This window comes from Streptomyces sp. NPDC053493, from assembly GCF_044544825.1.
GTDB lineage: Bacteria > Actinomycetota > Actinomycetes > Streptomycetales > Streptomycetaceae > Streptomyces.
Genome location: NZ_JBITXS010000004.1, coordinates 55,757 through 168,763, shown reverse-complemented (window position 1 = coordinate 168,763; position 113,007 = coordinate 55,757). Strand labels below are relative to the sequence as shown.

Annotated in this window: 104 protein-coding genes, 4 tRNA genes and 1 riboswitch (2 of these 109 only partly in view); of the genes, 53 read left to right on the top strand and 55 right to left on the bottom strand. The window is 72.5% G+C overall.

Annotated elements, in window-relative coordinates; genetic code table 11:
• A protein-coding gene (locus tag ACIGO8_RS14105) for a DUF2269 domain-containing protein (RefSeq protein WP_399728972.1) crosses the window boundary here: on the bottom strand, positions 1-134 show its start. 421 nt of this gene lie to the left of the window's left edge; the window shows 134 of its 555 coding nt (coding positions 1-134); the start codon lies at positions 132-134; its stop codon lies off the left edge, out of view.
• 77 nt (positions 135-211) lie between these two features.
• Here ACIGO8_RS14105 and ACIGO8_RS14100 point away from each other — a divergent pair, with 77 nt between their 5' ends.
• Positions 212-865, top strand: a complete 654-nt coding sequence (locus ACIGO8_RS14100; RefSeq protein ID WP_399728970.1) for an HAD family hydrolase — start codon at positions 212-214, stop codon at positions 863-865.
• A complete protein-coding gene (locus ACIGO8_RS14095) occupies positions 810-2,147 on the top strand; it encodes a globin domain-containing protein (protein WP_399728968.1) in 1,338 nt (445 codons plus the stop codon). Before ACIGO8_RS14100 ends, ACIGO8_RS14095 begins: the two co-directional genes overlap by 56 nt.
• A 19-nt stretch (positions 2,148-2,166) precedes the next feature.
• Here ACIGO8_RS14095 and ACIGO8_RS14090 read toward each other — a convergent pair whose 3' ends face one another.
• The 5 genes from ACIGO8_RS14090 to ACIGO8_RS14070 all read right to left on the bottom strand — a co-directional run bounded on the left by ACIGO8_RS14090 (position 2,167) and on the right by ACIGO8_RS14070 (position 5,991).
• Entirely contained in the window at positions 2,167-2,646 is a 480-nt protein-coding gene (locus ACIGO8_RS14090) for an NUDIX domain-containing protein (RefSeq protein WP_399728965.1), read from the bottom strand.
• 53 nt (positions 2,647-2,699) lie between these two features.
• Entirely contained in the window at positions 2,700-3,596 is an 897-nt protein-coding gene (locus tag ACIGO8_RS14085) for a LysR family transcriptional regulator (protein ID WP_399728962.1), read from the bottom strand.
• A 281-nt stretch (positions 3,597-3,877) separates the two neighbouring features.
• Positions 3,878-5,092 (bottom strand): cystathionine gamma-lyase, encoded by a 1,215-nt coding sequence (locus ACIGO8_RS14080; RefSeq protein ID WP_399728960.1) that lies wholly within the window; start codon positions 5,090-5,092, stop codon positions 3,878-3,880.
• Positions 5,089-5,604, bottom strand: a complete 516-nt coding sequence (locus ACIGO8_RS14075; protein ID WP_399728957.1) for a low molecular weight protein-tyrosine-phosphatase — start codon at positions 5,602-5,604, stop codon at positions 5,089-5,091. Before ACIGO8_RS14075 ends, ACIGO8_RS14080 begins: the two co-directional genes overlap by 4 nt.
• A gap of 9 nt (positions 5,605-5,613) precedes the next feature.
• Complete coding sequence (locus tag ACIGO8_RS14070) at positions 5,614-5,991, bottom strand: phage holin family protein (RefSeq protein WP_399728955.1); 378 nt, start codon at positions 5,989-5,991, stop codon at positions 5,614-5,616.
• A 51-nt stretch (positions 5,992-6,042) separates the two neighbouring features.
• On the opposite strand from ACIGO8_RS14070, the gene ACIGO8_RS14065 reads away from it, so the two are divergent.
• From ACIGO8_RS14065 to ACIGO8_RS14050, 4 genes are all read left to right on the top strand, one after another.
• Complete coding sequence (locus ACIGO8_RS14065) at positions 6,043-6,360, top strand: cupin domain-containing protein (RefSeq protein ID WP_399728952.1); 318 nt, start codon at positions 6,043-6,045, stop codon at positions 6,358-6,360.
• Between the two features lie 195 nt (positions 6,361-6,555).
• On the top strand, positions 6,556-6,774 hold the full coding sequence (locus tag ACIGO8_RS14060) for a DUF5326 family protein (protein WP_399728949.1): 219 nt from the start codon (positions 6,556-6,558) through the stop codon (positions 6,772-6,774).
• Positions 6,775-7,097: 323 nt separating this feature from the next.
• Positions 7,098-7,835: an IclR family transcriptional regulator gene (locus ACIGO8_RS14055; RefSeq protein WP_399730041.1), complete on the top strand. Its 738-nt coding sequence runs from the start codon at positions 7,098-7,100 to the stop codon at positions 7,833-7,835.
• A 136-nt stretch (positions 7,836-7,971) separates the two neighbouring features.
• Entirely contained in the window at positions 7,972-8,406 is a 435-nt protein-coding gene (locus ACIGO8_RS14050) for an SsgA family sporulation/cell division regulator (RefSeq protein WP_399730038.1), read from the top strand.
• Positions 8,407-8,532: 126 nt separating this feature from the next.
• On the opposite strand, the gene ACIGO8_RS14045 is transcribed toward ACIGO8_RS14050, so the two are convergent.
• Positions 8,533-9,909: a YibE/F family protein gene (locus ACIGO8_RS14045; protein WP_399728947.1), complete on the bottom strand. Its 1,377-nt coding sequence runs from the start codon at positions 9,907-9,909 to the stop codon at positions 8,533-8,535.
• A 72-nt stretch (positions 9,910-9,981) separates the two neighbouring features.
• Positions 9,982-10,097: riboswitch (TPP riboswitch) on the top strand.
• Between ACIGO8_RS14045 and thiC the strand changes: the two genes are divergently transcribed.
• A complete protein-coding gene (gene thiC / locus ACIGO8_RS14040; protein WP_399728944.1) occupies positions 10,092-11,885 on the top strand; it encodes a phosphomethylpyrimidine synthase ThiC in 1,794 nt (597 codons plus the stop codon). (Overlaps the previous riboswitch by 6 nt.)
• Before the next feature lie 131 nt (positions 11,886-12,016).
• On the opposite strand, the gene ACIGO8_RS14035 is transcribed toward thiC, so the two are convergent.
• From ACIGO8_RS14035 to ACIGO8_RS14025, 3 genes are all read right to left on the bottom strand, one after another.
• Complete coding sequence (locus ACIGO8_RS14035; protein WP_399728942.1) at positions 12,017-12,889, bottom strand: hypothetical protein; 873 nt, start codon at positions 12,887-12,889, stop codon at positions 12,017-12,019.
• Positions 12,890-13,050: 161 nt separating this feature from the next.
• Positions 13,051-14,469: a metallophosphoesterase gene (locus ACIGO8_RS14030; RefSeq protein WP_399728939.1), complete on the bottom strand. Its 1,419-nt coding sequence runs from the start codon at positions 14,467-14,469 to the stop codon at positions 13,051-13,053.
• Between the two features lie 212 nt (positions 14,470-14,681).
• Positions 14,682-15,788, bottom strand: a complete 1,107-nt coding sequence (locus ACIGO8_RS14025) for a LacI family DNA-binding transcriptional regulator (RefSeq protein ID WP_128975982.1) — start codon at positions 15,786-15,788, stop codon at positions 14,682-14,684.
• Between the two features lie 356 nt (positions 15,789-16,144).
• Here ACIGO8_RS14025 and hisC point away from each other — a divergent pair, with 356 nt between their 5' ends.
• Complete coding sequence (gene hisC, locus ACIGO8_RS14020; protein WP_399728936.1) at positions 16,145-17,266, top strand: histidinol-phosphate transaminase; 1,122 nt, start codon at positions 16,145-16,147, stop codon at positions 17,264-17,266.
• A gap of 28 nt (positions 17,267-17,294) precedes the next feature.
• On the opposite strand, the gene ACIGO8_RS14015 is transcribed toward hisC, so the two are convergent.
• The gene (locus ACIGO8_RS14015) at positions 17,295-17,672 is read right to left on the bottom strand and encodes a cyclophilin-like fold protein (RefSeq protein WP_399728934.1); all 378 of its coding nucleotides are present in this window, start codon (positions 17,670-17,672) and stop codon (positions 17,295-17,297) included.
• A 214-nt stretch (positions 17,673-17,886) separates the two neighbouring features.
• Here ACIGO8_RS14015 and ACIGO8_RS14010 point away from each other — a divergent pair, with 214 nt between their 5' ends.
• Genes ACIGO8_RS14010 through ACIGO8_RS13995 form a run of 4 tightly spaced genes read left to right on the top strand, consistent with a single transcriptional unit; the run spans position 17,887 to position 25,929 of the window.
• On the top strand, positions 17,887-19,392 hold the full coding sequence (locus tag ACIGO8_RS14010) for a cytochrome ubiquinol oxidase subunit I (protein WP_399728931.1): 1,506 nt from the start codon (positions 17,887-17,889) through the stop codon (positions 19,390-19,392).
• Positions 19,393-19,418: 26 nt separating this feature from the next.
• Positions 19,419-20,423: a cytochrome d ubiquinol oxidase subunit II gene (cydB, locus tag ACIGO8_RS14005; protein WP_399728928.1), complete on the top strand. Its 1,005-nt coding sequence runs from the start codon at positions 19,419-19,421 to the stop codon at positions 20,421-20,423.
• A 44-nt stretch (positions 20,424-20,467) separates the two neighbouring features.
• On the top strand, positions 20,468-24,166 hold the full coding sequence (cydD, locus tag ACIGO8_RS14000) for a thiol reductant ABC exporter subunit CydD (RefSeq protein WP_399728926.1): 3,699 nt from the start codon (positions 20,468-20,470) through the stop codon (positions 24,164-24,166).
• 20 nt (positions 24,167-24,186) lie between these two features.
• Positions 24,187-25,929 carry a GAF domain-containing protein gene (locus ACIGO8_RS13995; RefSeq protein ID WP_399728923.1) on the top strand — a complete coding sequence of 581 codons (1,743 nt, stop codon included), beginning with the start codon at positions 24,187-24,189 and terminating at the stop codon, positions 25,927-25,929.
• 98 nt (positions 25,930-26,027) lie between these two features.
• Here the strand turns inward: ACIGO8_RS13995 and ACIGO8_RS13990 are convergent, their stop codons facing one another.
• The 7 genes from ACIGO8_RS13990 to ACIGO8_RS13960 form a co-directional block, all read right to left on the bottom strand.
• Positions 26,028-26,894 (bottom strand): Cof-type HAD-IIB family hydrolase, encoded by an 867-nt coding sequence (locus ACIGO8_RS13990; protein ID WP_399728921.1) that lies wholly within the window; start codon positions 26,892-26,894, stop codon positions 26,028-26,030.
• 106 nt (positions 26,895-27,000) lie between these two features.
• On the bottom strand, positions 27,001-27,903 hold the full coding sequence (locus tag ACIGO8_RS13985) for an LLM class flavin-dependent oxidoreductase (RefSeq protein WP_399728918.1): 903 nt from the start codon (positions 27,901-27,903) through the stop codon (positions 27,001-27,003).
• 22 nt (positions 27,904-27,925) lie between these two features.
• Positions 27,926-28,384 (bottom strand): hypothetical protein, encoded by a 459-nt coding sequence (locus ACIGO8_RS13980; protein ID WP_399728915.1) that lies wholly within the window; start codon positions 28,382-28,384, stop codon positions 27,926-27,928.
• 8 nt (positions 28,385-28,392) lie between these two features.
• Positions 28,393-28,956 (bottom strand): RNA 2'-phosphotransferase, encoded by a 564-nt coding sequence (locus tag ACIGO8_RS13975; RefSeq protein ID WP_399728912.1) that lies wholly within the window; start codon positions 28,954-28,956, stop codon positions 28,393-28,395.
• A gap of 107 nt (positions 28,957-29,063) precedes the next feature.
• Positions 29,064-29,993, bottom strand: a complete 930-nt coding sequence (locus tag ACIGO8_RS13970) for a MerR family transcriptional regulator (RefSeq protein ID WP_399728909.1) — start codon at positions 29,991-29,993, stop codon at positions 29,064-29,066.
• 88 nt (positions 29,994-30,081) lie between these two features.
• A complete protein-coding gene (locus tag ACIGO8_RS13965) occupies positions 30,082-31,872 on the bottom strand; it encodes an SDR family oxidoreductase (RefSeq protein ID WP_399728907.1) in 1,791 nt (596 codons plus the stop codon).
• Complete coding sequence (locus ACIGO8_RS13960) at positions 31,872-32,744, bottom strand: M24 family metallopeptidase (RefSeq protein ID WP_399728903.1); 873 nt, start codon at positions 32,742-32,744, stop codon at positions 31,872-31,874. The genes ACIGO8_RS13965 and ACIGO8_RS13960 overlap by 1 nt, the downstream gene beginning before the upstream one ends.
• Before the next feature lie 244 nt (positions 32,745-32,988).
• Between ACIGO8_RS13960 and ACIGO8_RS13955 the strand changes: the two genes are divergently transcribed.
• From ACIGO8_RS13955 to ACIGO8_RS13940, 4 genes are read left to right on the top strand one after another with little or no spacing between them, the layout of a single operon-like run.
• A complete protein-coding gene (locus ACIGO8_RS13955) occupies positions 32,989-33,951 on the top strand; it encodes an ABC transporter ATP-binding protein (RefSeq protein WP_399730034.1) in 963 nt (320 codons plus the stop codon).
• Entirely contained in the window at positions 33,948-34,862 is a 915-nt protein-coding gene (locus ACIGO8_RS13950) for an ABC transporter permease (RefSeq protein ID WP_399728900.1), read from the top strand. Before ACIGO8_RS13955 ends, ACIGO8_RS13950 begins: the two co-directional genes overlap by 4 nt.
• 49 nt (positions 34,863-34,911) lie before the next feature.
• Positions 34,912-35,823, top strand: coding sequence for an ABC transporter ATP-binding protein (locus ACIGO8_RS13945; RefSeq protein ID WP_399728897.1), 912 nt, complete (start codon positions 34,912-34,914; stop codon positions 35,821-35,823).
• Between the two features lie 14 nt (positions 35,824-35,837).
• A complete protein-coding gene (locus ACIGO8_RS13940) occupies positions 35,838-36,557 on the top strand; it encodes an ABC transporter permease (RefSeq protein WP_399728894.1) in 720 nt (239 codons plus the stop codon).
• A gap of 49 nt (positions 36,558-36,606) precedes the next feature.
• Here the strand turns inward: ACIGO8_RS13940 and ACIGO8_RS13935 are convergent, their stop codons facing one another.
• Together ACIGO8_RS13935 and ACIGO8_RS13930 are read right to left on the bottom strand one after the other, a co-directional pair.
• Positions 36,607-37,896, bottom strand: coding sequence for a CynX/NimT family MFS transporter (locus tag ACIGO8_RS13935; protein WP_399728891.1), 1,290 nt, complete (start codon positions 37,894-37,896; stop codon positions 36,607-36,609).
• Positions 37,893-38,588: a FadR/GntR family transcriptional regulator gene (locus tag ACIGO8_RS13930; RefSeq protein WP_399728888.1), complete on the bottom strand. Its 696-nt coding sequence runs from the start codon at positions 38,586-38,588 to the stop codon at positions 37,893-37,895. Before ACIGO8_RS13930 ends, ACIGO8_RS13935 begins: the two co-directional genes overlap by 4 nt.
• A 138-nt stretch (positions 38,589-38,726) precedes the next feature.
• Here ACIGO8_RS13930 and lpdA point away from each other — a divergent pair, with 138 nt between their 5' ends.
• Positions 38,727-40,130 (top strand): dihydrolipoyl dehydrogenase, encoded by a 1,404-nt coding sequence (gene lpdA / locus ACIGO8_RS13925; protein WP_399728885.1) that lies wholly within the window; start codon positions 38,727-38,729, stop codon positions 40,128-40,130.
• Between the two features lie 46 nt (positions 40,131-40,176).
• Positions 40,177-40,845, top strand: a complete 669-nt coding sequence (locus ACIGO8_RS13920) for a rhomboid-like protein (RefSeq protein ID WP_399728883.1) — start codon at positions 40,177-40,179, stop codon at positions 40,843-40,845.
• Positions 40,846-40,960: 115 nt separating this feature from the next.
• On the opposite strand, the gene ACIGO8_RS13915 is transcribed toward ACIGO8_RS13920, so the two are convergent.
• The 9 genes from ACIGO8_RS13915 to ACIGO8_RS13875 form a co-directional block, all read right to left on the bottom strand.
• Entirely contained in the window at positions 40,961-41,767 is an 807-nt protein-coding gene (locus tag ACIGO8_RS13915) for an HAD family hydrolase (RefSeq protein WP_399728881.1), read from the bottom strand.
• Complete coding sequence (gene serS, locus ACIGO8_RS13910) at positions 41,764-43,053, bottom strand: serine--tRNA ligase (RefSeq protein ID WP_399728878.1); 1,290 nt, start codon at positions 43,051-43,053, stop codon at positions 41,764-41,766. The genes ACIGO8_RS13915 and serS overlap by 4 nt, the downstream gene beginning before the upstream one ends.
• Positions 43,054-43,382: 329 nt before the next feature.
• On the bottom strand, positions 43,383-44,318 hold the full coding sequence (pheA, locus tag ACIGO8_RS13905) for a prephenate dehydratase (protein WP_399728876.1): 936 nt from the start codon (positions 44,316-44,318) through the stop codon (positions 43,383-43,385).
• 265 nt (positions 44,319-44,583) lie between these two features.
• A complete protein-coding gene (gene efeB, locus ACIGO8_RS13900) occupies positions 44,584-45,831 on the bottom strand; it encodes an iron uptake transporter deferrochelatase/peroxidase subunit (RefSeq protein WP_399730031.1) in 1,248 nt (415 codons plus the stop codon).
• A gap of 91 nt (positions 45,832-45,922) precedes the next feature.
• On the bottom strand, positions 45,923-47,914 hold the full coding sequence (locus ACIGO8_RS13895; RefSeq protein ID WP_399728873.1) for a copper resistance CopC/CopD family protein: 1,992 nt from the start codon (positions 47,912-47,914) through the stop codon (positions 45,923-45,925).
• Positions 47,915-47,939: 25 nt separating this feature from the next.
• Positions 47,940-48,425 (bottom strand): copper chaperone PCu(A)C, encoded by a 486-nt coding sequence (locus ACIGO8_RS13890; protein ID WP_399728870.1) that lies wholly within the window; start codon positions 48,423-48,425, stop codon positions 47,940-47,942.
• On the bottom strand, positions 48,422-49,162 hold the full coding sequence (locus tag ACIGO8_RS13885; RefSeq protein ID WP_399728868.1) for an SCO family protein: 741 nt from the start codon (positions 49,160-49,162) through the stop codon (positions 48,422-48,424). The genes ACIGO8_RS13890 and ACIGO8_RS13885 overlap by 4 nt, the downstream gene beginning before the upstream one ends.
• A gap of 38 nt (positions 49,163-49,200) precedes the next feature.
• On the bottom strand, positions 49,201-49,995 hold the full coding sequence (locus tag ACIGO8_RS13880; protein ID WP_399728865.1) for a YcnI family protein: 795 nt from the start codon (positions 49,993-49,995) through the stop codon (positions 49,201-49,203).
• A gap of 276 nt (positions 49,996-50,271) precedes the next feature.
• Entirely contained in the window at positions 50,272-51,096 is an 825-nt protein-coding gene (locus tag ACIGO8_RS13875; protein ID WP_399728862.1) for a hypothetical protein, read from the bottom strand.
• 308 nt (positions 51,097-51,404) lie between these two features.
• Here ACIGO8_RS13875 and ACIGO8_RS13870 point away from each other — a divergent pair, with 308 nt between their 5' ends.
• Positions 51,405-51,854: an ATP-binding protein gene (locus tag ACIGO8_RS13870; RefSeq protein WP_399728860.1), complete on the top strand. Its 450-nt coding sequence runs from the start codon at positions 51,405-51,407 to the stop codon at positions 51,852-51,854.
• A gap of 142 nt (positions 51,855-51,996) precedes the next feature.
• Here ACIGO8_RS13870 and ACIGO8_RS13865 read toward each other — a convergent pair whose 3' ends face one another.
• Positions 51,997-53,475, bottom strand: a complete 1,479-nt coding sequence (locus tag ACIGO8_RS13865) for an aminopeptidase P family protein (RefSeq protein WP_399728857.1) — start codon at positions 53,473-53,475, stop codon at positions 51,997-51,999.
• Positions 53,476-53,662: 187 nt separating this feature from the next.
• A complete protein-coding gene (locus ACIGO8_RS13860) occupies positions 53,663-55,069 on the bottom strand; it encodes a PP2C family protein-serine/threonine phosphatase (protein ID WP_399728854.1) in 1,407 nt (468 codons plus the stop codon).
• Positions 55,070-55,926: 857 nt separating this feature from the next.
• Here ACIGO8_RS13860 and ACIGO8_RS13855 point away from each other — a divergent pair.
• Positions 55,927-56,655, top strand: a complete 729-nt coding sequence (locus tag ACIGO8_RS13855; protein WP_399728851.1) for a bifunctional DNA primase/polymerase — start codon at positions 55,927-55,929, stop codon at positions 56,653-56,655.
• A gap of 203 nt (positions 56,656-56,858) precedes the next feature.
• Entirely contained in the window at positions 56,859-57,482 is a 624-nt protein-coding gene (locus tag ACIGO8_RS13850) for a hypothetical protein (protein WP_399728848.1), read from the top strand.
• 194 nt (positions 57,483-57,676) lie between these two features.
• Here the strand turns inward: ACIGO8_RS13850 and ACIGO8_RS13845 are convergent, their stop codons facing one another.
• The 3 genes from ACIGO8_RS13845 to ACIGO8_RS13835 form a co-directional block, all read right to left on the bottom strand.
• Positions 57,677-58,663, bottom strand: coding sequence for a DUF5926 family protein (locus ACIGO8_RS13845; RefSeq protein WP_399728846.1), 987 nt, complete (start codon positions 58,661-58,663; stop codon positions 57,677-57,679).
• 355 nt (positions 58,664-59,018) lie between these two features.
• The gene (locus ACIGO8_RS13840) at positions 59,019-59,624 is read right to left on the bottom strand and encodes an ATP-binding protein (RefSeq protein ID WP_399728843.1); all 606 of its coding nucleotides are present in this window, start codon (positions 59,622-59,624) and stop codon (positions 59,019-59,021) included.
• A 73-nt stretch (positions 59,625-59,697) separates the two neighbouring features.
• Complete coding sequence (locus tag ACIGO8_RS13835) at positions 59,698-60,522, bottom strand: glycerophosphodiester phosphodiesterase (RefSeq protein WP_399728840.1); 825 nt, start codon at positions 60,520-60,522, stop codon at positions 59,698-59,700.
• 154 nt (positions 60,523-60,676) lie between these two features.
• Here ACIGO8_RS13835 and ACIGO8_RS13830 point away from each other — a divergent pair, with 154 nt between their 5' ends.
• The 5 genes from ACIGO8_RS13830 (at position 60,677) to ACIGO8_RS13810 (ending at position 64,157) form a co-directional block, all read left to right on the top strand.
• Positions 60,677-62,164, top strand: coding sequence for a S1C family serine protease (locus ACIGO8_RS13830; protein ID WP_399728837.1), 1,488 nt, complete (start codon positions 60,677-60,679; stop codon positions 62,162-62,164).
• Between the two features lie 97 nt (positions 62,165-62,261).
• Positions 62,262-62,349, top strand: a tRNA-Ser gene (locus ACIGO8_RS13825).
• Between the two features lie 165 nt (positions 62,350-62,514).
• Positions 62,515-62,820 (top strand): hypothetical protein, encoded by a 306-nt coding sequence (locus tag ACIGO8_RS13820; RefSeq protein WP_399728834.1) that lies wholly within the window; start codon positions 62,515-62,517, stop codon positions 62,818-62,820.
• Between the two features lie 218 nt (positions 62,821-63,038).
• Positions 63,039-63,482, top strand: coding sequence for a hypothetical protein (locus ACIGO8_RS13815; RefSeq protein WP_399728832.1), 444 nt, complete (start codon positions 63,039-63,041; stop codon positions 63,480-63,482).
• 279 nt (positions 63,483-63,761) lie between these two features.
• A complete protein-coding gene (locus ACIGO8_RS13810) occupies positions 63,762-64,157 on the top strand; it encodes a DUF3592 domain-containing protein (RefSeq protein WP_399728830.1) in 396 nt (131 codons plus the stop codon).
• 22 nt (positions 64,158-64,179) lie between these two features.
• On the opposite strand, the gene ACIGO8_RS13805 is transcribed toward ACIGO8_RS13810, so the two are convergent.
• A complete protein-coding gene (locus ACIGO8_RS13805) occupies positions 64,180-65,061 on the bottom strand; it encodes a bifunctional DNA primase/polymerase (RefSeq protein ID WP_399728828.1) in 882 nt (293 codons plus the stop codon).
• Between the two features lie 208 nt (positions 65,062-65,269).
• Between ACIGO8_RS13805 and ACIGO8_RS13800 the strand changes: the two genes are divergently transcribed.
• From ACIGO8_RS13800 to ACIGO8_RS13770, 7 genes are all read left to right on the top strand, one after another.
• Entirely contained in the window at positions 65,270-66,511 is a 1,242-nt protein-coding gene (locus tag ACIGO8_RS13800; RefSeq protein ID WP_399728825.1) for an acyl-CoA dehydrogenase family protein, read from the top strand.
• A complete protein-coding gene (locus ACIGO8_RS13795) occupies positions 66,508-67,605 on the top strand; it encodes a bifunctional MaoC family dehydratase N-terminal/OB-fold nucleic acid binding domain-containing protein (protein WP_399728822.1) in 1,098 nt (365 codons plus the stop codon). The genes ACIGO8_RS13800 and ACIGO8_RS13795 overlap by 4 nt, the downstream gene beginning before the upstream one ends.
• Position 67,606: 1 nt before the next feature.
• Positions 67,607-68,719 carry an acyl-CoA dehydrogenase family protein gene (locus ACIGO8_RS13790; protein ID WP_399728819.1) on the top strand — a complete coding sequence of 371 codons (1,113 nt, stop codon included), beginning with the start codon at positions 67,607-67,609 and terminating at the stop codon, positions 68,717-68,719.
• On the top strand, positions 68,716-69,225 hold the full coding sequence (locus ACIGO8_RS13785; RefSeq protein ID WP_399728816.1) for a MaoC family dehydratase: 510 nt from the start codon (positions 68,716-68,718) through the stop codon (positions 69,223-69,225). Before ACIGO8_RS13790 ends, ACIGO8_RS13785 begins: the two co-directional genes overlap by 4 nt.
• Positions 69,222-70,388: a lipid-transfer protein gene (locus tag ACIGO8_RS13780; protein WP_399728813.1), complete on the top strand. Its 1,167-nt coding sequence runs from the start codon at positions 69,222-69,224 to the stop codon at positions 70,386-70,388. Before ACIGO8_RS13785 ends, ACIGO8_RS13780 begins: the two co-directional genes overlap by 4 nt.
• A gap of 256 nt (positions 70,389-70,644) precedes the next feature.
• Positions 70,645-71,235 (top strand): SigE family RNA polymerase sigma factor, encoded by a 591-nt coding sequence (locus tag ACIGO8_RS13775; protein ID WP_399728810.1) that lies wholly within the window; start codon positions 70,645-70,647, stop codon positions 71,233-71,235.
• Positions 71,236-71,553: 318 nt separating this feature from the next.
• Entirely contained in the window at positions 71,554-73,206 is a 1,653-nt protein-coding gene (locus tag ACIGO8_RS13770) for a long-chain fatty acid--CoA ligase (protein WP_399728808.1), read from the top strand.
• Positions 73,207-73,274: 68 nt separating this feature from the next.
• On the opposite strand, the gene ACIGO8_RS13765 is transcribed toward ACIGO8_RS13770, so the two are convergent.
• Positions 73,275-77,675 (bottom strand): PAS domain-containing protein, encoded by a 4,401-nt coding sequence (locus ACIGO8_RS13765; RefSeq protein ID WP_399728805.1) that lies wholly within the window; start codon positions 77,673-77,675, stop codon positions 73,275-73,277.
• Between the two features lie 178 nt (positions 77,676-77,853).
• Positions 77,854-78,279 (bottom strand): SSI family serine proteinase inhibitor, encoded by a 426-nt coding sequence (locus tag ACIGO8_RS13760; RefSeq protein ID WP_399728802.1) that lies wholly within the window; start codon positions 78,277-78,279, stop codon positions 77,854-77,856.
• 258 nt (positions 78,280-78,537) lie between these two features.
• Between ACIGO8_RS13760 and ACIGO8_RS13755 the strand changes: the two genes are divergently transcribed.
• Positions 78,538-78,628, top strand: a tRNA-Ser gene (locus ACIGO8_RS13755).
• Positions 78,629-78,913: 285 nt separating this feature from the next.
• Positions 78,914-78,986, top strand: a tRNA-Arg gene (locus ACIGO8_RS13750).
• 116 nt (positions 78,987-79,102) lie between these two features.
• Here the strand turns inward: ACIGO8_RS13750 and ACIGO8_RS13745 are convergent.
• A complete protein-coding gene (locus ACIGO8_RS13745; RefSeq protein ID WP_399728799.1) occupies positions 79,103-79,966 on the bottom strand; it encodes a hypothetical protein in 864 nt (287 codons plus the stop codon).
• Between the two features lie 98 nt (positions 79,967-80,064).
• On the opposite strand from ACIGO8_RS13745, the gene ACIGO8_RS13740 reads away from it, so the two are divergent.
• The 11 genes from ACIGO8_RS13740 to ACIGO8_RS13690 all read left to right on the top strand — a co-directional run bounded on the left by ACIGO8_RS13740 (position 80,065) and on the right by ACIGO8_RS13690 (position 92,554).
• Positions 80,065-80,706, top strand: a complete 642-nt coding sequence (locus tag ACIGO8_RS13740; protein ID WP_399728796.1) for a histone deacetylase — start codon at positions 80,065-80,067, stop codon at positions 80,704-80,706.
• A 66-nt stretch (positions 80,707-80,772) separates the two neighbouring features.
• Positions 80,773-81,660, top strand: coding sequence for a Bro-N domain-containing protein (locus ACIGO8_RS13735; protein ID WP_399728793.1), 888 nt, complete (start codon positions 80,773-80,775; stop codon positions 81,658-81,660).
• Positions 81,661-81,713: 53 nt separating this feature from the next.
• Positions 81,714-82,583, top strand: a complete 870-nt coding sequence (locus ACIGO8_RS13730) for a DUF2797 domain-containing protein (protein ID WP_399728790.1) — start codon at positions 81,714-81,716, stop codon at positions 82,581-82,583.
• Between the two features lie 98 nt (positions 82,584-82,681).
• Positions 82,682-83,017: an antibiotic biosynthesis monooxygenase family protein gene (locus ACIGO8_RS13725; RefSeq protein ID WP_399728787.1), complete on the top strand. Its 336-nt coding sequence runs from the start codon at positions 82,682-82,684 to the stop codon at positions 83,015-83,017.
• Positions 83,004-84,011 carry an amidohydrolase family protein gene (locus ACIGO8_RS13720; RefSeq protein ID WP_399728784.1) on the top strand — a complete coding sequence of 336 codons (1,008 nt, stop codon included), beginning with the start codon at positions 83,004-83,006 and terminating at the stop codon, positions 84,009-84,011. The genes ACIGO8_RS13725 and ACIGO8_RS13720 overlap by 14 nt, the downstream gene beginning before the upstream one ends.
• 41 nt (positions 84,012-84,052) lie before the next feature.
• Complete coding sequence (locus ACIGO8_RS13715) at positions 84,053-84,802, top strand: response regulator transcription factor (protein WP_399728781.1); 750 nt, start codon at positions 84,053-84,055, stop codon at positions 84,800-84,802.
• Positions 84,803-84,808: 6 nt separating this feature from the next.
• The gene (locus ACIGO8_RS13710; RefSeq protein WP_399728779.1) at positions 84,809-86,347 is read left to right on the top strand and encodes a sensor histidine kinase; all 1,539 of its coding nucleotides are present in this window, start codon (positions 84,809-84,811) and stop codon (positions 86,345-86,347) included.
• A 225-nt stretch (positions 86,348-86,572) separates the two neighbouring features.
• Positions 86,573-87,859 carry a glycosyltransferase gene (locus ACIGO8_RS13705; RefSeq protein ID WP_399728775.1) on the top strand — a complete coding sequence of 429 codons (1,287 nt, stop codon included), beginning with the start codon at positions 86,573-86,575 and terminating at the stop codon, positions 87,857-87,859.
• Entirely contained in the window at positions 87,856-90,138 is a 2,283-nt protein-coding gene (locus ACIGO8_RS13700) for an ArnT family glycosyltransferase (protein WP_399728772.1), read from the top strand. The genes ACIGO8_RS13705 and ACIGO8_RS13700 overlap by 4 nt, the downstream gene beginning before the upstream one ends.
• 74 nt (positions 90,139-90,212) lie before the next feature.
• The gene (locus ACIGO8_RS13695) at positions 90,213-91,736 is read left to right on the top strand and encodes an MFS transporter (RefSeq protein ID WP_399728769.1); all 1,524 of its coding nucleotides are present in this window, start codon (positions 90,213-90,215) and stop codon (positions 91,734-91,736) included.
• Positions 91,737-91,771: 35 nt separating this feature from the next.
• Entirely contained in the window at positions 91,772-92,554 is a 783-nt protein-coding gene (locus ACIGO8_RS13690) for a TetR/AcrR family transcriptional regulator (RefSeq protein ID WP_399728766.1), read from the top strand.
• An 80-nt stretch (positions 92,555-92,634) separates the two neighbouring features.
• Here ACIGO8_RS13690 and ACIGO8_RS13685 read toward each other — a convergent pair whose 3' ends face one another.
• Together ACIGO8_RS13685 and ACIGO8_RS13680 are read right to left on the bottom strand one after the other, a co-directional pair.
• The gene (locus ACIGO8_RS13685) at positions 92,635-94,296 is read right to left on the bottom strand and encodes an MDR family MFS transporter (protein WP_399728763.1); all 1,662 of its coding nucleotides are present in this window, start codon (positions 94,294-94,296) and stop codon (positions 92,635-92,637) included.
• Between the two features lie 100 nt (positions 94,297-94,396).
• The gene (locus tag ACIGO8_RS13680) at positions 94,397-94,840 is read right to left on the bottom strand and encodes a MarR family winged helix-turn-helix transcriptional regulator (RefSeq protein ID WP_399728760.1); all 444 of its coding nucleotides are present in this window, start codon (positions 94,838-94,840) and stop codon (positions 94,397-94,399) included.
• A gap of 196 nt (positions 94,841-95,036) precedes the next feature.
• Between ACIGO8_RS13680 and ACIGO8_RS13675 the strand changes: the two genes are divergently transcribed.
• The 5 genes from ACIGO8_RS13675 (at position 95,037) to ACIGO8_RS13655 (ending at position 99,746) form a co-directional block, all read left to right on the top strand.
• A complete protein-coding gene (locus tag ACIGO8_RS13675; protein WP_399728757.1) occupies positions 95,037-95,267 on the top strand; it encodes a hypothetical protein in 231 nt (76 codons plus the stop codon).
• A 240-nt stretch (positions 95,268-95,507) separates the two neighbouring features.
• Positions 95,508-96,734, top strand: coding sequence for a glycosyltransferase (locus ACIGO8_RS13670; protein ID WP_399728755.1), 1,227 nt, complete (start codon positions 95,508-95,510; stop codon positions 96,732-96,734).
• A 1,155-nt stretch (positions 96,735-97,889) separates the two neighbouring features.
• Positions 97,890-98,231: a DoxX family protein gene (locus ACIGO8_RS13665; RefSeq protein ID WP_399728753.1), complete on the top strand. Its 342-nt coding sequence runs from the start codon at positions 97,890-97,892 to the stop codon at positions 98,229-98,231.
• A gap of 97 nt (positions 98,232-98,328) precedes the next feature.
• Positions 98,329-98,901, top strand: coding sequence for a TetR/AcrR family transcriptional regulator (locus ACIGO8_RS13660; protein WP_399728750.1), 573 nt, complete (start codon positions 98,329-98,331; stop codon positions 98,899-98,901).
• The gene (locus ACIGO8_RS13655; RefSeq protein ID WP_399728748.1) at positions 98,898-99,746 is read left to right on the top strand and encodes an alpha/beta fold hydrolase; all 849 of its coding nucleotides are present in this window, start codon (positions 98,898-98,900) and stop codon (positions 99,744-99,746) included. The genes ACIGO8_RS13660 and ACIGO8_RS13655 overlap by 4 nt, the downstream gene beginning before the upstream one ends.
• Here the strand turns inward: ACIGO8_RS13655 and ACIGO8_RS13650 are convergent.
• The 9 genes from ACIGO8_RS13650 to ACIGO8_RS13610 form a co-directional block, all read right to left on the bottom strand.
• Entirely contained in the window at positions 99,727-100,500 is a 774-nt protein-coding gene (locus ACIGO8_RS13650) for a hypothetical protein (protein ID WP_399728745.1), read from the bottom strand. The two genes, ACIGO8_RS13655 and ACIGO8_RS13650, sit on opposite strands and share 20 nt — an antisense overlap.
• A 51-nt stretch (positions 100,501-100,551) precedes the next feature.
• Positions 100,552-101,538, bottom strand: coding sequence for an RNA polymerase sigma factor SigF (locus ACIGO8_RS13645; RefSeq protein WP_399728742.1), 987 nt, complete (start codon positions 101,536-101,538; stop codon positions 100,552-100,554).
• Between the two features lie 235 nt (positions 101,539-101,773).
• Positions 101,774-102,625 (bottom strand): RNA polymerase sigma factor SigF, encoded by an 852-nt coding sequence (locus ACIGO8_RS13640; RefSeq protein WP_399728740.1) that lies wholly within the window; start codon positions 102,623-102,625, stop codon positions 101,774-101,776.
• A 183-nt stretch (positions 102,626-102,808) separates the two neighbouring features.
• The gene (locus tag ACIGO8_RS13635; RefSeq protein WP_399728737.1) at positions 102,809-103,108 is read right to left on the bottom strand and encodes a Dabb family protein; all 300 of its coding nucleotides are present in this window, start codon (positions 103,106-103,108) and stop codon (positions 102,809-102,811) included.
• Between the two features lie 58 nt (positions 103,109-103,166).
• Positions 103,167-103,331 carry a hypothetical protein gene (locus ACIGO8_RS13630; protein ID WP_164986384.1) on the bottom strand — a complete coding sequence of 55 codons (165 nt, stop codon included), beginning with the start codon at positions 103,329-103,331 and terminating at the stop codon, positions 103,167-103,169.
• Positions 103,332-103,777: 446 nt separating this feature from the next.
• Positions 103,778-103,862 (bottom strand) — tRNA-Ser (locus tag ACIGO8_RS13625).
• Positions 103,863-103,918: 56 nt separating this feature from the next.
• The gene (tadA, locus tag ACIGO8_RS13620; protein WP_399730028.1) at positions 103,919-104,347 is read right to left on the bottom strand and encodes a tRNA adenosine(34) deaminase TadA; all 429 of its coding nucleotides are present in this window, start codon (positions 104,345-104,347) and stop codon (positions 103,919-103,921) included.
• A 152-nt stretch (positions 104,348-104,499) separates the two neighbouring features.
• Complete coding sequence (locus ACIGO8_RS13615; protein ID WP_399728734.1) at positions 104,500-105,027, bottom strand: hypothetical protein; 528 nt, start codon at positions 105,025-105,027, stop codon at positions 104,500-104,502.
• A 338-nt stretch (positions 105,028-105,365) separates the two neighbouring features.
• Entirely contained in the window at positions 105,366-105,566 is a 201-nt protein-coding gene (locus ACIGO8_RS13610; protein WP_399728732.1) for a hypothetical protein, read from the bottom strand.
• Positions 105,567-105,685: 119 nt separating this feature from the next.
• On the opposite strand from ACIGO8_RS13610, the gene upp reads away from it, so the two are divergent.
• Positions 105,686-106,321 (top strand): uracil phosphoribosyltransferase, encoded by a 636-nt coding sequence (upp, locus tag ACIGO8_RS13605; RefSeq protein WP_399728729.1) that lies wholly within the window; start codon positions 105,686-105,688, stop codon positions 106,319-106,321.
• Between the two features lie 134 nt (positions 106,322-106,455).
• Here the strand turns inward: upp and ACIGO8_RS13600 are convergent, their stop codons facing one another.
• Both ACIGO8_RS13600 and ACIGO8_RS13595 read right to left on the bottom strand, forming a co-directional pair.
• Positions 106,456-107,085, bottom strand: a complete 630-nt coding sequence (locus ACIGO8_RS13600) for a LytR C-terminal domain-containing protein (RefSeq protein WP_399728727.1) — start codon at positions 107,083-107,085, stop codon at positions 106,456-106,458.
• 136 nt (positions 107,086-107,221) lie between these two features.
• Complete coding sequence (locus ACIGO8_RS13595) at positions 107,222-107,518, bottom strand: type II toxin-antitoxin system VapB family antitoxin (RefSeq protein WP_009067182.1); 297 nt, start codon at positions 107,516-107,518, stop codon at positions 107,222-107,224.
• 95 nt (positions 107,519-107,613) lie between these two features.
• Between ACIGO8_RS13595 and ACIGO8_RS13590 the strand changes: the two genes are divergently transcribed.
• Positions 107,614-109,212, top strand: a complete 1,599-nt coding sequence (locus ACIGO8_RS13590) for a helicase HerA-like domain-containing protein (protein WP_399728724.1) — start codon at positions 107,614-107,616, stop codon at positions 109,210-109,212.
• A gap of 26 nt (positions 109,213-109,238) precedes the next feature.
• On the opposite strand, the gene ACIGO8_RS13585 is transcribed toward ACIGO8_RS13590, so the two are convergent.
• From ACIGO8_RS13585 to ACIGO8_RS13570, 4 genes are all read right to left on the bottom strand, one after another.
• On the bottom strand, positions 109,239-110,792 hold the full coding sequence (locus tag ACIGO8_RS13585; protein ID WP_399728721.1) for a M28 family metallopeptidase: 1,554 nt from the start codon (positions 110,790-110,792) through the stop codon (positions 109,239-109,241).
• 115 nt (positions 110,793-110,907) lie between these two features.
• Positions 110,908-111,573, bottom strand: coding sequence for an HhH-GPD-type base excision DNA repair protein (locus ACIGO8_RS13580; protein WP_399728719.1), 666 nt, complete (start codon positions 111,571-111,573; stop codon positions 110,908-110,910).
• Positions 111,574-111,614: 41 nt separating this feature from the next.
• Positions 111,615-112,550 (bottom strand): prolyl aminopeptidase, encoded by a 936-nt coding sequence (pip, locus tag ACIGO8_RS13575; RefSeq protein ID WP_399728716.1) that lies wholly within the window; start codon positions 112,548-112,550, stop codon positions 111,615-111,617.
• A gap of 10 nt (positions 112,551-112,560) precedes the next feature.
• Positions 112,561-113,007 carry the 3' portion of an RBBP9/YdeN family alpha/beta hydrolase gene (locus tag ACIGO8_RS13570; RefSeq protein ID WP_399728713.1) on the bottom strand. 204 nt of this gene lie beyond the right edge of the window, so the window shows 447 of its 651 coding nt (coding positions 205-651); its start codon lies off the right edge, out of view; the stop codon is at positions 112,561-112,563.

Sequence of the window (113,007 nt, the reverse complement as noted above, 5' to 3'; positions counted from 1 at the left end):
AGCGAGAGGTCCTGGGTCGTGTAGGCGGTGATGCCGAGCGTCAGCAGGCCCAGGCTGAGGCCCAGCCAGGCCACCGAGACCGCCACATGGACGACGAGGAGCGCCCGCCGTACGGGCCGCTGGAGATGTTTCACGTGAAACACCGTGCCGTAGGCCCGGTGGGCTTCGCGTCTGCCCGTGGGAGTAACCGGCCGTACTAGCCTCGGCGTATATGACGACCCTTCCCGGCCGGCGCAGGCTGCACCTCTTCGATCTCGACGGCACGCTGATCCGCGGCTCGGCCGCCGCGGTCGAGATCTCCCGGCAGCTCGGAGTGAGCCGGGAGATCGAGGAACTGGAGCAGGAGTTCCTGCTGCGCGGGCTCACTCCGGACGAGTTCGCGGTGCGGGCGCACGCGCTGTGGGGCGCGCTCACTCCGGATCAGGTGACGGCGGCCTTCGAGGGCGCACCCTGGCTCGCCGGGATCAGGGACGTGTGGGCCGAGATCCGAGAGGACGGCGGCCACTGCGCGGTGATCTCCCTGTCGCCGGACTTCTTCGTGGAGCGGCTCCTGGAGTGGGGAGCGGACGCTGCCCACGGATCCCGCTGGCCCGCCGTTCCCTTCACCGAGCCGATCCACCGGCCGGGCATCCTCAACGCTTCGGCCAAGGTCCGGATCGCCGGCGAGCTCTGCGCGCGCTTCGGGGTCGAGCCGGCCGACTGCGTGGCGTACGGCGACTCGATGTCCGACGCCGAGCTCTTCGCGATCGTGCCCGAGACCGTCGCCGTGAACGCCGACCACCACCTCGTGGACCTGGCACGCCACCGCTATGTCGGCACCGATCTCCGGGAGGCGTACGCATTGGTCCGAAAGAGCGCAGCCTAGTCCTCGCGGCGGGGCGAATGGCCGGGAATCCCACTTTCTGCCCGAAGTCCCCAGAGGACTGCCATCCTGCGACCACGGAGGCCGACTTCGGGGAGGCAAGCACATGACGGATGCTCCGGCCGCGGACACGGACGCGCCGCCCCTCATAGCCACGGCGGCCGAGCCGGCCGAGCCGTCGCCCGACGCGGGGCTGATCCGCCGCACGCTGGCCGAGATCGGCCCGATGGCCGACCGGGTGACCTCGTACTTCTACGCCCTGCTCTTCCTCGGCCATCCCGAGCTGCGGGCGATGTTCCCGGCCGCCATGGACACCCAGCGCGACCGGCTCCTCAAGGCCCTGCTCACGGCGGCCGAGCACCTGGACGACACGAAGGTCCTCACCGAATACCTGCGGAACCTCGGGCGCGGGCACCGCAAGTACGGCACCCAAGCGGCCCACTATCCGGCCGTCGGCGAGGCGCTGATCGGGGCCCTCGAGCGGTACGCCACGACGACCTGGAACGCGGAGACCGAGGCGGCCTGGGTCCGCACGTACACCACGATCTCGCAGATCATGATCGACGCGGCCGCGGAGGACGAGCAGAGCGCGCCGGCCTGGTGGCAGGCCGAGGTGGTCAGCCACGACCTGCGGACCTCCGACATCGCCGTGATCACGCTCCGGCCCGACCAGCCGTACCCGTTCCTCGCCGGGCAGTACACGACGCTGGAGACGCCGTGGTGGCCGCGGATATGGCGCCATTACTCCTTCGCCGCCGCGCCCCGGCCGGACGGGCTGCTGTCCCTGCACGTCAAGGCGGTCCCGGCGGGCTGGGTGTCCAACGCCCTGGTCCATCGCGCGCGGCCCGGCGACGTGCTGCGGCTCGGCCCACCGGCCGGCTCGATGACCGTCGACCACACCACCGACAACGGGTTGCTCTGCCTCGGCGGCGGGACCGGCATCGCGCCGATCAAGGCCCTGGTCGAGGACGTCGCCGAGCACGGCGACCGGCGGCCGGTCGAGGTCTTCTACGGCGCCCGCAGCGGCCACGACCTCTACGACATCGACACGATGATGCGGCTCCAGAAGACCTTTCCCTGGCTCGCCGTCCGGCCGGTCACCGAGGACGAGGGACGGCTCCCGGACGCCGTGCGTCGCTACGGGCCGTGGGCCGAGTACGACGCCTATCTCTCGGGACCGCTCGGCATGATCCGCAGCGGCGTCGACGCCCTGCGCGGCGTCGGCATCCCCACCGACCGGATCCGCCACGACTATCTCGCGGAGCTCGTTCCCCAGGCCTCCTAAGGAGGTGCCAAGGCAGCCGTCAGCCCAGGTCGGGAGCGTGCATCGCGCGGACGCCCTCGATGTTGCCGTCGAGATAGTGGCGCAGCGAGAGCGGCACGAGATGGACGGCGGCGATCCCGACGCGGCTGAAGGGCACGCGCACGATCTCGTACTCGCCCAGCGGCTCTTCGATCTCGGGGCCGTGGCGCTGAGCGGTGTCCATGGACTCCAGACGGCAGACGAAGAAGTGCTGCACCTTCACGCCCGAGACACCGCCGTCCACGATGTGCTCGACGGTGTCGACGAAGCAGGGCACCACGTCGGTGATCTTGGCGCCCAGCTCCTCGTGCACCTCGCGGTGCAGGGCCTCGACGACGGTCGAGTCGGTGGGCTCGACACCGCCGCCGGGCGTCACCCAGTAGGGATCCATTCCCGGCTTCGTGCGCTTGATGAGGATCAGGTCGTCCCCGTCGAGCAGGATGGCGCGTGCGGTGCGCTTGACCACTGGTCGTTCGGTCATGGGAAGAAAATGGCCCGCCCCCGCTGTCCTGAAACGCCCCGGTGTCCTGAAACTCACCAGTCCCCCGCGGCACGCAGCAGCCATTCGTGGGCCCGGGCGATGTGCGCGAGCGCCAGGGTGCCGGTGCGGACGACGAGGAAATAGGTGCGCAGCGGCGGCACCGGCGGATCGAGCAGCGCCACCAGCCGGCCCCGCCGCAGCGCCTCCTCGCACAGATAGCGGGGCAGTACGGCGAGCCCGGCGCCCGAGGCGGCGGACTCCAGAACGGCCCGCAGGTCCGGGACGATCACGGTCGCGGCCGCGGCCGGCTTGGTCTCGAAGACGGCCGACCAGTAGCGGCCGACGAACGGCAGCGACTCGTGCACCTCGACCACGGGCAGCTGCTCCAGGACGATCGCGCCCTCGCGCCGCAGCAGCCCGGGAGAGAGCCGGGCGGCCCAGCGGGGCGCCGCGACCAGGACGTGCTCCTCGTCGCAGAGCGGGGTCGCGGAGAAGAGCCCGCCGCGCGGCCGGGCGGTGGCGACGGCCAGGTCGTGGTGGCCGGCGGCGAGACCCTCGAGGGTCTCCTCGGCGTTGCCGACGAGGGAGACGCGGACCGCAAGGCCCTGGGCGATCAGCGGGGTGAGGGCGGGCAGCACCCGGGCCGAGGTGAACTCGGGCGGCCCGGCGACATGGAGGGTGCGCACCCCGCTGCGCTCGTCCAGGCCCGCTCCGGCGATCTCGACCAGGGCGTCGAGGTGCGGCGCGGCGCGCTGGGCGAGTTCGTCGCCGATGGTCGTCGGGGTGACGCCGCGGGCCCGTCTGAGGAAGAGCGGCCGGCCGAGCTGGCGTTCCAGGGTGCGGATCTGGCTGGTGACCGCGGGCTGGGACAGACCGAGGAGCGCGGCGGCGCGGGTGAAGGAGCCGGCCCGGTGCACCGTGACGAACGTGCGCAGCAGGGTCAGATCCATGTCCGCCCCCTCCCGGCCGGTGCGGCCGTCGACTCAGGCGGAGCCGGCGGTGCCGGAGCCCGCGCCTCAGGACCGTCCAACTATAAATAAGTCGATAGGTCGCTGTCGCTAGCGTGATTGGACACTGACGCTCAGTCAACTAGCCTGGTTCAGGCGGTCGTCCGTCGCGCGGGCCGCGGCGGACGGGGAGCGTTCCGAGCCACGAGGGGGGAGGTTCGGAACGCCCCTTCCGCTCGCCCGGGCATGCTTCCGGGGCATGCCCTGGCGTGCTCGCCGGGACGCTACCCGGCGGCCGCGCCGGCCTTGTCGAGGGCCTGCAGGACGTCCGCGATCAGGTCCTCCGGGTCCTCCGCGCCCACCGAGAAGCGGACGAAGCCCTCGGGCACCGCGTCCCCGCCCCAGCGCCCGCGCCGCTCGGCCGTGGACCGCACCCCGCCGAAGCTGGTCGCGTCGTCGACCAGCCGGAGCGCGTCCAGGAAGCGGTCGGCCCGCGCCCGGTCGGGCAGGACGAAGGAGACGACCGAGCCGAAGCGCCGCATCTGGCGGGCGGCCACCTCGTGCGAGGGATCGCCGGGCAGTCCTGGATAGCGCAGCCCGGTCACCGTCGGGTGCTTGGCGAGCGCCTCGGCGAGCGCCAGCGCCGTGGCGCACTGCCGGTCGATCCGCAACTGCAGCGTGGCCAGGGAGCGGTGGGCGAGCCAGGCCTCCATCGGGCCCGGGATCGCGCCGACGATCTTGCGCCAGCGCCGTACCTCGGCGGCCCGCCGCGGATCGCGGCAGCTGACGTGCCCGAGCAGGATGTCGCCGTGCCCGGTCATGCCCTTGGTGTCGCTCGCCACGGAGAAGTCGGCGCCCAGCTGGAGCGGACGCTGGCCGAGCGGGGTGGCCAGGGTGTTGTCGACGGCGACCAGGGCGCCGGCCTCGTGGGCGGCGGCGACCATACGGCGCAGGTCGCACACGTCGAGGCCGGGATTGGACGGCGTTTCCAGCCACAGCAGCTTCGCCCCGGCCAGGACGGAGAGCTGGGCGTCCCCGGCGGTCGGCGCGGTGCGGACCTCGATCCCGTACGCCCGCAGCTGCTCGTGCAGCAGCGGCAGCGCCTGATAGCCGTCGTCGGGCAGCACGACGGCGTCGCCGCTCCTCAGCTGGGAGAGCAGGACGGCGGAGACGGCGGCCATCCCGGAGGCGAAGACCAGCGTCTCGACGCCGCTCTGCCCGGGCGCCTCCAGCTCGCCGATGGCGCGTTCCAGATGGGTCCAGGTCGGGTTCTCGTCGCGGCCGTAGGTGTACGGGCCGGTCGGGTCGCCGGGCAGGTGGAAGTGGGCCGCGAAGACCGGCCCGGGGAGGGTGGGCTCGTACTTCACCGGCTCGGGGAGCCCGGCCCGTACCGCCCGGGTGCCGTCGCCGAGCTGCCCGCCGGACGCGTCGCCGGGTCCGGCGGGCGCGTCGCCGGGCCGGCCGGACCGGCCCGTGTCGTGGGTGTCGTCGTCGCTCATGCCGACCGCTCCTCCATCCGCTCGGCCGGCTCGTCGTCGAGCGCGGCCCGGACGGCGGCGAGGAGTCCCTCGCTCGCCGCCTCCACCATCTCCAGGCAGTCCTCGAAGCCTTCGCGGCCGCCGTAGTAGGGATCGGGCACGTCGAGGCCGGCGCCCGCCCGCGGGTCGTAGGAGCGCAGCAGCCGTATCTTGGCGGCCTGCGCGGGTGTGGGCGCGAGCCGCCGCAGCTCCCGGACGTGGCCCTCGTCGAGCGCGATCACCAGGTCGAGCGTGGGGAACCAGGAGGCGCGGAACTGCCGGGCGGTGTGCTCCGACGTGTAGCCGTGGTCGTCGAGGACGGCGACCGTGCGCGGGTCGGCGCCGTCGCCCTCGTGCCAGCCGCCGGTGCCGGCACTGTCCACCTCCACCGCGCCGGCCAGTCCGGCCTCGGCCACGCGGGCGCGGAAGACGTGCTCGGCCATCGGCGAGCGGCAGATGTTGCCCGTGCAGACGAAACAGACGCGGTACGTCATGGCCGGCCCTCAGTCGCCGTCGGGAAGGGCGACGTTCAGGGCCCACGAGACGACGGAGATGATCAGGCCGCCGAGCACGGCGGTCCAGAAGCCCTCCACGTGGAAGCTGAGGTCGAGCTGCTCGGCCAGCCAGGACGTCAGGAGCAGCATCAGCGCGTTGACGACCAGGGTGATCAGACCGAGGGTCAGGATGAAGAGCGGGAACGTCAGGAGCTTCACGACCGGCTTCACCAGGAAGTTCACCAGTCCGAAAACCAGGGCGACCAGGATCAGGGTCCAGGCCTTCTTGCCGGTGCTGTCACCGGTCAGGGTGATGTCCTGGACCAGCCAGATGGCCACACCCAGGGCGCCCGCGTTCGCGAGCGTCTTGACGACGAAATTCTTCATGTGTCAGATCGTGGCAGACATGATCTGGCCAACGGCAGGGGCGGACGAGCAATGAAGGCATTCCGACTGGACGAGCTGGAAGCGGAGCGGGCGGCGAACGACGGTGCCTATCTCCAGTTCCTGCGGGAGCGCAACATGTCGGTCGGCCTGTACGCGCTGGACGCGGGGCAGCTCGACCCGCAGCAACCGCACGGTCAGGACGAGGTCTACTTCGTGGTGAGCGGCCGGGCCGCGATCACGGTGGGGACGGAGACGACCCAGGTGGCGCGGGGCAGCGTGGTCTATGTGCCGGCGGGTGTGCCGCACAAGTTCCACCACGTCACCGAGGACCTGCGGGTGATGGTGGTGTTCTCGCCGCCTGAGGCCTGAGGCTCGAGGCTTGAGACGAGAGGTCTGCCGCCTGATCCCTGACTCGCGCCCCCGAGGCGGGGCCAGGCCCCTTAGGGGTCGGATCAGGGAAGAGCGGGGGCCGTGAGGCCCCCGTTCGCTTGGTGCCCGCCCCTAGCATCGGAGGTGTCCGGCGCACGACGCGGCGGCGAATCCATCGGAGATGAGGTACGCGCAATGGCGGTGAAGGAGATTCTCGCGGGGATGCCGTGGTGGGTGAAGTGGATCGCCATACCCGTCATCGCTCTGGTCGTCTTCGGCGGTCTGATCACGAGCGTGCTGAGCTTCGTGGTCGGCCTGCTCTTCAAGCTGCTGATCTTCGTGGCGCTGGTCGGCGGTCTGATCTTCGTCGTCCGGAAGTTCACGTCCTCGTCGAGCTCGCGCGGGGACTGGTGACGCCGGCGCCGGTAGCACGAGTTACCCACTGGTATGACGCCCCTGCCGGCCATTAGCCCGGCAGGGGGAACGCACCGGACGAAACCCGTGTGGCCCAGGGGCCTGCCCTTAGAGTGAAAACCTCTGCCGCCCCGGGAACCACAGGCGTAGACCCGCACCGACCGGCGTGATCGTGCCTGTCCCCGCCGGGTCCGCCACCGGACCCCACGGGTCCCAGGCCGCGGCGGGCGCGCGGGGGCGGCCCCCGCGGGCGGGTGCGACGCACTCGTCGTCACGCCTGGGGGTGACCTTTGGCCACTGCTTCGCAGCCCGCTGCTCCTACGCTGATCGGCTCGGTGCAGCGCGCCCTGAGACTGCTCGAGGCCGTGGGCTCCCACGAGGACGGGGCCCCCGCCAAACAGCTCGCGCGCGAGGCGGGACTCCCGCTTCCCACCGCGTACCACCTGCTCCGCACCCTGACGCACGAAGGCTATCTGCGCCGCGAGAAGGGTGTGTTCGTGTTCGGCGACGCCGCGGGCCGTCTGGTCGGCGGCGGAGTTCTGCAGAATCGTCGCACCAAGATCGAAGACTCTCTCGCCCACTGGCGGGACGCCATCGGCGTGCCCGTCTACTTCGCCGTCTACCGCGAAGGCGAGATCGAGCTCGTCTCGGTCGCCGACACTCCCACCGCGCCCGCCGTCGAGGAGTGGGCCGACTTCCGGGAGACCGGGCACGCGCACGCGATCGGGCAGTGCCTGCTGAGCCAACTCGATCTGAAGAGCCGTCAAGACCACCTCGAGCGGCACCCGGTGGAGGCCATCACTCCGTACACGGTGCGTAATCGCCGGTCCCTTTTGGACCGTTTGGGTCGTATGGGGCGAATGGAACCCCTGGTGGAGCGTCAGGAATATGCGCTCGGCACGGTCTGCGCCGCCATTCCCCTCACCGCGGGGTCCACAGCGGCCGCGATGGCGATTTCACTCCCACTCCACCAGGAAGAGCGATTGCTCCCCGCGATCGACCGGCTACAGAATGAGATCGGGAAGCTCTTCAGCTCCCTCGCGTTCTCTATCAGTATCTGAAAAATCACTCCTTGTGATCTGCTAGCGCTTCGAGCACGATTGCGTCAAGAGGGCCAAGAGGGATCATTCCTGGCCGTTTCGACCACTCCTTCAAGCGGCGTGTTCACACAACTGCCCATCTAATGCGGGGTACATGATGCGAGAGACGGTTCAGGCCGAGGTTCTGATGAGCTTCCTCGTCTCCGAGGAGCTCGCCTTCAGGATCCCGGTGGAACTGCGGTACGAGACCCGCGACCCCTATGCGGTGCGGATGACCTTCCACCTGCCCGGAGACGCGCCCGTCACCTGGGCGTTCGGCCGTGAGCTGCTGCTCGACGGGATCAACCGGCCCAGCGGGGACGGCGATGTGCACATCGCCCCGACCGATCCCGAGGTGCTCTCCGACGTGACGATCCGGCTCCAGGTCGGCAGCGACCGCGCCCTGTTCCGGGCGAGCGCGCCACCGCTGGTCGCCTTCCTCGACCGTACGGACAAGCTCGTCCCGCTCGGTCAGGAACGGACGCTGGGCGACTTCGAGGACAACCTGGAGGCGGCGCTCGGGCGGATCCTGGCGGAGGAGAACGCGGGCTGACCGCTCAAGCGGCCCGACCGGACCCCACGACCGGATCGGCGGCCGCGCCCGACACGTAGGCCCTGACCCGGGCCCGACTCCGCCCTGACCCGGGCCCGACCCGGCCTTCGCCCTGCCCTCACGCGGTCACTTGGCCCTCCGGCGGCGGCCGCCCCCGCCGCCCCGGACGCCGCGACCGCTCCGTACGCCACCGCCACGACCATCGCCCGCGCCCCCCGCCGCGTCCGCGGCTCCCGGCCGGTCGGCCGACACCACCAGCGCCGCGAGGCCGGTCGTGAGCGGGACCGAGGCGACCAGGCCGATCGACCCGACCAGCGTGCGGACGATCTCCTCCGCGACCAGCTCGCTGTTGGCCACCGTCCCCACGCTGCTCTGCGCGATGGAGAACAGCAGCAGCAGTGGCAACGCGGCGCCGGCGTAGGCGAGCACCAGGGTGTTCACCACCGAGGCGATGTGGTCGCGGCCGATCCGGATCGCGGCCCGGTACAGCGCCCGCGGCCCCATCGTCGGGTCGGCCTGGTGGAGTTCCCAGACCGCCGAGGTCTGCGTGACCGTCACGTCGTCGAGCACGCCGAGCGAACCGATGATGATGCCGGCGAGCAGCAGGCCGGACATGTCGAGTTCCGGGTAGAGGCCGTGGATGAGGCCGGTGTTGTCGTCGGTGTTGCCGCTGAGCGAGGCCCAGTCGATGAACACCGAGCCCAGCAGACCGATCAGCAGCAGCGAGATCAGGGTGCCGAGCACCGCGACCGAGGTGCGGGCGGACAGCCCGTGGCACATGTAGAGCGCGATCAGCATGATCGCGCTCGACCCGACGACCGCGACCAGCAGGGGATTCGAGCCCTCGAGGATCGCCGGCAGGATGAAGAGGGTCAGCACCAGGAAGCTCACGGCGAGCGCGATCAGCGCCATCACGCCGCGCATCCGGCCCACGACCACGACGGCGAGCGCGAAGATGCCGGCGAGCACCGCGATCGGCACCTTCCGGTTCACGTCGGTGACCGAGTACTGCAGGTCGCGCGGGGCGTCGGGCGCGTACGCCACCACCACGCCCTGGCCCTCGTGGAGTTGCCGCGGCGCGTCCGGCTGCACGATCTCGGTGAACGTACGGCCCTTGTTCGGGCCCGTGGTGACCTCGACGTTCGCCTTGGCGCACTGGCCCTGCTGGGAGTTGACCGCCTCGCGGCCCTCCGGTGTCGAGGTGTCGCCGGTCGGCGGGACCTGGGCGGCGTTCACGTCCTTGCAGTCGACGTGCTCGACGGAGACGACCTTGCCCTGCTCGGTCTGCCGGTCGAAGCCGACGCCGGTGCGCTGGTGGGCGGGCGTGCCGCCGGGCCACAGCACCACGAGCCCGACGACCACGGCGGTGGCGAAGGGGATCAGGACGGCGGCGATGACTCTGCGCAGATGCCGGGAGACGGGCGCGGCGGGCCCGTGGCCGTGGCTGTGGCCGTGGCCGTGCGGTTCGCCGTGCGGTTCGGGGGTCTGATGCGTGGGAGTCACGGGTCGATCATCGCAAGAACAGGTGGGGCCCCACTGTTCAGCACGCCAGGGATGACGCTAGCGTGGTGGCACCTTTGCACACGCGGGAGCTCGGAGCACCGGGCTGAGAGGGCGCTGACGATTCGCTGCGCCGACCGCCGAACCTGTTACCGGGTAATGCCGGCGTAGGGAGATTCGGTCTCATGACCATTCAGGATGCACGCACGCCTGCCTCCGGCCAGAACGGCTCGGGTGACCAGCAGGAGCGCACGCCGGGCTGGCACAAGGGATACGTCGAGGGTTCCCGCCCCGACCTCCGGGTGCCCGTCCGCCAGGTGCACCTCACCAACGGCAAGGACGTGACGCTGTACGACACGTCCGGTCCGTACACCGACCCCACCCTCGACACCGACGTCCGACGCGGCCTGCCGCCGCTGCGCGAGAACTGGATCATCGCGCGCGGCGACACCGAGGAGTACGCGGGCCGTCCCGTCCGTCCCGAGGACGACGGGATCAAGCACACCTCGCCGCGCGGCGGCGGTCTGAAGAACCTCGACGCGGTCTTCCCGGGCCGGCCGCGGCTGCCCCGCCGGGGCCGCGGCGGTCAGGCCGTGACCCAGCTCGCGTACGCCCGCCGTGGCGAGATCACGCCGGAGATGGAGTTCGTCGCGATCCGCGAGAACGTCGCTCCCGAGGTCGTCCGCGAGGAGATCGCGGCCGGCCGCGCCGTGCTCCCGGCCAACGTCAACCACCCGGAGATCGAGCCGATGATCATCGGCAAGCGTTTCCTGGTGAAGGTCAACGCCAACATCGGCAACTCCGCCGTCACCTCCTCCATCGAGGAGGAGGTGGAGAAGATGACCTGGGCGACCAAGTGGGGCGCCGACACGGTCATGGACCTGTCCACCGGCCGCAACATCCACACCACCCGCGAGTGGGTGCTGCGCAACTCCCCCGTGCCGATCGGCACCGTGCCGCTCTACCAGGCCCTGGAGAAGGTCGACGGCAAGGCCGAGGAGCTGACCTGGGAGATCTACAAGGACACGGTCGTCGAGCAGGCCGAGCAGGGCGTCGACTACATGACGGTGCATGCCGGCGTGCTGCTGCCGTACGTGCCGCTGACCGCCCGCCGCAAGACCGGCATCGTCTCGCGCGGCGGCTCGATCATGGCCGCCTGGTGCCTCGCGCACCACAAGGAGAACTTCCTCTACACGAACTTCGAGGAGCTCTGCGAGATCCTCGCGGCGTACGACGTCACGTACTCGCTCGGCGACGGCCTGCGGCCCGGCTCGATCGCGGACGCCAACGACGACGCCCAGTTCGCGGAGCTGCGCACGCTCGGCGAGCTGAACACGATCGCCAAGCGCATGAACGTCCAGACGATGATCGAGGGCCCGGGCCACGTCCCGATGCACAAGATCAAGGAGAACATCGACCTCCAGCAGGAGATCTGCGAGGAGGCGCCGTTCTACACGCTCGGCCCGCTGACCACGGACGTCGCGCCCGCGTACGACCACATCACCTCGGGCATCGGCGCGGCGATGATCGCCTGGTGGGGCACGGCGATGCTCTGCTACGTCACGCCCAAGGAGCACCTGGGCCTGCCGAACAAGGACGACGTGAAGACCGGCGTGATCACCTACAAGATCGCGGCGCACGCGGCGGACCTGGCGAAGGGGCACCCGGGCGCGCAGGAGTGGGACGACGCGCTGTCCGACGCGCGCTTCGAGTTCCGCTGGGAGGACCAGTTCAACCTGGCCCTCGACCCGGACACGGCCCGGGAGTTCCACGACGAGACGCTGCCGGCGGAGCCCGCGAAGACGGCGCACTTCTGCTCGATGTGCGGGCCGAAGTTCTGCTCGATGAAGATCTCCCAGGACATCCGCCGCGAGCACGGCGGTGACCTGAAGGCCGAGGAGATCGAGGCGGGCATGGCGGAGAAGTCGGCCGAGTTCGCGGCGGCCGGCAACCGGGTCTACCTGCCGATGGCGGAGTAGCCGGACCGCCTTCGAACCGAGGGGCCGGCCCGCGACGTCCCGGGGGAGTCGCGGGCCGGCGCCCTCAGCCTGTGCGCTGTTCGGGCGGGCCGGCGTTGTCCGCCTGTGCGTTGTTCGGTGGGCCGGCGTCCTCAGCCGGTGCGCTGTTCGGGCGGGCCGGCGTCCGGGCCGGTGAGGTCGGGGTCGGCGAAGCCCGGGCCGGTGAAGCCGGGGCTGGTGAAGTCAGGGCCGGTGAAGTCGGGGCTCGCGTAGGCCGGGCGCGGGGCCGGCGCGCCCTCGGCCGGGCTGGTGAAGTCCGGCCCGCTGTATCCCACCTTGGGGATACGGCCGGCCGGCGGCGGTGACTGGTCCGGCAGGGGCGGCGGCGCGGCGGCGAGGGCGTCGCGGAGGAACGGCAGCACGCCGCGTTCGAGGAGCGCCCGGCACCAGGCCGCGCGGGCGCGGGACAGCTCGTCGTCGGGAGCCTGGGCGGGGACTTCGGTGGCGCTGTTGCGCAGCGCCGTGACGAGGAGTCCCACCGCGGCGCAGAGCAGTCCGGCCGCGGCGACCACGCCGAAGAAGAGGCCCGCGGTGAGCAGGGTGTCGGCGAAGGCGGGCGCCGGGTTCAGCATCTTCAGGACGGCGCCGACCAGCAGGAAGATCACGGCGGCGGTGCCCGCGAGGATCGGGGCGAGGACGGTGACGACGGCGACGAAGCCCGCGCCGCCCGCCTCTCCCAGGAGCTCGCCCGTACCGCTGCCGCTGCCGCCGGCGGTGCCGGTCGAGCGGACCTGCTCGCGGACCTGCTCGCGTACCTTCACGAAGTGGTCGTACTCGGTCGCGGCGGCGGTGGTGATGAGCGTGGTCGCGTTCAGCGCCATCGCACGCAGCTGGGTGGTGGTGAGCCGGTTCCCGACCTCGGCGAGATCCGGATGGTCATGCGCGTTGCGCAGTGCGTCGTCGAGGACCCGCTCGAACTCGGCGCGGTCCTCGGTCAGCAGGTGCGGAGCCACGTTCATGTGCATCCCCCGATGCTCCGTAAGGGCCGGAACCGGCCGTGCGGAACGGCAGGTCGGGCGGAAACGGAGGAGAGCCTGCTACGGATGAGCCGATGGTATTGCGGTTACGACACGCGTTGACAGGGTGTTTCGGGAAATCGCCTTCCCCGGATGCGTACGGTTATGCCTCAGGCGGGCAGGGGGAGTTGGACGACCAGCAGCTTTCCGGCCATGGTCACACCGCCGTCCATCGCGATGGCGAGGCCGTCCGCGTACACGTGCGGTCCGTCGACGACCGGGCGCTCGCCCTCCTCGCCGTCCTCCGTGCCGACCTGGCCGAGAAGGTACGGAATGGGGCTGTGGCCGTGCACGATCCGGCGCCCGCCGTAGGTGCCGAGCAGCTCCTGCACCGCCTGCGGGCCGGCGGCCTCGTCGCGGAAGGCGAAGCGCTTGGTGAACTTCCGGAAGAGGTCCCAGACCTCGTCGGCGTCGTTGCGGTTGAGGATCTCGTGGACCTTGTCGTTGACGTCCTCGATGGTGCCGCCGTACTCCAGATACGCGGTGGTGTCCGAGTGCAGGAGCAGATGGCCGTCCTCCTCCACCACGGCGTCGAGGCGGGACATCCACTGGAGGTGGACGTCCTGGAGGCGGTCCATGTCGTGCTTCTGGCCGCCGTTGAGCAGCCAGGCGGCCTGGAAGGTGGCGGTGCCGGCGCCCGAGCTGACGGGCGTGTCGCCGAACCGCTTGGCGCCGATGAGCAGCAGCTCGTGATTGCCCATCAGGGCCTTGCAGTAGCCGCCGGCGGCGGCGGCCTCGGCGGACAGGCGCATGACGAGGTCGATGACACCGATGCCGTCGGGGCCGCGGTCGGTGAAGTCGCCGAGGAACCACAGGCGGGCGTTGCCGGCGGACCAGACGCCGTTCTCGTCGATCAGGCCCTGGGCGTGCAGCGCCTGGAGCAGCTCGTCGAGGTATCCGTGCACGTCGCCGACGACGTAGAGCGGGCCGGGGCCGTCGCCCTGGGCCGGCGCGGGCGCGGCGGCGGGCTGAGGCGCGGCGGGCACGTGGACCTGGACCGTGTCGCCGCGGTTGATGACGGGCAGGTCGCGCTCGGTCGGGGTGTAGCCCTCGGGCGGCTCGTCGGCGGGGTAGGCGTTGCCGGGGTGCCCGGCGTCGACGGACCCGACCGGCTGTCCGACCGGCGCGGTGGACCCGACCGGCTGGGCGGCCGGCTGGGCGGGGGCGATTGGCTGGGCGGGTGCGACGGGCTGGGCCGGCGGGGCCGGTGCGGCGCCCGTGGCCACCGCGACGATGCCGCTCACCGCGGCGGTGGGGGCGGTGGGGGCAGCTGGGGCGGCGGCGGACGCGGCGGGTGCGGCGGGTGCGGCCGGGGTGGCCGGCGAGGCCGGAGCGGGAGCCGCGGCGGGTGCGGCGGGGGCCGCGGGAGCGCCGTGGCCCTCGGCCGGGCTGCCGAGGTGCAGCGTGGCGTCGGCCGGAAGCGGCTCGACCGCGTGACCCTGGACAGGCACCCGGGCGTACGGAGGTACACGGAAGTCACGCAACGTCGCCGTGCGGACCACGGGTTCCTGACCGGCCCCCTGTGTCATCGACCCCTCCACCACCGTCGCGATGCCCTGCACATCGCGGACCGTCCTGGTCGTGGTGGTCCGCGGTGTCGTCCGCCCATCATAGGAATGAGGGTCCTCCTGTGTGACGCACCAGGGGTGGTGAATCCGGGTCCACTCCGGGTTCACCGGTTGTTTCGCCCGAATTGAGAAGGTCCAGGCCAGGGTAGGGCCCTACGGCCCTACCCCAGGGATCAGTCCTTCGAGGGAGAGCGCGGCGGGCTGACCGTCGTCCGCGGCGACCTTCGCTGCGAGGAGGTGCGGACGATCAGCTCCGTCGGTATCACCCGCTCGACCGGCCCGTCCGTCTCGATGCCCTCGATCGCGTCGATGAGCAGCTGGACGACGGCGGTGCCGATCCGGCGCGGCTTGAGCGAGAGCGTCGTGATGGGCGGTTCGGTGTTGGCGTAGACGGTCGACTCGCTGCAGCAGACCAGCAGCAGGTCGTCCGGCACCCGCAGCCCGTAGCGGCGGGCCGCCGCGAGCAGGTCGGTGCCGTTGGGGTCGAAGAGCCCGTAGACGGCGTCGGGCCGGTCCGGGCGGGCGAGCAGCCGGTCGGCCGCGACCGCGCCCGCGCACGGGTCGTGCGCCGGATAGGCCTCGTAGACGGGATCCTGGCCCACGCGCTCGCACCAGTTGAGGTACGCGGTGGTGGACAGCCGGGTGTAGGTGTCGGTGGTGGTGCCGGTGAGGAGGCCGATCCGGCGGGCGCCGGCGGCGGCGAGGTGGTCGAGCAGGTCGAGGACGGCCGCCTCGTGGTCGTTGTCGACCCAGGCGGTGACCGGCAGGGTGCCGGCCGGGCGGCCGTCGGAGACGACGGGAAGCCCTTGGCGGACGAGTTCGGTGACGACGGGGTCGTGGTCGGAGGGGTCGATGACGACGGTGCCGTCGAGGGCGACGTTCGACCAGACGTCGTGTCGGGAGGTGGCGGGGAGGATGACCAGGGCATAGCCGCGGGCGAGCGCGGCCGAGGTGGCGGCTCTGGCCATCTCCGCGAAGTACGCGAATTCGGTGAAGGTGAAAGGTTCATCCCCGTACGTCGTCACGGTCAGGCCGATGAGTCCCGACTTGCCGGTACGGAGGGTGCGGGCCGCGGCGGACGGGCGATAGCCCAGCCGGTCTGCGACCTCGCGGACGTGACGGCGGGTGGCGTCCGGGAGCCGGCCCTTGCCGTTGAGCGCGTCGGAGACAGTCGTGATGGAGACCCCGGCGGCGGCGGCCACGTCCCGGATGCCCGCCCGGCCCTGCCGGCTTCCCCGGGTCTGTGCCCGGCTCACCTGGTGCTTCCCTGCTGCTGTCATGGCGAGCCGATAGTAGGGCGATGGGGGTGGGTCGAGCCGGTCGCATATGCAGGCATTGACAGGCACGTTTCTGCAAGATCGAATACGGTCAATCACCTTGGAAAATAAGGTAGTTCGGGGATAAGGCATGGGACCTGCCGACATCGATGCCCATGAGCCTGGCGAGAGGACGAGGTCTCGAAGAGGTCTCAACTCACCTCTACGGGCGATGCGCGCCACGGCGCTCGCCACCGGCGCGCGCCACCCCTGCGCGCGCTCCCCTCGTTGCCGCTCCGTTGTCCACAGGCCATTCGCAGCGGGGCCGAATCCTCATAAGGTGAGGAGTATTGGTGGTACGGACGGTCGAGGAGGACACAGTGAGCGAGACGAGCGGTACGGGCACGGGGACGGCCGGCGGGGCGGGCGCGCCCAGCCCGAAGCTGCGCGCCGAGCTGGACGGCATCCCCACCTACAAGCCGGGCAAGCCGGCCGCCGCGGGCGGTGCGGTCGCCTTCAAGCTGTCCTCCAACGAGAACCCGTATCCGCCGCTGCCCGGCGTGATGGAGAGCACGCTGGCCGCGGCCGCGAACTTCAACCGCTACCCGGACATGGCCTGCACGGGCCTGACGGAGGAGCTGGCCAACCGCTTCGGTGTGCCCGTCTCGCACGTGGCCACCGGCACCGGTTCGGTGGGCGTGGCGCAGTCCCTGCTCCAGTCCACCTCGGGCCCGGGCGACGAGGTGATCTACGCCTGGCGCTCCTTCGAGGCGTACCCGATCATCACCCAGATCAGCGGCGCCACCTCGGTGCAGGTGCCGCTGACCGAGGGCGAGGTGCACGACCTCGACGCGATGGCCGAGGCGATCACCGACCGGACCCGGCTGATCTTCGTCTGCAACCCCAACAACCCCACGGGCACCGCCGTGCGCCGCGCGGAGCTGGAGCGCTTCCTCGACCGGGTGCCCTCCGACGTCCTGGTGGTCCTCGACGAGGCGTACCGCGAGTTCGTCCGCGACACGGACGTCCCGGACGGCATCGAGATCTACCGTGACCGGCCGAACGTGGCGGTGCTGCGGACCTTCTCGAAGGCGTACGGGCTCGCCGGCCTGCGGGTGGGCTTCGCGATCGCCCATGAGCCGGTGGCCGCGGCGCTGCGCAAGACGGCGGTGCCGTTCGGAGTGAGCCAGCTCGCGCAGGACGCGGCGGTGGCCTCGCTGCGGGCGGAGGACGAGCTGCTCGGGCGGGTCGGCTCGCTGGTGGCCGAGCGCGAGCGGGTCCATGCGGGGCTCGTGGCCCAGGGCTGGACCGTGCCGGACACCCAGGCGAACTTCGTCTGGCTGCGGCTCGGCGAGCGGACCATGGACTTCGCGGCGGAGTGCGAGCGGCACGGCGTGGTGGTGCGGCCGTTCGCGGGGGAGGGCGTGCGCGTCACGATCGGTGAGTGCGAGGCGAACGACCTGTTCCTCAAGGCGGCGGAGGGCTTCCGCAAGGACGTCTAGCGTCCGAGGCGGGTCCGAGTTCGTCAGGTCAGTCGACGACCTCGACCCGGATCGGGTCGCCGTCCCTGACGGTGGCCAGGATCCGCGGGTCGCCTTCCAGCGTGCCCAGGATGTTGCAGGGGCTCGCGAGCCGCGGTTCGTCCCCGCGCGAGATCGGCGTGGGTCCGTAGGGGAGGGCGAGCGCGTCGCCCTCCGTCCAGAAGGCCACCGTGCCCGGCGCGACCACCTGACGGGCGTCGGGCTCGACGGGCACGGAGACCGGTGTGTCGAAGTAGACCTCCTCGCCCCAGGTCCGGGCGGTGGAGGAGATCGGGAGAGCCCCCACGAGCGCCTTGCTCGTGGGGGTTTCGTCGATGGCGGCCGTGGTGTGACCGGCGGGCCAGGAGATGCGAATCCGAAGGGTCATGGCCCGGATTCAACAATATGTTGAAGGTCTTGGGAAGAGGCCACCTTCGGGAGGAGGGTCCGTAGGGGGACCCCGCCTGGCGGTACGGATTTCGTATGAGCCATAATGCTTGTGAATGTGAACGCGTTCACAAGCGTGTCCCGATTCCTCCCTGGATGGGTGGATATAAAGGGGCAAACTGCCGATGTGACCACGCGATGTAAGGAGAAACGTCGTGGACCTAGCTCTTGCGCCAGAGACTCTGGCGCGCTGGCAGTTCGGGATCACCACCGTCTACCACTTTCTCTTCGTCCCGCTGACGATCTCCCTCGCCGCGCTCACCGCCGGCCTCCAGACGGCGTGGGTGCGCACCGAGAAGGAGAAGTACCTCAGGGCGACGAAGTTCTGGGGCAAGCTCTTCCTGATCAACATCGCGATGGGCGTCGTCACCGGCATCGTGCAGGAGTTCCAGTTCGGCATGAACTGGTCCGACTACTCGCGCTTCGTCGGTGACGTCTTCGGCGCGCCCCTGGCCTTCGAGGCGCTGATCGCGTTCTTCTTCGAGTCCACGTTCATCGGGCTGTGGATCTTCGGCTGGGACAAGCTGCCGAAGAAGATCCACCTCGCCTGCATCTGGATGGTGTCGATCGGCACCATCCTGTCCGCGTACTTCATCCTGGCCGCCAACTCCTGGATGCAGCACCCGGTCGGCTACAAGTACGACGCTCGGCGGGGGCGGGCGGAGCTCACCGACTTCTGGCACGTCCTCACGCAGAACACCGCCCTCACCCAGTTCTTCCACACGATGACGGCGGCGTTCCTGGTCGGCGGCGCCTTCATGGTCGGCATCTCCGCCTTCCACCTGGCGCGCAAGAAGCACGTCCCGATCATGCGGACCTCGCTGCGGCTCGGCCTGATCACGCTGATCATCGCCGGCCTCGGCACCGCCGTCAGCGGTGACCTGCTCGGCAAGGTCATGTTCAAGCAGCAGCCCATGAAGATGGCCGCCGCCGAGGCGCTGTGGGACGGCGAGGCGCCCGCGCCCTTCTCCGTCTTCGCCTACGGCGACGTCGAGAAGGGCCACAACACGGTGGCCATAGAGGTCCCGGGCCTGCTGTCGTTCCTCGCCAACGACGACTTCAGCTCGTACGTCCCGGGCATCAACGACGTCAACAAGGCCGAGCAGGAGAAGTTCGGGCCCGGTGACTACCGGCCCAACATCCCGGTCGCGTACTGGGGCTTCCGCTGGATGATCGGCTTCGGCATGGCCTCGCTGGCCATCGGCGTCGTCGGGCTCTGGCTGACCCGCAAGAAGTTCATGCTGGCGCCGGGGCTGCGGACCGGTGAGGACGAAGTGCCGCATCTGGTCCTGTTCAAGCGGAAGGCGCTCAGCCCCCGGCTGACCCACTGGTACTGGATCGTCGCCCTCTGGACCATGGCCTTCCCGCTGATCGCCAACTCCTGGGGCTGGATCTTCACCGAGATGGGCCGCCAGCCGTGGGTCGTCTACGGCGTGCTGCGCACCCGGGACGCCGTCTCGCCCGGTGTCTCGCAGGGCGAGGTGCTCACCTCGATGATCGTCTTCACCCTGCTCTACGCCGTCCTCGCCGTCGTCGAGGTCCGGCTGCTCGTCAAGTACGTGAAGGCCGGTCCGCCGGAGCTCACCGAGGACGACCTCAACCCGCCCACCCGGATCGGCGGGGACCGTGACGCCGACCGCCCCATGGCCTTCTCGTACTGAGGCTCAGGAGATCAGGAGACCGAGTCATGGAACTCCACGACGTCTGGTTCGTGCTCATCGCCGTCCTCTGGATCGGCTACTTCTTCCTCGAGGGCTTCGACTTCGGGATCGGCGTCCTGACCAAGCTGCTCGCCCGTGACCGGGCCGAGAAGCGGGTCCTCATCAACACCATCGGACCCGTCTGGGACGGCAACGAGGTGTGGCTGCTCACCGCGGGCGGCGCCACCTTCGCCGCCTTCCCCGAGTGGTACGCGACGCTGTTCTCCGGCTTCTACCTGCCGCTGCTGATCATCCTCGTGTGCCTGATCGTCCGCGGCGTCGCCTTCGAGTACCGCGCCAAGCGGCCCGAGGAGAACTGGCAGCGCAACTGGGAGCAGGCCATCTTCTGGACCTCCCTCGTCCCGGCCTTCCTGTGGGGCGTGGCCTTCGGCAACATCGTGCACGGTGTGAAGATCGACGCCGAGATGGAGTACGTGGGCGGCTTCTTCGACCTGCTCAACCCGTACGCGCTGCTCGGCGGCCTGGTCACGCTCACCCTCTTCACCTTCCACGGCGCGGTCTTCGCGGCGCTCAAGACGGTCGGGGACATCCGGACCCGGGCCCGTTCGCTCGCGCTCAAGCTGGGTCTGGTCACGGCCGTGCTCGCGCTCGCCTTCCTCCTGTGGACCCAGGCGGACAAGGGCGACAGCTGGAGCCTGATCGCGCTGGTGATCGCGGCGGTGGCGCTGGTCGGAGCGATCGGGGCGATCCGGATCGGGCGCGAGGGCTGGTCGTTCGCGCTCTCGGGCGTCACGATTGCGTCGGCGGTGGCGATGCTGTTCCTGACGCTCTTCCCGAACGTCATGCCGTCCTCGCTCGACCCCGCGTGGAGCCTGACGGTGACGAACGCCTCGTCCAGCCCGTACACGCTCAAGATCATGACGTGGTGTGCGGCGATCGCGACCCCGCTGGTGCTGCTCTACCAGAGCTGGACCTACTGGGTGTTCCGTAAGCGGATCGGCACGCAGCACATCGCCGACGCGGCGCACTAGCCGACGCACACCGGCCGACCCTCTGCCAGGGGAGCATGTTTCACGTGAAACCGATCGATCCGCGGCTCATGCGGTACGCCAGGGCGACCCGCTTCTTCCTCGGGGCGGTGGTCGTGCTCGGCCTCGTCGGGGCGGCGCTCATCGTCGGCCAGGCGATGCTGATCGCCGAGGTCGTGGTGGGTGCCTTCCAGCAGGGCCGGTCGGTTTCCGAGCTCGGCACGCCTCTGCTGCTGCTCGCCGCGGTGGCGGTGGGGCGGGGCCTGGTCTCCTGGCTCACCGAGCTCGCCGCCCACCGGGCGAGCGCGGCGGTCAAGTCCGAACTGCGCGGCCGGCTGCTCCAGCAGGCCGCGCGGCTCGGACCGGGCTGGCTCAGCGGTCAGCGGGCCGGCTCGCTGGCCGCGCTCGCGACCCGGGGCGTGGACGCGCTCGACGACTACTTCGCCCGCTATCTTCCGCAGCTGGGCCTCGCGGTCGTGGTGCCGGTGGCGGTGCTGGCGAGGATCGTCACCGAGGACTGGGTGTCGGCCGCGATCATCGTGGTGACGCTGCCGCTCATCCCGGTCTTCATGATCCTGATCGGCTGGTACACCCAGGCCCGGATGGACCGCCAGTGGAAGCTGCTGTCCCGGCTTTCGGGGCACTTCCTCGACGTGGTGGCCGGCCTTCCCACCCTCAAGGTCTTCGGCCGGGCCAAGGCCCAGGCCGAGAACATCCGGTCGATCACCGGCGAGTACCGGCGGGCCACGATGCGGACGCTGCGCATCGCGTTCCTGTCCTCCTTCGCACTGGAACTCCTGTCGACCCTGTCGGTCGCGCTGGTCGCGGTCACCATCGGCATGCGGCTGGTCCACGGCGAACTCGACCTCTTCACCGGGCTCGTCATCCTGATCCTGGCGCCCGAGGCGTATCTGCCGCTGCGGCAGGTGGGGACGCAGTACCACGCGGCGGCGGAGGGGCTCGCCGCCGCGGAGGAGATCTTCGAGGTCCTGGAGAGCCCGCTGCGCGGCGGCGGTACGGGAGCGGTGCCGGCCTCGCCCGTACGGCTTGAGCTCGACCGGGTGACGGTCCGGCACCCGGGGCGGGCCGAGCCCTCGCTGGACGCGGCCTCGCTCACCGTCGAGCCCGGCGAGACCGTGGCCCTGGTCGGGCCGAGCGGCGTCGGCAAGTCCACGCTCCTGGACGTGGTGCTCGGCTTCACGGCGCCGGAGCAGGGCGGCTCGGTCCGGGTCGGCGGCGTGGACCTCGCCGCGCTCGACCTGGAGGAGTGGCGGTCCCGGATCGCCTGGGTGCCGCAGCGGCCCTATCTCTTCGCCGGGACGATCGCCGACAACGTCCGGCTCGCCCGGCCGGACGCCTCCGACGACGCCGTGCGGCAGGCCCTGCGGGACGCGGGCGCGGACGACTTCGTCGCCGACCTCCCGGACGGCGCGGACACCCTGCTCGGCGAGGACGGTGCCGGACTCTCGGCCGGCCAGCGCCAGCGGCTCGCCCTGGCCCGCGCCTTCCTGGCCGACCGGCCCGTACTGCTCCTCGACGAACCGACCGCGGCGCTCGACGGTGACACCGAGGCCGCCGTGGTCTCGGCCGTCCGCCGTCTCTCCGTCGGCCGCACCGTCCTCCTCGTGGTCCACCGCCCGGCACTCCTCGCGCTCGCGGACCGGGTGGTCCGGCTCGCCCCGCAGTCGTCGCGGGCGGCGGGAGCCGACACCGCGACCGAGGCGGGCGCGGGCCCGGCGCATGTGGCGGGTCTGCTGTCGGACGGCGCTCCGGCGCCGGTCGAGGCCGTTGCGCCTGCTGTCGCTGCCGATGCTGCCGCTGCGGTGGTGGCCGATGAGGCCGCGACCGAGGCCGGGGGCCCCGTGGGTGGCGACGGCCCGGCGGCGGCCGGTCAGGGCGGCCCCGCGATGTCGGTGGCGCCGGTGGGCGACGGTCCGGACGGGGCCGGGCCGGGCCGGGCCGGCGGGGCCGCGGGCTCCGTGCTGCGGCGCGTGCGGGCGACGGCCGGCGCCCTGCGCGGGCGGGTCGTGCTCGCGCTGCTGCTGGGGAGCCTGGCGCTGGCATCGGCCGTGGGTCTCATGGCCGTGTCCGGGTGGCTCATCTCGCGGGCCTCCGAACAGCCGCCCGTGCTCTATCTGATGGTCGCCGTCACCGCCACCCGCGCCTTCGGCATCGGGCGGGCCGTGTTCCGGTACGCGGAGCGGCTGGTCTCGCACGACGCGGTGCTGCGGATGCTCGCCGACCTGCGGGTCGCGGTCTACCGGCGGCTGGAGCGGATCGCGCCCGCCGGCCTGCGCCGCACGCGCCGCGGTGATCTGCTGGCGCGGCTGGTCCAGGACGTCGACGCGCTCCAGGACTACTGGCTGCGCTGGCTGCTGCCGGCCGGTGCCGCGCTCGTCGTCGGCATCGGATCCGTCGGTTTCACCGCGTGGCTGCTGCCCGAGGCCGGAGCCGTGCTCGCCGCGGGCCTGCTGGTCGCCGGTGTGGCCGTGCCGGTGGCCGGCGGCGCGCTCGCCCGTCGCGCGGAGCGGCAGCTCGCACCCGCGCGCGGCGCGCTCACCACCTCCGTCGTCGACCTGCTCCGGGGCTGCGCCGAACTCACCGTGGCCGGCGCCCTGAAGGGCCGGGTCGCCCGGGCCGCGGCGGCCGACCGTACGCTCACCGCCATCGCCTCCCGGCAGTCCGCCGCCACCGCGCTCGGAGCGGGCCTGTCCGCCCTGGTCTGCGGCGTCACGGTGGCCGCGGCCGCGCTGGTCGGTGTGCGGGCGGTAGGCGAGGGCCGGCTGGCCGGCGTGGCGCTCGCCGTCGTCGTGCTGACCCCGCTCGCCGCCTTCGAGGCCGTCACCGGTCTGCCGCTCGCCGTCCAGTACCGCCAGCGGGTCCGCCGTAGCGCCGAGCGGGTCTTCGACGTGCTCGACGCGCCCGTCCCCGTACACGAGCCGGCGACGCCCGCCACTCCCCCGGCGAGTCCGTTCCCGCTGGAGCTGGCCGGGCTTTCGGCGCGGTACGCCGGGCAGGTGCGGCCGGCCCTCGCGGACTTCGGCCTCACGCTGGAGGCCGGGCGCCGGGTCGCCGTGGTCGGCGTGTCCGGGTCCGGCAAGACGACGCTCGCGCAGGTGCTGCTGCGCTTCCTGGACGCCGAGTCGGGAACGTACCGGCTCGGCGGGATGGCCGCCGAGGGGCTCGACGGCGACGACGTACGCCGCTTCGTGGGCCTGTGCGCGCAGGACGCCCACCTCTTCGACAGCACCCTGCGCGAGAACCTGCGCCTCGCCCGGACCGGCGCGGACGACGCCGAGCTGCGCGAGGCGCTCGGCCGGGCCCGGCTCCTGGAGTGGGTGGACGGGCTGCCCGACGGCCTCGACACCCTGGTCGGCGAGCACGGTTCGCGGCTGTCCGGCGGACAGCGCCAGCGCCTCGCGCTCGCCCGCGCGCTGCTCGCCGACTTCCCGGTGCTTGTCCTCGACGAGCCGGCCGAGCACCTGGACCTGGCCACCGCCGACGCGCTCACCGACGACCTGCTGCGGGCCACCGAGGGTCGCACCACCGTCCTCATCACCCACCGCCTGCACGGTCTCGACGCCGTCGACGAGCTCGTGGTCCTCGATCGCGGCCGGACGGTGCAGCGCGGGACGTACGAGGAGCTGGCGGCGGCCGACGGGCCGCTGCGGCGGATGCTGGAGCAGGAGCGGGAGAGCGATCTGCTGCTGACGACCGGCAACACCCCGACTTTTCTTGCCAAATAGGACTTACTAGGCTCGGGCTCATGACCGCCGCCGTGCCCGACGCCCCGGACCCGCTCCACGCCGGCCCGCCGCAAGCCGATCCGCTGGACGCCGCGACGCAGGCCGCGCGCAGCCTGCACGGCCTGTCCACCGAACTCACCGCCCGCGTTCCCCAGCTCCTGGAGGCGATGCGTTCGGTCGGCACCGGCCTGGAGCTGCACTCCACGCTCGACCGGATCTGCGAGACCGCCGCCGAACTCGCCGACGCCCGCTACGCCGCCCTCGGCGTGGTCGACGAGGAGGGCGACGGCCTGTCCGACTTCGTCACGTACGGCGTCGGCGAGGACGTCGCCCACCGGATCGGGCACCGGCCCGACGGGCACGCGGGGCTGCTCGGCGCGCTCATCCGCGAGCCGCGGACGATCCGTCTCGCCGACCTGTCGGCCGATCCGCGCGCGGCCGGCCTCCCGCCCGGCCACCCGCCGATGCGGACCTTCCTCGGCGTCCCGATCCGCGTCCAGGGCGAGATCTTCGGCAACCTCTACCTCGCGGAGAAGAACGGCGGCGGCGAGTTCAACGACGACGACGTCCACATGGTCCGGGTGCTCGCGACCGAGGCCGGGATCGCCATCGGCAACGCCCGGCTCTACGAGGCCGCCCGGCAGCGCGAGCGCTGGATCGACGGCTCGGTCGCCGTCACCACCGCCCTGCTGTCCGGCGGCGACGCCGACGACGCGCTCACGGTCGTCGCCGAGCAGGCCCGCCGCCTCGCCGACGCGGCCGCGGGCGTCGTGCTGCTGCCGGCCGAGGAGGGCGGCCTGGAGATCGTCGCCGTCTCCTCGCCGCGCGCGACCACGTCGCTCGGCGTGGTCGTCCCGCCGGAGAGCCCCGTGGTGGAGCGGCTGATGGCGGGCGAGGCGGTGTTCGTGTCCGACGCCTCCGCCGATCCGCGGATGCTCACCCGGCTCTCCGCCGCGTACGGGCCGGCGATGCTGCTGCCGCTGCAGAGCGGCGGGCGGGTGCTCGGCGCGCTCGCCACGCCGCGGGCGCGCGGGGAGCGGCAGTTCACGGAGGCCGAGCGGACCCTGGCCACCCAGTTCGCCTCACAGGCGGCGCTCGCGCTGATGATGGCCGAGGCGCAGCGCGACCGTGAGCGGCTCGCCGTCTTCGAGGACCGCGACCGCATCGCGCGCGACCTGCACGACCTGGTCATCCAGCGGCTGTTCGCCACCGGGATGATGCTGGAGAGCGCCCAGCGCAGGTCGCTCGTGCCGGCCGTGCAGGAGGGCGTCGGCAAGGCGGTGGACGAGCTGGACGTGACCATCCAGGAGATCCGTACGGCGATCTTCGCGCTCCAGCAGGGGCCGGCCGAGGCTCCGTCGGGGCTGCGCACCCGGGTCCTGCGCGAGATCAACATGGCGGCGGTGCCGCTGGGCTTCAAGCCGGCCCACCGCTTCATCGGCGCGATCGACTCGACGGTCGGTGACCTGACCGGCAAGAACCTGATCGCCGCGCTGCGCGAGGCGCTCTCGAACGCCTTCCGGCACGCGGAGGCCGCCCGGATCGAGGTGGTCGTCGACGCCACCGTCACCCTGCCGGACGGCGCCCAGGGCGTCCGGCTCTCGGTCGCGGACGACGGCGTGGGCATCCCGGCGGACGGCCGTCGCAGCGGTCTGCGCAATCTCGCCCGGCGGGCCGAGTCGCTCGGCGGCGCGAGCTGGTGCGGCCCGGGCCTCGGCGAGGCCGGCGGCGGTACGACGGTGGTGTGGCAGGCCCCGCTCTAGGCGCCACGGGCACGGCGGAGGAACCTCCAGGAGCCGGGAGCGAGGGCGCGGCCGGGGTGGCGGGACCGAGGGCCGCGGCCGAAGGGCCCGCCCGTCTGTCAGGCCATGCCGGCGCGGGCGGCCTCGGCGACGAGTTCCTCGATGATCACGGCCACGCCGTCGTCGTTGTTGCCGACCGTACGGCCGGAGGCGGCGGCGATCACGTCGGGGTGGGCGTTGCCCATGGCGAAGGAGCGGCCCGCCCAGCTGAGCATCTCGATGTCGTTGGGCATGTCGCCGAAGGCCACGACCTCCTCCGGCGTGATGCCGCGCTCGGCGCAGCAGTGGGCCAGGGTGGAGGCCTTGGAGACGCCGAGGCCGCTGATCTCGATGAGGGCGGTGGGGCTGGAGCGGGTGAAGGAGGCCAGCTCGCCGGCGGCCTCGCGGGCGGTGGCGAGGAAGACGTCCGGGTCGAGCTCGGGGTGCTGGGCGAGCAGCTTGAGCACGGGCGCGGCGGCGCCCGGGTTCTCCTCGAAGAGAAGCTTCTCGGCGGTGGCGACGGTGGCGCCCGGGTCGAGGAAGAAGGGCGGGTACTCCGGCTCGTAGTGGATGCCGGTGGTGAGCTCGACGGCGAAGCTGGTGCCGGGGGCCGCGGCCCGCAGGGCCCGGACGACGTCCAGGGCGACGGGCCGCTCCAGCGGGCGGACCTCGAGGAACGTTCCGCCGGCGTGGAGGTCGACGACCGCGGCGCCGTTGGCGCAGATGGCGAGGCCGTGGCCGTGCACGTGATCGCTGACGACGTCCATCCAGCGGGCCGGGCGGCCGGTGACGAAGAAGACCTCGATGCCGGCGCGCTCCGCGGCGGCGAGCGCGGCCACCGTGCGGTCCGAGACGGACTTGTCGTCCCGCAGCAGGGTGCCGTCGAGGTCGGTGGCGATCAGCCGGGCGGGCCGGGCTTCGGGGCGCGCGGAGTGGGATGAGGTCACCGGTCCATTGTTCCGCACCTTGTGCACGGGCGTGCGAGGGGGCGCACATCTGAGTGGCTTTGTGTGGCCCCCTCGCCACCCTGCGCAGTGGCGGATCCGGCCGTTCTCAGCCCAGCTGGGCGACGGCCTCGGTGGCGATCTTCTCGAAGACGGCCTGGTCGGCGGCGAAGACGGAGTCGGGAATCGGCCAGTGGATCACGATCTCGGTGACCCCGAGCTCCTGGTGGCGGCCGGCGAAGTCGACGAAGGCGTCGTGGGAGTCGAGGACGGTGTTCCGCTCGGGCGTGAAGCCGGCGAGCAGGATCTTGTCCAGCTCCGTCGCGTCCCGGCCGATCTCCGCGCAGGCCTTGCCGAGCTTCTCGATCTGGCCGCGGATCGCCGCGAGCGACTGCTCCGGTGTCCCCTCCTCGTACAGCTTCGGGTCGCCCGTCGTGACCCACGCCTGGCCGTGGCGCGCCGCGAGCTTCAGGCCGCGCGGGCCGGTCGCCGCGACGGCGAAGGGCAGCCGGGGCCGCTGGACGCAGCCGGGGATGGTGCGGACGTCGTCCGCGGTGTAGAAGTCGCCGTGCTGCGTCACGGACTGCTCGGTGAGGAGCCGGTCGAGCAGCGGCACGAACTCGGCGAAACGGTCGGCGCGCTCCCGCGGCGTCCAGGCCTCCTGTCCGAGCGCGGTGGCGTCGAAGCCGTTGCCGCCGGCGCCGATGCCGAGGGTGACGCGGCCGCCGGAGATGTCGTCGAGCGACAGGAGCTCCTTGGCGAGGGTCACGGGGTGCCGGAAGTTCGGCGAGGTGACGAGCGTGCCGAGGCGCAGCCGCTCGGTGGCGGTGGCGGCGGCGGTGAGCGTCGGCAGGGCGCCGAACCAGGTGCGCTCCCGGAAGGAGCGCCAGGACAGGTGGTCGTAGGTGTAGCCGGCGTGGAAGCCGAGCTCCTCGGCGCGCTGCCATGCGGCGCGGCCGCCCTCGTGCCAGCGGTGGACGGGAAGGATCACGGTGCTCAGGCGCAGAGTCATACCGACGAGCGTACGTGCGTGGTCAGCGTGTCTTGCGGGAGAGCCAGGGGCTGAGGGTGGGCCGCAGGACGAGTTCCTTGTAGGTCTCGTCGCCGGGAAGCGGGACGATCAGCCACCAGCCGGGCGGGAAGAAGCGGCCCTTCACATGGGCGAGGCCGCCGTGGACGGAGCGGAGGAAGGCGGGCACGGAGTCGCGCGGCACGTCGTCGAAGACGACGCCTTCGACGGTGATCCTCGCGTCGTCCTCCGGGTAGAGCTGGACGGTGACGGAGGGCGTGCCGCCGAGTTCGACGTAGGCCTCGTGGGGCAGGGAGCCGTCCGGGTCGAGGACGGCGAAGGCGCCGGCGGAGGTGCGGCGGGAGGTCTGGTCGGCGCCGATGTCGTCGGTGACGGTCATCTCCAGGCCGAATTCCCGGGCGATCTCGCGGACGGCGGCGACGGCCGACTCGGTGGTGGGCAGGTGCGGGTGTGCGGCTCCCATGGGGACGATCATGCCTTAGGGCCGTGGGGGTCGGGGAAGCGGATGAACTCCGGCGGTACGGCGTCGGTGAGCCAGACGCCGTTGGCGCTGAGGCGGAAGACGTGGCCGGCCCGGTGCATGGCGCCCGCGTCGACGCTCAGCACCACGGGGCGGCCCCGGCGGGCGCCGACCCGGGTGGCGGTCTCGCGGTCGGGCGACAGGTGCACGTGGTGGCGGGCCATCGGGCGCAGGCCCTCGTCCCGGATGGCGGGGAGCCGGGCGGCGACCGTACCGTGATACAGGTACGCGGGCGGTTCGGCGGCCGGGAGGCCGAGGTCGACCGGGACGGTGTGGCCCTGGCTGGCCCGGATGCGGGTGCCCTCGACGGCGAAGCGCTTCTTGTCGTTGGTGGCGACGACGTGGTCGAGTTCGGCGCGGGTGATCGGGAAGCCGTGCGCGGCGGCGGCCGCGAGGAGGGTGTCGATCTCGGTCCAGCCGTGCGGATCGAGCACGAGCCCGATGCGTTCGGGCTGGTGGCGCAGGTGTTTCGAGAGGTACTTCGACACCTTCACGGTGCGTTTCTCGTCATTCATGAATTCATTGAAGCCATAGGTTTGATCCACAGCCAAGTACATTTATCCACAGGCTAGTTGGCGTTTCTGTGGACAACGGCCGTGGATCAACAGGTAACTTGACCGATTTAGCTGCTGTCTGCGGCATTTGAGGTAAGAGTGTCCAATGTCCTTGTCTGTACCTCTCGTTCGGTGGCGGCAGTGACGAACGCGGCGACGTTTTCCGCGCCAACGAGCCGCTCCACGGCCCGAATCGTCTCCGGCGGCACGGGCACCGAACGGGGCTCGCGGTCGACCGGCGGCGGTGCTCCGGGCGACAGGTGGAACTGGAGGTGACGGGTCGCCAGCAAACGCATCGCGCGGGCGAGTTCGGCGTCGACGGTCTGCTGGGCGAGCGGCCGCAGGCGCCGCACCATGCTCGCCGCCTCCTCCGCGTCGGCGTCGGTCGGCGGCCGGTGCTCCAGGTAGCGGGCGAAGACGTGCTCGGTCGTGAACTCCAGGAAGCGGGCGGCGATGTGCTCGACCTGATCGCGAAGTTCCCTCAGATGACCGGTGATCGCGGACAGCGGCACGCCCGCCGCGTGCAACTCGGCGGCCACCGCCAGCTCTTGAGGACTGGGGACCAGATACTCCTCGGTGTCCCGGTCCGGAATGCGCTCCAGGACACCGAGCTCGATCGCCTCCCGGACGGCGTCCTCGTCGGGCGTGCCGCCGAAGCGGGCGTCGAGTTCGGACCGCGAGATCCGGTCGGCCTCCTCGTCCGTCCACGGCCCGTCGACCTCGGCGACCAGGCCGAGCACGCCGCCGAGCCCGCGGCCGGCGTCCCAGGCCTCCAGGAGTTCCTTGATGGAGGCCAGGGTGTAGCCGCGGTCCAGGAGGTCCGCGATCTGGCGCAGCCGCGCCAGATGCGTGTCCCCGTACACGTTCGACCGGCCGCGCCGCTCCGGGCGGGGCAGCAGGCCGCGGTCCTGGTAGGCGCGGATGGTGCGGACCGTGGCCCCGCTGTGATGGGCCAGATCCTCGATCCGGTACTCCGGCTGTGCTGACTGCTCGGACAAACCCGCTCCCACCGACCGCTCCCTTCACCCCGCCGCCGCGACGCCCTCCCGCGAGGGGATCGTACGACCGACCCGCGCGAGGCCCCTCCTACGCCGGCGGCTGCCAGCGGGCCAGCGCCCGCAGCGCGCCCGGCGCGAGCCGCGCGAGGAGGTGGGCGCCGCGGGCCTCCGGCGTCACCGGGACGACGGCCTGGTCGCGAAGCACCGCGCGCAGGACCGCGTCCGCGACCTTCTCCGGCGGGTAGTTGCGCAGCCCGTACAGCCGTGAGGCCTTCTTCTGGCGCCGCTTCTCCTCGGCCTCGTCCGTCACCCCGGCGAACCGCGCGGTCGCCGTGATGTTGGTGTTCACGATGCCCGGGCAGATCGCCGAGACGCCGATGCCCTGGCCCGCGAGCTCGGCCCGCAGGCACTCGCTCAGCATCAGCACCGCCGCCTTGGACGTGCTGTAGGCGGGCAGGGCGCGCGAGGGCTGGAAGGCGGCCGCGGAGGCGGTGTTGACGATGTGGCCGCCCTGGCCGCGCGCGGCCATCTGCGCGCCGAAGGCCCGGCAGCCGTGGATGACGCCCCACAGATTGACGTCGAGGACCCGCTTCCACTCCTCCGTCGAGGTCTCGAAGAAGGAGCCGGTCAGGCCGATTCCGGCGTTGTTGACCAGCACGTCGACCACGCCGTACTCGCTCGCCACCTTCGCGGCCAGCTTCTCCATCGCGGCCTCGTCGGCGACGTCGGCGGTCTCGCCCCATGCCTCGGGCGCGCCGATCAGCCGGGACATCTCGGCCGTGCGGGCCGCGCCCTCGCCGTCCCGGTCCACCGCCACGACCCGGGCGCCGGCCTCGGCGAACGCGAAGGCGGTGGCCCGGCCGATGCCGCTGGCCGCGCCGGTCACGAGGACCAGCTGCCCGCCGAAGCGCTCCGCGTACTCCGGGCGCACGCCGCTCCTCGCCGCGGTCCTGGGCGCCTTGGTGGCCGGGTCCTCGTTCGCCTCGACGAACTCGGTGATCCAGGCGGCCAGCCGGTCGGGCCGGGTGCGCGGGATCCAGTGCTTGGCCGGCAGGGTGCGCCGGGTGAGGTCGGGCACCCAGTCGGCCAGGTCGTCGTAGAGCCGCTCGGACAGGAAGGCGTCGCCGGTCGGCGTGATCAGCTGCACCGGCGCGTGCGCGTACGCGTCGGCGCGCGGACGGGTCAGCCGGGCCCGGACGTTGTCCCGGTACAGCCAGGCGCCGTGGGCCGCGTCGTTCGGCAGGGAGGGCGTCGGATAGTCGCCGGCCGGCACCCGCTCGACCCGCTCGAGTATCCGCGGCCAGCGCCTGCCGAGCGGCCCGCGCCAGGCGAGCTCCGGCAGGACCGGGGTGTGCAGCATGTACACGTACCAGGACTTGGCTCCCTGGCCGAGGAGCTGACCGACCCGGCGCGGGGTGGGCCGGGCCATCCGGCTCTTGATCCAGTGCCCGAAGTGGTCGAGCGACGGCCCGGACATCGAGGTGAAGGACGCGATGCGGCCCTCGGTGCGCGGGACCGTCACGAACTCCCAGGACTGCACCGAGCCCCAGTCGTGGCCGACCAGGTGCACCGGGCGGTCCGGGCTGACCGCGTCCGCGACGGCCAGGAAGTCGTCCGTCAGCTTCTCCAGCGTGAACCCGCCGCGCAGCGGGGTCGGCGCGGTCGACCGGCCGTGTCCCCGGACGTCGTACAGGACGACGTGGAACCGCTCCGCGAGCCGGGCCGCGACCTCGGACCAGACCTCCTTGGAGTCCGGATAGCCGTGCACGAGCAGCACCGTCGGCCGGCTCTCGTCGCCCAGCTCGGCCACGCACAGCTCGATTCCGCCCGTGCGGACCCAGCGCTCCCGTGTCCCCTCGAGTCCCGCGATCGCCGTCATCAGGCCGCCGCCCCTTCCTCGTTCCAGCGCCGCACGTGCGGCAGGTCGTCGTCCAGCCAGAACGCGCTCTGCTCGGGATCCTTCGAGTCGGTGACGACGAGGATCTCCTCGAACTTCGCGCCCGTCCCCCGGAATCCGAGGTGCGGCTCGACCGCCCACAGGCCCGGCCTGGGAGGGTGGTCGGAGAACTTGTACGGGGACCACAGCGGCGACCAGCCGTCCCGGTGGCCGTGCAGGGCGTCGCTCGCCAGGCCCTTCAGGGACTGGGTGCCGAAGCCGAACAGGGTCGGCGACCAGCGGCGCTCCTTGACCCGGTCGATCTTGTGGGCGATCACGCCGAACGGATAGGCCCGGTGCCGGTTCGCGTATCCCTGGCGGACCATGAGCCGGTCCACGTCCTCGTAGATCTCGCGCAGCGTGCGGCGCTCGCGCACCTCGCGCAGGATCAGCTCGCGGTGCTCGCGCAGGTCGGCGAGCAGCTTGTCGTGCACGGGGTCGAGGCCGAGGCAGCCGGAGTAGCCGATGTCGGCCGTGTAGCCCTTGTAGACCGGGGCCATGTCCAGGATGAACGGCATCCCGGCCTCCAGCCGCCGGTTCGTCGGGAAGAACTGGAGCGGGATCCGGAAGCCGACGAAGGCCGTGCGGTCGCCGAACCAGGCGAACGGGCGGTGGAACCAGTCCCGCACTCCGCGCTCGTACAGCCACTCGCGCTGCATCCGCGCCGCGTCGCGCTCGGTCACGCCCGGCTTGAGCTGCGCCGCGACGGCCTCCGCGCACGCGTAGGAGAGCCGCTGGACCTCTCTGAATCCCCGCAGCTCCTCGGTGAGTTCCCGCGTCACCGCCGCGCCCGCTGCCGTACCTGCCGCTGCCATGCCACCCCGCCCGTCCTGTGTGAGCGCGTCCGCGTGAGCGCCCGGCTGCGCTACGCGTCCGTAACTTGACATCGATGAATGTGACAATGCACGGCGGCTGCGTCAAGAGGTGTGCGCCGGCCCTGTGGAAAACGAGACCTTCGTCGCGACTCCCCTACGGGCTTGTACACCTGGAGTCGGACACGGACCGAGCCGTTGGTCTGACGACGTGCGTGACGCAGACCACTACCGTCGAGGTGTGACTGTGATCGCGACCGAAAGCCTCAGCAAGCGGTTCCCCCGGGTGACCGCTCTCGACCGGCTCTCCCTGGACATCGGGCCCGGTGTGACCGGACTGGTGGGTGCCAACGGAGCCGGCAAGTCCACGATGATCAAGATTCTGCTCGGTCTGTCGCCGGCCACGGAGGGCCGCGCCGAAGTCCTCGGACTCGACGTCGCCACCTCCGGCGCCCAGATCCGCGAGCGCGTCGGCTACATGCCGGAGCACGACTGCCTGCCGCCCGACGTCTCGGCCACCGAGTTCGTCGTCCACATGGCGCGCATGTCGGGGCTGCCGGCGACCGCCGCCCGCGAGCGGACCGCGGACACCCTGCGCCACGTCGGCCTGTACGAGGAGCGCTACCGCCCGATGGGCGGCTACTCGACCGGCATGAAGCAGCGCGTGAAGCTGGCCCAGGCCCTCGTCCACGACCCGCAGCTGGTGCTGCTCGACGAGCCGACCAACGGCCTCGACCCGGTCGGCCGCGACGACATGCTCGGCCTGATCCGGCGGGTGTGGACCGACTTCGGGATCTCGGTCCTCGTCACCTCCCACCTGCTCGGCGAGCTCGAGCGCACCTGCGACCACGTCGTCGTGATCGACGGCGGCCGGCTGCTGCGCTCCAGCTCCACCAGCGACTTCACCCGCACCACCACGACCCTCGCCGTCGAGGTCACCGACTCCGACGAGCACCCCGACGGCACGGAGGCTCTGCGCGCCGCCCTCACCGCCGCCGGTGTCACCCTGCACGCCGGGGTGGAGGACGGGCTGCCGGGCGCCGGGCACATCCTGCTCCTGGAGGCCCCGGGCGAGGAGACCTACGACCTGGTCCGCGACACCGTCGCCGGCCTCGGTCTCGGCCTCGTCCGCATGGAGCAGCGCCGTCACCACATCGCCGAGGTCTTCAAGGCGCCGGCCCAGCAGCAGGAGGAGGTGCCGGCGCGATGAGCACCCGGACCCCGGGGCCCGCCCAGGCCCCCGAGACCACCCGCATCCACAACATCGGCTACCGCAGCTACGACGGGCCGCGGCTCGGCCGCTCCTCGGCGCGCCGGGCGCTGTTCTCGCAGTCCCTGCGCGGTGCCTACGGACTGGGCCGCAGCGCCAAGTCCAAGGTGCTGCCGATGCTGCTCTTCGCCGTGATGTGCGTGCCCGCGCTGATCATCGTCGCGGTCGCGGTCGTCACCAAGTCCTCGAAGCTGTCGATCGAGTACACGCAGTACGCGGTCTTCCTCCAGATGGTCATCGGGATCTACGTGGCCTCCCAGGCCCCGCAGTCCGTCTCCCGCGACCTGCGGTTCCGGACCGTGCCGCTGTACTTCGCCCGCCCGATCGAGCGCGTGGACTACGTCCTCGCCAAGTACGGGGCGATGGCCTCGGCGCTGTTCATCCTCACCGCCTCGCCCCTGCTGATCCTCTGGATCGGATCGCTGCTCGCCAAGATGGACTTCGCCGACCAGACCCAGATGTTCGGCCAGGGCCTGGCGTCCGTGGCGCTGCTCTCGCTGCTCTTCGGCGGCATCGGCCTCGTCATGGCGGCCCTCACCCCGCGCCGCGGCTTCGGTGTCGCCGCCGTGATCGCCACCCTGGTGATCACCTACGGAGCGGTCTCCACCCTCCAGGGCATCGCCTACGGCACCGACAACGTCGAAGCCGTCAAGTGGATCGGCCTGTTCTCGCCGATCACCCTCATCGTCGGCGTGCAGTCGGCCTTCCTCGGCGCGCCCACCTCCTTCCCGGGCGGGGAGGACGCGGCGCCGGGCACCGGGGCGGGCGTGGTCTATCTGCTGGTCGTCCTCGCGCTCATCGCCGGCTCCTACGGTGTGCTGATGCGCCGCTACCGAAAGGTGGGGCTGTGACCGCCCTCCCGTCGCCCACCACCACCCTTCCCGAGAATGGGCCGCGCCCATGAGCACTCTGCACATCGACCACGCCTCGCGCTGGTTCGGCAACGTCGTGGCCGTCAACGACGTCACCATGACGGTCGGCCCTGGCGTCACCGGACTGCTCGGCCCGAACGGCGCCGGGAAGTCCACCCTCATCAACATGATGGGCGGCTTCCTCGCCCCCTCCACGGGCACCGTCACGCTCGACGGCGAGCCGATCTGGCGCAACGAGTCGGTCTACCGGCAGATCGGCGTCGTGCCCGAGCGGGAGGCGATGTACGACTTCCTCACCGGACGCGAATTCGTCGTCGCCAACGCCGAGTTGCAGGGCCTCGGCGACAAGGAGGCCCAACAGGCCCTCGCCACCGTCGAGATGGAGTACGCGCAGGACCGCAAGATCTCCACGTACAGCAAGGGCATGCGGCAGCGCGTGAAGATGGCCTCGGCCCTCGTCCACGAGCCGTCCGTGCTGCTGCTCGACGAGCCCTTCAACGGCATGGACCCGCGCCAGCGGATGCAGCTGATGGACCTGCTGCGCCGGATGGGAGCCGACGGCCGCACGGTGCTGTTCTCCTCGCACATCCTGGAGGAGGTCGAGCAGCTCGCCTCGCACATCGAGGTGATCGTGGCCGGACGGCACGCGGCCTCCGGCGACTTCCGCCGGATCCGCCGGCTGATGACCGACCGGCCGCACCGCTATCTCGTCCGCTCCAGCGACGACCGGGCCCTGGCGGCGGCGCTGATCGCCGATCCCTCGACGGCCGGCATCGAGGTCGACCACGGCGAGGGCGGACTGCGCGTCCAGGCCGTCGACTTCGGCCGGTTCACCGAGCTGCTGCCGAAGGTCGCCCGGGAGCGCGGCATCCGGCTCCTCACGGTCTCGCCCTCGGACGAGTCCCTCGAGTCCGTCTTCTCGTATCTCGTAGCGGCCTGAAAGGAGTCCGACCGATGTACAACCCCACCGTCGCCCGGCTCACCTACCGGGCCCTCCTCGGCCGCCGACGGGCGCTGATCCTCTTCGCCCTGCCCGCCCTGCTGATCGTGATCGCCGCCGCGATCCGCGCGTTCAACGGCGCCGACGACCAGGTCGCGGCCGACGTCCTCGGCGGCTTCGCGCTCGCCACGATGGTGCCGCTGATCGGCGTGATCGCCGGCACCGGCGCGATCGGCCCGGAGATCGACGACGGCTCGATCGTCTATCTCCTGGCCAAGCCGGTGAAGCGGCCGACGATCGTCTTCACCAAGCTGATCGTCGCCGTCGCCGTGACGATGGTCTTCTCCGCCGTGCCCACCCTGATCGCCGGCTTCATCCTCAACGGCAACGGGCAGCAGGTCGCGGTCGCCTACACCGTGGCGGCCCTGGTGGCCTCCATCGCGTACAGCGCGCTGTTCCTGCTCCTCGGCACGGTCAGCAGGCACGCCGTCGTCATCGGCCTGGTCTACGCCCTCGTCTGGGAGGCGCTGTTCGGCTCCCTGATCGCGGGCGCCCGCACCCTCAGCGTCCAGCAGTGGGCGCTCGCCCTCGCCGAGAAGGTCACCGGCGACGCCCTGATCAGCTCCGAGGTGGCCCTGCCGACCGCGGTGGTGCTGCTCGCGGCCGTGACGGTCGGGGCGACCTGGTTCGCCGGCCGGAAGCTGCGCACGATGACCCTGGCGGGCGAGGAGTAGCCGCCGTGGCCCGGAGGCGTACGGCGGCCCGCATCCACGGGCCGTGGGATCAGACCGTACGGTTCCGGGCCGCCAGCAGGCCCACCGACAGCGCGGCCGCGCACACGCCGAGCACGGCGGCGATCGGCAGGGTCCAGGAGCCGGTGGCCTGGTGCAGGGCACCGGCGGCCAGCGGACCGGCCGCGGCGAGGAGATAGCCGACGGTCTGGGCCATCCCGGAGAGGCGGGCGGCCGTGACCGCGTCGCCGGAGCGCAGCACGATCAGGGTGAGCGCGAGGCCCACCGCCCCGCCCTGGCCCACGCCGAGGACGGCCGACCACAGCCAGGCGCCCTGTACCGGGGCCACCATGAGGCCCGCGTATCCGGCGGCCACCAGGCCCGTCACCAGCACGACCAGCGGGCGCTGGCTCCGCATCCGGCCGGCCAGCAGCGGCACGGCGAAGGCGCCGACGACCTGCAGCAGGTTGTTGAAGGCGAAGATCACACCGGCGGTGGACCGGCTCATCCCGTGGTCCGTGAAGATCGTCGGCATCCAGGCGATCAGGACGTACGTCCACAGCGACTGCAGTCCCATGAACAGCGTCACCTGCCAGGCCAGCGCCGACCGCCACACGGACCGGGCGGGCCCGCCGTCCTGACCCGCGCCGCCGGCCCGACCCGCGACCGGGGCGGTCCCGGAGTGCGCCTCCCGCGCCGTACGGCCCCGGGCGAGCAGCACCTGCGGCAGCCAGGCGCCGGCCGCCACGACCGCGAGCAGCGACCAGGTCCCGAGGGAGGCCTGCCAGCCGCCCAGCGCCCGCTCCAGCGGCACCGAGCAGGCCGCGACGACCGTGGCGCCCGCGATCATCGCGCCGGTGTAGACCGAGGTCATCGACGCGGCCCGGTCCGGGAAGTCCCGCTTGATCAGGCCCGGCATCAGGACGTTGAGCAGGGCGATGGCCGTGCCGACCAGGACGCCGCCGGCGTAGAGCGCGGCCGCGGCGGGCAGGACCCGCACCAGGATGCCCGCGCCGAGCAGCAACAGGGCCGCGAACAGCACCCGTTCGGCGCCGAAGCGCCGGCCGAGCCACGGGGCCACCAGCGCACCGAGCCCCAGGAAGAGCACCGGCACCGAGGTCACCAGCGAACTCGCCGCCGAGGACAGCCCGTACGCCTCCGCCAGCTCGCTCACCAGCGGCGACACGCTCGCGAGAGCGGCCCGCATGTTGAGCGAGGCCAGCACGATGCCGACCAGGAGCAGCACCGGGTGCGCGAGCAGCGCGCGCCGCGCGGCGGCCCCTTCGGGCGTCGTCCGGACGCCGGCCTCGGCGTCGACCAGCAGCTTCGGTTCCGCCGTCACCGGGACTCCTCCGCCGTCTCGGCGGCCAGCGCCGCGTGCGTCTCCAGCGGCACCCGCAGCAGCTCGCGCGCCTGCGCGTCGGCGGCCTGCGCGTCCCCGGCCTCGATGGCCGCGACCAGGGCCTCGTGGGCGTCGATGTCGACCGGCGGCATGGCGCGGTCGCCGAGCCCGTGCACCAGGACCTCGTGCACCTGGGTCGAGAAGAAGCGGTAGACCTCGCGGAAGGCCGTGTTGTGGGTGGCCTCGACGACCGCGAGGTGGAAGGCGAGGTCGGCGTCGGCGTCGCGGTCGCCCTCCTCGCGCAGGGTGGCCAGGGCGGCCCGCAGCCGCAGCAGGTCGTGGGTGTCGCGCCGGACCGCCGCGAGCCGGGCCGCCTCGGCCTCCAGTGCGGCGCGCAGCTCCAGGACGTCGCGGGCGCCCGCGTGCCGTACGCCGTTGAGGACGGCGGCCGGATCGGCGGTGGACCTGACGAAGGTGCCGTTGCCCTGGCGGGACTCCAGGAGCCCGGAGTGGACCAGGACGCGGACCGCCTCGCGGACGGTGTTGCGGCCGACGCCGAGCTGCTGGGCGAGCTCGTGCTCGGTGGGGATGCGGTCGCCGACGGCCCACTCGCCCTCCGCGAGCTGGGCCCGCAGCTGTTCGACCACGGAATCCACCAGGGAGGTCCGTCCCGCCGCCTTCAGCGCCGCCATCACCACTCCTTCATTCACCCGGTTGCCCAGTCATCCTACAACTGGCTCTTCGGAGCAGTCGGAGGCGACCGGACTACTGTGGGCTCGTACGTGGACTCGTACGCGACCGAACACCCTCATCACCCTCGGGAGTCAGTCATGTCAGACCGCTTCGACGTCGTCGTACTCGGAGCTGGCCCCGGCGGCTACGTCGCCGCCATCCGCGCCGCCCAGCTGGGCAAGCGGGTCGCGGTCGTCGAGGAGAAGTACTGGGGCGGTGTCTGCCTGAACGTCGGCTGCATCCCCACCAAGGCGCTGCTGCGCAACGCCGAACTCGCCCACATCTTCAACCACGAGGCGAAGACCTTCGGCATCAAGGTCGACGGCACCGTCTCCTTCGACTACGGCGAGGCGTTCCGCCGCAGCCGCACGGTCGCGGACGGCCGGGTCAAGGGCGTCCACTTCCTGATGAAGAAGAACGGGATCACCGAGTTCGACGGCCGGGGCACCTTCCTCGACGCGAACACCCTGCAGGTGGCGAAGTCCGACGGCACGACGCAGACGATCACCTTCGACAACTGCATCATCGCCACCGGCGCGAGCGCCCGTCTGCTGCCCGGCACCTCGCTCAGCGACCGGGTCGTGAGCTACGAGGAGCAGATCCTCGCCGAGGACGCCCCGCAGTCGATCGTCATCGCCGGCGCCGGCGCGATCGGCATCGAGTTCGCGTACGTGCTGAACAACTACGGCACCAAGGTCACCATCGTCGAGTTCCTCGACCGCATCGCCCCGCTGGAGGACGAGGAGGTCTCCAAGGAGCTCGCCAAGCAGTACCGCAAGCTCGGCATCGACGTCCTCACCTCCACCCGCGTCGAGACGATCGACGAGTCCGGCCCGCAGGTCCGCGTCACCGTCACCGGCAAGGACGGCGCGCAGAAGGTCCTGGAGGCCGACAAGGTCCTGCAGGCCATCGGCTTCGCGCCGAACGTCTCCGGCTACGGCCTGGAGAACACCGGTGTCGCCCTCACCGAGCGCGGCGCGATCGACGTCGACGGCCGCTGCCGCACCTCCGTGCCGCACATCTACGCCATCGGCGACGTCACCGCGAAGCTGATGCTCGCGCACACCGCCGAGGCCATGGGTGTCATCGCCGCCGAGACCATCGCGGACGCCGAGACGATGGAACTCGACTACCCGATGATCCCGCGCGCCACCTACTGCCAGCCGCAGATCGCCAGCTTCGGCTGGACCGAGGCGCAGGCCCGCGAGAAGGGCTACGACGTCAAGGTCGCCAAGTTCCCGTTCATGGCGAACGGCAAGGCCCACGGCCTCGGCGACTCCACCGGCTTCGTGAAGATCATCGCCGACGCCAAGTACGGCGAGATCATCGGCGCTCACCTGATCGGCCCCGACGTCACCGAGCTGCTGCCCGAGCTCACCCTGGCCCAGCAGTGGGACCTGACCGTCCACGAGGTCGCCCGCAACGTCCACGCGCACCCGACCCTGGGCGAGGCCGTCAAGGAAGCCGTCCACGGCATCGCCGGACACATGATCAATTTCTGAGGCTTCTCCCCTGTATCACCCCGCCTGGGGTGATAGGCACGGACATGTGCCGAGCGAAACCTCTTCTCATGCCCCGGGTGGCGAACCGTCCCGGCCGATCAGGTCGTGGGTGCGTTCGTCACCCGGAACGCATGTATGGCTGGCGATCATCGCGGTCACCAGTCTGGTCATCGCGCTTTCCTCGGAGGGCGTCGAGCACTATCTGCTGCACCGCAACAGCAGCAATCTCCACGAGCTCTCCCGGCACCCGGTGCGCGCGCTGCTCGGCAGCGCCTTCTGGATCGAGGATCCCGCCGGCCTGCCCTTCTACGCGGTGCTCTTCGAGCTCTTCCACGCGCCGGTCGAGCGCTGGCTCGGCACGGCGAAATGGCTGGTCGTCGTCGCCACCGCGCACGTCGCGGCCACCCTCATCAGCCAGAAGGTCGTCCTGGAGGCCATCCAGGACCACGACGTGCCGCGCAGCATGGCGCACGTCGTCGACATCGGCGTGAGTTACGGGCTGGCCGCCTCGGCCGGCATCCTCGCCTACCGGCTGCCCTGGCCCTGGCGCCTGCCGTATCTGGCCGGCGCGGTGGCCTTCTTCGCCGTACCGCTGGTCACGAACCACACGTACACCGATCTCGGGCACGCGATCTCGCTGGTCATCGGCCTCGCCTTCTGGCCGCTCACGCGAGGAAAACCGCTGGTGGGCACGGGCCGCCCGGACGCACACTGAAGGTACGAGAACGGGGCGGCCGCTTCGAGCGCGCGGAGGCGAACCGCGCGGGCCGCCCCGCTCCTCGTGCCTTTCCCTACGCCTCGTGCCTTTCCCTACGCGCCCGGTCCGGCGCTCACGCTCCGAGCAGGCGCTCCAGGACGACGGCGATGCCGTCCTCCTCGTTCGAGCCGGTCACCTCGTCGGCGACCGCCTTCAGCTCCTCGTGGGCGTTGGCCATGGCCACGCCGTGCGCCGCCCAGCCGAACATCGGGATGTCGTTGGGCATGTCGCCGAAGGCGATGGTCTCCGCGGCCTTCACGCCGAGCCGGCGGGCGGCCAGGGACAGCCCGGTGGCCTTGCTGAGGCCGAGCGGCACGATCTCCACGATGCCGGGCCCCGCCATGACCACGCCGACCAGCGCGCCGGCCGTCTCGCGGGCGATCCGGGTCAGCTCGTCGTCGCCCAGCTCCGGGTGCTGGATGTAGAGCTTGGTGAGCGGCGCCGACCAGAGCTCCCTCGGGTCCTCGTACGGCACGTACGGCAGCGGGCCCTCGTGGGTCCGGTAGCCGGGGCCGATCAGGACGTCGCCCTCCAGGCCGTCGCGGCTGGCGGCCACGGCCAGCGGCCCGACCTCCGCCTCGATCTTGGAGAGGGCGAGCCCGGCGAGCTGCCGGTCGAGCGTCAGCGAGGTCAGCAGCCGGTGCTCGCCGGCGTGGTAGACCTGCGCGCCCTGCCCGCACACCGCGAGGCCCTCGTAACCGAGGTCGTCGAGGATGTGCCGGGTCCAGGGCACGGCCCGGCCGGTGACGACGATGTGCGCCGCTCCCGCCGCCGTGGCGGCGGCGAGAGCGTCCCGCGTGCGGTCGGATACGGAGTCGTCGGCCCGCAGCAGCGTGCCGTCGAGGTCCGTCGCGACCAGGCGGTAGGGGAAGGAGCTCACTTGGAGACCGGCTCCAGGACCTCACGGCCGCCGAGGTAGGGCCGCAGCACCTCCGGCACGCGCACCGAGCCGTCGGCCAGCTGGTGGTTCTCCAGGATCGCCACGATCGTGCGCGGTACGGCGCACAGCGTGCCGTTCAGGGTGGCCAGCGGCTGCACGACCTTCTTGCCGTTCTTCTCGTCGCGCATGCGGACGGAGAGGCGGCGGGCCTGGAAGCCGTCGCAGTTGGAGGCGGAGGTCAGCTCGCGGTACTTGCCCTGGGTCGGGATCCAGGCCTCGCAGTCGAACTTGCGGGAGGCGGAGGCGCCCAGGTCGCCGGTGGCGACGTCGATCACCTGGAACGGCAGCTCCAGGGAGGTCAGCCACTGCTTCTCCCAGTCCAGGAGCCGCTTGTGCTCGGCCTCGGCGTCCTCCGGCGCGACGTACGAGAACATCTCGACCTTGTCGAACTGGTGGACGCGGAAGATGCCGCGGGTGTCCTTGCCGTAGGTGCCGGCCTCGCGGCGGAAGCACGGCGAGAAGCCGGCGTACCGCAGCGGCAGCTTGTCGGCCTCGATGATCTCGTCCATGTGGTACGCGGCGAGCGGGACCTCGGAGGTGCCGACCAGGTAGTAGTCGTCCTTCTCCAGGTGGTACACGTTCTCGGCGGCCTGGCCGAGGAAGCCGGTGCCCTCCATGGCGCGCGGGCGGACGAGCGCCGGCGTGAGCATGGGGATGAAGCCGGCCTCGGTGGCCTGCGCGATCGCCGCGTTGACCAGGGCGAGCTCCAGGAGGGCGCCGACGCCGGTCAGGTAGTAGAAGCGCGAGCCGGAGACCTTGGCGCCGCGCTCGACGTCGATGGCGCCGAGCGCCTCGCCGAGCTCCAGGTGGTCCTTGGGCTCGAAGCCCTCGGCGGCGAAGTCGCGGATGGTGCCGTGCGTCTCCAGGACGACGAAGTCCTCCTCGCCGCCGACGGGCACGTCGGGGTGGACGAGGTTGCCCAGCTGGAGGAGCAGGGCGCGGGCCGTCTCGTCGGCCTCGTTCTGCTCGGCCTCGGCGGCCTTCACGTCGGTCTTGAGCTGCTCGGCCTTCTGGAGCAGCTCGGCGCGCTCCTCCGGGGAGGCCTTGGGGATCAGCTTGCCGAGCGCCTTCTGCTCGGAGCGGAGTTCGTCGAAGCGGACGCCGGACGACCTGCGCCGCTCATCGGCGGAGAGCAGGGCGTCGACGAGGCCGACGTCCTCTCCACGGGCGCGCTGGGAGGCGCGAACACGGTCGGGGTCCTCACGGAGCAGGCGAAGGTCAATCACCCCACCAGGCTACCGGTGCGGCTGAGGGCGCCCTAGCCGATATAGCAATGCGTGTCACTTTGCCCGAATTGCTTTGTTTTTCGTGCTTTCCTTCTCCTCTATACGAGGGAAGTTATCCACAGGCTGTGCGAAAGATCTGTGGATGGCGCGGGGCGTCGATCTTGGATGTCCCTTTCCCACTCCTTCGAGTGGGAATTCCTCTCCTCAAGAGTGGAGTCCCGGAGCAGGGATGACGGCGATTTGTCGACCTCGCCCGAGCGGCTTGTCGACTTGTCCCCAGGTCGAGAGCCGCTCCTGTGGATAACTTGCGGGCCCGCGGCGGGCAGCGGTCAGGACCGGCCGTCCTGGGCCCGCGCCAGCCAGTCGGAGGCCGCCGTGAACTCCGCGTCCGAGGTCCCGCGCCGCAGCGGCCGCACGTCCTCGGTCGCCACACCCGCCCGCGGATAGGAGCCGAGGAAGCGCACCTTCGGACAGATCCTCTTGAGACCCATCAGGGCCTCGCCGACCCGGCGGTCCGAGATATGGCCCTCCGCGTCGACCGCGAAGCAATAGTTGCCGATTCCGGCGCCCGTGGGCCGCGACTGGATCAGCATCAGGTTCACCCCGCGCACCGCGAATTCCTGGAGCAGTTCGAGCAGGGCACCCGGGTGGTCGTCGCCGAGCCACAGCACCACCGAGGTCTTGTCCGCACCGGTCGGCGCCGCCGGCCGGGCGGGCCGGCCCACCAGCACGAAGCGCGTCTCCGCGTTCTCGGCGTCGTGGATCTCGGTGACCAGCGGCTCCAGACCGTAGGTCGTCGCCGCGAACTCGCCGGCGAAGGCGGCGTCGAAACGGCCCTCCTGGACCAGCCGGGCGCCGTCCGCGTTGGAGGCCGCCGACTCCCACACGGCGTCCGGGAGGTGCGCGCGCAGCCAGTTGCGCACCTGCGGCTGGGCGACCGGATGACCCGTGACCGTCTTGATCTCCGACAGCTTGGTCCCGGGCCGTACCAGCAGGGCGAAGGCGATCGGCAGCAGCACCTCGCGGTAGATCATCAGCGGCTCGCCGGAGGCCAGCTCGTCGAGGGTCGCGGTGACGCCGCCCTCGACGGAGTTCTCGATCGGCACGAGCGCCGCGGCCGCCTCGCCGTTGCGCACGGCGTCCAGGGCGGCCGGGACCGACACCATCGGGACGAGTTCCCGCGTCGCGGCCTCGGGCAGCGTACGCAGCGCGGCTTCCGTGAAGGTGCCTTCGGGACCGAGATACGTATACCGGGTGGCTGACATACGGTCACCCTAATGGCAGCGGCTCACGGACGGCGGCTCCGCGCCCGCCGTCTCGGAGGGCGGTCACGAGGGCGGGCGCCGGCCCGGCCCGCTGCCGTTGCCGCGCGGGTCCTGGGCCCGGTGTCGTGCTCCGGCCTGGGCCTCAGGCCCCGGCCCTAGGCCTCCGGTCTCGCGCCCCGGCCCTGGGCCTCCGGCCCCCGACCCTCGGCCTCAGGCTCCCGGCCCTCGGCCTCAGGCTCCCGGCCCTCGGCCTCCGGCCCCGGTCTCAGGCCTCCAGGAGCCGCTGGCCCACGTACTCGCCCTCCGCCGGGCCGCCCGGGACCGCGAAGAGGCCGCTCGCCTCGTGCCGGATGAACGGCGACAGGGCGTCGCCCCGGTCGAGCTTGCGCTGCACCGGCACGAAGCCCCGCAGCGGATCGGCCTGCCAGCAGATGAAGAGCAGCCCGGCGTCCGGCGTCCCGTCGGCCGCGATCCCGTCGTGGAAGGAGAAAGGCCGGCGCAGCATCGCCGCACCGCCGTTCTGTTCGGGGGCGGAGATACGGGAGTGGGCGTTGTCGGGGATGACGGTCCTGCCGTCCGGGCCGATCTTGTCGAGATCGAGCTCGGTCGTCTCCGTCCCGCCGGTCAGCGGCGCGCCGTCCGCCTTCCGCCGGCCGATCACCTTCTCCTGCTTGTCCAGCGGGAGCTTCTCCCAGTCGTCGAGCAGCATCCGGATCCGCCGGACGACCGCGTACGAGCCGCCCGCCATCCAGTCCTCGGCGCGCGACGCGCTCTGCGGCACGAAGATCCGCCGGTCGAAGTCGGGATCGGACGGCTTGGGATTGCCGGTGCCGTCGACCTGGCCCATCAGGTTCCGGGCCGTCATCGGCCGGGCGGTGGCGCCGGCCGAGCGGTTGAAGCCGTTCATCTGCCAGCGCACCCGGGCCGCGCCGGCCGCGTCCTTCTGCAGCGCGCGCAGCGCGTGGAAGGCGACGAGCGCGTCGTCCGCGCCGATCTGCACCCACAGGTCGCCCTCCGAGCGCTTCGGGTCGAGCGCGTCGGAGGAGAAGGCGGGCAGCGGGTCGAGCTGCGCCGGACGGCGCGCGACCAGGCCCGTCCGGTCGAAGAAGGTGCGGCCGAGGCCGAAGGTCACGGTCAGCGACGAGGGGCCGGCGTCGAGCGCGATGCCGGTGTCCTCGGTCGCCGGCTCGCCCGCCATCAGCGCCTTCGCCGTGGCCGACCAGCGGCGCAGCAGGGCCGCGGCCTCCTTGCGGCCCGCGCCCGGGGCGAGGTCGAAGGCGACGAGGTGGCCCCGCGACTGAAGCGGAGTGGTGATCCCCGCTTGATGTTTCCCGTGAAACATCACCTCGGTCGAGCCGACCGTGGTGAGGGCGGGCGAGCCGGCGGAGCCCGTACCGCCGCCGGAGCCGTCGCCGGACACCGCCGCCGAGATCCCGGCGCCGCCGGCCGCGCCGATCACCAGACCGGCCGCACCGGCCGCCCCGACGGTGCCGAGAACGCGCCGCCGGGAGATCTGAAGGGTGCCGTCGGCCGCGGTGCCGTTGCCCGCGGTGCCGCTGCTGGCGGTGTCGTTCACGGAGTCGTTCTCGGTCTCGCTCACGGGTTCAGCCGATCTTCACGTTCTTCTCGATGGTGGTCTGGTCGATGTCGGAGGTGCGCACCGTCACCTGCATCAGCCACTCGCCCGGCATCGGCAGCTGGACGCCGCTCGCGGTCCAGTGTCCGGTCTGGATGCGGTCGGGCAGCACCGGCAGCGGGCCGATGTCCTTCTCCTTGAGGGTGAAGGAGACCTTCACCTCGGGGACGTCGAGCGCCCGCCCGTTGGGCCGCAGCACGTAGAGGTGCAGCGCGTTGGCGCCGGTCCGGCCCGGGTCGAGGGTGAGCTGCACGGTGCCCTTGCCGTCCACGCCGCCCGTGTCGAACGGGATCCGCACGTCGATCGGCCGGTTCGGTACGGCGGACGCGCCGGCCGAGGCCCGGCCCTTGCCCGCCTCCTCCTCGGTACGGGCGGGCTCGGTGGAGGTCAGCACGGTCGTGACCGCGAGCAGCACCACGGCGACGGCGGCCTCGGTCAGGACCGAACGGCGCAGCCCGGTCCGCTCGGGATCGGCGTCCCGTGCCTTCTTGCGGCGCGCGGTCGCGACGGCGGCCCGCTGCCGGGCGAGCTGCGCGGCCCGCTCGGCGTCGACACCGTCCCCGGCGGCCTCCGCGCCGACGGCCTCCTCGTCGGCGCCCTCGGCCTCGGAGGTCTCGGCCTCGTCGTCCTCGGGCTCCAGCGACGGGTCCGCCACGTCTTCGCCCGAGGCGCCCGCGCCCGCACCCGCCACGCCCTCGCCGGCCGTCGACGTCGACGTCGGCGCCGCCAGCCGCTTGACCCAGCGCCGCGACACCCAGCCGATGCCGACCAGGACGGCGACCAGACCGACCTTCACCAGGAGCAGCTGCCCGTACCGCGTGTCGGTCAGGGCCGACCAGGTGCCGACCTGCCGCCAGGTCTGGTAGACGCCGGTGGCCGCGAGGACGACGACGGAACCGAAGGCCACCTTCGAGTAGCGCTCGACGGCCGAGCGCTCGACCGACGGCGCCCGGTAGAGCGCGACGAGCAGCGCCGTGAGTCCGCCGAGCCAGGCGGCCACGGCCAGCAGGTGCAGGATGTCGACCGGCATGGCGATGCCGGGCTGGAGTCCGGTGGAGGCGTGCTCGGCGAGCGCCCAGGTGCCGGCGATGCCCGCGGCGACGACGGTGCCGCCGATGGCGAGGCCGAAGGTGAGGTCCTTGTGCTCCTTTTCGTCCCGCCGCCGCGCGTACGCGCCGAAGAGGACGGCCACGAAGAGCGCCGCCGCGCCGAGCAGCAGCAGCCGCGAGGAGAGCGCGGCACCGGTCTTCGTCTGCAGGACGTCGCGCAGCCCGCCGAGGTCGAAGACGTCGCCGAGCCTGCCCGTCTTGGTGTACGGGTGACGGAGCAGCAGCAGCGCGAGAGTGGCGGCGGTCAGCGCGAGCCAGCCCCGGACCACGAGCCGCTGCACCGGCCGCATGGCGGCGCCGCGCGGCCAGCAGGCGAGCACGAAGGCGCCGCCGCCGACGAGGACCACGAAACCGGCGTACGAGACGTAGCGCGCGATCCCGTAGAGCGCGCCGACCAGCCCGCCGCCGACCGGTGTGTCGGGCAGCGCGACGGCGGTCTTCGACGGGGCGCCGACGGAGAAGGTGAAGGCGCCGGAGACGGGATGGCTGTCGGCGGAGACGGTCTGCCAGGCGACGGTGTAGGTGCCGTCGGGCAGTCCGGGCAGCAGCGCGACGCCGTAGCGGACGACGGATCCGCTGCACAGGTCGCGGATCTCGCCGGTGTCGACCCGCTTCCCCGCCGGGTCGAGGACCCGGATGGAGTCGCCGCTCATGGCGACCTGTTCGGAGAAGGTGAGGTTGACCTCCTTGGGAGCGGTGGCGACCACCGCCCCGTCCTGCGGGTCGCTGCCGGTCAGCGCCGCGTGCGCGGAGGCGGGGCCCGCGGTGGCGAGCAGGGCGCCGAGCAGCGCGGCGGCGACGAGCAGCAGCCTGGTGAGGGCGGGCCCGAGGCGCGGGGCGGTGGTTGTCATCGTTCCTGTCACTCCCGGGGCGGGCTCAGTGCTGCTTCGGGTTGTGGTTGGGCGCCTCGACGGGAAGCTCGACCTTGATGGGGTCGGACTTCTCGAAGTGGAGCTCGATGCCGACCTTCTCGCCCTGCTTGGGCTGCTTCTTCAGCTCCATGAACATGATGTGGTTGCCACCGCGTTCGAGCTTGAGCTCGCCGTTCGCCGGGATGTCGAAGGACTTCACCTCCTGCATCTTCTGGTTCTTCGTCTCGTGGATCGTGACGTCGTCCGAGATGCCGCTGGTGACGGAGGTGAGCTTGTCGGCGGTGTCGCCGCTGTTGGTGATGGTGAGGAAGCCGCCCGCCATGTCCATCACGGGCTGGGGCATGAACGCGCCGCTCACCTTCAGCTCGGGCCGGCCCGCCGACGAACCGCCGGAGGAGCCGTTGGACGAGCTGTCGGACGAACACCCGGTCAGCGCGAGCGCGGCGGCGAGCGCCACGGCGGCGGACAGGGTGGTGGTGCGGCGGTTCACGGGTTCTCCCCCTTGATGAGCTTCGGCAGGTCCTTGGCGTACTGGTCGGCGGTGGTGTCCTCGCCGTAGACGACGTAGCCCTGGTCGGTCGACGGCGAGAACGCCATCACCTGGGCGCCGTGCATGGACACGACCGAGCCGTCCTTCTCCTTCTTCGGCGGGTCGATGCCGATGCCCATGGAGCGGGCGCCGGCCTGGATCGTGGAGAAGTCGCCGGTGAGGCCGGTGAAGGACGGATCGCCCGCGGCCGGCAGCCACTTGCCGAGCTCGGCGGCGGTGTCGCGCTCCGGGTCGGTGGTGACGAAGACGACCTGGAGCTTGTCCTGCTCCGCCTTGGACAGCTGCTTGCGCGCGATGGCGATGTTGCTCATCGTCAGCGGGCAGACGTCCGGGCAGTGGGTGTAGCCGAAGTAGATCAGGGTCGGCTTGCCCTTGGTCCGCTCGCGGAGGTCGAACTTCTGGCCCTTGGTGTCGGTCAGGACCAGGGCGGGCTTGGCGAAGGGCCGGTCGAGAACGGTGGCGGCCTTGGTGTCGTCGCTGCCGCCGGAGACCTCGGCGACCGGGCCGGCCTTGCTGCCGGAGGACGCGTCGCCGCCGCCGAGACCGACGGCGGCCGTGACGCCGATCGCGGCGACGATCGCCGCGCCGGCGATGATCAGCGGGGCACGGCGGCCGGGCCGGCCGGCGCCCTGCGCCGCTCCGTCCTTCGCCGTGCTGCCCGTGGTGGTGTCAGACATGGTGAGGTGTGTCTTTCGGGTGAGGTGACGGGCGGACGTCAGGCCTGGCGGCGGCGGCCGGCCAGGACGCCGAAGGCGACTCCGGCGAGACCGACGAGGATGCCGACGACACCGAGCACGCGCGCCGCGGTGTCGGTCGAGGAGGAGGCCGCGGCCTCGTCGTGGCCGCCGTCCTCGTGGGCGCCGTTCTTGGCGTGCTCGTCCTTGCCGTGCGCGTCCTTGTCGTCGTCGGCGGCCGGGGCGGCGCCGCCGCCGTGGTGGTCGCCGGTCGCGGCGGACAGCTTCAGGACGGGCGCCGGGCTCTCGGGCTCGGCCGCGCCTTCCTTGGGCTCCTCGATCCAGCGCACGACCTCGTTGTTGTCGTAGGTCTGGATCGCCTTGAGGACGAGCTTGTCGGTGTCCTCGGGCAGCTGGCCGAGGGAGAGCGGGAACTGCTGGAACTGGCCGGGGCCGATCTTCGAACCGTCCGCGGTCCAGGTGACCTTGGCGACGGCCTCGTTGATCTTCTTGCCGTGCATCTCCAGCGGCTTGGCGAGCTTCGCCTTGGTGACCTCGACCTTCCAGCCGGGGACCGGCTGCGGCATCACGGAGGCCAGCGGGTGGTCGGTCGGGAAGCTGACCTCGACCTTGACGGTGGAGGCGTTGTCGCGCTCGTTCGGCACCTTGACGTTGACGGTGGCGTACCCGCCCTTGGCGGCCTCGCCCTGCGGCTGCACGCTCACGTGCGCGAAGGCCGTGCCGGAGAGCAGCAGCACGGAGGAGGCGGCGACCGTGCCGGCGAGGGCGGCGCGGGAGAGGAAGGTGCGGGACAGGTGCGTACGGGAAACGCTCATGGCAGAAGACACTCCAGCTCGAAGGAGAGGTGCGGAAGGCGTCCGCAGGACAGGGATCCCGGACGGACGGCCGAAGACAGGTCTGCTCGGTCCACGCGCGGTGCATGCCGGCGGCGTGCGATCGCCGCCGGCGGTGCCGACAGTGCCGGCGGTGTCGGCGGTGCGGGCCGGTCCGACGGGCCGGCGGTGCCGGACGAGGAACGGCCGGCGGCCGGTCGACGGAGCGCGGGGCCGGGCGTGGACGACCGCGGATCCGCTCCCTTCGAGCGGTCCGCGTCAGGCTGCGAGGACGCAGCGGGCGGCGGCCGGCGGGCCGCGCCTGATCACCGTGTGCTGAAGTGCCCCGGCCACCGGCGGGGGCGGGACGTCGAAGGGGGTACGGGCCGGGTCGCGCGGCCCGGTGGCCGGAGCGCCCGGCAGGCCGGCGAGCAGGGCCCGTACCAGGGTGAGCGCGGCGCGCAGGGAACGTACAAGGGCGGCCTCGGCGAGACCGGTGGCGCCCTGCGCGGACAGCGTGGCCAGCCGGCCGAGCGCGAGGTCGCCGCGCCGCAGCAGCCATCCGGTGGCGAGCGCGGCGAGCAGGTGGCCGAGCAGCATGGGCAGGCTCGGCACCAGTTCGGCGGTCGCGCTCGTCCCGGCCGTCTGGGCGGCGCCCGCCATCGCGGCCAGGTGGTGGTGCGCTCCGGCCCCCGTGCCCGTGGCCGCCGGGGCGGCGGGAGCGAGGCCGGCCTCGCTGACGATCCGGACCGCGTCGGCCGGGCTCAGGGCGGAGGCACCGCCGCCGCACACCAGCTTGGCGGCGAGCCGGAGCAGGCTGTCGTCCGGGTGCGGGGCGACGACGAGGCGGCGCTGCCCGAGCCCGAACAGGGCGTGCAGGGCGAGCTGTCCGCCGGCCAGCGCGCCGACGATGAAGGGCAGGGTGCGCTCGCGTCCGGCGAAGAGCACCGCGATCCCGAAGACGCCGAGGAATCCGGCGACCAGCGACCACAGCGCGATCCCGGCGCAGGCGGCCAAGGCGTGCCCGAGCGCGGACAGCACGACGCAGACCGCGGCGAACACCGCGGCCCTCAGCAGGCGTGGCGCGAGCGCGGGGGCAGACATGGCGGGCCCCATCATCGCACCAGCCTCACGCCTCCCATACGGCAGGTCCGGAAGGTCACCCTTGGACCTCTTCGCGGCGTCTTGGGGACGTCCCGGGGACCTCCTGGGGACGTCTCGGCGGCGACCTGGGGTCGTCCAGGGGTCGTCCTGGGGCCGGTCTTCGCGGCGACATACACCGGCACCGGTGACGCGTCATCCGCCGAACGGGCGCTCTTGCCGCCTTCGGGCGCTTATGGACCTCCGGGCCCGGCAATACGTATCGGTATGTCGTGCCGCAGCATGTCGAGCCGCAGCCAGGAGGCTGGAGCATGAGCATCTGGTGGTCCCTGCATCTGCGGCGCGAGGCTGCGAGCGTTCCGCTCGCCCGGCGGCTGCTGCTCGGCACGATGGAGACGGCCGGTGTCGACCCGGACGTGTCCTACGAGCTGTCGGTGGCGCTGACCGAGGCGTGCGCCAACGCCGTGGAGCACGGCGGCTCCTGGGGCCGGGGCGCGGGATCGGAGGCGTACCGGGTCACCGCCTATCTCGACGGCGAGACCTGCCGCATCGAGGTGGCCGACGCCGGTCCGGGCTTCTCCGGCGCCGCGCCGCGCCCCTGTGCCGTCGCTCCCGCGGACGCCGAGCACGGCCGCGGGCTGCGGCTGATCGAGGAGCTCGCCGACCACGTCCACTTCGGCCGTACGGGCCGGGGCGGAGCGCTCGTCAGCTTCGACAAGATCATCAAGTGGCGCGCGGACGCGCCGCTCGCCCTCACCTGAGGCAGGGGCAGGGGCAGGGGCAGGGGCAGAGGCGGAGGCGGAGGCTGACGAACAACCGTCGCAGTACGCCGAAGGCCCCGCCGACCGAATCGGCGGGGCCCCGCGGTGTCTCGTCCAGGCGCGTCCAGGTACGGCGGCCAGGTCAGCCCTTCAGGCCGGCCATCCACGCCTCGACCTCGTCGGAACGGCGCGGCAGCGCCTCCGAGAGGTTCCGGTTGCCGTCGGCCGTGACGAGGATGTCGTCCTCGATCCGGACGCCGATGCCCCGGTACTCCTCCGGCACGGTCAGGTCGTCGGCCTGGAAGTAGAGCCCCGGCTCCACGGTCAGGCACATGCCCGGCTCCAGGGTGGTGTCGACGTACGCCTCGGTGCGCGCGGCGGCGCAGTCGTGGACGTCCATGCCGAGCATGTGGCCGGTGCCGTGCAGGGTCCAGCGGCGCTGGAGACCGAGCTCCAGGACGCGGTCGACCGGGCCCTCGACGAGGCCCCACTCGACGAGCTTCTCGGCGAGCACGCGCTGGGCGGCGTCGTGGAAGTCGCGGTAGGCGGCGCCCGGCTTCACCGCGGCGATGCCGGCCTCCTGCGCCTCGTACACGGCGTCGTAGATCTTGCGCTGCACGTCGGTGAAGGTGCCGCTGATGGGAAGCGTGCGGGTGACGTCGGCGGTGTAGAGCTCGGTGGTCTCCACGCCGGCGTCGAGCAGCAGCAGGTCGCCGGAGCGGACCGGGCCGTCGTTGCGGACCCAGTGCAGGGTGCAGGCGTGCGGGCCGGCGGCGGCGATGGTGCCGTAGCCGACGTCGTTGCCCTCGACGCGGGCGCGCAGGAAGAAGGTGCCCTCGATGTAGCGCTCGCTGGTCGCCTCGGCCTTGTCCAGGACCTTGACGACGTCCTCGAAGCCGCGCGCGGTGGCGTCGCAGGCCTTCTGCAGCTCGGCGACCTCGAACGCGTCCTTCACGAGGCGGGCCTCGGAGAGGTAGACGCGCAGCTCCTCGTCGCGCTCGGCGGTGACCTTGTCGGTGAGGGCGGCCTCGATGCCGGCGTCGTGGCCGCGGACGTTGCGGACCGGGCCGGTGGCCTCCTTGAGCGACTCGGCCAGCTCGCGGACGTCCTTCGCCGGGATGCCGAGCAGCTGCTCCGCCTCGGTGAGGGAGTGGCGGCGGCCGACCCAGAGCTCGCCCTGGCCGTCGAGCCAGAACTCGCCGTTCTCGCGGTCGGAGCGGGGCAGCAGGTAGATGGTGGCCTCGTGGCCGTCCTCGACGGGCTCCAGGACGAGCACGCCGTCCTGCGTCTGGTCGCCGGTCAGGTACGCGTACTCGGTGGAGGCGCGGAAGGCGTACTCGGTGTCGTTCGACCGGGTCTTCAGATTGCCGGCCGGGATCACCAGGCGCTCGCCCGGGAAGCGGGCGGAGAGCGCGGCGCGGCGAGCGGCGGTCCGGTCGGCCTGGGCGATCGGCTCGAGGTCGTGCAGCTCGGTGTCGGCCCAGCCGGACTTCATGTTCTCGGCGAGCTCGTCGGAGACGCCCTGGTACAGGCCGTTCTTGCGCTGCTTGATCGCCTGCTCTTCCGATTCCGCCAGGGTCTCCGGGGTCTCCGGGTTCTCCGGCGTGCGCTCTTCGGCCACGGGTCTGCCTCCTTGTGGTACGACACTGAACCATCACCATCGTACGGTCGTGCGGAAGGGTCCCAGAGGCGGAAGACCCATTACCGCCGGGTCACCGGGCGGCACCCGTGGCGCGGCTCACTCAAGGCCCGCGGTGGCGGTCGTGGCGCGGCTCACTCGAGGCCCGCGGCGACACCCGCGGCGCGGCTCACTCGAAGCGCGCGGCGAGCAGGACGACGTCCTCGCCGTCGGCCGCCGCGGCGTCGAGACCGTCCGGCAGGACCGTCCGCAGGACGTGGTCGGCGACCGCGCCCGGGTCGGCCCGGTCCGCCTTCGGCACGCTCGCGGCGGCGGCGTGCAGCCGCGCGAAGGCCCGGTCCATGGGATCGCCGGTCCGCCGCAGCAGTCCGTCGGTGTACAGCAGCACCGTTTCTCCGGGTGCCGGCGACAGCTCCACGCTGGGCGCCTCCCAGCAGGACAGCATGCCGAGCGGCGCGGACAGCGAGGTCTCCACGAATTCGGTGCGGTCCTCGCCGATCACCAGCGGCGGGGTGTGGCCGGCGCCGGCGAGCACGATCCGGCGGGCCTGCGGCTCGCAGTAGGCGAAGAGCGCGGTCGCGGTGCGGGCGGGCTCGGTGAGGCGGAGCAGCAGCTCCAGGTCGGAGAGGACGGCGACCGGGTCCTCGCCCTCCATCACGGCGTACGCGCGCAGCGACGCCCGCAGCCGGCCCATGGCGGCCAGCGCGCTCGGCCCGTTCCCGGACACGGAGCCGACGGCGAGCCCGAGCGCGCCCTCGGGCAGCGGCAGCGCGTCGTACCAGTCGCCGCCGCCCCGGGGTCCGGTGCGGTGGCGGGCGGCGAGCTGCACGCCGGGGACGCGGGGGAGCCGGCTGGGCAGCAGCTCCTCGGCGACGGTGGAGACCTGGGCGCGGGCGCGCTCGACCTCCAGGAGGCGGGCGAGGTGCTCGGTGGCGAAGCGGCCGTAGAGGCCGACGAGGTGGCGCTGGCGTTCGGCGGGCTCGGCGGGCTCGTCGTAGAGCCAGACGACGGCGCCGAGCTTCCCGGCCTCCGCGGTGGCCAGCGGCAGCGCGTAACTGGCGGCGTAGCCGAGGCGGGCGGCGACCTCGCGGTGGCGCGGGTCGAGGTCCTCCTCGCCGCACAGGTCGGGGACGGCGATGGGGCGGGGCAGGGCGCCTTCGGTCAGCGGGGCGAGTCCCTCGAGGATCCGGCCGTACGACGTGACGCTGCGCGGCACGGTCTCGATGGTGCCGAGGTCGGCGTGGGCGAGGCCGAGGCCGACCTTGCTGACCGGGCCGAGGCCGTCGGCCGGTTCGAGGACAGCCATGCCACGGCGGGCGCCGACCAGCGAGGCGCCGGCGCGCAGCAGTTCGCGCAGGGCGTCGTCGAGGGAGGCGGTCCTGATCAGGGACTCGGTGAGTTCGTGGAGGAGCGTGAGGTCCGAGACCCAGCCGGCGAGGCGGTCCTGGAGAGGTCCGCCGGGCGACAGCTCGTCGGCCGCCAGCGGCGTGAGGGAGGCGGCGTGGGCCGCAGTGTGCGGGGGAGAAGGAACAGTGGAATCGATTCCGGCCACTTTCGGCGCACGTGGGGTAGTCATCGCACTCGGCTTTCCGACCTGCGCGTTTCATGCAATAGCATCGCAAACCCCCAAGTCATTCTGCGCCGCTATCCATCGATCCACATCTACACGCACATGTGGATCGATGTCCAGCATTGTCACCATGGGACTTCTGGTGTCCGTGAGATCTGGCGAGAGGGTTGAAGACTAGGGGAAGTTGGCCGAAAATTGCCCCCGGTGTGCACCATTCGCGGTCGACTGGCGTCGTTTGAAAGCGCGTCATTTAGTGCGTGACGGGTACGTAATCGGTGACGGGCAGGGGCAGTTGGACGCGCCCCTGGACACGGACGCGGAACGAGAGCGTCCGCCTCACCGCAGACCGCACCCCTACCCCTGAGTGGCGGGGAACGTGCTCCGGCAGGCCAGACCGCCGGGAGCGACCGCCAGGAGCGCCCGCGCTGAAACGCGCAGTGATTCGCACGGTAGTGATACGCACGGTGAAGACACGTGTACGTGGTGTGATGTGCACGTGGTGTCATGTGGATTCGGCGTTCAACGGAAAGGAACGAGCGCTCATGCGCGAGATCCTCGGAAGGCGACGCAGGCTCCGGTTCCGGCGCGGCAAGCGCGAGGCGGGAATGGCCGACCCGGGCGCGGTCGACCGCGGCGCGGCCGACCGGGGCACGGCTTCGGAAGGCGTCGGGCACGGGAGGCACGAGGTGCCCGAGGCGCCGGCGATTCCCGCGGTGCCGGCAGTTCCTGAGGTGCCGGTGATCCCGGAGGTGCCCGAGGCCTCTGAAGCGCCGGCGGTTCCTGAGGTGTCGGTGGTTCCTGAGGCACCAGCGGGTCCTGAGGTGTCGGTGGTTCCTGAGGCACTAGCGGGTCCTGAGGTGTCGGTGGTTCCTGAGACTCCTGAGGCGGGGCTCGACACGGCACGGCGCGACGCGGCCCTGCGGTACGCCGGCGCATGGGGCTGGCCCGTGGTGCCCGGCGTGGGACTGCGCCAGGCCGGCGCTCCGGCCGGCGCGCCTCGGCGCACCCTCACCCTGAGGCCCGCCGCGGCGCCGAAGCCGGCCGGACCGGCCGCCTGCGCCTGCCCCGACCCCGAATGCGTGGTGCCCGGCGCCCACCCCTTCGACCCGGGCCTCCTCGCGGCCACCACCGACGCCCGCATGATCGGCTGGTGGTGGGACCGCCGGCCCGACGCGCCCGTCCTGCTGGCCACCGGCGGCCGCGCGCCCTGCGCCGTGAGCCTGCCGGCCGTCGCCGGCGCCCGGGCGCTCGCCGCGCTCGACGCGCAGGGCCTGCGACTCGGCCCGGTCGTGGCCACACCGACCCGCTGGGCGCTGCTCGTCGCCCCGTACGGCCTCGAACGGCTCGGCGAGCTGCTCTACGCGAAGGACAGCGTGCCCAGCTCCCTGCGCTTCCACGGCGAGGGCGGCTATCTGCCGCTGCCGCCCTCGACCACGGGGACCGGCCAGGTCCGCTGGGAGCGGGCGCCGCTGGACGACTCCGCGGCGGACGGTTCGGCGCGGCCGTGGCTGCCCGACGTCGAGGCGGTCGTGGACGCGCTGATCGAGGCGAGCACGAGCATGCCGGGCGGCGGCAGCAGACTCGCGTACTGACCCGCGTACCGAGCCGCCTGCGAGCCGCATGCGGACGGCGCCGTACGCGGGGTCTGCTCGGCCTCACCCGAACGGGTGTGGAACGGCGCGGCATCCAGGAGAAACGCGCGGCGGCCGGCCGGGAGCGCGTCGGCCGCGGATATCTTCGCCGGAAGGATTTCCTTCCAGCGGATTCCGTTCCTGAGAAGCAGGTGGGCCGACGTATGGGGCGCATGAGTGCGGCGAAGCTCCGGGGCCTGGGGCTCGGTGCCGCCGTCGTGATCGCCGTACTGGTACCGATCGCGGCGTCGGCGGGGCCTTCGGCCGAGGAGCCGGCGCCGGCGGCCGGGTCGAAGGCCGAGGCCGGGTCCGCCGGTGACGCCAAGCCCGCCAAGCGCGGCGGGTTGCTCTCGGACCTGGGGGTCGAGTCCTCCGGGCCGGCCGGATCGCCCGCCTCCTCCGACCACGCCGCCGACCACGCCGCCGGGCCGCCGCCCGCCGTCAGCCGCTGCGGACCCGAACTCGCCTCGCCCGACGGCGTCGAGGCGCAGACCTGTGTGGTGACCGAGGGACCCGACACCTGGGCGCGTACGTACTACCGCAACGCCACCGGCCAGGAGCTGGAGGCCGTGCTCACGCTGATGGCGCCCGGCGGCCGGACCGTACAAGTGCGGTGCTCGATCGAGGCGCGGGACGAACCGGGAACGTGCGAGACGCCGAAGGAGCGCAGTCGCGGCGCCGCGGACCGTTATTCGGCCGTGGCGGAATTCGCCGGAGCGGGAGAGGGTGCCAGTACGCCGCTGCTGCTGCGGTCGGGAAGCAACACGACCGAGTCGAACGGCAGTTGAGCCGGGCATGAGAAGGCCCGGTCGCTGGCGACGGGGGATGCACCAGCGACCGGGCTTCCAGAACGGTAACAAGAGATCTGCCGTTCGCAAATTCGATCTCGGTTATTCGGACAGGGATTTCGCTCCTTGGCCGAGTACTTGTGGCGGACATCACCGACTGGTCGGTCTGTCAGTCACGGATACCGCCTGGGGTATCAGCTGAGCGTCACCTGACGGTTGGTGAGACCGCCGCGCGCCCGGCGCTCCTCGGTGGTCAGCGGAGTGTCCGTGGCGAGGGCCGCGGCGAGCCGCTCGGCGAACTCGGCGGCCGGCTTCTCGCAGTCCTCCGCCGTCATCGAGGTCGGCAGGTCCCACACCGGCACCATCAGGCCGTGCGCCCGGAAGGAGCCGACGAGACGGGTGTCCGGGCCCAGCGAGGAGGTGCCCGCGGCCTGCAGCCGGGCCAGGGCGTCGAGCAGCTGCTCCTCCGGGTGCGGCATGACCCAGCGCAGGTGGTTCTTGTCCGGCGTCTCGCACCAGTACGCGGCGTCGACACCGGTCAGCTTCACGGTCGGGATGGCGGCTGCGTTGGCGCGCTCCAGGGAGGCGGCGACCTCGGGGTTGGAATTGTCGGCGGACTCCGGAATCCAGAATTCGAATCCCGTGTGCACGACCGGCGCAAAATCGCTGTCCGCGTCGAGCAGATCCTGAAGTCGCGGACCCTCCGCCGGTACGCGACGGGCGGCGACCGGCGTGCCGGGCTCGGCCACCAGGGCGCGCTCCAGGGTGTCGGCCAGGTCGCGGGCCAGGTCACCGGAGGACGTGTCGTTCTGCAGCGCGAGCAGCACCGAGCCGTCGTCGCGGCGCAGCGCCGGCCACGCCATCGGCAGCACGGTCGCCAGCGTCACGGACGGCACGCCCTCGGGCAGCCCGCCCTTCAGCGTGAGTGGCACGGTCGCGGCGGGCACGAGCTCGCGCAGCGCGACCCAGTCGCACTCGCCGGGCAGGCCCTCGAAGGGACGGTGGACGAGCTCGGTCACGGCGTGCGCGGCGGCGCGGCCGTGACACGCCTTGTAGCGGCGGCCCGAGCCGCAGGGGCACGGCTCGCGCGCGCCGACGACCGGGATCTCACCGTTCGTGACCTGTGCCTGACCGGTCTTGCCGGCCTTGCTGGGCTTCGTCTGGGGACGCTTCTTGGCCATGGGTGGCTTTCTCCCGATCGCGGCGGTGCTGTGTCGGGCGCGAGCCTAGCCGCACGCGGTCCCGCATGCCGGGATGGCGATGCGGCTCGTGCCGGGCGGGGCTGCGGGCGGGACCGACGCCGGCCGCGCCGTCATCCCGTACCGCGACCGCGGGGCCGTAGGGCCGTATCCGGAACGGCCGGATGCCGTACGGCAGGGTCCGGGCGCCGTACGGCGGGGTTCGGACGCCGCGCCCGGGACGGCCCGTGCCCGGGACGACCCGCGGCCGGGACGACCCGCGCCCGGGGCGACCCGCGGCCGGCCCGCACCGCGGCAGCGCCCGTATGCCCTTCAGGTCGTCAGACCTGCAGGTCCTTCAGTCGAGATCGTCGTACGCGTCCAGGAAGTCGAGACCGGAGCCGCCGCCGACCCGTGCCGCGAAGTCCTCGCGGCGATGGCCCTCGGTGACCTGGACCCACACCGTGACCTCGCCCGTCGCGCTGTCCCGTACGCCCCACTTCTGGGCGAGCGCGCTGATGATGTTCAGCCCGCGGCCGCCGCGCGCCGTGACCGACGGCGTGGCCGGAACGGGCCGGGTCGGCCCGCCGCCGTCCGTGACCTCGACGGTCAGCGCGCCCCGCTTGTCGATGCTCCACGCCGCCCGTACGTCACCTTCGCCCACGTCCGCGTCGCGGCCCAGCGGTCTTCCGTGCCGACAGGCGTTGCTCAGCAGTTCCGAAAGGATCAGCACCGCGTCGTCGACGACCGATTCGGACATCCCGCTGCGGCTCAACTGCTCCCGCATCCGGTGTCGCGCCTCCCCCACGCCCGCAGGGCCATGGGGCACGGCCATGCTCGACGACGTGGGCACCTCCTGTGCCACCACCAACGCCACCCCCGAGACCTCCTTTGCCCCACGCCACGGTGTGGATGCCCCAATGGCCTGGACCGGAAACCGGCCAGTACGACTCCGGTGACGCACTCGTGACGATCGCGTACGCCCCGAACGCGCCGGTGCACTCCCCGCACGCCCGTGACGGACGAGGCACAAGGGGCTAAAGGCGGCCCAACTGGGACAGCACCTGCTTGGGACGGTTGGTGATGATCGCGTCCACGCCGAGCCGTACGCACAGCTCGACGTCCTCGGGATCGTCCACGGTCCACACGTGGACCTGGTGGCCGGCCTTCTGCAGCCGCAGGATCACGGCGGGGTGGTGGCGCACGATCCGGATCGACGGGCCCGCGATCCGGGCGCCGGCCGGCAGCCGCCCGTCGCGCAGCCGCGGGGTGACGAACTGGGAGAGGGAGACCGTCGGCAGGGTCGGCGCGGCGGCCGCGACGCGGTGCAGCGAGCGGGCCGAGAAGCTCATGACGCGGACCGGGGACTCCTCGGGCGCGGCGGGCGCGGCCAGGCCGAAGCGGCCGAGGAGCTGCAGCAGTTTCTCCTCCACCTGCCCGGCCCAGCGGGTGGGGTGTTTGGTCTCGATGGCCAGCTCGATGTGGCGGCCCGCGTCGGAGACCAGCTCCAGGAGGCGTTCGAGGGTGAGCACGGAGGTGGCCTGGGAGTCGCCCCAGTCGGGGACCTCGCGGGCCTCGTCGCGTCCCTTCCAGGTGCCGAAGTCGAGGGCGGCGAGATCGGCGAGCTCGAGGGCGGAGACGGCGCCGCGGCCGTTGGAGGTGCGGTTGACGCGGCGGTCGTGGACGCAGACGAGGTGGCCGTCGGCGGTGAGCCGGACGTCGCACTCGAGGGCGTCGGCGCCGTCCTCGATGGCCTTCACGTAGGCGGCGAGGGTGTGCTCGGGGGCGTCCTCGGAGGCTCCGCGGTGGGCGACCACCCGGACGGGGAGGGGCGGGCTCGGCTGCTGCGGTGCGTGGGTCACCGCGTCATGGTACGGCTGTCCGTTATGCCCCTATATAAAGGAAGGAGTGCGGATGCACAGCTCCGGCTTACAGTGGCCTGACGCGCTGTGGGAAAAGCTGATCGCAGCGACCGTGCAGTGAGTGGATGAGTGGACAGTGAACGAGGAGACAGCTGTGAGCACCGAGAACGAGGGCACGGCGGTTCCGGCGGACCAGAGTGCCCCGTCCGCCCCTCCTGCGGCCCCCGCGACCCCGCCCGCCCCGCCTGTGACTCCGCCCGCGACGCCCGCGACTCCGCCTGCCCCGGCCGCGGAGGCCGCCGCCGAGCCGGCGCCGGAGCCCACCCCGGCTCCGGCCGCGCCCGTCGGCTCTCCCGCTCCCGGCCACACCCCGGCTCACGCCACGCCCGCCGGCGCTCCCGCAGCAGCCCCCGCCCCCGCGCCCGCGCCTGCTCCCGGCGCGGCGGAGGGCTGGCCGCCGCCTCCGCCCGTGACGCCGGCGTGGGGCGTTCCCGTCCCGCCCGCACCCAAGGCCCCGCGCAAGCGCACCGGCGGCCTGGTGGCGGCCGTCCTCGTCGCGGCCCTGGTCGCCGGCGGCGTCGGCGGCGGCATCGGCTACTGGGCGGCGTCCCAGCGCGACGACAACCCGACCAGCTCGACCACGGTCTCCTCGGGCGACTCCCCCGCCTCCTTCAAGCGCGACCCGGGCACGGTCGCGGCGGTCGCCGCGAAGGCGCTGCCGAGCGTCGTCACCATCCAGGCCAAGTCCGGTGGCACGGACGGCGAGGGCGGCACGGGCACCGGCTTCGTCTACGACAAGGAAGGCCACATCGTCACCAACAACCACGTGGTGGCGTCGGCGGCGGACGGCGGCACGCTCTCCGCGACCTTCTCCAACGGCAAGACGTACGACGCGGAGGTCGTGGGCCGTGCCGAGGGCTACGACGTGGCCGTGCTGAAGCTGAAGAACGCGCCGTCGAACCTGATGCCGCTGGCCCTCGGCGACTCCGACAAGGTCGCCGTCGGCGACTCGACGATCGCGATCGGCGCGCCGTTCGGCCTGTCCAACACGGTCACCACCGGCATCATCAGCGCCAAGAACCGTCCGGTCGCCTCCGGCGACGGCGGAGGCGGCAAGAGCTCGTACATGAGCGCCCTGCAGACCGACGCCTCGATCAACCCGGGCAACTCCGGCGGCCCGCTGCTCGACGCGAGCGGCGCCGTCATCGGCATCAACTCCGCGATCCAGTCGACGGGCAGCGGCTTCGGCCAGTCCCAGGCAGGCTCGATCGGCCTCGGCTTCGCCATCCCGGTCAACCAGGCCAAGAACGTCGCCGAGCAGCTCATCAAGACCGGCAAGCCGGTCTACCCGGTCATCGGCGCCACGGTGAACATGCAGGACAAGGGCGAGGGCGCCACCATCGCCGACCAGGGCTCCGGCGGCACCCCGGCCGTCACCCCGAACGGCCCCGCCGCCAAGGCCGGCCTGAAGCCCGGCGACGTCATCACCGGCTTCGACGACCGCCAGATCGACAGCGGCCCGACCCTCATCAGCGAGATCTGGACCCACCAGCCCGGCGACACCGTCAAGATCACCTACGAACGCGGCGGCAAGTCCGCCACCGCCACCGTCACCCTCGGCGAACGCACCGGCGACAGCTGACGCATGAGCCCCGCGCCCCACCTCCCGTCACGCTTCGGTGCACCCGCCCTCCAGCCGGTAGGCTGTAGCCGCTCCGCGCCAGGTGAGGCGGAGCGAGGGTGGGTTGCCCGAGCGGCCTAAGGGAACGGTCTTGAAAACCGTCGTGGCGAGAGTCACCGTGGGTTCAAATCCCACACCCACCGCCAGGTGAAGCGGCCTCTGACCAGGATCGATGGTCAGGGGCCGTCGGCGTCTTCGGCCCTGCGATCGCCTGGTGTTCCCCGTGACTCCCCGCTGGATCGGGCACGCGAGGGGCATGGCGATTGTCAGGGCGGCTGCTGAGCTCCCTGCCCTGCTGCTTTGATCAGAGCATGACCCACTCTGATGATCCGGCTGGCGACAGATCTGGGCGGATGAGCCGTTCCGTCGTTTTCGGTGCGGCTTCCGTTGCGTTCTGGTTCTGCTGCCCGCTATGGATGCTCGTCTGGGCTCTGGCCTTGCCGCTCGGCCTCACGGGCCTCGTCTTGGGTGCCATCGAATACCGCGCTGCCTCACGACAGGGCGTCAGCCGCGCGCAGCCTCTGACCAGCCTGGCGCTCTCGTCGGTGGGTACGGCAGCTGCCGTTGCGTACATGCTCTTTGTGTTCACCCATCCGGACCTGCCAATCCAGGAGTAGGTCGACGGAGTGGCTTCGAGGTGGAGCTGCCACGGTTTGCCGACCTTGGACGACACGCTCGTCGGCCACGGTGATACCGGTACCGACGCAGAGCGACCACACCGGCCTCTGCCACTTCGCGGCAGCAGCTGCTCCCCGCCCGCCCCCATAGGGGGTGATGTCAGTGGCCGCTGTTAGCGTCCGGCCGATCTGGAAGAGCTGTGGGGAGGGGCCGGCATATGGGCGCGTCAGGGTGGGACTACTCAGTGCCGTATCAGGAGGATCTCGGCGGCGCGTTCGATGCGCTGCGGCGGAGGGTCTTCGAGGAGCGGGAGTACTACTGGGTTTCGGGCGCTGACTGGAGGCCGGAGAATGAACGGCTGCCGTGGCCCGAGACTGAGGAGGAGCTGTGGGCTGACGAGATGGCCCAGGAAGCCGGGACGCACTCGATTCTCGACATCTTCCGGATCATCGGACCAGACGAGGAGCCGGATTACTCCACGATGAAGCAGGTGACCGAGGACGAGGCGCTGCGTGTCCTGGGCACGCGGAAGCTCACCCGGGCGCACGTGCCGAGGTTCGAGGAGTTCGACCACTGGCGTTGGTACGGGCGGTGCGCCGTGCTCCATGACGACCAGGGGGAGCCGCAGGAGATCTACTTCTGGGGCTTCTCCGGCGACTGAGCCGACCCGGTGGACCAGGCGTGGACCGCCAACGGCGGTGCTGGGCCCGGATGGCGGGGAACGGGCAGGTCAGGTGTGCCAGGGACGCTTCCCGTAGCGCTCTCTTGAAAACCGTCGTGGCGAGAGTCACCGTGGGTTCAAATCCCACACCCACCGCTTGCAGGTCAGAGAAGCAGCAGCTCAGAGGGCGGGCCCGGGATTCCGGGCCCGCCCTCTGATCCGTATCGGCACCCGGCTCAGCTCCTCGGCGGAGAGTGCCTCGCCTCTACGATGGCGCCTGTGGGGGACCTGATAGCGGTTTGGGTGGCCGTCATCGTCAGCGTCGCCGGTTGCGTGGCCGGAGTGGCGGTGATCTGGTCCGGCATCGGACTGAAGCGCCGAGGCATCCGCGTGGACGCCGAGGTCGTCGGGGTGCGGGAGCACGAAGACGGTGACGGCGACGTGCACTTCTACCCGATCCTTCGTTTCACGCTCCCGGGCGGTGAAGCGGTCCAGGGCGAGTCGTACGCCCGCATCAACGAGTACGGGGCGCCGGACACGATCAGCGTGGTGTACGACCCCCGTCATCCCGAGACATTCGACGAGAGCCCCGGGACCGGGATCGGAGGCGGCGTTCTCGCGCTGGCCTTCTGCGGCCCCTGGCTCGGAGGTGCCCTGTGGTGGCTCTTCCACTGACCCGCACTGCCGCCACACCCGGCTAGACCCGCGCGGTGATCGCGCACGCCGAGGCGAGGGTGGCGCGGATCTCGGGTTCCTCGAGGCCGGTGGTGAGGGCCGCGGTGGTGAGGGCGGTGAGGAGGTCGGCGGGCGCGCCGTTCTCGTAGGCGCGGCAGGCGGCCCAGAAGAGGCGGGTGTTGCGCTGGCCGCGCGGGGAGGCGAGGACGAAGTGGACCAGGCCCTCGCCGGAGAAGCCTTCGGGAGGGCGCCCACGGTCCGGCCGGTCCGGCGGTTCCGGTGGGTCGGGCGGGACGAGGAGGGCCAGCAGGCCGGGCGGGCAGGGCGCCGGTGGCAGGTCGGCGGTGGCCGGGGCGAGGCGGTAGGTGCCGCGCGGCGTGGTCGAGCCGGGGCCCACGAGATAGCCGCCCGCGCCGCGGACGTCGACGCCGGGCGCGAGCCGGCCCGCCGAGTTCGGGACCACGGTGCCGGGCGGGCCGGCCAGCCACAGGTGGCGGCCGCCGCCCGGGGTGAGGACCGTGACGGTGGGCGGGACCGTGAAGCCGTGCTCCCGCGCGAGCGCGTCGAGCGCGGCCACCCCGTCCGTACCGTCCTCCCGCACGTCGAGGTCCACGCCGATCAGGCGGTGCGGCGGTCGCCCGCAGGCGATGCCGTATCCGGTGGCCCATGGCGCGGCCGCGAAGAGGGCCCGTACGGCGGCCGGGTCGGTGGTGGCGTCGTGGACGCCGTGCCCGGGCCGGCCGCACTCGCCGCGGCAGGGCACCGCCCGGTGCTCGCCCCGGTGCGGTGAGCGCAGGGCCGGGAGCTTGGTGCGGGACAGCGGGATGACGGGAAGGCCGCGCTCCGCCGCCGTCAGGGCGTGCGCGAGGGCCAGGGCGGCGGTCTGCCGGGCAGAAGCGGCCATGCGCCCATTTTCGTACACGGGTTCGAATAAGGGAAGAGGGTGAACGGTCCGCGCGGCGGTACTTCGGCGCCGGCGCGCAGGCCGTCCTCGTTGCGGCCCGGTGGCCGTCGTCGCGTGCCGTGACCTTGACAGGGCGCTGGAATCTGACGGACAGTCAGAAACCTGAACTCCCCGGAAGGTAAGCCGTCCCGACGAGAGGGCCGCCGCCGTGCACCTCGCCCCGACCGAACGGCAGCTACGGCTGCGCGCCGAGCTCCGCGCGTACTTCCGCGCTCTCATGCCCGACGGGCCTCCGCCGCCCACCGACACCGCCGCCCAGCGCGCGCTGCTGCGCCGCATCGGCGGCGACGGCATGCTGGGGCTCGGCTGGCCCGAGGAGTACGGAGGCCAGGGCCGCGGCCCCGACGAGCAGTTCGTCTTCTTCGACGAGGCCTACCGGGCGGGCGCACCCGTCTCGATGGTCACGCTCAACACCGTCGGCCCGACCCTGATGAAGTACGGCACCGACGAGCAGAAGAGCTTCTTCCTGCCCCGCATCCTGCGCGGCGAGACCGTCTTCGCCATCGGCTACAGCGAGCCCGAGGCCGGCACCGACCTCGCCTCCCTCCGCACGAAGGCCGTACGCGACGAGGGCGGGACCGCGGGCGGGACCGGGACAGGAAGCGGGGGCGGAGGGGAGGCCGGGGGCCTGGGCGCCGCGGGCTCCTGGCTGATCGACGGGCAGAAGATCTTCACTTCCAACGCCCAGAACGCCGACTGGATCTGGCTCGCCTGCCGCACCGACCCCGACCCGGCGACGCCCCGCCACCGCGGCATCTCGATCATCCTCGTGCCCACCGACGCGCCCGGCTTCTCCTGGACGCCCATCGAGACCGTCGGCGGCCTGACCACCACGGCCACCTACTACGACTCCGTCCGCGTCCCGGCGGGCAACCTCGTCGGGCCCGAGAACGGCGGCTGGGGCCTCATCACCAACCAGCTCAACCACGAGCGGGTCGCGCTCGCCGCCATCGGCATGCAGGCCGAGGACTTCTACGCGTCGGCGCTCCGCTCCGCCCGTACACCCGATCCGGTGACGGGGAAGCGGCGGATTGACGAGCCGTGGGTGCGGATCCGGGCCGCCGAAGCGCATGCCCGGCTGGCGGCAACGCGCCTGCTCAACTGGCGTTTGGTGGGGGACGTGGGGGCCGGCCGGCTGACTCCCGGCGACGCGAGCGGAGTGAAGTTCGCGGGAACCGAATCGGCGGTCGAGGTGTACCGAATGTGTCAGGAGATCGCGGGTGGGGCCGGACTGGTCCGAGCGGGGTCGCCGGGAGCGTTCGACGGCGGCGAGCTCGAGCGGATGAACCGGGCCGCCCAGATCAACACCTTCGGGGGAGGGGTGAGCGAGGTGCAGCGCGAGATCGTCGCGACGATGCGGCTCGGCATGAAGGGGAGGGGACGTCGATGAACCGGTCGAGCCGGTCGACGAGCCCGGAGACGGGACACGAGCCGACGGGACTGGAGCAGACGGGTCGCGAGGCGGTGACGGGGCGCGATGCGGTGACGGGCCGGGAGGAGGTGACCGGGCGCGAGGGGGCGACCGGGCGGGAGGAGCGCGACCCGCTGTTCGAGCGGCTGAGGGCGTACGAGGGCCGGCCGACGTCCAACGCCGCCGTCGGCAAGGACCCGGTCAACGAGCCCATGATCCGCCACTGGTGCGAGGCGATGGGCGACACCAACCCGGCCTACAGCGGGCCGGACGCCGTCGCGCCGCCGACCATGCTCCAGGCGTGGACGATGGGCGGCCTGTCCGGTCATCCGGACCGCTCCGGGGCGTACGAGGAGCTGTCCGCCCTTCTCGACGAGGCCGGCTTCACGTCGATCGTCGCCACCGACTGCGAGCAGGAGTATCTGCGGCCGCTGCGGCCGGGCGACACGATCACGTTCGACGCCGTCATCGAGTCCGTCTCGCCGCGCAAGACCACCAAGCTCGGCACCGGGCACTTCATCACCACCCGCATGGACGTGCGGGCCGGCGGCGAGCTGGCCGGCACCCACCGCTTCCGTGTCCTCAAGTACGCGCCCGCCGCCCGCCCGCCGAAACCCGGCTCGCTTCCGAAGCCCGGCCAGCTTCCGGAAGCGGGCGCGAAGCCGAAGCGGCCCCGGCCCGTGATCAACCGGGACAACGCCGGCTTCTGGGCGGGCGTGGCCGAGCACCGGCTGCTGATCCAGCGGTGCGCGGACTGCGCGACCCTGCGTTTCCCGTGGCTGCCCGGGTGCAACGCGTGCGGCTCGCGCGCCTGGGACACGGTCGATGCGGGCGGCGAGGGCACCGTCTATTCGTACGTGGTGATGCACCACCCGCCCTTCCCCGCCTTCGACCCGCCGTACGCGGTCGCGCTGGTCGAGCTGGCCGAGGGCGTGCGGATGATCAGCAACGTCGTCGGGGTGCCCTACGACAAGGTGCGGATCGGGATGCCGGTCCGGCTGGAGTTCCTCCAGGTGGACGACGAGCTCGAACTGCCCGTGTTCCGCTCCCTGACGGCCGGCGGGGAGGCCTGACATGGACTTCACACCCACGGAGGAGCAGCAGGCGGCCCGCGAGCTGGCCGCGCGGATCTTCGGCGACCTCTCCACGCACGAGCGGCTGGCCGCCGCCGGGACCGGCACGGACGCCGAGCTGTGGAAGGCCCTGTGCGCGGCGGGCCTGCCGGAGGCCGTCGAGGAGACCGGCCTGCTCGGACTGGTCCTGCTCGCCGAGGAGCAGGGCCGCACGACGGCGCAGGTGCCGTTCACGGCGAGCCTGGTCTACGGCCTGCTCGCGGTCGCCCGGCACGGTACGGAGGAGCAGCGGGCCCGGCTGCTGCCGGGGCTCCGGGACGGGACGACGGTCGTCACCGGTGCCTTTCCGGCCGGTCAGGGGCACGCAGCGGTACGGGCGGACGGCGGCGGCCGGCTCACCGGCACCGTCCCGTGGGTGCCCTGGCTGCGGGACGCCACCCATGTCCTCGTGCCGGACGAGGCGCGGGCCCTGTGGCTGGTCCGGACGGCGGACGCCGGGCCGGTCGAGGCGGTCGAGCTCACGGCGCCCTGGTCGGCCGGGCGGCTGGTGCTCGCCGGCGCCCCGGCCGAGCGGCTGGGCCGTGCCACCGGGCCGGAAGCGGAAGCGGAAAGGGGCGCGGGCGGGGCCGAGGGCGCGGGCGCGGACTCGGGGCCGTACGAGGACGTGCTCGCCGCGGCGCGGATCGCCTTCGCGGGGCTCCAGGCGGGCGTCTGCGCCGGGTCGCTGGCCCGGGCGGTCGCGTACACCTCGGTGCGGGAGCAGTTCGGTCGGCCGCTCTCCTCGCACCAGGCCGTTCAACTCCGCGCCGCCGACGCCCATATGGACACGGAATCCATCCGGGTCACCGCCTACGAGGCGGCCTGGCGTCACGACCGGGCGCTGCCCGCGGCCGAGCACGCCCTGACGGCCGCCTGGTGGGCCTCCGAGGCCGGCAAGCGGGTCGTGCACGCGGGCCAGCACCTGCACGGCGGCATGGGCGCCGACCTGGACCATCCCGTGCACCGTCACTTCCTCTGGGGACGGCAGCTCGACGCGTATCTCGGCTGCGGAACCGAACTCCTCGCCGAACTGGGCAACTTGCTCGCCGAGCCCTCGAAGGGAGACCTCGCATGACGACCGAGAAGCCGACGAGTTCGACGAGTTCGACGAGTTCGACGAGCTCGACGAAGTCGACGACGCCTTCGACCCTCGCGCCCGCGCCGCCCGCGCCGCCCGCGACTCCCGCAAGGCCGGGAGACGTGCTCACGCCGCTGGCCGTGCCGATCACCCGCACCCTGATCGTCGCCGGGGCCGTCGCCTCGCGCGACTACCAGGACGTGCACCACGACGCCGAGCTGGCCAGGGAGAAGGGATCGCCGGACATCTTCATGAACATCCTCACCACCAATGGCCTGGTCGGGCGGTACATCACCGACCACTACGGCCCTGGCGCCGTGCTCCGCAAGGTCGCCATCCGGCTCGGGGCGCCCAACTACCCGGGAGACACGATGACGCTGACCGGCACGGTCACGGACGTCGACGGCCCGCTCGTCCAGGTGCGGGTCGTGGGCGCCAACGGACTGGGGCATCACGTCACGGGCACGGTCACCGTCGAGCTGCCGGGAGAGGAGGCCCGATGAGCGTCCACAGCCGGGACTCGCTCGGCGGGCGGGCCGCCGTCGCCGGGATCGGCGCCACCGAGTTCTCCAAGAACTCGGGCCGCAGCGAGCTCACCCTCGCCGTGGAGGCCGTGCACGCGGCGCTCGAGGACGCCGGGCTCGTGCCCGCCGACGTCGACGGCCTGGTCACCTTCTCCATGGACACCAGCCCCGAGATCACCGTCGCCCAGGCGGCCGGCATCGGCGAGCTGTCCTTCTTCTCCCGGGTCCACTACGGCGGCGGCGCCGCCTGCGCCACCGTCCAGCAGGCCGCCCTCGCCGTCGCGGCCGGAGTCGCCGAGGTCGTCGTCTGCTACCGGGCGTTCAACGAGCGGTCGGGCCGCCGCTTCGGCTCCGGCGTGCAGCACCGCGAGCCGTCGGCGGAGGGCGCGGCGCTCGGCTGGCAGCTGCCGTTCGGGCTGCTCACACCGGCGTCCTGGGTCGCGATGACCGCCCAGCGCTATCTGCACACCTACGGGCTGACGCCGGACGCCTTCGGTCATGTCGCCGTCACCGACCGGCGCCATGCGGCCACCAACCCGGCCGCCTACTTCTACGGCAAGCCGATCACCCTGGCCGACCACGCGGCCTCCCGCTGGATCGCGGAGCCGCTGCGGCTGCTCGACTGCTGCCAGGAGACCGACGGCGGGCAGGCGATCGTCGTCACCTCCGCCGAGCGCGCCCGCGATCTGCGCCGTCCGCCCGCGGTGATCCTGGCCGCCGCCCAGGGCGCGGGACGCAACCAGGAGGCGATGACCAGCTTCTACCGGGACGCGCTGACCGGGCTGCCGGAGATGGGCGTGGTGGCCCGCCAGCTCTGGCGGACGTCCGGGCTCGCGCCCGGCGACATCGACGTCGGCATCCTCTACGACCACTTCACTCCCTTCGTGCTGATGCAGCTGGAGGAGTTCGGCTTCTGCAAGCCGGGCGAGGCGGCCGACTTCGTCGCGGCGGACGCGCTGCCGCTGAACACCCACGGCGGTCAGCTGGGCGAGGCGTATCTGCACGGGATGAACGGGATCGCGGAGGCGGTCAGGCAACTGCGCGGCACGTCTGTGAACCAGATACCGGGCGCGGCCAGGGCACTGGTCACGGCCGGCACCGGCGTACCGACGTCGGGGCTGATCCTGGGCACGGACGGCTGACGGGAATCCGCCGGCGGTGGCCCGCGCCCGCGTTCCTCGCATCCGTCGGGTTCCTCGCGTCCGTCGCGTCCGTCGCGTCCCTCGGGTCCCTGGCGTCCCGCAGGGCCGCCGTCCGCGGGTCGCGACCCTGATGCGCGAACCCTTCGGCTCCACCTTCAGGAGGTGCAGGTGTCCCCACCCCTACAACCTGAGAGGGACGACGGTTCGGGACCTGGGGCCGATCCCCGGCACCGGTGCCCGCTCATAGCGTGGAGCCATGACCCCGCCACCCTCTGGCCCCGTCTGCGCCGGCGCCTCCAAGGCCGCCACCGGCCCGGCACGGCACGCGTCCGCGCACTACGCGCCGCACGCCGCGTACCCGTCGTTCACCTCGTACGTACGGGCCCGTGGCCCCGTCCTCCTGCGCACCGCGCGCTCGCTGACCGCGAACCCGTCGGACGCCGAGGACCTGCTCCAGACCGCGCTCGCCAAGACCTTCATGGCCTGGGAGCGCATCGAGGACCACCGCGCGCTGGACGGTTACGTCCGGCGGGCGCTGCTGAACACCCGTACGTCGCAGTGGCGCAAGCGCAAGGTCGACGAGTTCGCCTGCGAGGAGCTGCCGGAGCCGGCCGGGCTGCCCGAGCCGGACCCGGCCGAGCGGCAGGTGCTGCACGACGCCATGTGGCGCGCGGTGATGAAGCTTCCGGACCGGCAGCGGGCGATGGTCGTCCTCAGGTATTACGAGGACCTGAGCGAGGCGCAGACCGCCGAGGTGCTCGGCGTGTCCGTCGGCACGGTCAAGAGCGCCGTGTCCCGGGCCCTGGGCAAGCTCCGCGAGGACCCGGAGCTGTCACCCGTGCGCTGACCTCTGCGGACACGTCCGGCGCAGACGTCCGCCGAGCCGCGGACGCCTTCGCGGAGACCTCTGCGGAGACCTCTGCCGAGACCTCTGTGGAGACCTCCACGGAGAGCTTCGCCGTGAGCGGTGCGGTCAGGCGACGGCGGGCGACGGCGGGCGACGGCGGATTCAGGCCGTCCGCGACCGTTTCCCCAGGGTTACCATCAGTTACGCCAGTAAACACTGGCAATTTCAGTACTCTCGGGTAGTGACATACCGCGTGGTACGCGCGCAGAATCGCAGCACCCCTTACTACTGCCGCGTAGCGCCCACCGGGAGGACGCCGTGCTGAGCACCATGCAGGACGTACCGCTGACCGTCACCCGCATCCTCGAGCACGGGACGAGGATCCACGGGAAGTCCACCATCACCACCTGGACGGGTGAGGCCGAGCCGCAGCGCCGCACCTTCGCGGAGACGGGCGCCCGAGCCGGCCGGCTGGCCAACGCGCTGCGTGACGAACTCGGGGTGACGCGGGACGAGCGGGTCGCCACCCTCATGTGGAACAACGCCGAGCACGTCGAGGCGTACTTCGCGATCCCCGCCATGGGCGCGGTCATCCACACCCTCAACCTCCGCCTGCCCGCCGAGCAGCTGGCCTTCATCGTCAACCACGCCGCCGACCGCGTGGTCATCGTCAACGGCTCGCTGCTGCCGCTCCTCGCCCCGCTCCTCCCGCACCTGCCGACGGTCGAGCACGTCGTCGTGTCGGGCCCCGGCGACCGTTCGGTCCTGGACAGCGTGGCGCCGCGCGTGCACGACTACGAGGAGCTGATCGCCGGCCGCCCCGACACGTACGACTGGCCGGAGCTCGACGAGCGCAGCGCCGCCGCCATGTGCTACACCTCCGGCACCACCGGCGACCCCAAGGGCGTCGTCTACTCCCACCGCTCCATCTACCTGCACTCCATGCAGGTCAACATGACCGAGTCGATGGGTCTCACCGACAAGGACACGACCCTGGTCGTGGTCCCGCAGTTCCACGTGCTGGCCTGGGGCCTGCCGCACGCCACCTTCATGACCGGCATCAACATGCTGATGCCGGACCGTTTCCTCCAGCCGGCCCCGCTCGCCGAGATGATCGAGCGCGAGAAGCCGACCCACGCCGCCGCCGTGCCCACCATCTGGCAGGGCCTGCTCGCCGAGGTCACCGCCCGGCCCCGCGACCTCACCTCCATGGCCCAGGTCACCATCGGCGGCGCCGCCTGCCCGCCCTCCCTCATGGAGGCGTACGACAAGCTGGGCGTCCGCCTCTGTCACGCCTGGGGCATGACCGAGACCTCTCCGCTCGGCACCATGGCCCACCCGCCGGCCGGCCTGACGCCCGAGGAGGAGTGGCCCTACCGCGTCACGCAGGGCCGCTTCCCGGCCGGCGTCGAGGCCCGCCTGGTCGGCCCCGGCGGCGAGATCCTGCCCTGGGACGGCGAGTCGGCGGGCGAGCTGGAGGTCCGCGGCAACTGGATCGCGGGCGCGTACTACGGCGGCGCCGCGGGCGAGGCCTTCCGCCCGGACGACAAGTTCAGCGCCGACGGCTGGCTCAAGACCGGCGACGTCGGCGTCATCAGCGCCGACGGCTTCCTCACCCTCACCGACCGCGCCAAGGACGTCATCAAGTCCGGCGGCGAGTGGATCTCCTCCGTCGACCTGGAGAACGCCCTGATGGGCCACCCGGCCGTCGCCGAGGCCGCCGTCGTCGCCGTCCCCGACGAGAAGTGGGGCGAGCGCCCGCTCGCGACCGTCGTCCTCAAGGAGGGCGCGAGCGCGGACTACGAGGAGCTGCGGGCCTTCCTCGCCGCCGAGGGCGGGATCGCCAAGTGGCAGCTCCCGGAGCGCTGGGCGATCGTGCCGGCCGTCCCGAAGACGAGCGTCGGGAAGTTCGACAAGAAGGTGATCCGCAAGCAGTACGCGGACGGCGACCTGGACGTGACGCTGCTGTAGGCGCGCTGGAGCGGCGTCCGTGGCCGCGCAGGTGGTACGGGGAGGGCGGGCGCCCTCCCCGTGCGGTGCTAGTTCGTGCCGATCTTCGCGAGCAGGTCGACGATCCGGGCCTGCACCTCGGTGCTGGTCGACCGCTCGGCGAGGAAGAGCACCGTCTCGCCCGAGGCCAGCGTGGGCAGTTCGGCCTCGTCCAGGCCGGCGGAGGTGTAGACGACGAGCGGTGTACGGTTCAACTGGCCGTTGGCACGCAGCCAGTCGATGATCCCGGCCCGGCGGCGGCGCACCTGCATCAGGTCCATCACCACGAGGTTCGGCCGCGTCTGCGTGGCCAGCGTGACCGCCTCGGTGTCGGTCGCCGCGCGCGCCACCTGCATGCCGCGCCGCTCCAGCGTCGCCGCCAGCGCCTGCGCGATGTCCTCGTTCTCCTCGATCAGCAGCACCCGGGACGGATGCTGCTCGCTGTCGCGCGGCGCGAGCGCCTTCAGCAGGACGGCCGGATCGGCGCCGTACGCCGCCTCCCGCGTCGCCTGCCCGAGCCCGGCCGCCAGCAGCACCGGCACCTCGGCGGCCACGGCCGCCTGGCGCAGCGACTGCAGGGCCGTGCGGGTGATGGGACCGGTCAGCGGGTCGACGAAGAGCGCGGCCGGGAAGGCGGCGATCTGCGCGTCGACCTCCTCACGGGAGTGCACGATCACCGGCCGGTAGCCGCGGTCGCTCAGCGCCTGCTGCGTCGCCACGTCCGGCGCGGGCCACACGAGCAGCCGGCGCGGGTTGTCCAGCGGCTCGGGCGGCAGCTCGTCGTCGACGGGCTGCGGCAGCGGCTGGTTCGACACCTCCACGGCGCCGCCGGGGCCGTCCAGCGGCTCCGGCCCCTCCGCCGAACCCTCGGCGGGCGCTCCTATGGCATAGGCACGGCCCTCGGGCGCGGGAGCGGGCGCCGGCGCGGCAGCGGGTGCGGGCGGGGGCGTGGGTACGGGCGTCTCCGCCGCCGGGTGCGGGCGGCTCTCCTCGGCCGGGATGCCGAGCTTGCGGCGCCGGCCGGAGGACGCGGGTGCGGGTGCGGGTGCGGGTGCCGGCGCGGCGGCGGCCTGGACGAAGGGCACGCCCTGCCCGAGCGTCCGCACGCTGAACGCGCGCGCCTGTCCGGACTCCTTCGGAGCGGGCATCTCGGGAGGCAGCGGCACGGAACCCGTACCGGTCCCGCTCGTCGTGGCGGGCATGGGTGCGGGCGCGGGCTTGGGCAGCGGGTGCGGCTGCGGCGGCGTGTGATCGTCCTCCGGCAGCGCCCGTACGGCCTCGTGCCGCTCCTCGCCGTCCTCCGCCCGGTCCGGCTCGACCGGGCCCAGCGCGAACGGCGTCCGCGGCCCCGCCTCCTGCGCGGCGGCCCGCTCCTGCGCGGCCGCGAGCGCACGCCGACGGCGTCCGGTGGGCTGCGCGGGCGGCTCCTCCGACGCGACGGCGGGCAGCGCCAGCGCGGGCGACAGCGCCGCCGGGGCGGCGGTCTGCGCCTCGGCGGGCACGCCCTGCGGCGGCACCGTGTCACCCAGCGCCGGCCGGCTCTGCGCGCTCTCGGCGGCGGTCACGACGGCGCCCTCGGCGGGCCGGCCACGACGCCGGCCGGTGCCGGTGGCGGCGCCCTCGCTCTGCGCGGGAATCAGCTCGGCGGGCGAGGCCGGAGCAGGTGCCGGGGCCGGTGTGCCGGCGGGAGGCGTGTCGCCCGTACGGCCCCGTCGACGGCCGGTCGGCGGCGGTACGGCCCCGTCGGCGCCGTCCTGGCCGCCCTCGGGCGCCAGCGGGCTCGCCAGGAACGCGTCGGTGGACGACCGTCGCGCCCGCCGCCGCCCACCGCCGTGGGTCGCGTCGGCGCCCGCCGCCTGCGCGGGCAGCGCGACTCCGCCGGTGCCCTGCGCGGCGTGCCCGTCCGCGTCCGCGGTCGCCGAACCGGCCGCCCGGCCACCCTGCCCGGGCACGCCGGCCTGCTCCGGCCGGTCCTGCCCGCTCGGCTGGTTCATCTGGCCCGGTACGGCGTGCCCGCCGGCCTGCGCCTGTCCGGTCGGACCGGTCGACGGGCCCGCCTGGCCGTGCGCCGTCGCCGGGACCGGCCCCAGAGGCCCGCCCGGCTGGTTCGTCTGGCCTGGTACGGCGTGCCCTCCGGCCTGCGGGCCCGGCTGGCCCTGCCCACTCGCCGGAACCGGGCCAAGGGCCCCGCCCGGCTGCTCCATCCGGCCCGGCACGGGATACCCGCCGGGCTGCGCCTGTCCGGTCGGACCGGACGTCGGGCCCGCCTGGCCGTGCGCCGTCGCCGGGATCGGCCCCAGAGGCCCGCCCGGCTGGTTCGTCTGCCCCGGTACGGCGTGCCCGCCGGCCTGCACCTGTCCGGCCGACCCGCTCGACCCGTTCGACCCGTTCGACCCGGCCTGCGGGCCCGACTGGCCCTGCCCGCTCGCCGGGATCGGCCCAAGGGCTCCGCCCGACCGGTCCGTCTGCCCCGGCACGGCATGGCCACCAGCCGGCACCACACCGGCCTGTCCCATGCCCTGCCCGGCCTGGCCGGGGCCGAGCTGCAAAGGCGCCGGGCCCGACTGCGCCGCCGGGGCCTGGGCGGCGGGCAGGCCGCCGGGCTGGACCGGGCCGAGTTCTCCGTCGGCCGGTACGGCGGTGCTCTCCCGCCGGCCCGCGGTCGGGCCGGCCGGCAGGGCGTGGACGCCGGGCGCGGGGGCCGCCTGGGCGCGGTCCGGGCCGCCGAGGCGCCCGTCGTGCCCGCCATGTCCTTGCCCGGCCGTGGCCGGAGGCGCCGGCGGCGGGGTGACCGTGCCGCGCCCGGTGCCGAGCGGCAGTTCGACGACGTAGGCGCCGCCCGTCGTGCCCGGCACCTCGTGGGTCTGCACGACGCCGCCGTGCGCGGCGACGATGCCGCGCACGATCGGCTGGTGGACCGGGTCGCCGCCCGCGTACGGGCCGCGGACCTCGATCCGTACGACGTCACCGCGCTGCGCGGCCGCGACGACGATCGTCGAGTCGGCCGGCCCGCCGCCCTGCGTCGCCGCCGCCACGCTCTTGCCGGTCGCGTCGACACCGGCGACGTCGGCGACGAGGTGCGCGAGCGCGGTCGTGAGGCGCTCCGCGTCCACCTCGGCCTCGATCGGCGGCGCGTGGACGGCGAACTGCGCCCGGCCCGGCCCGATCAGTTCCACCGAGGAGTCGATGCCCGCCGTCACGATCCCGTCGAGCAGCACCGTCCGCTTCTCCAGCGACTCGGCGCCCTCGTCGAGCCGCTGGTAGCCGAGGACGTTGTCGACGAGCGTGGTCATCCGGGCGTACCCGGCGGCGAGGTGGTGGAGGAGCTGGTTGGCCTCGGGCCACAGCTGCCCGGCGTCGTCGGCGGCGAGCGTGCCGAGTTCGGTGCGCAGCTCCTCCAGGGGCCCGCGCAGCGACTCGCCGAGGACGGCCGTGAGCTGCGCGTGCCGGGAGGCGAGAGCGGCGTTGCGCTCCTTCTGCTCGGCGAGCTCCGTCTCGTACCGCTCGGTCCGCTCGGCGAGTTCCGTCTCGTGGAGTTCGGTCCGCCGGGCGAGCTCGTTCTCGTAGCGCTCGGCCCGCTGCTCCAGCTCGGCCGCGTGCCGCTCGGTGAGGTCGGCGAGCTCGGCGGCGTGCCGCTCGGCCAGTTCCTCGTACGGCCTGCGGTCGGTGAAGGTCATGACGGCGCCGACGAGCTGGTCGCCGTCCCGTACCGGCGCGGTGGTGAGGTCGACCGGCACCCGCCGGCCGTTCTTCGCCCACAGCACCTGCCCGCGGACGCGGTGCTTGCGGCCGGACTTGAGGGTGTCGGCGAGCGGCGACTCCTCGTACGGGAAGGGCTCGCCGTCGGCGCGCTTGGGCAGGATCAGCGGGTGCAGTTCGGCGCCGCCGAGCTCGCCGGCGCGGTAGCCGAGGATCTGCGCGAAGGCGGGGTTGACGAGGACGACCCGGCCGTCGGTGTCGGTGCCGACGACGCCCTCGGACGCCGCGCGCAGGATCATCTCGGTCTGGCGCTGGGAGCGGGCGAGTTCGGCCTCGGTGTCGAGGGTGCCGGTGAGGTCGCGGACGACGAGCATGAGCAGTTCGTCGCCGGTGTAGCCGCTGTACGAGTCGTAGGCCTCGCGCCCGTCCTCGAGGCTGGCGCTGGTCACCTCGACCGGGAACTCGCTGCCGTCGGTACGGCGGGCCATCATCCGGGTCGGCCGGGTGCGGCCGCGGTCGTCGGCGCCCTCGGGGCGGCGCATCGAACCGGGGATCAGGCGCGAGTCGAAGTCCGGGAGGAGGTCGAGCAGGCCGCGGCCGACGAGCGCGGTGCCGGGCGTCTCGAACATGCCGAGGGCGATGGTGTTGGCGTTGACGACGGTGCCGTTGCAGTTGACGAGCACGAGTCCGTCGGGAAGCGCGTCGAGTATGGCTGCGAGGCGAGCAGCGCCTCGGGATGGCCTGCTGCTCACGAGACGCTTCCTCCCTGAACCCACTGCAGTTGCCTGCAGCCCTTGCCTGGTGCCTCTGGTGCCGCTGGTGCCTAGTGGCCGGCGGGATCCATCTTGCCCCTCGGGCCGCGGCCTGTCACGGAGGGAGTCTAAGGGAGGCCGGGGCTCCGCCTCTGGACATGGGGTGGGGGTTCTGTGATCAGCCCTTGACGTGCGGGAGGACGGGACGGAGGTTCTCCCAGCGGTCGATCTCGCAGCCGTCGGCGCGGGAGAAGCGGGCGTCGACGGCGCGTCCCTGCCAGGTGCCGGTGATGTGCGCGGTGGCCGGGCCGCCGTACTGCTGGGTGCACATCTGGTCCGCGGGCACCGGTGCGAAGGGGTCCGGGCCGCCCGGCCGGGCGAGCTGGTCGAGGCGCGTGCAGGCCTTTCCGGCGGCGGGGTGGGTGCCGCCGGGCGTGCTGCCGCACTCCAGCTTGAAGGTGCCGTCGGCCTCCTTGTGGCCGCTCTTCTCGATGGTCACCGTGAGCGAGTCGGGCGAGGGCGCGGAGAGCAGCGGCAGCGGGGGCAGCGGCCCGACCCCGAGGGCGGTGCCGGCGAGAGCGGTGAGGAGGAGGGGACGCAGCATGGGGACTCCGGTCGGGGTGCGGTGAGGCACGGTGCGGTGCCTGGACGTCGGGGCGGGCGGAGCGGTCGGGCGCTCCTCCCTCCCTAACGCTCCGGGCCGGGCTGCGTTGCGCAACCGGTGTGCCCCGGGCAGGGCACGCGGACCGGGCCGGGGCTTTGCCCTGGGCCCCCGGGGCCTAGTACGGTGAAAGCGATTGGTGACACCCGGCTCGTCTGTGTCATCATCTGCACGCACCTTCCGCGCACGCGCGGAGTGCAGGGAGGCGTCGCCTAGTCCGGTCTATGGCGCCGCACTGCTAATGCGGTTTGGGTCTTAAAGCCCATCGAGGGTTCAAATCCCTCCGCCTCCGCCCTCACCGAAGCCCCGGTCCACCCGACCGGGGCTTCGCCCGTTCCCGGACCGGCCCGCGCGCGATCTCCACCGCCCGCCTGTGACCCCGGTCTCTTTTCCCCGATTCCAGCCCCGCCGGACGCCACGTCCTCTCCGGGCCCGCCAGCCACCCTTGGAACGTTTTCGCAGGTCGCAAGGGGTGTGGCCAATGGATTTCACATGACGGCGGCAGTCATGTAATGTTCTTCCTGTCGCCGCGAGCGGGCCGAAAGGCCGGGGAGCGGAGGCGGAAAACAAAAAACAAGCACTCGTAGCTTAACGGATAGAGCATCTGACTACGGATCAGAAGGTTGCAGGTTCGAATCCTGCCGAGTGCACAGAGACAAGAGGCCCGGACGAGAGTCCGGGCCTCTTGCGTTGTGGGCATCGTGCCGCGCGATCTCGGGCGCCAGGTGCGACGGCCGGACGGGAGACGGCTGGCGGCCGGGGCCGGTCAGCCCTGTTGGGAGGGGTCGGTGCCGTGGAGGGTGGCGGCGGAGGCGGCCTGGGGGGCGGCGCAGGGTTGCTGTTCGTCGGCGGGGGCCAGCCAGAGCGGTATCCGGCGGGACGCGGTGGGCGAGGAGTCCATGCGCAGGTAGTGGCAGGCGCCGTTGAGGCGCAGGGCGACGGCGTACGTTCCGGGGCCGGCGGGCCGGCCGGAGACCTCGGTCACCGTGTCGCCGGCGGCGATCAGGCGCTGGTCCTTCAGGAAGTCCACCGCGCCCTCCGGGGTGTGGGCGTGGCCCGCGGTCGGCAGCGGGCGGTAGGCGGTCACGCCGGCCGGCTGCCGCGCGAGCAGGACGCCCATCTGTGCCGCCAGGCTGCCGGGACGGCCGTCGGTCCGTGCGGGGCACGGCATGCCGGACTGCCGCACGCTGTGCGCGCCGACGCCGAAGGTGTAGCGGTAGCAGCGGACCGGATAGGCGGTCACGGCCACGGTCCCGGTGCCCGGCGGCGTCAGTCCCAGCATCACCTCCGCCGTGTGGAGGTCGCCCGCGCCGCGGTTGCGTTCGTTGCCGGAACTCAGCAGCACTCCGCCGTGCGCCTCGACATGGGCGACGAGCGTGCCCTCGGTGAACCGCCCGCCGTAGCTCCGGCCGCCCGACGAGAGGCCCACCCGAAGATCCGCCCGCAGCTCCTCGGCGATCTCGGCCGCCTGGGCCTCGACGCCGGACGTGTCCGGTGCGGAGATCCGCTGGTAGAGCAAGGTGCCGCCGACTCCCGCCGCCGCCGCGACGAGCGCGGTCACCGCGCACAGCAGGACCCGCCCCGGCCCGGACCGCCGGTCCTCCCGGGCTTCGGCAACCGGCGTCGTCATCCCTGTCCCCCTGTCGGCTGAACCTCTCCGGGCGCTCCCGGACCGCCGCGATCCTCGCACGCCGGTACGACGGGCCGGAGGCGATAACGTCGGCCGGCATGAGCGGTGAGGACGGTTTCGTCTGGTACGCGGCGTACGGCTCCAACACGCACCGGGCGCGGCTGCGTACGTATCTCGTGAGGTGCCGGGAGACGGACGAGCCCCGCCAGTCACGGGCTTTGGAGCTGGGCGGAGCGGTGTATTTCGCCACCGAGTCGCCCGTCTGGGGCGGCGGACGCGGTTTCTACGATCCCGAGGCCGGCGGGAAGGTGCTCGCGCGGGCGCACCTCGTCACCGCCGGGCAGTTCTCCGACATCCTCGCCCTGGAGATGTACCGGGAGCCCGGCACGGACCTCGATCTGAGCGAGGCCGTGACGAGCGGACGGGCCGAACTCGGGCCCGGGCGCTACGAGACGGTGGTCTGCCCCGGCCGTATCGACGGCGTGCCCCTGGTCGCCCTCACCGCGCCCTGGGCGGTGGACGAGGTGGAGCTGCGGGAGCCGGCCGAGGCGTACGTACGGCACATCGCCGCCGGGCTGCGCGAGTCCGGGGCCTGGGCGGCCGAGGAGATCGCCGACTACGTGGCCGCCTGCCCGGGAGCGGCGGGGCGCTGGACGGCCGAGGCGGTCCTCGCCCTGATGCCGGAGGCGGAACGCAAGGACGGTGAGGGCGACGCGCCCGATTCCCACACCTTTGGGTGAACCGGACTGATTTCCATGTCAGTTGAATATGCCCTCGGCCTACCGTGCAGGTGGAGGTGATGTCCGATGAACGCCCTCGACATCGACGACTTCGTGTACGCCGCCACCGGAGCCCGACTGCGCCGGCTCACCCTGGAGGACGGGAGCCACTGGTTCCCGGCCGTGGACGTGGCCCGTCAGCTCGGATACGCCAGCGCACGGCAGGCCCTCCGCGCGCACGTCGACGACGCCCTGCACACCACGCTCGCCGAACTGCCCGTCACCCGGCACCGCCCGACAACGGAACTCCGGCACTCCACCCGGATGGTGTGCCTCGAAGGGCTCGTGCAGCTGGTCAACGCCTCCGGCCGGACGGAAGCCGCGCCCTTCAAGTCCTGGGTCGCCCACCTCGTCGCCGCCGTGCAGCGCGACGGGTCCTACGGGCTCGAACCGGCGCCCGGGCACGCCGGGTTCGTGCAGCCCCAGCCCCTTCTCGACGCACTCGTACGGCGCGAGGCGCGCGATCTTCAGCGACCCGACAGCTTCGACGACCACCTCGACGACCACCTCGACGAACTGCGTGCCGAACTGCGCGACGAGGCGCGCGACGGACTGAGCGACGAACTCCGCGACGAGGCGTGCGACCAGCAGGAGACCGTCGGCGTCGCCGCCTGCGTGGAGCGGGTCGCGGTGCCCGCCCAGCGGTCCGGGCCCGCGCTCACCGCGGAGCAGCTCCTCGACTCCTGGTGCGAGCGGAACGCCGTCGTGGGCGACGACGTCCATGCCGTCGCCGCCTGTCTCGCGCCCGCCCTCGTCCGGGGCGGCGTCCGCTACCGCCTCGACGAGGTCGCCCGCCGCACCGGCCTGAGCGCCGAGCGCGTCCGCGACTGCGTCCGCGTCCTCGTCGAACGCGGCTGCATGCGCTACGCCGGCCGGTCGGGCTCGGACGGCGGGCTGCTGTACGTGCTGCCCTAGGGGGACCCCTTTGCCGTTGCCGCGTTGTCGGTGCCGCGTACGACACTGGACCCATGGTGTGGCGGAGTGCCGGGATCTCGTGGCGCGGCGGTGCGCCCAGCCTGCGCTGGGAGGGCGGCCGCGTCAGCTCCCTCGCGTACGGCAGGGACATCGCCTTCCGGGCCGTGGGCGAGCGGCGGTGCGGCGGCGCCCGCGGGAATCCCTGCCCCCTGCGCGCCGTCGTGCCCGGGCGCGCCACCGGCGGGCGGTGCGCCGAGTGCGCGCGCCTGGACCGGGCGCACTCCGTGGCCGCCGACACCGTCGCCGACGACCCCCGCCCGTACCGCGTCTATCTCGCCTGGTTCGGACCGGGACTCCTCAAGGTCGGGATCACCGCCGAGGAGCGCGGCGACGCCCGGCTCCTCGAACAGGGCGCGGTCGCCTTCAGCTGGCTCGGCCGCGGGCCGCTGATGGCCGCGCGCCGGACCGAGGAGGTGCTGCGGCACGCGCTCGCCGTGCCCGACCGCATCCCGTACGCCCGCAAGCGCGCCGTGCGGCACGCGCTGCCGCCCGCCGCCGAGCGGGAGCGCGCGCTCGCCGAGCTGTACGGGCGGGCCGCCGGCGTCCCCGCCTGGGCCGAGACCCTGGAGGCGCTGCCCTGCCGGGTGCACGACCACGCGGCCGCCTTCCGGCTCGACGCCCTCGTCCCGTACGCGGCCGGGCCCGTCGCCGGGCACGTGGTCACCGAGCTCGTCGACGGCGGTGTCGTCGCCGGGCGGCTGCTCGCCGCCGCCGGACCCGATCTCCATCTCCTCGCGCCCGGCCGGCGGCCGCTGGTCCTCGACACCCGGCTGCTGACGGGCTGGGAGCTGGTGAGCGCCGCCCCGGACGAGCCGGTCAGCGTGCCGCTGACCCGCGAGGACCTCCAGGACCAGCTCTTCTGAGCCGTCCAGGGGCCGCCGAAGGTGTGAACCGTAAAGTCTTGGATCCCTTCCGGCGGTCTCCATGGACACCGCCCGGGCCGCCCGCGCAGGGTGATCACATGACCCAGAGCCTGGTGGCGGGCCTCGAACCGCCCTACTACACCGCTGTCTTCACCTCCGTCCGACCCGACGACCCCGAGGGCTACGCCGAGACCAGCGCCCGAATGCAGGAGCTCGTCCAGGACGTGCCCGGCTTCCTCGGATACGAGTCGGCCCGCACGCCCGGAGGCATCGGCATCACCGTCGCCTACTTCCGCGACCTGGACGGGATCGCCGCCTGGCGGCACCACCCCGAGCACCTGGCCGCGAAGGAGCACGGGCGCGAGCACTGGTACGACAGCTACCGCGTCCACATCGGCAAGGTGGAGAGGACCTACGGCTTTGAGCGGGGCTGACCAGGCCGGCCAGGCTTCCCCACCGGGCCCGGCCGCCCCCGCCGCCCCCGCCGCCCACGCCGGCGAGGCCGCCCCACACGCCCCACACGCCCCGGTCGGCGAGGCCGGCGAGGCCGGCGAGATCAGGGGCTTCGCGCGGCGCCTCGGCATTCCCGGGCTCGTCGACGTCCACACCCACTTCATGCCCCGCAACGTCCTCGACAAGGTGTGGGCCTACTTCGACTCCGCCGGGCCCCTCACCGGCCTGGAGTGGCCCATCACCTACCGGGAGGAGGAGGACCGGCGGGTCGCGCTGCTCCGCGAGTTCGGCGTCCTCGCCTTCACCTCGATGCTCTATCCGCACAAGGCCGGCATGGCCGCCTGGCTCAACGACTGGGCCGACGGCTTCGCCCGCCGCACGCCCGACTGCCTCCACACCGCCACGCTCTTCCCCGAGCCGGCCGCCGCCGGCTACGTCCGCCAGGCCCTCGACCGCGGGGCCCGCGTCTTCAAGGTGCACCTCCAGGTCGGCGCCTTCGACCCGAACGACCCGCTGCTCGACGACGTGTGGGGCACGATCGAGGAGGCGGAGGTCCCCGTCGTCATCCACTGCGGCTCGGGGCCCGCGCCCGGCGCGTACACCGGGCCGGGGCCGGTCGGGCGGCTGCTCGCCCGCCGTCCGCGGCTGCGGCTGGTCGTCGCGCACATGGGCATGCCGGAGTACGCCGACTTCCTCGACCTCGCCGAGCGGTACGAGGGCGTCCACCTCGACACCACCATGGCCTTCACCGACTTCAGCGAACGCTTCGCGCCCTTCCCGGCCGAGCTGCTCAAGCGCCTGCGGGACCTGGGCGAGCGGATCCTGCTCGGCTCCGACTTCCCCAACATCCCCTACCCGTACGTCCATCAGCTCCACGCCCTCGAACGCCTCGGGCTCGGCGACGACTGGCTGCGGGCCGTCTGCCACGACAACGGCGCCCGCCTCTTCGCGCTTTCTCAGGGAATTCACAGCTGAGCGAAAGACCCGTCTCAGCCGGCCCGGACAGCGTGTCCGCCATGACTGCGACCACTCCTCGTCCGCGTACCGACCAGCGCGCCGGCCTGCTGCGCGCCGACGGATCCGCCGTCCGCGTCCTCGTCGTCGACGACGAGGCCTCGCTCGCCGAACTGCTGTCGATGGCCCTGCGCTACGAGGGCTGGCAGGTGCACAGCGCGGGCGACGGGGCCGGGGCGCTGCGGGTGGCCCGCTCGTTCCGGCCCGATGTCGTCGTGCTCGACATGATGCTGCCCGACATGGACGGGCTCTCCGTCCTCGGGCGGCTGCGGCGCGAGCTGCCCGAGGTGCCGGTGCTGTTCCTGACCGCCAAGGACGCGGTCGAGGACCGGATCGCCGGGCTCACGGCGGGCGGCGACGACTACGTCACCAAGCCCTTCAGCCTGGAGGAGGTGGTGGCGCGGCTGCGCGGCCTGATCCGGCGCTCCGGGGCCGCGCAGGCGCGCAGCGAGTCGCTGCTCACGGTCGGGGACCTGACGCTCGACGAGGACAGTCACGAGGTGACCCGCGGCGGCGAGCCGATCCATCTGACCGCCACCGAGTTCGAGCTGCTGCGCTATCTGATGCGCAACCCGCGCCGGGTGCTGAGCAAGGCGCAGATCCTGGACCGGGTGTGGTCGTACGACTTCGGTGGCCAGGCCAACGTGGTCGAGCTCTACATCTCCTACCTGCGTCGGAAGATCGACGCGGGCCGCAGCCCGATGATCCACACCCGGCGCGGGGCCGGCTATCTGATCAAGCCGGGAGAGTAGTCCGCCGTGCCCGTTCCCGGCTCGGTCACCGGGCGCCGCGGCCGGCGGCCGTGGTCGCTGCGGACCCGGCTCGTCGTCTCCGCCGTCGCGCTGATCGCGGTCGTCTGCGCGGTGATCGGGACGGTGACGACGATCGCGTTCCGTTCCTATCTGTACGAGCAGGCGGACACCCGGCTGCGGGAGGTCGCCAACCGGGCCGCCGGCCCGCCGCCCACCTCTGCCGGGCCCTCGCCGGGCGGCTTCGACACGCCGCTCGGCTTCGTCATCGGACCCGGCGCGCCGCTCGGCACCGTCGGCGCGCGGGTGGTGTCAGGGCAGCTGACCTCGGCGGACGTCTCCGTACGGCCGGAGGACGGCGTGTACGGGCCGCGGTACCGGATCGAGCCGCTCGCCGCCGCCCAGACCGCCGCGCTCGCGACCGTGCCGCGCGACGGCGAGCCGCACACCGTGGCGCTGCCCGGCGGCCTCGGCGACTACCGCGTGCAGTACGCCACCGGCAAGAACGGCGACTACCTCATCGGCCTGCCGCTCGCCGACGTCCAGGACGCCCTGGCGACGCTCGTCGTGGTCGAACTGAGCGTCACGGGCGCCGGGCTCGTCGCCGCCGCGCTGGCCGGGACCGTGCTCGTACGGATCGCGCTGACGCCGCTGCGCCGGGTCGCCGCCACCGCCGCCCAGGTGTCCCGGCTGCCGCTGCACAGCGGCGAGGTGGCGCTCGACCACCGGGTGCCGGAGGCGCAGGCCGATCCGCGCACCGAGGTCGGGCAGGTCGGCGCGGCCATCAACCGCATGCTGGACCACGTGCGTTCGGCGCTGGAGGCGCGTCAGCGCAGCGAGACGCGGGTCCGGCAGTTCGTCGCCGACGCCAGCCACGAGCTTCGCACGCCGCTCGCCTCGATCCGCGGATACGCGGAGCTGACCCGGCGCGGCCGGGGCCGGGGCGGGGAGGAGTGCGGGCCCGACACCCGCCACGCGCTCGGCCGCATCGAGTCGGAGGCGACGCGGATGACGGGTCTGGTGGAGGACCTGCTGTTGCTGGCGCGGCTCGACACCGGACGCCCGCTCTCGTACGAGAGCACCGATCTCTCCCGGCTCGTCGTGGACGCCGTCTCCGACGCCCGCGCCGCCGGGCCGGCCCACCACTGGCGCCTCGAACTGCCCGACGGCGGCGCGGCGGTGAAGATCCCGGCCGACGACGCCCGAATTCACCAGGTCCTGGTCAACCTGCTCGCCAACGCCCGCACCCACACGCCGCCCGGCACGACCGTCACGGCCCGGCTGCGGGCCGACGCCGGCCGCGCGGTCGTCGAGGTCGAGGACGACGGGCCGGGAATCCCGGCGCGGCTGCTGCCGTCCGTCTTCGAGCGGTTCGCCCGCGGCGACGCCTCACGGTCCCGGCAGGCCGGCAGCCCCGGGGCCGCGGGCAGCACCGGTCTCGGGCTCGCCATCGTCCGCGCGGTCGTCCTCGCCCACGGCGGCGAGGTGACCGCCGACAGCGCGCCCGGCCGCACGCTCTTCACCGTGTCCCTGCCGAGGACGCGCTGAGGCGGTGGGCGGACCGGCGGGCCCGCTGAGGCGGTGGGCGGCGCGGTCGATCCACCGTTCACCGGCGGGCCCGCCGACTCTCGGCGGCCCGGTCGGCCCGGTCGGCCCGGTCGGCCCGGTCGGCTCGCCGGCGGACGCGCGGACTCACAGCTGACCGGTCGACTCACAGCCCCGCCACAGGCTCGGCACACGGCCGTGACAGCGGGCCCGGCGAGGGTCGGGGGCATGCAAACGACAGTGTCCGCCGAAACCCTTCCCGCCCGGGAGCACCTTCCCGTGGGCGCGGCCGGCCGGCCCGTCCTCGACGTCGTGATCCCCGTCCACAACGAGGAGAAGGACCTGGAGCCGTGCGTCCTGCGGCTCCACGAGCACCTCCACCGCACCTTCCCGTACGACTTCCGCATCACCGTCGCCGACAACGCCTCCACCGACTCCACTCCGCAGGTGGCCCGTGACCTCGCCGGCCGGCTGCCCGGCACCGTCCGTTCCGTACGGCTCGACGAGAAGGGCCGCGGCCGGGCGCTGCGGGCGGTGTGGTCGGCGTCGGAGGCGCCGGTCCTCGCGTACATGGACGTGGATCTGTCCACCGACCTCAACGCGCTGCTGCCGCTCGTCGCGCCGCTCATCTCCGGTCACTCCGACCTGGCGATCGGCTCCCGTCTCGCCCGCTCCTCGCGGGTGGTGCGCGGCCCCAAGCGGGAGTTCGTCTCCCGCGCCTACAACCTGATCCTGCGCGGCTCGCTCGCCGCCCGCTTCTCGGACGCGCAGTGCGGCTTCAAGGCGATACGGCGTGAGGTCGCCGAGCGGCTGCTGCCGATGGTCGAGGACACGGGCTGGTTCTTCGACACCGAGATGCTGGTGCTGGCCGAACGGGCCGGGCTGCGCATCCACGAGGTGCCGGTCGACTGGGTCGACGACCCGGACTCGAGCGTGCACATCGTGCGCACCGCCACCGACGACCTGAAGGGCGTGTGGCGGGTGGGGCGGGCGCTCGCGACCGGGTCGCTGCCGCTGGACCGGCTGGCCCGGCCGTTCGGCGACGACCCCCGGGACCGCGAACTGAGCGGCGTGCCGGGCGGTCTCGCCCGCCAGCTGGTCGGCTTCTGCGTCGTCGGGGCCCTGTCCACCCTCTTCTATCTGGCCCTCTACTCCCTCTTCCGGCTCGGCGCCGGCCCTCAACTCGCCAACGCCGCCGCCCTGCTGGTCTCGGCCGTCGCCAACACGGCCGCGAACCGCCGGCTCACCTTCGGCGTACGAGGACGCGACCGGGCCGCCCGCCACCAGGCGCAGGGGCTCGTCGTCTTCGGCATCGGCCTGGCCCTGACCAGCGGCTCGCTCGCCGCGCTCGGGGCGGCGACGGGCGATCCGGGCCACTCGACCGGACTGGCCCACTCCACCGAGCTCGCCGTGCTCGTCGTGGCCAACCTCGCCGCGACCGTCGTGCGCTTCCTCCTCTTCCGCCTCTGGGTCTTCCCGGAGCGCGCCTCCCGTACAAGGACCTCCACACGATGACCTCCCCGACCCCGGCTCCGACCCCGGCCCCGACCCCGGCCTCGGCCCCGACCCCAACCCCGAGCCCGCCCCCGACCCTGCCGCGGCGGCTGTGGCGCGGTCGCCCCGAGGACGCGCCCTGGGTGCGGCCCGCCCTCTACGGCCTGCTGCTCGCCACCGCCGTGCTCTATCTCTGGAACCTGAGCGCCGGCGGCTACGCCAACTCCTTCTACTCCGCCGCCGTCCAGGCCGGCAGCGAGAGCTGGAAGGCCTTCTTCTTCGGCTCGCTCGACGCGGCGAACGCCATCACCGTCGACAAGCCGCCGGCCGCGCTGTGGCCGATGGCCCTGTCGGTGCGGCTCTTCGGCCTGGGCTCCTGGCAGATCCTGGTGCCCGAGGTGCTGATGGGCGTGGCGACGGTCGCCGTCCTGTACGCGGCCGTCCGCCGCCGCTTCGGCGCGGGCGCCGGTCTGATCGCGGGCGCGGTGCTCGCGCTCACCCCGGTCGCCGCGCTGATGTTCCGCTTCAACAACCCGGACGCGCTGCTCGCGCTGCTGACGACGGTCGCCGTCTACTGCGTCCTGCGCGCCGTGGAGCTGGACGGCGGGGCGGCGCGGTGGCTGGTGTGGGCGGGCGTGGCGCTGGGCTTCGCCTTCCTCGCCAAGACGCTGCAGGCCTTCCTGATCCTGCCGGTGCTCGCGCTCGTGTACGTGGTGTGCGCGCCGGGCGGCATCGGGCGGCGGCTCGGCCGGCTCGGCCTGGGCGGGCTCGCGCTGCTGGTGTCGGCGGGCTGGTGGGTGGCCCTGGTCGAACTGTGGCCCGCGTCCTCCCGCCCGTACGTCGGCGGCTCGCAGAACAACAGCTTCCTGGAGCTCACCTTCGGCTACAACGGGCTGGGCCGGCTCAACGGCGACGAGGTCGGCAGCGTCGGCGGCGGAGGCCGCGGCGGTCGCGGTGGTCCGGGCGGCCTGGAGCTGCCGCCGGGCGCCGAGTTCGCGGGCGGACCGGGCGGGCCGGGCGGCGGTGGCCGTGGTGGCGGCGGCTGGGGCGAGACGGGCCTCGGCCGGATGTTCAACGACCAGGTCGGCGGCCAGATCTCCTGGCTGCTGCCGGCCGCGCTGATCCTGCTGGTCGCGGGCCTGGTGGTGACCTGGCGGGCGTCGCGTACGGACACGGCGCGGGCGGCGTTCCTGATGTGGGGCGGTGCGCTGCTGATGACGACGGCCGTCTTCAGCTTCATGGCCGGCATCTTCCACGAGTACTACACGGTGGCGATGGCTCCGTATCTCGCGGCCCTCGTCGGCATGGGCGCGGCGGTGCTGTGGGAGGAGCGGGGCCGGCTGCCCGCCTCGGCCGCCCTGGCGCTGGTGGCGGGCGGGACGGCGGTGTGGGGCTGGGTGCTGCTCGGCCGTACGCCGGACTGGCAGCCGTGGCTGCGGTGGGCGGTGCTCGTCGCGGGCGGCGCGGCCGCGGTGGCGCTGTTCCTCGCGGGACGCCTCGGCCGGCGCGTCGGCCTCGCGGCGGCGGGTCTCGGCCTCGCGGCGAGCCTGGCCGGCCCCTTCGCGTACACGCTGGCGACGCTGGCCGACGGGCACCAGGGCTCGATCGTGACGGCGGGCCCGGCGGGCGCGGCGGGCGCGGCGACGGGCGGCCGCGGCCCGGGCATGCGCGGTGGCGGCATGCCGATGTTCGTCCTGTACGGGCCGGGCCCGGCCGGGCAGGGCCAGGCACCGGCCGGCCAGGGCGGTCCCGGCGGCGCCAACGGTCCCGCCGGTCCCGCCGGTCCCGGCGGTCAGGGCCGGGCTCCCGGTCAGGCTCCCGGTGGCCAGGCTCCCGGCGGGCAGGGGCAGGGTGGCCAGGGGCAGGGTGGCCAGGCCCCCGGCGGTGGCGCGCGGCTTCCGGAGGGCGTGCGGCCCGGCACGGTCGGCGGTCTGCTCAACGGCGCGAACGTCCGTAGCGCCGCCAAGGCCAAGCTGCTCGCCGGCGCCGACGACTACACCTGGGCCGCCGCGACCGTCGGCGCCCAGAACGCGGCCAGCTATCAGCTCGCCACCGAGAAGCCGGTCATGGCGATCGGCGGCTTCAACGGCAGCGACCCGTCGCCGACCCTCGCGCAGTTCCAGCAGTACGTCGCCGAGGGCAGGATCCACTACTTCATCGCCTCCGGCGGCATGGGCGGCGGCGGTATGGGCGGTGGCGGCACGGGCGGCGGCAGCGCGATCACCTCGTGGGTCGAGGCCACCTTCGAGAAGTCCACGGTGGACGGCGCCACCTTCTACGACCTGACCCGGAAGAAATAATCCCTATACAGCGTACGAGGGTTCCTATACGGTGTACGAGTCCTTGAGCCTCGTACACCGTATAAGGAGTTGCCATGACGGCGTCGACCGCCGCGAACGAACCGGCCGCCACCGGCGGCCACCCGCAGCGCTGGCTGATCCTCGGCGTCATCTGCCTGGCCCAGCTCACCGTGCTGCTCGACAACACCGTGCTCAGCGTCGCCATCCCGTCGCTGACCACCGAACTCCACGCGTCCACCAGCGACATCCAGTGGATGATCAACGCCTATTCGCTCGTCCAGTCCGGTCTGCTCCTCACCGCGGGCAACGCCGCCGACCGCTACGGCCGCAAGAAGCTCCTCGCCCTCGGCCTCGCGCTCTTCGGCCTCGGCTCGCTCACCGCCGGACTCGCCGGGTCCACCGGCCAGCTGATCGCCGCCCGCGCCGGCATGGGCGTCGGCGGCGCGCTCCTGATGACCACGACCCTCGCCGTCGTCATGCAGATCTTCGACGACTCCGAGCGGGTCAAGGCCATCGCGCTCTGGTCCACGGTCGCCTCGCTCGGCTTCGCCGGCGGCCCGCTGATCGGCGGCGTGATCCTCGACCACTTCTGGTGGGGAATGATCTTCCTGATCAACATCCCGGTCGCCGTCATCGGCCTGGTCGCCGTCCTCAAGCTGGTCCCCGAGTCCAAGAACCCGCAGGGCGAGCGGCCCGACCTGCTGGGCGCGCTGCTCTCCACCATCGGCATGACCGCCGTCGTCTACGCGATCATCAGCGGCCCCGGGCACGGCTGGCTCTCCGCGCAGGTCCTGGTCCCGGCCGCCGTCGGTGTCCTCGGCCTCGGTGCCTTTGCGCTGTGGGAGCTGCGCACCCCGTACCCGATGCTCGACATGCACTTCTTCCGGAACCAGAAGTTCATCGGCGCCATCGGCGGCTCGATCCTGGTCGTCTTCGGCATGGGCGGCTCGCTCTTCCTGCTCACCCAGCACCTGCAGTTCGTCCTCGGTTACGAGCCGCTCGAAGCCGGTCTGCGGATGGCGCCGCTCGCCCTGACGATCGTCGGCCTCAACCTGACCGGTGTCGGACCGAAGATCGTCATGAAGCTCGGTACGCCGCCCACCGTCGTCCTCGGCATGACGCTGGTCGCCGCCGGCCTCACCTCGATCTCGCTGCTCGGCGGCGGCACGGACGGCAGCTACTGGGGCATGCTGCTCGGCCTCGTCCTCATGGGCGTCGGCATCGCCGTGTCCTCGCCGGCCATGGCCAACGCGGTGATGAGCGCCATCCCGCCGGAGAAGGCGGGCGTGGGCGCCGGCATCAACGGCACCCTCGCCGAGTTCGGCAACGGCCTGGGCGTCGCCGTCCTCGGTGCCGTGCTCAACGCCCGCTTCGCCGCGCTCGTCGCCGTGACCGCGACCTCGCTCCCGGCCGCCCTCGCGGCCGCGGGCGGCGACGCCGAGCGGCAGCAGATCTCCGACGCCTTCGCCTCCGGCCTGCAGACCAGCCAGCTGGTCGGCGCGGTCGCCGTCTTCGCCGGCGGTCTGCTCGCCGCGGCCCTGCTCAAGCGGGCCGAGCGGGCGGAGGAGCGGGCGAAGCAGCCCGCGATGGCTGCCTAGCATGGTCACGGACCACTGACAGACGGAGGAACGCGATGGTCAAGGCAGCGGACAGGGCCAAGAACCCGGCGCGTTCCAGCGTCTGGCTGGAGAACCGGGCCGCCCGCAGCGGCGGCGGCCCGGCCGGGCTCGACCGGGACCGGATCGTGGCCGCCTCGATCCGGATCCTGGACGAGGAAGGCCTGGCCAAGCTGTCGATGCGCAAGCTCGCGACCGAGCTGAACGTCACCGCGATGTCCCTGTACTGGTACGTGGACACCAAGGACGACATCATCGAGTACGCCGTCGACACCTGCTACGCCGAGATCGACCTGGCCGCGGTCGACGCCGCCGAGGGCTGGCGGGACCGGATCCGGGTGATCGCCCTGGACTACCGCCGGATGCTGGTGCGCCACGCGTGGATGTCGCCGAGCGCGGGCCAGTACCTGAACATCGGTCCGAACGCGATCGCCGTCGGCACCAAGATCCAGGAGGCGATCAGGGACACCGGCCTGCCGCTGGAGCGCCAGCCCAGCGCGATGTCGGCCGTCTTCCAGTTCGTGTACGGCTACGGAACGATCGAGTCGCAGTTCCAGCGGCGCGCGGCGGAGGCCGGCATGTCGCAGGACGACTTCTACGGCGAGTCGATGAAGGCCTTCCGCGACGACCCGCAGTTCCTCGAGGCGATGGAACCGATGGTGGAGATCCTCGACGAGCGGGCCTCGCACGGCAGCGTCACCGAGATCTGGGACCGGGACTTCGAGTACGCGATCGACGTGCTGATCGCCGGCATCGAGGTGATGGTCGAGCGCAGCCGTACGCAAGCGCAGGAGGAATGACGAAGCGGCGGGCCGTCCCCTGCCCGCCGCTCCGTACCTCACCCGGCCGCGCCTCCGCTCGAAGCGCGGCCGGGAGTTTTTTACTCGCCGGCCTTGCCGACCTGTCCGGCCTTGTCCGCCGTGGCCTTCTCGGCGGTCGCCTTGTCGGCCTTTCCGGCGTGGTCCGCCGTCGCCTTCTCGGCGGTGTGGCTCTTCAGCGCGACCTCCTTGATGAACAGCGTCACCAGGAAGGCCAGCAGCGCGAACGGCGCCGAGTAGAGGAAGACGTCGCCGACGCCGTGCCCGTACGCGCTCTCCATGACCGTACGGATCGGGGCGGGCAGCTTGTCCATGTCGGGGATGCCACCGCCGCCGCCCTGGCCCATGGCCGCCGCGGCCTTCGGGCCGAGCTCGGCCAGGCCGTCCTTGACGTAGTCGGTGACCCGGTGGGCCATGACCGCGCCGAGCGCCGAGACACCGATCGCACCGCCCAGCGAGCGGAAGAAGGTGACGACGGAGGAGGCGGCGCCGAGGTCGGAGGGCGCGACCTGGTTCTGGGTGCACAGGACCAGGTTCTGCATCATCATGCCGAGGCCGAGGCCGAGGACCGCCATGAAGATCGCGATGTGCCAGTACTCCGTGTCGTAACGGATGGTGCCGAGCAGACCGAGGCCGCCGGTGGCGAGGGCGCCGCCGCTGATCAGCCAGGCCTTCCAGCGGCCGGTCTTGGTGATGACCATGCCGGAGACCGTCGAGGAGACGAACAGGCCGCCGATCATCGGGATGGTGAGGACGCCGGACATCGTCGGCGACTCGTTGCGGGCCAGCTGGAAGTACTGGCTGAAGAAGACCGTGCCGGCGAACATCGCGACACCCACGAACAGCGAGGCCGTCGAGGCGAGCGTGATCGTGCGGTTGCGGAACAGGCGCAGCGGGATGATCGGTTCGGCGGCCCGGGACTCGATCACGAGGAAGAGCGCGCCGAGGGCGACGGCGCCGCCCACCATGGCGAGGGTCTGCCACGACATCCAGTCGTACTTGTCACCGGCGAAGGTGACCCAGATGAGGAGCAGGGAGACGGCGGCGCTGATGAAGAAGGCGCCGGCCCAGTCGACCTTGACCTCGCGCTTCACGACGGGGAGCTTCAGGGTCTTCTGCAGCACGAGCAGCGCGATGATCGCGAAGGGCACGCCGACGTAGAAGCACCAGCGCCAGCCGAGCCAGTCGGTGTCGGTGATGACGCCGCCGAGCAGCGGGCCGCCGACGGTGGCGACGGCGAAGGTGGCGCCGAGGTAGCCGCTGTAGCGGCCGCGCTCGCGCGGGGCGATCATGGCGGCCAGGATGATCTGGGAGAGGGCGGTCAGACCGCCGACGCCGATGCCCTGGACGACGCGGCAGGCGATGAGCATGCCGGGGTTCTGCGAGAGACCGGCGACGACCGAGCCCGCGACGTAGATGATCAGGGCTATCTGGACGAGCAGCTTCTTGGAGAAGAGGTCGGCGAGCTTGCCCCAGAGCGGCGTGGTGGCCGTCATCGACAGGAGGGCGGCGGTGACGACCCAGGTGTAGGCGGACTGGCCGCCGCCGAGGTCGGTGATGATCTGCGGGAGGGCGTTGGAGACGATCGTCGAGGACAGGATGGCGACGAACATGCCGAGCAGGAGCCCGGACAGCGCTTCCATGATCTGCCGGTGCGTCATCGGCGCACCGGAGGTGTCGGTGCTGCCTTCCCGAGCACCCGTGGCAGGTGCGGTGGTAGCCATGAATTTCCTTTGCGTGAAGTCTGCTTCGGTCAGGCGGGCGATCAAGCGGGCGATCGGCGTGCGATCAGGCGGGCGTTCAGGCGCGCGATCGGGTGTCCGATCAGGCGTGGTGGGCCCGGCAGTCCCCGAAGGAGTCGCGGAGGCGGCCGAGCAGGGCGGTGAGCAGGGCGACGTCCTGGTCGGACCAGTCGGCGAGGTGGCGGGTGAAGGCCTCGGTGACCCGGCGGTCGAGTTCGTCGAGCATCGCGTAGCCGTCGGTGGTGAGCCGCAGGATCCGGGAGCGCTTGTCGTCCGGGTCGGGCAGCCGCTCGATCCAGCCGTGCTCCACGGTGTGGGCCACATGGCGGCTGCACACGGACATGTCGACGGCCATCAGTTCGGCCAGCCGGCTCGTCCGCATGTCGCCGTGGTGCTTGACGAGGGTGAGCACGGCCGCTGCGCCGCCCTGGCAGTGGGCGGGCAGCACACGGGCGACACCGCGCTTCACGGCGCCGATGGCGCTCACCGCCCGGGCGAGCTCCTCGTACCGGTTCAGCGTCTCCATCGAGCTTCCCATCTTGTTGCTTAGGGCAACCATAGAGATGGATGGTTGCTTCAGGCAAACTAAATCGGTCAAAGCGCGCTAAAGAATCGGCAAAGGGAGGCAGCGAGGGCCGTGCGCGGAGAGAACGTGCAGGTCCAGGGCAGGGGAGATGACCGGGGCTTGGGGCCGGAAGGCCGACTTCGCTAGGGTCCGAACCATGGCACACAACCCCCAAGCACCGTACGGCCAGGGCGGACAGGCCCCCGAGGGCTCCTACGACCCCGCCGGCAGCACCCAGATGTTCCGCGCCTTCGTCGACGAGGGCACCCCGCAGCGGCAGCCGCAGACCGCCGCTCCCTCCTCCTCCGGCCCGCGCGTCGGCCTGATCGTCGGCGTGATCGCCGTCATCGCGGTCCTGGCGGGAGTGGCCTGGCTGGCACTGGCGTGACCGCGACGCGCGCCTGACCGCGACGCGCGCCTGACCGCGACCGCGCCTGACCGCGACCGCGCCTGACCGCGACCGCGCCTGGTAGAGGGCGGCCGGGACCGACGTCTCTCATGGACCTCGGCCCGGCCGCCCTCTTCGCTTGGCTGGGCTCCTCTTCGGGGGGAAAGGCGCAGGACCGGCGGCCGTTGGAGGAAGATCACCGGAGACATCGGAAGATCAACTCGAGGGGGAGCCACCGATATGCGCGTGGTGTTGTCGTCTTACGGATCGCGTGGGGACGTCGAGCCGCTGGCCGCTCTGGCGGTCGAGCTGCGCAAGCTCGGCGCCGAGGTGCGGGTGTGCGCGCCCGAGGACGAGGAGTTCGCCGACCGGCTGGCCGGCGTCGGGGTGGAGATGGTGCCGGTCCGCCTCTCGGTGCGCGCGCTGGTGGCCACGGCGAAGCCGGGATCGCCGGAGGCCATGACCGAGCGGGTGACCGCGCTGGCCGCGGCGCAGTACGAGGCGGTGGCCGAGGCGGCCGAGGGAGCCGACGTCGTCGTGGCGACGGGCCTGTTCCCGGCCGTGACCGGGTCGCGGACGGCGGCCGAGCAGCTGGGCCTGCGCTACGCGTACGTCACCTTCTTCTCCGGGATGCTGCCCTCGCCGCACCACCCGCCGTACCCGCTGCCCGGCCGGCCCCTTCCCGAGGGCGTCACCGACAACCGGATCCTGTGGGACCTGGACGTCGAGAACGGCAACGCCGTCTACGGCCCCGGGCTCGCCGCCCTCCGGACCCGGCTCGGCCTGCCGCCGGTGGCCGACGTCCGCCCGTACGCGATCACCGCCCGCCCGCTCCTCGCCGCGGACACGGTCCTCGGCCCGTGGCAGCGGCCGGCCGACCTCGACGTGCTGCCGACCGACGCCTGGATCGTGCCCGACGAGCGCCCGCTCCCGGCCGCCCTGGAGGAGTTCCTGCGGGCCGGCGAGCCGCCGGTGTACGTGGGCTTCGGCAGCATGTCGATGAACGGCTCGGGTGACACGGCCCAGGTGGCGATCGAGGCGGTACGGGCCCAGGGCCGGCGCGTGCTCGTCTCGCGGGGCTGGGCCGACCTGGGCCTGATCGACGGGCGGGACGACTGCATGGCGGTGGGCGAGGCGAACCACCAGCTCCTCTTCCGCAGGGTCGCCGCCGTCGTCCACCACGGCGGCGCCGGCACCACCACGACGGCCGCCCGCGCCGGCGCGCCCCAGGTGGTCGTCCCGCAGCTCGTGGACCAGCCGTACTGGGCCGGCCGCGTCGCCGCCCTCGGCATCGGCGCGGCCCACGACGGCCCCGTCCCGACCTACGAGTCCCTCTCGGCCGCCCTGGCGACGGCCCTGGCGCCGGAGACCCGGGCCAGGGCGCAGGAGGTGGCGGCCACGATCCGCACGGACGGCGCGGAGCGGACGGCGAAGCTGCTGATGGAGGGCTTCGGGGAGCCGGCGTAGGGGGTGATGGGGGGGGCGGGATGGGGCTGGGCTGGGCGGGTGCTGGGGGCGGGAGTTTCGGGTGTGCTTCTGGTGCGGCCGCCCTGTTTCCGAGTGTGGCCCCCTCCGTCGTCCCGTCAAGGGCGCTCCCTTCGGTCGCGTCGCTTCGCGATGTCGCTGCGCTTCACCCTTGACGGGCCGTCTCCGGGTGCCTTTTCCCACTCGGAGGGCGGCCGGGGGGCGGGGCCGGCGGGGGCCGGGTAGTGCCCGGGGCCGCGAGCCGGGCCGCGGGCCGGTGGGTGGTGCGCGGTCGTGGAGTGGGGTGCCCAATCCTGCCTTAGCGGCTGACCGCCGCCGTGGGGCCGGGACTCATGCCCCGCTGGTCACTCCCGGTGGGTGGGGAGAGGGCTGGGGTGCGGTGTGCGGTGCTAAGTGACGCATCCCGGCCCGGGGTGGGACGGGAGTGCACGGGTGTGACGACTGAGGCGGCCTCGGGCCCGCGCGGGGCGACTTTGCCCCGCGCGGGGACGGGAGCGCCCTCGTGTGACGACTGAGGCGGCCCGTCCCTTCCGCAGCGGCCTCAGACCCGCCGCCTCGGTGCTAAGTGACACATCCCCACCCCGCGTGGGACGGGAGACAACTCCTGTGACTCCAGAGGCGATCCGACCCGTGGGCGGGGCCGCGATGTCCTCCTTGGTACCGGGAGTGACCAGCGGGGCATGAGCCCCAGCCCCACAACAGCCAGCAGTCGCTGAGCCGGGATGGGGCACCCCATTCCACTGTCGCGCACCACCGACCGGCCCGCAGCCCGCGTCCGGCGGGAGCGCGCAGGACGAGGTCCGCCGGCCCCGCCCCCCGGCCGCCCTCCGAGAGTTTTCACGTGTCTGGAGGTGACGGGTCAAGGGTGGCCGCAGGCCATCGCGCAGCGACGCGACCGAAGGGAGCGCCCTTGACGCGGCGCCGGAAGGCACGACTCTCGGAAAAGAGGGCGGCCGCACCAGAAGCACACCCACAACTCCCGCCCCCAGCACCACACCTCCACCCCCGCCCCCACCCGCCCGGTCGAGAGACGGGCACCAAAAAAGTTCCTCGGGCCGTCACACGTGCGGCGCGCGCGGTGTCAGTGCCATGAAGCGAGCGAGAAGCGCTCGCCGCCGTTCGAGCGAGGAGCCCGAGATGTCCACCACCGCCGTCATCGTCACCGCCGTCGCCGCCTTCATGGCCGGTTTCTCGGGTGTGTCGGTCTTCGTCCGCGCGAAGTTCGTGGTCGAGCCGCTCGCCGAGTACGGCGTTCCGCGCCGCATCTGGAACCTGCTCGGCGCCGCCAAGCTGGCCGGCGCGATCGGCCTCCTGGTCGGCTACGCGGTCCCGGCGATCGGCATCGCCGCCGCGATCGGCCTGGTCCTCTACTTCACCGGCGCCGTCATCACCGTGGTCCACGCCCGCGCCTACGCCCACGCCCCGTTCCCGCTGATCTACATGGCTCCGGCGGTCGCCGTCCTCGCCCTGGCGGCGTGACGCTTCACCGGCCGTGCCGTGCAGTACGGGCCCGCGCAACCCCTTCCTAGGGATGCTAGGTTGATACCTAGGAAGGCTAGGAAAGGGGAGCGCGGGCATGGTGCGTGCCGGGATCACCGTCGAGCGGCTCGTACGGGCCGCCGCCGAGCTGGCCGACGAGGACGGCTACGAGAAGGTCACCGTCTCGGCGCTCGCCCGTCGCTTCGGCGTGAAGGACGCGAGCCTCTACTCGCACATCAGGAACCTCCGCGACCTGCGCGTCCGGCTCGCGCTCCTCGCCTCCGGCGAGATGAACGACGCCATCGGCGCCGCCGTGGCCGGCCGGTCCGGCAAGGACGCGCTCGTCGCCTTCGCCGACGCCTACCGCGACTACGCGCTCGCCCATCCCGGCCGCTACGCCGCCACCCAGCAGCGCATCGACGCGGACGAGATCACCGACACCGCCGTCCTCGTGCGGGCCGTCGAGCTCACGTACGGCATGCTCCGCGGCTACGGCCTGGCCGAACCGGACCTCACCGACGCCGGGCGGCTGCTCCGCAGCACCTTCCACGGCTACATCCACCTCGAACTGAGCGGCGGCTTCGCGCACTCGCGGCCCGTCGCCGCGTCCTGGGCGCGTTCGCTCGACGCGCTGCACCACCTTCTGGAGAACTGGGGGAGCAAGGAATGACGGTCGGCACCGGCACGGTGAAGGTCCCCGGAGCGACGCTCCGCTACGAGGTCCGCGGCAGCGGACCCGTTCTGCTGCTCGTTCCGGGCGGCGCCGGGGACGCGGGAATGTACGAAGGGATGGCGGACCGGCTCGCGGCCGCCGGGCACACGGTGGTCTCGTACGACCAGCGCGGCCTGTCGCGCAGCCCGCTCGACGGGCCGCCGGCCGAGCAGCGGGTCGAGGACTGGGCCGCGGACGCCCTCGCCGTCCTGGACGCGGTCTCGCCGGACGAGCCCGCCGCCGTCTTCGGCGGCAGCTCCGGCGGCATCGTCGCGCTCGCGCTGCTCGCCGCCCGCCCGGACCGGGTGCGCCGGCTCGTCGCCCACGAGCCGCCGCTGCTCGGCCTGCTCGCCGACCCTGCCCCGTACCGCGCCCATTTCGCCGAGGTGCGCGAGCTGCTCCGTACGCAGGGCCTCGGGCCCGCGATGGCCCGGTTCTCCGAGACGCCGGACGGCCGGAAGCCGGAGGTGCGGAAGCCGGAGGGACACAGCGGCGAACTCCCGGCCTCCGTCCGGCCGATGGCCTCCCGCATGGCCGCCAACATGCCGGTCTTCCTGGAGCACGTCCTGTGCTCCTTCTCCTCCTCCGCTCCCGATCTCGACGGGCTGCGCGCCGCCGCCGGCAAGCTGGTGCTGGGCGTCGGGCGGGAGACCGGGGACGATCAGGTGGCGCTGGTGGGGCCGGCGCGGCGGCTCGCCGAGTTGACCGGCGCCCCGGTCGTCGCGTTCCCCGGCGGGCACGTGGGCTGCGTCGAGCATCCGGAGGAGTTCGCCGGCCTGCTGCTCACTGCCATGAGGCCGTGACCTGCCGGGTGTCGACGTGCATGCCGAGCGGCACCCGCCAGGAGTCCACGCAGACCGTGTACGTGTGGGTCCGCGCCGTTCCGGCGGCGAGGGGCGCCGGGAGCGGCTGACTGGTCCGTACGGTCGCCCAGTCGAGGCCCAGCGCCCCGATCACGTGCGTGGCGAACTCGACCGTGCCCGAACGGGCGGCCGTGCCACCGGTGTTGCGGAAGGTGACGGTGACGTTCTCGCACCAGCGCTTGTCGGTGTCGGTGAGCACGGGCGCGGAGAGGGTGAGGGCGGCCGGGCGCGCGGGCGGCGGCGAAGCCGGTGGCGGGGCCGAGGGCGAGGCCGGCGGTTTCGTGCCCGTGCCCGGGCCCGGGGCGGGTGACGGTGCTGTCGGTGGTGCGGTCGTCGCCGGCTTTCCCGGTCCGGCCGTGGCCGGCGTCCCTGGCCCGGTCCCCGGCCGGGTGCCCGGCTCGGTGTCCGGCGAGGACACCGGTGGCGGCGCGGTCGCCTCCCGTGGCGCACCGGGCGGCCCCGGTGACGGACGGGACGTGCTCGAGGTGCGGCCCGGACCCGCCGGGTCGCCGGAGTGCGCGGGGTCCAGCGGGACCAGCGTCACCGATCCGGACGGCGGCACCGCGCCCTTCGGCGTGGAGCCGGCGCCGACCGCCGCGTATCCGTCGCTGTCGCCGCCCGCGCCGCACGCGGTCAGCGCTCCGCCGAGGCAGAGCGCGACCACCACGAGTCCCGGCCGCTTCCTTCGCCACATGCTCGCCAGTGTGTCTGACGAGCCGTCAGCTAGGAAGCGAAATCACCGGATTCAGTCCGCGATCAGGCCCTCGCGCAGCTGCGCCAGCGTCCGCGTCAGGAGCCGGGAGACGTGCATCTGCGAGATGCCGACCTCCTCGCCGATCTGCGACTGGGTCATGTTCGCGAAGAAGCGGAGCATGATGATCTGCCGCTCCCGGGGCGGGAGTTTGGCGAGCAGCGGCTTGAGCGACTCGCGGTACTCGACGCCTTCCAGGGCCGCGTCCTCGTAGCCCAAGCGGTCGGCGAGCGAGCCCTCGCCGCCGTCGTCCTCGGGCGAGGGCGAGTCGAGCGAGGAGGCGGTGTACGCGTTGCCGACGGCGAGGCCGTCGACCACGTCCTCCTCCGACACCCCGAGCACCACGGCGAGTTCGGGCACGGTCGGCGAGCGGTCGAGCTTCTGGGCGAGTTCGTCGCTGGCCTTGGTGAGGGCGAGGCGCAGCTCCTGGAGGCGGCGCGGCACGCGCACCGACCACGACGTGTCGCGGAAGAAGCGCTTGATCTCGCCGACGACGGTCGGCATGGCGAACGTCGGGAACTCCACGCCCCGTTCGCAGTCGAAGCGGTCGATCGCCTTGATCAGGCCGATGGTGCCGACCTGGACGATGTCCTCCATCGGCTCGTTGCGGGAGCGGAAGCGGGCCGCCGCGTAGCGCACGAGCGGGAGGTTGAGCTCGATGAGGGTGTCGCGGACGTAGGTGCGCTCGGGGCTGTCCGCGGCGGCGCCCTCCTCGTCCAGGGCGCGCAGCCGGAGGAACAGGGAGCGGGAGAGGGTGCGGGTGTCGATGGCCTCGGGCGTGACGGCCGGCGGCGTGGCGACGAGCGTCTCGTCCTGCTCGGCCGTCGTCGTGGCCGCCGGGTCCGTGACCGGGGCGGTGGCCGTGGCCGTCACCGTGCCGTGCGCGCCGGCGTCGGCGCGCACGGCGGCGGACGGCGCCGTCGTCTGCGTGGGCATGGGCGTGAGCGTCAGCACCTTCGAGCTGCCCTGTTCTGCGGACATGCCACCCCCTTGAGGTCGCGGATGGTCGTGGCGGCCACGACCATCTGAGGAACGCAGCCTCCACCTGAATACCGGAGGCGGGGCTGCGGCAAACGCGGTTTCTGCAGAATGTCACATGTCGGCAACACGCTGTAGTGACATGTCGACACTTTGGCGGCGAATTTCCGCAGGAAACAAGGGGTGTGCGGCATTTGGGGTGCCGAAAAACTGCTCCGAAACGGTCTACCCGTTCCGGTTACGCCTCGATCCGATTTGCGGATCTCAATCGGGCGAAGCTCCGGGCGAGGAGCCTTGACACGTGCATCTGCGAGACCCCGAGTTCCTGGCTGATCTGAGACTGGGTCAGATTGCTGTAGTAACGCAGCATCAGGATGCGCTGCTCGCGCTCCGGGAGCTGGACGAGCAGATGCCGTACGAGATCGCGGTGTTCGACGCCGGCGAGCGCCGGGTCCTCGTAGCCGAGCCGGTCGAGCAGGCCGGGCAGTCCGTCGCCTTCCTGGGCGGCCTCGAGCGAGGTGGCGTGGTAGGAGCGGCCGGCCTCGATGCAGGCCAGCACCTCGTCCTCGCCGATCTTGAGGCGTTCGGCGATCTCGGCGGTGGTCGGCGAGCGGCCGTGGGCGGTGGTGAGGTCCTCGGTGGCGCCGTTGACCTGGACCCACAGTTCGTGGAGGCGGCGCGGGACGTGGACGGTGCGGACGTTGTCGCGGAAGTAGCGCTTGATCTCGCCGACGACGGTCGGCATCGCGAAGGTGGGGAACTGCACGCCACGGTCGGGGTCGAAGCGGTCGATGGCGTTGATCAGGCCGATCGTGCCGACCTGGACGACGTCCTCCATCGGTTCGTTGCGGGAGCGGAAGCGGGCGGCGGCGTAGCGCACGAGCGGCAGGTTGGCCTCGATCAGCGCCCCGCGCACGCGGTGGTGCTCGGGCGTGCCCGGCTCCAGGTTCTTGAGCTGGCCGAAGAGCACCTGGGTGAGGGCGCGGGTGTCGGCGCCACGGCTGCTCTGGGGCCGGGTCTGCGGGCGCGAGGTGTCCGGGGCCCCGGCCTCGTTCTGGGGCGGGACTTGAGGCGCTGCACTGGCCGGCACGTTCACGCCACCCCTTCATGTCAACTTCGGTCGACTCATCCGTCAAAAGCGGTCATAGCATCACAAGACATGTCCACTGTGTGCAAGCACCGTATAACCACGTGTTGAGGGCACGTTGGGCGGGTAAAAATCCGGGCCCCTCGCCGGTGGACGGCGAGGGGCCCGGAGGGGAAGGGGAGGGGCTCAGCCCTTGAACTCGTAGTCGGCGATCACCCACGTGGCGAACTCTCGCCACTGCGCGACACCCGCCTGGTGGGCCGGGTGGTCCAGGTAGCGCTGGAGCGCGTCCGTGTCCTCGACGGCGGAGTTGATGGCGAAGTCGTACGCGATCGGCCGGTCGGTGATGTTCCAGTCGCACTCCCAGAACGTCAGCTCGGGGATCTGCGAACCGAGGGCGCGGAAGGCCTCGACGCCGGCGACCACGCGCGGCTCGTCGCGCTGTACGCCGTCGTTGAGCTTGAAGAGGACCAGATGGCGGATCACGGCGGTACTCCTGGTAGTCCTGGCGCGCGGTGCCGGGCGACCGTGGTGACGCTGGTCGCTAGTTCACGAGCTCGGTCATGAACTGGCCGACGCCTTGAGCGGCGCTCGATATGCCCTCGAACCCTACCTGGACGAGGTCCGCCGCCCGGGCCGGGGACGTGATGATCGTGTACAGCACAAAGACCACGACCGCGTAGAGTGCGATTTTCTTCGCCTGCGCCATGCGTCTGCCCTCCCCTGGTCGCGTGAGTCTAACCGAGCCTTTATGGACCAAGGGCCCGGTGATCGGGGCCTTTTGCCGGCCCCCGGAAGAGTGACGGAAGCGCAGGATGGATGTCGAGCCCGGCGGGTCTGGCAGGAGTCCGCGGGGCTGTGGAACCGGCCCTCACTGCGGGGTCCGCGCCGCGTGCTTCCCCCTGACCGCGGCGCCGGGCTGACAGGGCCGGCTCTCATCGGGGGGAGCGGCTTGTCCCCCCGATGCCGTTCCCCCCGGCCAACTCCCCGGTCATCTCTCCGACGGTCTCTCCGGCCGTCTCTCCGGCGGTCTCCTCGGTCGTCATTTCGGCCCTCGTCCGGCCGCGTCCTCGCCGTCTCTCCGGCCGTCTCCCCGAACTCGGAAGTCCGGCAACGCCGAAGGCCCGGTGCGATGCACCGGGCCTTCGATCTGAGCGGTAGCGGAGGGATTTGAACCCTCGGTGAGTTTCCCCACACTCGCTTTCGAGGCGAGCTCCTTCGGCCGCTCGGACACGCTACCGAGAGAGAGCTTAGCCCAAAGGTGCCCGTGGACTGAAATCCGTATCCCTTCGCAGGTCAGCGCGTCCGGAAGAACCGGGTCAGCTGGGCCGAGCACTCCGCCTCGAGGACCCCGTGGACCACCTCGGGACGGTGGTTGAGCCTGCGGTCGCGTACGAGGTCCCAGAGCGAGCCGGCCGCGCCCGCCTTCTCGTCCCAGGCGCCGAAGACCACCCGTTCGACCCGCGCCTGGACGAGGGCGCCCGCGCACATCACGCAGGGCTCCAGGGTCACGACGAGCGTGCAGCCCGTCAGCCGCCACTCGCCGGTCGCCGCGGCCGCCCGCCGCAGCGCCAGCACCTCGGCGTGGGCGGTCGGGTCGCCGGTCGCCTCGCGCTCGTTGTGGCCGACGGCGAGGACCGAGCCGTCCGGGGAGAGCACGACCGCGCCGACCGGGACGTCCCCGGCCAGCGCGGCCCGGTCGGCCTCGGCGAGCGCGCGCCGCATCGGATCCCGCCAGGGATCTCGTACGGGATCGGGGTGCCGGCCCTGGCTCCGGCCCTGGTCGTGGGCCTGGTCCTGGGCCCGGCCCAGGTCCTGACCCTGGCCCCGGCCCTGATCCTGGTGGCGATCCGGGCCGGGTGTCGCGAGGGGCGCCACTAGCGCACGGCCTCCAGGATGTCCGAGGCGCCGATCGCCTCCGCGATCTCGCCGAGGGCGTCGTCGGTCAGGGCGAGGAGCTCCTTCTCGGGCAGGCCGAGGTCGGCCAGGATCCTGGTCTCGCCGAGCGGCCCGGCCGGCGCGACACCGGCCGCGTCCGCCGGCTCGTCGTCCACGTCCGCCTCCGGCTCACCGTCCTCGGTGCCGTCCAGGTCCACCAGTTCGTCGAGCGCGCCGTCCTGGTCGTCGTCGCCGAGGATCTCCGAGGTGAGGATCTCCCCGTACGAGGAGCGGGCCGCGGCGGCCGCGTTCGAGACGAAGACCCGGGGGTCGTCCTCGCCGTCGACGCGGACGATGCCGAACCACGCATCCTCCTGCTCGATGAAGACGATCACCGTTTCCCCGTCGTCGGTGGCGGACTCGCGGGCCAGATCGGCCAGGTCCGCCAGCGTCTCCACACTGTCGAGCTCTGTATCGCTCGCTTCCCACCCGTCTTCGGTGCGCGCGAGCAGTGCGGCGAAGTACACCTGACTCTCCCACTGATCAGAGGTGTGATGATCCGGCGGCGCGCTCCTGATGCCCCGCCCAATCGGCATCGTGACAGAAACCTCGGCCTCAGGAGAGGTCTTCGGCTCTTGCGTCGTGCATCAGTCTGAACGACGCCCGGTTCGGGCGGGCGTGCGACCCCGGCGCACGGAGGGGGCGCGTCGCGGGGCGCGCGGGTCAGGCCACGCGTCGTTCCCGGCCGTCCGTCCGGCCGTCCGTCCGGCTGTCCATCCGGCTGTCTTCGTGGCTGTCGCCGCGGTTGTCGTCGTGGCCGGCGCGGTCGGTCTCGCGGCCGCCGGCACGGCCGTGTGCGGGGCGGTCACCACCGGAAGGTCCGCATGCGCATCGCCTGCCGCATCCGGGCCGCCCGGGCGCGCCGCGGCTGGACGCGGTCGCGCAGCGCCTTCGCCTCGTTCAGCTCGCGCAGGAACTGCGCGCGGCGCCGGCGGCGCTCCGCGTCCGTCTCCTGGCGGGGCTCCTCGGGAGTCGCTCCGCCGGTCGGGTCTTCCGGGTCGGGCATGGGCCACACCACCTCGTGACGAGGGTCCCTGTGCCACCCACCTTCCCTCGCCCGCCCGGGTTGACGCCAGCCCCGGCCCATGTCCCGGATCCGGCCCCTGACCCGGATACTGTTGAGTCATGCGTCTCCACGTCGTCGATCACCCGCTGGTCGCACACAAGCTCACCACTCTGCGCGACAAGCGCACGGACTCCCCGACCTTCCGCCGGCTCGCCGACGAACTGGTCACCCTGCTCGCCTACGAGGCGACCAGGGACGTGCGCACCGAGCAGGTCGACATCGAGACCCCCGTCACGCCGACGACCGGCGTGAAGCTGTCGTACCCGCGACCGCTGGTGGTCCCGATCCTGCGCGCCGGGCTCGGCATGCTCGACGGCATGGTGCGGCTGCTCCCGACCGCGGAGGTCGGCTTCCTCGGCATGATCCGCAACGAGGAGACGCTGGAGGCGTCGACCTACGCGACGCGGATGCCGGAGGACCTGTCCGGCCGCCAGGTGTACGTCCTGGACCCGATGCTCGCGACCGGCGGCACGCTGGTGGCGGCGATCCAGGAGCTGATCAAGCGCGGCGCGGACGACGTGACGGCGGTCGTGCTGCTCGCCGCCCCGGAGGGCGTCGAGCTCATGGAGCGCGAGCTCGCGGGCACGCCGGTGACGGTCGTGACGGCCTCGGTCGACGAGCGGCTCAACGAGCACGGCTACATCGTGCCGGGCCTCGGCGACGCGGGCGACCGCATGTACGGCACGGCCGAGTAGCCGCCCGCTCCGTACGTACGACCCGTACGACCCGTACGCCCCGTTAGCCGGGCCCGACCCGTGACGCCCGCGCGTCCTCCGCGTACACCCGTACGCGGAGACGCACACGCGGCGACCGACAGGGCTGCTTCACTTCAGCAGCGGGCCGGGACCGGTTTCGGCTTGTTGAGCGCCACGAGCGCCGCGTCCGCCGCCGCCTTCGGGTCCAGCGTCTTGAAGGCCGTGCCGATGATCAGGTCGACGTCCGCCGTGGTGCGGGCGTCGACCTTCGTCGTGGCGCCCTTCAGCTGGGTGCCGACGACGGAGAAGATGCCCTTGGAGGCGCCGGGCGCGCCGAGCAGCAGCCCGGTGCCGGGGACCTTCTTGTCGTAGGCGGCGGGCGCGTTGCCCACCTTGCCGATGAGGAAGCCGCGCTTCTTCAGCTCGTCCGCGGTCGTCTTGGCGAGACCGGCGCGCGGCGTCGCGTTGTAGACGTTGACCGTGATCTGGGCGGGCTTGGGCAGGGCGGCGGCGGGCGGAGCGGTCGCCTTGGGCGCGGGCTTGCAGTCGGCCTGTTTGCCGGCGGCGGTGGTCGTCTTCCCGTCGCCGCCCGAGAAGACGTCGACGAGCTGCAGAGTCCCCCAGCCGGCCGCGCCGAGCACGAGCACGGCGGCCGTGGCCCCGAGGACGATCCTGCGCCGGCGGTGGGGGCGGCGCATGCGCGGGTAGACATCCCCCGTGATGCGGTACTTTCCGCCCATTCCGGGGGGAGTGAGCATGCTCATGAACGCAGCGTAATGCCGCCCGCGGAGGATGCCTACTGGATGATCATGTGATCGCGTCCGGATGGGCGCGAAGAGGCCCCGAAAGGATCAAAGGGTCCGTCGGGGAGGGCTGTCGGGACGGTCCGCCGGTGGCCGGTCAGTCCATCTCGAGGACGCGGGCGTGCAGCACCTGGCGCTGCTGGAGCGCGGCGCGGACCGCCCGGTGCAGTCCGTCCTCCAGATAGAGATCGCCTCGCCACTTCACGACGTGCGCGAAGAGGTCGCCGTAGAAGGTGGAGTCCTCGGCGAGCAGCGTCTCCAGGTCCAGCTGGCCCTTGGTGGTCACCAGCTGATCGAGGCGGACCGGGCGCGGCGCCACGTCCGCCCACTGCCGGGTGCTTTCCCGGCCGTGGTCGGGATACGGCCGGCCGTTTCCGATGCGCTTGAAGATCACACGGAAAGCCTACCGGGCGAGCGGCTCCCGGCGCAGCCACGCGGCCCCGGTGCGATGCTGGGACAAATCGGATGCAACCCGGACAGGGGACCGTCATGAGCGTGAGCGAGCAGCCGTCGACCACCCCCGTGGCGGAGATCGCCGCCGGGTACGCCTTCGACGGAGCCGCACTCGATCTGGGGGCTCTGCTCTGGGACGGCGTGTGTCACCCGGACGCGCAGGTCCGCATCCCGCTGCCGATGCTCAACCGGCACGGCCTGGTCGCCGGCGCGACCGGCACCGGCAAGACGAAGACGCTCCAGCTGATCGCCGAGCAGCTCTCGGCGAACGGCGTGCCCGTCTTCCTCGCCGACATCAAGGGTGACGTCTCCGGCGTCTCCGCGCCCGGCCAGGACGGCGAGCGGGTCCGCGAACGGGCCGGGCAGGTCGGCCAGGAGTGGACGGCGACCGGCTTTCCCTGCGAGTTCTACGGGCTCGGCGGCCTCGGCACCGGCATTCCGATCCGGGCCACCGTCACCGGCTTCGGCCCGGTGCTCCTGTCGAAGGTGCTCCAGCTCAACCAGACCCAGGAGCAGTCGCTCGGCCTGATCTTCCACTACGCCGACAGCAAGGGCCTGGAGCTGATCGACCTCAAGGACCTGCGGGCGGTGGTCGCGTTCCTGGTCTCCGACGCCGGGAAGGCGGAGCTGAAGGGCATCGGCGGGCTGTCGACGGTGACGGCCGGAGTCATCCTGCGGTCGATCACGGCCTTCGAGCAGCAGGGCGCGGCGGGCTTCTTCGGGGAGCCGGACTTCGACACGGCCGAGTTCCTGCGCACGGCCGAGGACGGGCGCGGCATCGTCTCCGTACTGGAGCTGCCGGCCGTGCAGGACAAGCCGCAGCTGTTCTCGACCTTCCTGATGTGGCTGCTCGCCGATCTGTACGGGGACCTTCCGGAGGTCGGTGACGTCGACAAGCCCAAGCTGGTCTTCTTCTTCGACGAGGCGCACCTGCTGTTCAACGGGGCGTCGAAGGCGTTCCTGGAGTCGGTCACGCAGACCGTGCGGCTGATCCGTTCGAAGGGCGTGGGCGTCTTCTTCGTGACCCAGACGCCGAAGGACGTGCCCTCCGACGTGCTCGCCCAGCTCGGCAACCGCGTCCAGCACGCGCTGCGCGCGTTCACTCCGGACGACGCGAAGGCGCTGAAGGCGACCGTACGGACCTTCCCGAGGTCGGCGTACGACCTGGAGGGAGCCCTGACCGGGCTCGGCACGGGCGAGGCGGTGGTCACCGTGATGAGCGAGAAGGGCGCCCCGACGCCGGTGGCGGTGACCCGGCTGCGGGCGCCGCAGTCGCTGATGGGCCCGGTCCCGGCGGCGGACCTGGAGGCGGCGGTGAAGGCCTCGCCGCTCTACGGGAGGTACGCGCAGGCGGTGGACCGGGAGTCGGCGTACGAGAAGCTGACGGCCGAGCAGCGGGCGGCGGAGGCCGCCGCGGAGCGGGCGGCGGCGGAGAAGGAGACGGCGGAGCGGGCGGCGGCGGAGAAGGAGGCGGCGAGGGCCCCGCAGCGGCGGAAGCCGCCGGAGGAGGAGCCCTCGCTCGCCGAACAGGTTGTGGGAAGCGGCCTGTTCAAGTCCCTGGCGCGGTCCGTCGGCACCCAGCTGGGCCGGGAGATCACCCGGTCGCTCTTCGGGACCGCGCGCAGGCGGAGGTGATCACGCTGAGGTGATCACTCCGGTCGTTACTCGGTCACCTCGTCGTGGTCGCCGTGCAGACCGCCGCCGCTGCCCGCGTCGCCGGTGGTCGGGACGGAGACGACCGGCTTCTTCAGGGAGCTGAGGTCGTGGGCGTAGGTGCCCACGGCGTTGGCGATGACGTCGATGTTGACGTCGAAGGCGGTCATGTTGATGTTGGCGAGGGTGTCGCCCTTGGCGTGGTAGTTCACGTCGTACGCGACGCCCGCCTGGCCGCCGAACTTCTGCGCCTGCGCGGCGGTCTTGATGCCCTCGGCGCCGGTGAAGGTGCCGCCGGAGGGGATGCCGACCTCGATGAACGGGCCGTAGTCGGAGCGGCCGGTGAAGTCGGTGCCCTCGTGCGGGACTCCGCGCTTGCCGAGGAAGTCGTTGATGTCCCGCTCCAGCTGGGCGGAGCCCTCGGGCCCGGCGCCCGCGCCGACGCCGTCGGAGTTGTCGCCGTCGTAGACGAAGAGTCCGTAGTTCGGCGAGGCGATCATGTCGAAGTTGAGGTAGAGCTTGATCTCCTTCTTGCCGAGGTCGCTCAGGTTCTCGACGTAGTGCTCGGAGCCGAGCAGGCCGTTCTCCTCGGCGGACCACCAGGCGAAGCGGATCTTGTTGCGGACCTTGTCCTTGGACTTGGCGAGCTCCAGGGCGGTCTGGAGGAGGCCGGCGGAGCCGGAGCCGTTGTCGTTGATGCCGGGGCCGGCGGTGACGGAGTCGAGGTGGGAGCCGAGCACCACGGTGTTGGCGGCGTTGCCGCCCTTGGTCTCCGCGATGACGTTGTTGGTGGAACGCTTCTCCTGGAGCTGGCGGACCTCGAAGGAGAGGTTCACCGGGCCCTTGGCGAGGTCGGCGACGAGCTTCTCGCCCTCGGCCTGGGTGATGCCGCCGGTCGGGATCTTCGCCGAGGCCTGGTCGCCGAGGGTGCCGGACAGCACGCCGTCCGCGTTGTTGTAGACGATGGCGCCGACGGCGCCGGCCGCGGCCGCGTTCTGCTGCTTGGCGGCGAAGGTGCAGCCGCCGCGCTTGATCAGCGCGATCTTGCCGGTGAAGGTGCCGGAGGCGAAGTCGCCCGGCTCGCAGCCGGTGGTGCCGTCGGCGTCGACCGGGACGGCGGCCAGGTCGGCCTTGATGCCGCCGACCGGGGTGGACTTGGTGTAGCTCATCGCCCGGATCGGCAGGTCGCGCGGGGCGGGCGAGAGGACGGCGGCCTTCTCGGCGAGCGTCTCGGTGTAGATGAAGTCGAACTTCTGGTACGCGACGGCGTAGCCGGCCTTCTTCAGCTGGGTGTAGACGTACGCGGCCGAGGCGTCGTGCCCGAGGGAGCCGGCGGCGCGGTGGCCGCCGGCCGAGTCGGCTATCGCCTGGAACTTCTGCAGGTGCTTGTACGCGTCCTGGGCGGTGGTCTCGCGGACCAGCTTCCGCGCGAGCTTCGCGGCGTCGCGGGCCTCGGCGGCCCCGGGTGCGGGGGTGGCGGTGGCGGGCGCGGCGAGCACGAGCGGGGTGGCGAGTGCCGCGGCGGCGAGAACGGCGGCGGCTCTGCGCTGGGATGCGTTCACAGAAGTCCTTCCCGATGCGTACGAGGTTGAGGGGAAGTTAGCGATCGCCGGGTGCCTCTGTGAACACATCTCACACAATTCCTGTCAGGTAGAACAGGATTGACATGAGGAATTATCAATTCCCTTTCTTTTGCGCCGGTTTGGCCACCCGAGCCGGTTTGGCGGTCTTGGCAGGCTTGGCGGTCTTGGTGGCCTGGGTGGTCTTGGCCGCCTTCGCCGCGGCCTTCATCTCCTGCTTGTGGGCGCGCACCTTCGCCAGCGACTCCGGTCCGGTGATGTCGGCCGCCGAGCGGTAGCAGTCCTGCTCGCCGTACGCGCCCGCCGCCTCCCGCCAGCCGTCCGGCCGTACGCCGTAACGCTTGCCGAGCAGCGCCAGGAAGATCTGCGCCTTCTGCCTGCCGAAGCCGGGCAGCGCCTCCAGGCGGGCCAGCAGCTCCGCGCCGCCGTCCGCGTCCCGCCACACGGCCTCCGCGTCACCGCCGTACTCGTCCACCAGGAACTGGCAGAGCTGCTGGATCCGCTTGGCCATCGAGCCGGGATAGCGGTGCACGGCCGGCTTCTCGGAGAGCAGCGCGGCGAACTCCTCCGGGTCGCGGGCGGCGATCTCGTGCGCGTCCAGGTCGTCGTGGCCCATGCGGGTCGCGATCGTGTACGGGCCGGAGAACGCCCACTCCATGGGCACCTGCTGGTCGAGGAGCATGCCGACGAGCGCGGCGAGCGGGGAGCGGCCGAGGAGCTCGTCGGCCTCCGGGTGCTGGGCGAGGTGGATCTCGGGGCTCATGTTCCGATCATCCCGCCGGGCGGGAGGGCTCGCCCGGCGGCTCACTCTTTCGCGAAGCGTTCGAGAGCGTCCAGGACGAGACGGCGGGTCTCGTCGCCGCCCAGGTGACCGGCCCGCTCCACCACGTGCAGCTCGGCGTCGGGCCAGGCGCGGGCCAGCTCCCAGGCCGTGATCAGCGGGCCGCCCATGTCGACCCGGCCGTGCACCAGGACGCCCGGGATGCCGGCCAGCCGGTGCGCGTCCCTGATCAGGGCGCCCTCCTCCAGGAAGGCGCCGTGCGCGAAGTAGTGCGAGCAGATCCGTACGAAGCCGAGGCGGGTGTCGTCGACCCGGTCGGTGTACGGGGTGCCCTGGCCCTCCGGCGACAGGACCGCGTCCTCCCAGGCGCACCAGTCGGCCGCGGCCCGCTCCCGTACGGCGGGATCCGGGTGGTTCATCAGGGCCGCGTAGGTCCCGACGACGTCCTCTGCGTGCCCGGCACCGGCGCGGAAGCGCTCGTGCGCCTCGGGGAAGAAACGGCCGACGCCCTCGTAGAGCCAGGCCGTCTCGGAGCGGCGGGTGGTCGTCACGGCCGCGATCACGATCTCGCTGACCCGCTCCGGGTGGGCCTCGGCGTAGGCCAGGATCAGCGTGGAGCCCCAGGATCCGCCGTACAGCAGCCAGCGGTCGATCCCGAGGTGGACGCGCAGCCGTTCCATGTCGGCGACCAGGTGGGCGGTGGTGTTGACGGACAGGTCGGCGGCCGGGTCGCTCGCGTGCGGGGTGGAGCGCCCGCAGCCGCGCTGGTCGAAGAGGACGATCCGGTAGCGCTCGGGGTCGAAGAGCCGGCGCGAGTTCGGCGAGGACCCCGAGCCGGGGCCGCCGTGGACCACGAGCGCGGGCTTGCCGCGCGGGTTGCCGGCGACGGACCAGTGGACGCGGTTGCCGTCGCCGACGTCGAGCATGCCTTCGTCGTACGGTGTGATCTCCGGGAACATCCGGCCGACGCTAGTGGGTGCCCCGCACCCGCGTCGCCGGGTTTTCGCACCACTCAAGGACCGACGGCCAGGGGCCGTAGCCGTGGTCCGGGTTCAGGTGCCCGCCGCCCGGCACGTGGTCCTGGTCGAGGCCGAGCGGGCGGCCGTAGTGGAGGTCGGCGCCCTCCGGGCAGTACGGGTCGCCGTCGCCGTACACGAGCCGGGCGGTCGCCTTGGGCGCCGTCAGGGTCAGATCGAGCCCGTCCGCGAAGCCGGCGATCTCGGGGATCGACGCGGTCACCGGCGGCGAGGGCGGCGCCACGAGCAGCACCCGGTCCGCCGCGGGCGCCCGCCCGGCGGCCACCGCGCGCAGCCACAGCAGCACTCCCAGGCTGTGCGCGAGGACCACGAACTCGCCCTCCCGCGGCCGTCGGCCGTGCTCCTCCAGCGCGTCCAGCCAGTGCGCGAGCACGGGCGC

Coding starts and splice junctions, on each gene's coding strand:
- ACIGO8_RS14100 (WP_399728970.1), top strand. CDS start 212: ATGACGACCCTTCCCGGCCGGCGCAGGCTGCACCTCTTCGATCTCGAC.
- ACIGO8_RS14095 (WP_399728968.1), top strand. CDS start 810: ATGTCGGCACCGATCTCCGGGAGGCGTACGCATTGGTCCGAAAGAGCG.
- ACIGO8_RS14090 (WP_399728965.1), bottom strand. CDS start 2,646: ATGACCGAACGACCAGTGGTCAAGCGCACCGCACGCGCCATCCTGCTC.
- ACIGO8_RS14085 (WP_399728962.1), bottom strand. CDS start 3,596: ATGGATCTGACCCTGCTGCGCACGTTCGTCACGGTGCACCGGGCCGGC.
- ACIGO8_RS14080 (WP_399728960.1), bottom strand. CDS start 5,092: ATGAGCGACGACGACACCCACGACACGGGCCGGTCCGGCCGGCCCGGC.
- ACIGO8_RS14075 (WP_399728957.1), bottom strand. CDS start 5,604: ATGACGTACCGCGTCTGTTTCGTCTGCACGGGCAACATCTGCCGCTCG.
- ACIGO8_RS14070 (WP_399728955.1), bottom strand. CDS start 5,991: ATGAAGAATTTCGTCGTCAAGACGCTCGCGAACGCGGGCGCCCTGGGT.
- ACIGO8_RS14065 (WP_399728952.1), top strand. CDS start 6,043: ATGAAGGCATTCCGACTGGACGAGCTGGAAGCGGAGCGGGCGGCGAAC.
- ACIGO8_RS14060 (WP_399728949.1), top strand. CDS start 6,556: ATGGCGGTGAAGGAGATTCTCGCGGGGATGCCGTGGTGGGTGAAGTGG.
- ACIGO8_RS14050 (WP_399730038.1), top strand. CDS start 7,972: ATGCGAGAGACGGTTCAGGCCGAGGTTCTGATGAGCTTCCTCGTCTCC.
- thiC (WP_399728944.1), top strand. CDS start 10,092: ATGACCATTCAGGATGCACGCACGCCTGCCTCCGGCCAGAACGGCTCG.
- ACIGO8_RS14035 (WP_399728942.1), bottom strand. CDS start 12,889: ATGCACATGAACGTGGCTCCGCACCTGCTGACCGAGGACCGCGCCGAG.
- ACIGO8_RS14030 (WP_399728939.1), bottom strand. CDS start 14,469: ATGACACAGGGGGCCGGTCAGGAACCCGTGGTCCGCACGGCGACGTTG.
- ACIGO8_RS14025 (WP_128975982.1), bottom strand. CDS start 15,788: ATGACAGCAGCAGGGAAGCACCAGGTGAGCCGGGCACAGACCCGGGGA.
- ACIGO8_RS14015 (WP_399728934.1), bottom strand. CDS start 17,672: ATGACCCTTCGGATTCGCATCTCCTGGCCCGCCGGTCACACCACGGCC.
- cydB (WP_399728928.1), top strand. CDS start 19,419: ATGGAACTCCACGACGTCTGGTTCGTGCTCATCGCCGTCCTCTGGATC.
- ACIGO8_RS13995 (WP_399728923.1), top strand. CDS start 24,187: ATGACCGCCGCCGTGCCCGACGCCCCGGACCCGCTCCACGCCGGCCCG.
- ACIGO8_RS13985 (WP_399728918.1), bottom strand. CDS start 27,903: ATGACTCTGCGCCTGAGCACCGTGATCCTTCCCGTCCACCGCTGGCAC.
- ACIGO8_RS13980 (WP_399728915.1), bottom strand. CDS start 28,384: ATGGGAGCCGCACACCCGCACCTGCCCACCACCGAGTCGGCCGTCGCC.
- ACIGO8_RS13975 (WP_399728912.1), bottom strand. CDS start 28,956: ATGAATGACGAGAAACGCACCGTGAAGGTGTCGAAGTACCTCTCGAAA.
- ACIGO8_RS13965 (WP_399728907.1), bottom strand. CDS start 31,872: ATGACGGCGATCGCGGGACTCGAGGGGACACGGGAGCGCTGGGTCCGC.
- ACIGO8_RS13960 (WP_399728903.1), bottom strand. CDS start 32,744: ATGGCAGCGGCAGGTACGGCAGCGGGCGCGGCGGTGACGCGGGAACTC.
- ACIGO8_RS13950 (WP_399728900.1), top strand. CDS start 33,948: ATGAGCACCCGGACCCCGGGGCCCGCCCAGGCCCCCGAGACCACCCGC.
- ACIGO8_RS13945 (WP_399728897.1), top strand. CDS start 34,912: ATGAGCACTCTGCACATCGACCACGCCTCGCGCTGGTTCGGCAACGTC.
- ACIGO8_RS13940 (WP_399728894.1), top strand. CDS start 35,838: ATGTACAACCCCACCGTCGCCCGGCTCACCTACCGGGCCCTCCTCGGC.
- ACIGO8_RS13930 (WP_399728888.1), bottom strand. CDS start 38,588: ATGGCGGCGCTGAAGGCGGCGGGACGGACCTCCCTGGTGGATTCCGTG.
- lpdA (WP_399728885.1), top strand. CDS start 38,727: ATGTCAGACCGCTTCGACGTCGTCGTACTCGGAGCTGGCCCCGGCGGC.
- pheA (WP_399728876.1), bottom strand. CDS start 44,318: ATGTCAGCCACCCGGTATACGTATCTCGGTCCCGAAGGCACCTTCACG.
- ACIGO8_RS13895 (WP_399728873.1), bottom strand. CDS start 47,914: ATGACAACCACCGCCCCGCGCCTCGGGCCCGCCCTCACCAGGCTGCTG.
- ACIGO8_RS13885 (WP_399728868.1), bottom strand. CDS start 49,162: ATGTCTGACACCACCACGGGCAGCACGGCGAAGGACGGAGCGGCGCAG.
- ACIGO8_RS13880 (WP_399728865.1), bottom strand. CDS start 49,995: ATGAGCGTTTCCCGTACGCACCTGTCCCGCACCTTCCTCTCCCGCGCC.
- ACIGO8_RS13875 (WP_399728862.1), bottom strand. CDS start 51,096: ATGTCTGCCCCCGCGCTCGCGCCACGCCTGCTGAGGGCCGCGGTGTTC.
- ACIGO8_RS13870 (WP_399728860.1), top strand. CDS start 51,405: ATGAGCATCTGGTGGTCCCTGCATCTGCGGCGCGAGGCTGCGAGCGTT.
- ACIGO8_RS13860 (WP_399728854.1), bottom strand. CDS start 55,069: ATGACTACCCCACGTGCGCCGAAAGTGGCCGGAATCGATTCCACTGTT.
- ACIGO8_RS13850 (WP_399728848.1), top strand. CDS start 56,859: ATGGGGCGCATGAGTGCGGCGAAGCTCCGGGGCCTGGGGCTCGGTGCC.
- ACIGO8_RS13845 (WP_399728846.1), bottom strand. CDS start 58,663: ATGGCCAAGAAGCGTCCCCAGACGAAGCCCAGCAAGGCCGGCAAGACC.
- ACIGO8_RS13820 (WP_399728834.1), top strand. CDS start 62,515: ATGACCCACTCTGATGATCCGGCTGGCGACAGATCTGGGCGGATGAGC.
- ACIGO8_RS13815 (WP_399728832.1), top strand. CDS start 63,039: ATGGGCGCGTCAGGGTGGGACTACTCAGTGCCGTATCAGGAGGATCTC.
- ACIGO8_RS13805 (WP_399728828.1), bottom strand. CDS start 65,061: ATGGCCGCTTCTGCCCGGCAGACCGCCGCCCTGGCCCTCGCGCACGCC.
- ACIGO8_RS13795 (WP_399728822.1), top strand. CDS start 66,508: ATGAACCGGTCGAGCCGGTCGACGAGCCCGGAGACGGGACACGAGCCG.
- ACIGO8_RS13790 (WP_399728819.1), top strand. CDS start 67,607: ATGGACTTCACACCCACGGAGGAGCAGCAGGCGGCCCGCGAGCTGGCC.
- ACIGO8_RS13785 (WP_399728816.1), top strand. CDS start 68,716: ATGACGACCGAGAAGCCGACGAGTTCGACGAGTTCGACGAGTTCGACG.
- ACIGO8_RS13780 (WP_399728813.1), top strand. CDS start 69,222: ATGAGCGTCCACAGCCGGGACTCGCTCGGCGGGCGGGCCGCCGTCGCC.
- ACIGO8_RS13775 (WP_399728810.1), top strand. CDS start 70,645: ATGACCCCGCCACCCTCTGGCCCCGTCTGCGCCGGCGCCTCCAAGGCC.
- ACIGO8_RS13760 (WP_399728802.1), bottom strand. CDS start 78,279: ATGCTGCGTCCCCTCCTCCTCACCGCTCTCGCCGGCACCGCCCTCGGG.
- ACIGO8_RS13745 (WP_399728799.1), bottom strand. CDS start 79,966: ATGACGACGCCGGTTGCCGAAGCCCGGGAGGACCGGCGGTCCGGGCCG.
- ACIGO8_RS13740 (WP_399728796.1), top strand. CDS start 80,065: ATGAGCGGTGAGGACGGTTTCGTCTGGTACGCGGCGTACGGCTCCAAC.
- ACIGO8_RS13735 (WP_399728793.1), top strand. CDS start 80,773: ATGAACGCCCTCGACATCGACGACTTCGTGTACGCCGCCACCGGAGCC.
- ACIGO8_RS13730 (WP_399728790.1), top strand. CDS start 81,714: ATGGTGTGGCGGAGTGCCGGGATCTCGTGGCGCGGCGGTGCGCCCAGC.
- ACIGO8_RS13725 (WP_399728787.1), top strand. CDS start 82,682: ATGACCCAGAGCCTGGTGGCGGGCCTCGAACCGCCCTACTACACCGCT.
- ACIGO8_RS13715 (WP_399728781.1), top strand. CDS start 84,053: ATGACTGCGACCACTCCTCGTCCGCGTACCGACCAGCGCGCCGGCCTG.
- ACIGO8_RS13705 (WP_399728775.1), top strand. CDS start 86,573: ATGCAAACGACAGTGTCCGCCGAAACCCTTCCCGCCCGGGAGCACCTT.
- ACIGO8_RS13700 (WP_399728772.1), top strand. CDS start 87,856: ATGACCTCCCCGACCCCGGCTCCGACCCCGGCCCCGACCCCGGCCTCG.
- ACIGO8_RS13695 (WP_399728769.1), top strand. CDS start 90,213: ATGACGGCGTCGACCGCCGCGAACGAACCGGCCGCCACCGGCGGCCAC.
- ACIGO8_RS13690 (WP_399728766.1), top strand. CDS start 91,772: ATGGTCAAGGCAGCGGACAGGGCCAAGAACCCGGCGCGTTCCAGCGTC.
- ACIGO8_RS13685 (WP_399728763.1), bottom strand. CDS start 94,296: ATGGCTACCACCGCACCTGCCACGGGTGCTCGGGAAGGCAGCACCGAC.
- ACIGO8_RS13680 (WP_399728760.1), bottom strand. CDS start 94,840: ATGGAGACGCTGAACCGGTACGAGGAGCTCGCCCGGGCGGTGAGCGCC.
- ACIGO8_RS13675 (WP_399728757.1), top strand. CDS start 95,037: ATGGCACACAACCCCCAAGCACCGTACGGCCAGGGCGGACAGGCCCCC.
- ACIGO8_RS13670 (WP_399728755.1), top strand. CDS start 95,508: ATGCGCGTGGTGTTGTCGTCTTACGGATCGCGTGGGGACGTCGAGCCG.
- ACIGO8_RS13665 (WP_399728753.1), top strand. CDS start 97,890: ATGTCCACCACCGCCGTCATCGTCACCGCCGTCGCCGCCTTCATGGCC.
- ACIGO8_RS13660 (WP_399728750.1), top strand. CDS start 98,329: ATGGTGCGTGCCGGGATCACCGTCGAGCGGCTCGTACGGGCCGCCGCC.
- ACIGO8_RS13655 (WP_399728748.1), top strand. CDS start 98,898: ATGACGGTCGGCACCGGCACGGTGAAGGTCCCCGGAGCGACGCTCCGC.
- ACIGO8_RS13650 (WP_399728745.1), bottom strand. CDS start 100,500: ATGTGGCGAAGGAAGCGGCCGGGACTCGTGGTGGTCGCGCTCTGCCTC.
- ACIGO8_RS13645 (WP_399728742.1), bottom strand. CDS start 101,538: ATGTCCGCAGAACAGGGCAGCTCGAAGGTGCTGACGCTCACGCCCATG.
- ACIGO8_RS13630 (WP_164986384.1), bottom strand. CDS start 103,331: ATGGCGCAGGCGAAGAAAATCGCACTCTACGCGGTCGTGGTCTTTGTG.
- tadA (WP_399730028.1), bottom strand. CDS start 104,347: ATGCGGCGCGCGCTCGCCGAGGCCGACCGGGCCGCGCTGGCCGGGGAC.
- ACIGO8_RS13610 (WP_399728732.1), bottom strand. CDS start 105,566: ATGCCCGACCCGGAAGACCCGACCGGCGGAGCGACTCCCGAGGAGCCC.
- upp (WP_399728729.1), top strand. CDS start 105,686: ATGCGTCTCCACGTCGTCGATCACCCGCTGGTCGCACACAAGCTCACC.
- ACIGO8_RS13600 (WP_399728727.1), bottom strand. CDS start 107,085: ATGAGCATGCTCACTCCCCCCGGAATGGGCGGAAAGTACCGCATCACG.
- ACIGO8_RS13590 (WP_399728724.1), top strand. CDS start 107,614: ATGAGCGTGAGCGAGCAGCCGTCGACCACCCCCGTGGCGGAGATCGCC.
- ACIGO8_RS13580 (WP_399728719.1), bottom strand. CDS start 111,573: ATGAGCCCCGAGATCCACCTCGCCCAGCACCCGGAGGCCGACGAGCTC.
- pip (WP_399728716.1), bottom strand. CDS start 112,550: ATGTTCCCGGAGATCACACCGTACGACGAAGGCATGCTCGACGTCGGC.